This window comes from Antarctobacter jejuensis (genome assembly GCF_052266595.1).
Lineage (GTDB): Bacteria > Pseudomonadota > Alphaproteobacteria > Rhodobacterales > Rhodobacteraceae > Antarctobacter > Antarctobacter jejuensis.
In genome coordinates this window covers 1-114,048 of record NZ_JBQQXJ010000004.1, presented here as the reverse complement: position 1 = coordinate 114,048, position 114,048 = coordinate 1, and the positions used below count along the sequence as shown (strand labels likewise).

General features: G+C 63.9%; 102 protein-coding genes, 1 tRNA gene and 1 riboswitch (1 of these 104 only partly in view). Of the genes, 52 read left to right on the top strand and 51 right to left on the bottom strand.

The window, feature by feature from the left end; translation table 11 throughout:
- The 6 genes from proX to ACTXGA_RS07430 form a co-directional block, all read left to right on the top strand.
- Nucleotides 1–33, top strand: partial view of a glycine betaine/L-proline ABC transporter substrate-binding protein ProX gene (gene proX / locus ACTXGA_RS07455; protein WP_443392518.1) — the 3' portion only. The gene continues 924 nt to the left of window position 1, outside the view; 33 of the gene's 957 nt are visible here — the last part of the coding sequence; its start codon lies off the left edge, out of view; its stop codon occupies nt 31–33.
- Nucleotides 34–94: 61 nt separating this feature from the next.
- Nucleotides 95–1,114: a quaternary amine ABC transporter ATP-binding protein gene (locus ACTXGA_RS07450; protein WP_443392517.1), complete on the top strand. Its 1,020-nt coding sequence runs from the start codon at nt 95–97 to the stop codon at nt 1,112–1,114.
- Nucleotides 1,115–1,123: 9 nt separating this feature from the next.
- The gene (locus ACTXGA_RS07445; RefSeq protein WP_443392516.1) at nt 1,124–2,041 is read left to right on the top strand and encodes an ABC transporter permease; all 918 of its coding nucleotides are present in this window, start codon (nt 1,124–1,126) and stop codon (nt 2,039–2,041) included.
- 3 nt (nt 2,042–2,044) lie between these two features.
- Nucleotides 2,045–3,538 carry a choline-sulfatase gene (betC, locus tag ACTXGA_RS07440; RefSeq protein WP_443392515.1) on the top strand — a complete coding sequence of 498 codons (1,494 nt, stop codon included), beginning with the start codon at nt 2,045–2,047 and terminating at the stop codon, nt 3,536–3,538.
- A 325-nt stretch (nt 3,539–3,863) separates the two neighbouring features.
- Nucleotides 3,864–4,415 carry a 2OG-Fe(II) oxygenase gene (locus ACTXGA_RS07435; protein ID WP_443392514.1) on the top strand — a complete coding sequence of 184 codons (552 nt, stop codon included), beginning with the start codon at nt 3,864–3,866 and terminating at the stop codon, nt 4,413–4,415.
- 58 nt (nt 4,416–4,473) lie between these two features.
- Nucleotides 4,474–6,084 (top strand): tryptophan halogenase family protein, encoded by a 1,611-nt coding sequence (locus ACTXGA_RS07430; protein WP_443392513.1) that lies wholly within the window; start codon nt 4,474–4,476, stop codon nt 6,082–6,084.
- 24 nt (nt 6,085–6,108) lie between these two features.
- On the opposite strand, the gene ACTXGA_RS07425 is transcribed toward ACTXGA_RS07430, so the two are convergent.
- Nucleotides 6,109–6,813: a winged helix-turn-helix domain-containing protein gene (locus ACTXGA_RS07425; protein ID WP_443392512.1), complete on the bottom strand. Its 705-nt coding sequence runs from the start codon at nt 6,811–6,813 to the stop codon at nt 6,109–6,111.
- Nucleotides 6,788–7,081 (bottom strand): hypothetical protein, encoded by a 294-nt coding sequence (locus tag ACTXGA_RS07420; protein ID WP_443392511.1) that lies wholly within the window; start codon nt 7,079–7,081, stop codon nt 6,788–6,790. Before ACTXGA_RS07420 ends, ACTXGA_RS07425 begins: the two co-directional genes overlap by 26 nt.
- 220 nt (nt 7,082–7,301) lie before the next feature.
- Between ACTXGA_RS07420 and ACTXGA_RS07415 the strand changes: the two genes are divergently transcribed.
- The 7 genes from ACTXGA_RS07415 (at nt 7,302) to ACTXGA_RS07385 (ending at nt 12,757) form a co-directional block, all read left to right on the top strand.
- Nucleotides 7,302–7,649, top strand: coding sequence for a hypothetical protein (locus tag ACTXGA_RS07415; protein ID WP_443392510.1), 348 nt, complete (start codon nt 7,302–7,304; stop codon nt 7,647–7,649).
- Nucleotides 7,650–7,952: 303 nt separating this feature from the next.
- Nucleotides 7,953–8,309, top strand: a complete 357-nt coding sequence (uraH, locus tag ACTXGA_RS07410; RefSeq protein ID WP_443392509.1) for a hydroxyisourate hydrolase — start codon at nt 7,953–7,955, stop codon at nt 8,307–8,309.
- A gap of 46 nt (nt 8,310–8,355) precedes the next feature.
- Nucleotides 8,356–8,832 (top strand): SsrA-binding protein SmpB, encoded by a 477-nt coding sequence (gene smpB, locus ACTXGA_RS07405; protein WP_443392508.1) that lies wholly within the window; start codon nt 8,356–8,358, stop codon nt 8,830–8,832.
- A gap of 70 nt (nt 8,833–8,902) precedes the next feature.
- A complete protein-coding gene (locus ACTXGA_RS07400) occupies nt 8,903–10,177 on the top strand; it encodes an alpha/beta fold hydrolase (protein WP_443392507.1) in 1,275 nt (424 codons plus the stop codon).
- A gap of 118 nt (nt 10,178–10,295) precedes the next feature.
- On the top strand, nt 10,296–10,586 hold the full coding sequence (locus ACTXGA_RS07395; protein WP_443392506.1) for a hypothetical protein: 291 nt from the start codon (nt 10,296–10,298) through the stop codon (nt 10,584–10,586).
- Between the two features lie 114 nt (nt 10,587–10,700).
- Nucleotides 10,701–11,558 carry a 3-mercaptopyruvate sulfurtransferase gene (gene sseA, locus ACTXGA_RS07390; RefSeq protein WP_443392505.1) on the top strand — a complete coding sequence of 286 codons (858 nt, stop codon included), beginning with the start codon at nt 10,701–10,703 and terminating at the stop codon, nt 11,556–11,558.
- A 14-nt stretch (nt 11,559–11,572) separates the two neighbouring features.
- Nucleotides 11,573–12,757 (top strand): amino acid aminotransferase, encoded by a 1,185-nt coding sequence (locus ACTXGA_RS07385; protein ID WP_443392504.1) that lies wholly within the window; start codon nt 11,573–11,575, stop codon nt 12,755–12,757.
- Nucleotides 12,758–12,871: 114 nt separating this feature from the next.
- On the opposite strand, the gene ACTXGA_RS07380 is transcribed toward ACTXGA_RS07385, so the two are convergent.
- The 13 genes from ACTXGA_RS07380 to miaB all read right to left on the bottom strand — a co-directional run bounded on the left by ACTXGA_RS07380 (nt 12,872) and on the right by miaB (nt 26,419).
- The gene (locus ACTXGA_RS07380) at nt 12,872–13,489 is read right to left on the bottom strand and encodes a (d)CMP kinase (RefSeq protein WP_443392503.1); all 618 of its coding nucleotides are present in this window, start codon (nt 13,487–13,489) and stop codon (nt 12,872–12,874) included.
- 26 nt (nt 13,490–13,515) lie between these two features.
- Complete coding sequence (aroA, locus tag ACTXGA_RS07375) at nt 13,516–14,859, bottom strand: 3-phosphoshikimate 1-carboxyvinyltransferase (RefSeq protein WP_443392502.1); 1,344 nt, start codon at nt 14,857–14,859, stop codon at nt 13,516–13,518.
- A 150-nt stretch (nt 14,860–15,009) separates the two neighbouring features.
- On the bottom strand, nt 15,010–15,723 hold the full coding sequence (trmB, locus tag ACTXGA_RS07370; RefSeq protein ID WP_443392501.1) for a tRNA (guanosine(46)-N7)-methyltransferase TrmB: 714 nt from the start codon (nt 15,721–15,723) through the stop codon (nt 15,010–15,012).
- A 69-nt stretch (nt 15,724–15,792) separates the two neighbouring features.
- Nucleotides 15,793–17,667 (bottom strand): trypsin-like peptidase domain-containing protein, encoded by a 1,875-nt coding sequence (locus ACTXGA_RS07365; protein ID WP_443392500.1) that lies wholly within the window; start codon nt 17,665–17,667, stop codon nt 15,793–15,795.
- A gap of 207 nt (nt 17,668–17,874) precedes the next feature.
- Entirely contained in the window at nt 17,875–19,053 is a 1,179-nt protein-coding gene (metK, locus tag ACTXGA_RS07360) for a methionine adenosyltransferase (protein WP_443392499.1), read from the bottom strand.
- A gap of 5 nt (nt 19,054–19,058) precedes the next feature.
- Nucleotides 19,059–19,105: riboswitch (SAM-SAH riboswitch) on the bottom strand.
- A gap of 39 nt (nt 19,106–19,144) precedes the next feature.
- Nucleotides 19,145–20,695 (bottom strand): apolipoprotein N-acyltransferase, encoded by a 1,551-nt coding sequence (lnt, locus tag ACTXGA_RS07355; protein WP_443392498.1) that lies wholly within the window; start codon nt 20,693–20,695, stop codon nt 19,145–19,147.
- Nucleotides 20,679–21,650 carry a hemolysin family protein gene (locus ACTXGA_RS07350; protein WP_443392703.1) on the bottom strand — a complete coding sequence of 324 codons (972 nt, stop codon included), beginning with the start codon at nt 21,648–21,650 and terminating at the stop codon, nt 20,679–20,681. Before ACTXGA_RS07350 ends, lnt begins: the two co-directional genes overlap by 17 nt.
- A 13-nt stretch (nt 21,651–21,663) precedes the next feature.
- On the bottom strand, nt 21,664–22,188 hold the full coding sequence (gene ybeY / locus ACTXGA_RS07345) for an rRNA maturation RNase YbeY (protein ID WP_443392497.1): 525 nt from the start codon (nt 22,186–22,188) through the stop codon (nt 21,664–21,666).
- Nucleotides 22,185–22,670 carry a DUF6389 family protein gene (locus tag ACTXGA_RS07340; protein ID WP_443392496.1) on the bottom strand — a complete coding sequence of 162 codons (486 nt, stop codon included), beginning with the start codon at nt 22,668–22,670 and terminating at the stop codon, nt 22,185–22,187. The genes ybeY and ACTXGA_RS07340 overlap by 4 nt, the downstream gene beginning before the upstream one ends.
- Nucleotides 22,671–22,799: 129 nt before the next feature.
- Nucleotides 22,800–23,774 (bottom strand): PhoH family protein, encoded by a 975-nt coding sequence (locus ACTXGA_RS07335; protein ID WP_443392495.1) that lies wholly within the window; start codon nt 23,772–23,774, stop codon nt 22,800–22,802.
- Between the two features lie 188 nt (nt 23,775–23,962).
- Nucleotides 23,963–24,271: a hypothetical protein gene (locus ACTXGA_RS07330; protein WP_443392494.1), complete on the bottom strand. Its 309-nt coding sequence runs from the start codon at nt 24,269–24,271 to the stop codon at nt 23,963–23,965.
- Nucleotides 24,272–24,290: 19 nt separating this feature from the next.
- Complete coding sequence (locus tag ACTXGA_RS07325; RefSeq protein ID WP_443392493.1) at nt 24,291–24,887, bottom strand: OmpA family protein; 597 nt, start codon at nt 24,885–24,887, stop codon at nt 24,291–24,293.
- A gap of 221 nt (nt 24,888–25,108) precedes the next feature.
- The gene (gene miaB, locus ACTXGA_RS07320; protein WP_443392492.1) at nt 25,109–26,419 is read right to left on the bottom strand and encodes a tRNA (N6-isopentenyl adenosine(37)-C2)-methylthiotransferase MiaB; all 1,311 of its coding nucleotides are present in this window, start codon (nt 26,417–26,419) and stop codon (nt 25,109–25,111) included.
- Between the two features lie 111 nt (nt 26,420–26,530).
- Between miaB and ACTXGA_RS07315 the strand changes: the two genes are divergently transcribed.
- Nucleotides 26,531–27,400, top strand: coding sequence for a glycosyltransferase family 2 protein (locus ACTXGA_RS07315; RefSeq protein WP_443392491.1), 870 nt, complete (start codon nt 26,531–26,533; stop codon nt 27,398–27,400).
- Nucleotides 27,401–27,403: 3 nt separating this feature from the next.
- Here ACTXGA_RS07315 and irr read toward each other — a convergent pair whose 3' ends face one another.
- Entirely contained in the window at nt 27,404–27,820 is a 417-nt protein-coding gene (gene irr, locus ACTXGA_RS07310) for a Fur family transcriptional regulator Irr (RefSeq protein WP_443392490.1), read from the bottom strand.
- Between the two features lie 192 nt (nt 27,821–28,012).
- Between irr and fabA the strand changes: the two genes are divergently transcribed.
- Together fabA and ACTXGA_RS07300 are read left to right on the top strand one after the other, a co-directional pair.
- On the top strand, nt 28,013–28,522 hold the full coding sequence (gene fabA / locus ACTXGA_RS07305; protein WP_443392489.1) for a bifunctional 3-hydroxydecanoyl-ACP dehydratase/trans-2-decenoyl-ACP isomerase: 510 nt from the start codon (nt 28,013–28,015) through the stop codon (nt 28,520–28,522).
- Between the two features lie 147 nt (nt 28,523–28,669).
- The gene (locus tag ACTXGA_RS07300) at nt 28,670–30,055 is read left to right on the top strand and encodes a sensor histidine kinase (RefSeq protein WP_443392488.1); all 1,386 of its coding nucleotides are present in this window, start codon (nt 28,670–28,672) and stop codon (nt 30,053–30,055) included.
- Between the two features lie 209 nt (nt 30,056–30,264).
- On the opposite strand, the gene ACTXGA_RS07295 is transcribed toward ACTXGA_RS07300, so the two are convergent.
- Entirely contained in the window at nt 30,265–30,588 is a 324-nt protein-coding gene (locus ACTXGA_RS07295) for a hypothetical protein (RefSeq protein WP_443392487.1), read from the bottom strand.
- Between the two features lie 447 nt (nt 30,589–31,035).
- Between ACTXGA_RS07295 and ACTXGA_RS07290 the strand changes: the two genes are divergently transcribed.
- The 4 genes from ACTXGA_RS07290 (at nt 31,036) to ACTXGA_RS07275 (ending at nt 35,033) form a co-directional block, all read left to right on the top strand.
- On the top strand, nt 31,036–32,556 hold the full coding sequence (locus ACTXGA_RS07290; RefSeq protein ID WP_443392486.1) for a peptidoglycan-binding protein: 1,521 nt from the start codon (nt 31,036–31,038) through the stop codon (nt 32,554–32,556).
- Nucleotides 32,557–32,667: 111 nt separating this feature from the next.
- Nucleotides 32,668–33,897, top strand: coding sequence for a beta-ketoacyl-ACP synthase I (gene fabB, locus ACTXGA_RS07285; RefSeq protein WP_443392485.1), 1,230 nt, complete (start codon nt 32,668–32,670; stop codon nt 33,895–33,897).
- A gap of 18 nt (nt 33,898–33,915) precedes the next feature.
- Entirely contained in the window at nt 33,916–34,704 is a 789-nt protein-coding gene (locus ACTXGA_RS07280) for an enoyl-ACP reductase FabI (RefSeq protein ID WP_443392484.1), read from the top strand.
- Nucleotides 34,704–35,033, top strand: coding sequence for a hypothetical protein (locus ACTXGA_RS07275; protein ID WP_443392483.1), 330 nt, complete (start codon nt 34,704–34,706; stop codon nt 35,031–35,033). The genes ACTXGA_RS07280 and ACTXGA_RS07275 overlap by 1 nt, the downstream gene beginning before the upstream one ends.
- A gap of 29 nt (nt 35,034–35,062) precedes the next feature.
- Here the strand turns inward: ACTXGA_RS07275 and ACTXGA_RS07270 are convergent, their stop codons facing one another.
- The 4 genes from ACTXGA_RS07270 to ACTXGA_RS07255 all read right to left on the bottom strand — a co-directional run bounded on the left by ACTXGA_RS07270 (nt 35,063) and on the right by ACTXGA_RS07255 (nt 39,596).
- Nucleotides 35,063–38,230 (bottom strand): transporter substrate-binding domain-containing protein, encoded by a 3,168-nt coding sequence (locus ACTXGA_RS07270; RefSeq protein ID WP_443392482.1) that lies wholly within the window; start codon nt 38,228–38,230, stop codon nt 35,063–35,065.
- 93 nt (nt 38,231–38,323) lie between these two features.
- A tRNA-Leu gene (locus ACTXGA_RS07265) sits at nt 38,324–38,408 on the bottom strand.
- A gap of 129 nt (nt 38,409–38,537) precedes the next feature.
- Nucleotides 38,538–39,089: a tetratricopeptide repeat protein gene (locus ACTXGA_RS07260; protein ID WP_443392481.1), complete on the bottom strand. Its 552-nt coding sequence runs from the start codon at nt 39,087–39,089 to the stop codon at nt 38,538–38,540.
- 30 nt (nt 39,090–39,119) lie between these two features.
- Complete coding sequence (locus tag ACTXGA_RS07255; RefSeq protein ID WP_443392480.1) at nt 39,120–39,596, bottom strand: Lrp/AsnC family transcriptional regulator; 477 nt, start codon at nt 39,594–39,596, stop codon at nt 39,120–39,122.
- A gap of 144 nt (nt 39,597–39,740) precedes the next feature.
- Here ACTXGA_RS07255 and putA point away from each other — a divergent pair, with 144 nt between their 5' ends.
- The 3 genes from putA (at nt 39,741) to ACTXGA_RS07240 (ending at nt 44,403) form a co-directional block, all read left to right on the top strand.
- Complete coding sequence (gene putA / locus ACTXGA_RS07250) at nt 39,741–43,169, top strand: bifunctional proline dehydrogenase/L-glutamate gamma-semialdehyde dehydrogenase PutA (protein WP_443392479.1); 3,429 nt, start codon at nt 39,741–39,743, stop codon at nt 43,167–43,169.
- An 89-nt stretch (nt 43,170–43,258) separates the two neighbouring features.
- Entirely contained in the window at nt 43,259–44,038 is a 780-nt protein-coding gene (locus tag ACTXGA_RS07245) for a rhomboid family intramembrane serine protease (protein ID WP_443392478.1), read from the top strand.
- Nucleotides 44,035–44,403 carry a GFA family protein gene (locus ACTXGA_RS07240; protein ID WP_443392477.1) on the top strand — a complete coding sequence of 123 codons (369 nt, stop codon included), beginning with the start codon at nt 44,035–44,037 and terminating at the stop codon, nt 44,401–44,403. The genes ACTXGA_RS07245 and ACTXGA_RS07240 overlap by 4 nt, the downstream gene beginning before the upstream one ends.
- Nucleotides 44,404–44,686: 283 nt before the next feature.
- Here ACTXGA_RS07240 and ACTXGA_RS07235 read toward each other — a convergent pair whose 3' ends face one another.
- Complete coding sequence (locus ACTXGA_RS07235) at nt 44,687–45,478, bottom strand: inositol monophosphatase family protein (protein ID WP_443392476.1); 792 nt, start codon at nt 45,476–45,478, stop codon at nt 44,687–44,689.
- Nucleotides 45,479–45,572: 94 nt separating this feature from the next.
- On the bottom strand, nt 45,573–45,875 hold the full coding sequence (locus ACTXGA_RS07230) for a hypothetical protein (protein ID WP_443392475.1): 303 nt from the start codon (nt 45,873–45,875) through the stop codon (nt 45,573–45,575).
- A 289-nt stretch (nt 45,876–46,164) separates the two neighbouring features.
- On the opposite strand from ACTXGA_RS07230, the gene ACTXGA_RS07225 reads away from it, so the two are divergent.
- Entirely contained in the window at nt 46,165–46,623 is a 459-nt protein-coding gene (locus ACTXGA_RS07225; protein ID WP_443392474.1) for a YHS domain-containing (seleno)protein, read from the top strand.
- Nucleotides 46,624–46,983: 360 nt separating this feature from the next.
- Here ACTXGA_RS07225 and ACTXGA_RS07220 read toward each other — a convergent pair whose 3' ends face one another.
- On the bottom strand, nt 46,984–47,385 hold the full coding sequence (locus ACTXGA_RS07220; RefSeq protein ID WP_443392473.1) for a hypothetical protein: 402 nt from the start codon (nt 47,383–47,385) through the stop codon (nt 46,984–46,986).
- Entirely contained in the window at nt 47,382–48,584 is a 1,203-nt protein-coding gene (locus ACTXGA_RS07215) for a pyridoxal phosphate-dependent aminotransferase (RefSeq protein WP_443392472.1), read from the bottom strand. Before ACTXGA_RS07215 ends, ACTXGA_RS07220 begins: the two co-directional genes overlap by 4 nt.
- A gap of 86 nt (nt 48,585–48,670) precedes the next feature.
- On the opposite strand from ACTXGA_RS07215, the gene ACTXGA_RS07210 reads away from it, so the two are divergent.
- The 3 genes from ACTXGA_RS07210 (at nt 48,671) to ACTXGA_RS07200 (ending at nt 50,009) form a co-directional block, all read left to right on the top strand.
- Nucleotides 48,671–49,063 (top strand): helix-turn-helix domain-containing protein, encoded by a 393-nt coding sequence (locus tag ACTXGA_RS07210; RefSeq protein WP_443392471.1) that lies wholly within the window; start codon nt 48,671–48,673, stop codon nt 49,061–49,063.
- 1 nt (nt 49,064) lies between these two features.
- On the top strand, nt 49,065–49,328 hold the full coding sequence (locus tag ACTXGA_RS07205; protein WP_443392470.1) for a succinate dehydrogenase assembly factor 2: 264 nt from the start codon (nt 49,065–49,067) through the stop codon (nt 49,326–49,328).
- A gap of 183 nt (nt 49,329–49,511) precedes the next feature.
- Nucleotides 49,512–50,009 carry a MarR family winged helix-turn-helix transcriptional regulator gene (locus ACTXGA_RS07200; protein ID WP_443392469.1) on the top strand — a complete coding sequence of 166 codons (498 nt, stop codon included), beginning with the start codon at nt 49,512–49,514 and terminating at the stop codon, nt 50,007–50,009.
- Between the two features lie 218 nt (nt 50,010–50,227).
- Here the strand turns inward: ACTXGA_RS07200 and ACTXGA_RS07195 are convergent, their stop codons facing one another.
- From ACTXGA_RS07195 to ACTXGA_RS07175, 5 genes are read right to left on the bottom strand one after another with little or no spacing between them, the layout of a single operon-like run.
- Nucleotides 50,228–50,905, bottom strand: coding sequence for a DUF1194 domain-containing protein (locus ACTXGA_RS07195; RefSeq protein ID WP_443392468.1), 678 nt, complete (start codon nt 50,903–50,905; stop codon nt 50,228–50,230).
- Complete coding sequence (locus ACTXGA_RS07190; protein ID WP_443392467.1) at nt 50,902–51,600, bottom strand: DUF1194 domain-containing protein; 699 nt, start codon at nt 51,598–51,600, stop codon at nt 50,902–50,904. Before ACTXGA_RS07190 ends, ACTXGA_RS07195 begins: the two co-directional genes overlap by 4 nt.
- The gene (locus tag ACTXGA_RS07185; RefSeq protein WP_443392466.1) at nt 51,597–52,031 is read right to left on the bottom strand and encodes a VOC family protein; all 435 of its coding nucleotides are present in this window, start codon (nt 52,029–52,031) and stop codon (nt 51,597–51,599) included. The genes ACTXGA_RS07190 and ACTXGA_RS07185 overlap by 4 nt, the downstream gene beginning before the upstream one ends.
- A 37-nt stretch (nt 52,032–52,068) precedes the next feature.
- Nucleotides 52,069–53,457 (bottom strand): surface lipoprotein assembly modifier, encoded by a 1,389-nt coding sequence (locus tag ACTXGA_RS07180; RefSeq protein ID WP_443392465.1) that lies wholly within the window; start codon nt 53,455–53,457, stop codon nt 52,069–52,071.
- A gap of 3 nt (nt 53,458–53,460) precedes the next feature.
- Nucleotides 53,461–54,471 (bottom strand): hypothetical protein, encoded by a 1,011-nt coding sequence (locus tag ACTXGA_RS07175; RefSeq protein WP_443392464.1) that lies wholly within the window; start codon nt 54,469–54,471, stop codon nt 53,461–53,463.
- 381 nt (nt 54,472–54,852) lie between these two features.
- On the opposite strand from ACTXGA_RS07175, the gene ACTXGA_RS07170 reads away from it, so the two are divergent.
- Entirely contained in the window at nt 54,853–55,278 is a 426-nt protein-coding gene (locus ACTXGA_RS07170; protein WP_443392463.1) for a response regulator, read from the top strand.
- 6 nt (nt 55,279–55,284) lie between these two features.
- Here the strand turns inward: ACTXGA_RS07170 and ACTXGA_RS07165 are convergent, their stop codons facing one another.
- Nucleotides 55,285–58,293 carry a CheR family methyltransferase gene (locus ACTXGA_RS07165; protein WP_443392462.1) on the bottom strand — a complete coding sequence of 1,003 codons (3,009 nt, stop codon included), beginning with the start codon at nt 58,291–58,293 and terminating at the stop codon, nt 55,285–55,287.
- 148 nt (nt 58,294–58,441) lie between these two features.
- Here ACTXGA_RS07165 and ACTXGA_RS07160 point away from each other — a divergent pair, with 148 nt between their 5' ends.
- From ACTXGA_RS07160 to ACTXGA_RS07120, 9 genes are all read left to right on the top strand, one after another.
- Nucleotides 58,442–59,233, top strand: coding sequence for a thymidylate synthase (locus ACTXGA_RS07160; RefSeq protein WP_443392461.1), 792 nt, complete (start codon nt 58,442–58,444; stop codon nt 59,231–59,233).
- An 11-nt stretch (nt 59,234–59,244) separates the two neighbouring features.
- Nucleotides 59,245–59,730 carry a dihydrofolate reductase gene (locus ACTXGA_RS07155; RefSeq protein ID WP_443392460.1) on the top strand — a complete coding sequence of 162 codons (486 nt, stop codon included), beginning with the start codon at nt 59,245–59,247 and terminating at the stop codon, nt 59,728–59,730.
- 112 nt (nt 59,731–59,842) lie between these two features.
- Entirely contained in the window at nt 59,843–60,277 is a 435-nt protein-coding gene (locus ACTXGA_RS07150; protein WP_443392459.1) for a YbjQ family protein, read from the top strand.
- Between the two features lie 352 nt (nt 60,278–60,629).
- Entirely contained in the window at nt 60,630–60,848 is a 219-nt protein-coding gene (locus tag ACTXGA_RS07145) for a hypothetical protein (protein WP_443392458.1), read from the top strand.
- Between the two features lie 218 nt (nt 60,849–61,066).
- Nucleotides 61,067–61,405: a hypothetical protein gene (locus tag ACTXGA_RS07140; RefSeq protein WP_443392457.1), complete on the top strand. Its 339-nt coding sequence runs from the start codon at nt 61,067–61,069 to the stop codon at nt 61,403–61,405.
- A gap of 184 nt (nt 61,406–61,589) precedes the next feature.
- Complete coding sequence (gene parE, locus ACTXGA_RS07135; RefSeq protein WP_443392456.1) at nt 61,590–63,548, top strand: DNA topoisomerase IV subunit B; 1,959 nt, start codon at nt 61,590–61,592, stop codon at nt 63,546–63,548.
- 145 nt (nt 63,549–63,693) lie between these two features.
- On the top strand, nt 63,694–64,506 hold the full coding sequence (locus ACTXGA_RS07130) for a hypothetical protein (protein WP_443392455.1): 813 nt from the start codon (nt 63,694–63,696) through the stop codon (nt 64,504–64,506).
- Nucleotides 64,507–64,833: 327 nt separating this feature from the next.
- On the top strand, nt 64,834–65,031 hold the full coding sequence (locus tag ACTXGA_RS07125) for a hypothetical protein (RefSeq protein WP_443392454.1): 198 nt from the start codon (nt 64,834–64,836) through the stop codon (nt 65,029–65,031).
- 204 nt (nt 65,032–65,235) lie between these two features.
- Nucleotides 65,236–65,988 carry a hypothetical protein gene (locus ACTXGA_RS07120; protein ID WP_443392453.1) on the top strand — a complete coding sequence of 251 codons (753 nt, stop codon included), beginning with the start codon at nt 65,236–65,238 and terminating at the stop codon, nt 65,986–65,988.
- A gap of 1 nt (nt 65,989) precedes the next feature.
- Here ACTXGA_RS07120 and ACTXGA_RS07115 read toward each other — a convergent pair whose 3' ends face one another.
- Nucleotides 65,990–66,397: a c-type cytochrome gene (locus ACTXGA_RS07115; protein WP_443392452.1), complete on the bottom strand. Its 408-nt coding sequence runs from the start codon at nt 66,395–66,397 to the stop codon at nt 65,990–65,992.
- A gap of 108 nt (nt 66,398–66,505) precedes the next feature.
- Between ACTXGA_RS07115 and ACTXGA_RS07110 the strand changes: the two genes are divergently transcribed.
- The gene (locus ACTXGA_RS07110) at nt 66,506–67,204 is read left to right on the top strand and encodes a DUF1194 domain-containing protein (RefSeq protein WP_443392451.1); all 699 of its coding nucleotides are present in this window, start codon (nt 66,506–66,508) and stop codon (nt 67,202–67,204) included.
- Here the strand turns inward: ACTXGA_RS07110 and ACTXGA_RS07105 are convergent.
- Nucleotides 67,201–68,685: a bromoperoxidase gene (locus ACTXGA_RS07105; protein ID WP_443392450.1), complete on the bottom strand. Its 1,485-nt coding sequence runs from the start codon at nt 68,683–68,685 to the stop codon at nt 67,201–67,203. The two genes, ACTXGA_RS07110 and ACTXGA_RS07105, sit on opposite strands and share 4 nt — an antisense overlap.
- Nucleotides 68,686–68,956: 271 nt before the next feature.
- Here ACTXGA_RS07105 and ACTXGA_RS07100 point away from each other — a divergent pair, with 271 nt between their 5' ends.
- Complete coding sequence (locus tag ACTXGA_RS07100) at nt 68,957–70,951, top strand: S8 family serine peptidase (RefSeq protein WP_443392449.1); 1,995 nt, start codon at nt 68,957–68,959, stop codon at nt 70,949–70,951.
- Between the two features lie 57 nt (nt 70,952–71,008).
- Here ACTXGA_RS07100 and ACTXGA_RS07095 read toward each other — a convergent pair whose 3' ends face one another.
- Nucleotides 71,009–72,130, bottom strand: coding sequence for a phosphatase PAP2 family protein (locus tag ACTXGA_RS07095; protein ID WP_443392448.1), 1,122 nt, complete (start codon nt 72,128–72,130; stop codon nt 71,009–71,011).
- Between the two features lie 154 nt (nt 72,131–72,284).
- On the opposite strand from ACTXGA_RS07095, the gene ACTXGA_RS07090 reads away from it, so the two are divergent.
- Both ACTXGA_RS07090 and ACTXGA_RS07085 read left to right on the top strand, forming a co-directional pair.
- Nucleotides 72,285–73,895, top strand: a complete 1,611-nt coding sequence (locus ACTXGA_RS07090) for an AfsR/SARP family transcriptional regulator (RefSeq protein ID WP_443392447.1) — start codon at nt 72,285–72,287, stop codon at nt 73,893–73,895.
- Nucleotides 73,896–74,135: 240 nt separating this feature from the next.
- Entirely contained in the window at nt 74,136–79,001 is a 4,866-nt protein-coding gene (locus tag ACTXGA_RS07085) for a Hint domain-containing protein (protein WP_443392446.1), read from the top strand.
- Between the two features lie 41 nt (nt 79,002–79,042).
- Here ACTXGA_RS07085 and ACTXGA_RS07080 read toward each other — a convergent pair whose 3' ends face one another.
- The 4 genes from ACTXGA_RS07080 to ACTXGA_RS07065 all read right to left on the bottom strand — a co-directional run bounded on the left by ACTXGA_RS07080 (nt 79,043) and on the right by ACTXGA_RS07065 (nt 82,662).
- The gene (locus tag ACTXGA_RS07080) at nt 79,043–80,290 is read right to left on the bottom strand and encodes a lytic murein transglycosylase (RefSeq protein ID WP_443392445.1); all 1,248 of its coding nucleotides are present in this window, start codon (nt 80,288–80,290) and stop codon (nt 79,043–79,045) included.
- 32 nt (nt 80,291–80,322) lie between these two features.
- On the bottom strand, nt 80,323–80,544 hold the full coding sequence (locus ACTXGA_RS07075) for a hypothetical protein (RefSeq protein WP_443392444.1): 222 nt from the start codon (nt 80,542–80,544) through the stop codon (nt 80,323–80,325).
- A gap of 109 nt (nt 80,545–80,653) precedes the next feature.
- Nucleotides 80,654–81,796 (bottom strand): N-acetylglucosamine-6-phosphate deacetylase, encoded by a 1,143-nt coding sequence (gene nagA / locus ACTXGA_RS07070; protein ID WP_443392443.1) that lies wholly within the window; start codon nt 81,794–81,796, stop codon nt 80,654–80,656.
- Nucleotides 81,793–82,662, bottom strand: coding sequence for a glucosamine kinase nucleotide-binding domain-containing protein (locus tag ACTXGA_RS07065; RefSeq protein WP_443392442.1), 870 nt, complete (start codon nt 82,660–82,662; stop codon nt 81,793–81,795). Before ACTXGA_RS07065 ends, nagA begins: the two co-directional genes overlap by 4 nt.
- Before the next feature lie 126 nt (nt 82,663–82,788).
- Between ACTXGA_RS07065 and maiA the strand changes: the two genes are divergently transcribed.
- Both maiA and ACTXGA_RS07055 read left to right on the top strand, forming a co-directional pair.
- A complete protein-coding gene (gene maiA, locus ACTXGA_RS07060) occupies nt 82,789–83,433 on the top strand; it encodes a maleylacetoacetate isomerase (RefSeq protein WP_443392441.1) in 645 nt (214 codons plus the stop codon).
- A 104-nt stretch (nt 83,434–83,537) separates the two neighbouring features.
- On the top strand, nt 83,538–83,663 hold the full coding sequence (locus ACTXGA_RS07055) for a hypothetical protein (protein WP_443392440.1): 126 nt from the start codon (nt 83,538–83,540) through the stop codon (nt 83,661–83,663).
- 30 nt (nt 83,664–83,693) lie between these two features.
- Here the strand turns inward: ACTXGA_RS07055 and ACTXGA_RS07050 are convergent, their stop codons facing one another.
- The 7 genes from ACTXGA_RS07050 to ACTXGA_RS07020 all read right to left on the bottom strand — a co-directional run bounded on the left by ACTXGA_RS07050 (nt 83,694) and on the right by ACTXGA_RS07020 (nt 91,337).
- On the bottom strand, nt 83,694–84,455 hold the full coding sequence (locus tag ACTXGA_RS07050) for an ABC transporter permease (protein ID WP_443392439.1): 762 nt from the start codon (nt 84,453–84,455) through the stop codon (nt 83,694–83,696).
- The gene (locus ACTXGA_RS07045; protein ID WP_443392438.1) at nt 84,452–85,252 is read right to left on the bottom strand and encodes an ABC transporter ATP-binding protein; all 801 of its coding nucleotides are present in this window, start codon (nt 85,250–85,252) and stop codon (nt 84,452–84,454) included. Before ACTXGA_RS07045 ends, ACTXGA_RS07050 begins: the two co-directional genes overlap by 4 nt.
- A gap of 61 nt (nt 85,253–85,313) precedes the next feature.
- A complete protein-coding gene (locus ACTXGA_RS07040; RefSeq protein ID WP_443392437.1) occupies nt 85,314–86,321 on the bottom strand; it encodes an ABC transporter substrate-binding protein in 1,008 nt (335 codons plus the stop codon).
- 288 nt (nt 86,322–86,609) lie between these two features.
- Nucleotides 86,610–87,710: a hypothetical protein gene (locus tag ACTXGA_RS07035; protein WP_443392436.1), complete on the bottom strand. Its 1,101-nt coding sequence runs from the start codon at nt 87,708–87,710 to the stop codon at nt 86,610–86,612.
- A gap of 118 nt (nt 87,711–87,828) precedes the next feature.
- Complete coding sequence (locus ACTXGA_RS07030; RefSeq protein ID WP_443392435.1) at nt 87,829–89,235, bottom strand: polysaccharide biosynthesis/export family protein; 1,407 nt, start codon at nt 89,233–89,235, stop codon at nt 87,829–87,831.
- Between the two features lie 307 nt (nt 89,236–89,542).
- Nucleotides 89,543–90,205: a sugar transferase gene (locus ACTXGA_RS07025; protein ID WP_443392434.1), complete on the bottom strand. Its 663-nt coding sequence runs from the start codon at nt 90,203–90,205 to the stop codon at nt 89,543–89,545.
- Nucleotides 90,206–90,566: 361 nt separating this feature from the next.
- Complete coding sequence (locus ACTXGA_RS07020; protein WP_443392433.1) at nt 90,567–91,337, bottom strand: metallophosphoesterase family protein; 771 nt, start codon at nt 91,335–91,337, stop codon at nt 90,567–90,569.
- 365 nt (nt 91,338–91,702) lie between these two features.
- On the opposite strand from ACTXGA_RS07020, the gene ACTXGA_RS07015 reads away from it, so the two are divergent.
- The 6 genes from ACTXGA_RS07015 (at nt 91,703) to ACTXGA_RS06990 (ending at nt 100,559) form a co-directional block, all read left to right on the top strand.
- Nucleotides 91,703–92,749 (top strand): calcium-binding protein, encoded by a 1,047-nt coding sequence (locus ACTXGA_RS07015; protein WP_443392432.1) that lies wholly within the window; start codon nt 91,703–91,705, stop codon nt 92,747–92,749.
- A gap of 176 nt (nt 92,750–92,925) precedes the next feature.
- On the top strand, nt 92,926–96,228 hold the full coding sequence (locus ACTXGA_RS07010) for a DUF4214 domain-containing protein (protein WP_443392431.1): 3,303 nt from the start codon (nt 92,926–92,928) through the stop codon (nt 96,226–96,228).
- A 119-nt stretch (nt 96,229–96,347) separates the two neighbouring features.
- Entirely contained in the window at nt 96,348–97,985 is a 1,638-nt protein-coding gene (locus ACTXGA_RS07005; protein WP_443392430.1) for an ABC transporter permease, read from the top strand.
- A gap of 105 nt (nt 97,986–98,090) precedes the next feature.
- Nucleotides 98,091–98,729 (top strand): PEBP family protein, encoded by a 639-nt coding sequence (locus tag ACTXGA_RS07000; RefSeq protein ID WP_443392429.1) that lies wholly within the window; start codon nt 98,091–98,093, stop codon nt 98,727–98,729.
- 40 nt (nt 98,730–98,769) lie between these two features.
- Nucleotides 98,770–99,303: a ricin-type beta-trefoil lectin domain protein gene (locus ACTXGA_RS06995; protein WP_443392428.1), complete on the top strand. Its 534-nt coding sequence runs from the start codon at nt 98,770–98,772 to the stop codon at nt 99,301–99,303.
- Nucleotides 99,304–99,359: 56 nt separating this feature from the next.
- Nucleotides 99,360–100,559, top strand: a complete 1,200-nt coding sequence (locus ACTXGA_RS06990) for an Lcl C-terminal domain-containing protein (RefSeq protein WP_443392427.1) — start codon at nt 99,360–99,362, stop codon at nt 100,557–100,559.
- Between the two features lie 172 nt (nt 100,560–100,731).
- On the opposite strand, the gene ACTXGA_RS06985 is transcribed toward ACTXGA_RS06990, so the two are convergent.
- Nucleotides 100,732–101,757 (bottom strand): extracellular solute-binding protein, encoded by a 1,026-nt coding sequence (locus ACTXGA_RS06985; protein WP_443392426.1) that lies wholly within the window; start codon nt 101,755–101,757, stop codon nt 100,732–100,734.
- A gap of 195 nt (nt 101,758–101,952) precedes the next feature.
- On the opposite strand from ACTXGA_RS06985, the gene ACTXGA_RS06980 reads away from it, so the two are divergent.
- Nucleotides 101,953–102,387: a response regulator gene (locus ACTXGA_RS06980; protein ID WP_443392425.1), complete on the top strand. Its 435-nt coding sequence runs from the start codon at nt 101,953–101,955 to the stop codon at nt 102,385–102,387.
- An 8-nt stretch (nt 102,388–102,395) separates the two neighbouring features.
- Here the strand turns inward: ACTXGA_RS06980 and ACTXGA_RS06975 are convergent, their stop codons facing one another.
- Nucleotides 102,396–104,879: a chemotaxis protein CheB gene (locus ACTXGA_RS06975; protein WP_443392424.1), complete on the bottom strand. Its 2,484-nt coding sequence runs from the start codon at nt 104,877–104,879 to the stop codon at nt 102,396–102,398.
- Between the two features lie 137 nt (nt 104,880–105,016).
- On the opposite strand from ACTXGA_RS06975, the gene ACTXGA_RS06970 reads away from it, so the two are divergent.
- On the top strand, nt 105,017–105,775 hold the full coding sequence (locus tag ACTXGA_RS06970; RefSeq protein WP_443392423.1) for a hypothetical protein: 759 nt from the start codon (nt 105,017–105,019) through the stop codon (nt 105,773–105,775).
- A 15-nt stretch (nt 105,776–105,790) separates the two neighbouring features.
- On the opposite strand, the gene ACTXGA_RS06965 is transcribed toward ACTXGA_RS06970, so the two are convergent.
- Complete coding sequence (locus ACTXGA_RS06965) at nt 105,791–107,830, bottom strand: 3-hydroxyacyl-CoA dehydrogenase NAD-binding domain-containing protein (protein WP_443392422.1); 2,040 nt, start codon at nt 107,828–107,830, stop codon at nt 105,791–105,793.
- A gap of 78 nt (nt 107,831–107,908) precedes the next feature.
- The gene (locus ACTXGA_RS06960; RefSeq protein WP_443392421.1) at nt 107,909–111,340 is read right to left on the bottom strand and encodes an indolepyruvate ferredoxin oxidoreductase family protein; all 3,432 of its coding nucleotides are present in this window, start codon (nt 111,338–111,340) and stop codon (nt 107,909–107,911) included.
- A 122-nt stretch (nt 111,341–111,462) separates the two neighbouring features.
- Here ACTXGA_RS06960 and ACTXGA_RS06955 point away from each other — a divergent pair, with 122 nt between their 5' ends.
- Nucleotides 111,463–111,930, top strand: coding sequence for an Lrp/AsnC family transcriptional regulator (locus tag ACTXGA_RS06955; RefSeq protein ID WP_443392420.1), 468 nt, complete (start codon nt 111,463–111,465; stop codon nt 111,928–111,930).
- Nucleotides 111,931–112,004: 74 nt separating this feature from the next.
- On the opposite strand, the gene ACTXGA_RS06950 is transcribed toward ACTXGA_RS06955, so the two are convergent.
- Both ACTXGA_RS06950 and ACTXGA_RS06945 read right to left on the bottom strand, forming a co-directional pair.
- The gene (locus ACTXGA_RS06950; RefSeq protein ID WP_443392419.1) at nt 112,005–113,018 is read right to left on the bottom strand and encodes an NAD-dependent epimerase/dehydratase family protein; all 1,014 of its coding nucleotides are present in this window, start codon (nt 113,016–113,018) and stop codon (nt 112,005–112,007) included.
- A gap of 32 nt (nt 113,019–113,050) precedes the next feature.
- The coding region (locus ACTXGA_RS06945) for a UDP-glucose dehydrogenase family protein (RefSeq protein ID WP_443392418.1) at nt 113,051–114,048 on the bottom strand (998 nt) is incomplete at its 5' end.

The following is a 114,048-nucleotide window of genomic DNA, read 5'->3' as shown; positions in this document are numbered from 1 at the left end:
GGCTGGATCGCCGAGGCCAAACAAGCCGACTGACCCCCTCCCCAACTGGCAGGCGCGGCTCCGGTCGCGCCTTTTTTCCCGAAAGGAATGCGCCGTGAGTGACGCGCAAATCGAATGCCGCGACCTGTGGAAGATCTACGGACGCCGCGCAGATGAGGCCATGAAGGCGGTGCTGTCAGAGGGATTGAGCAAGGAAGAGGTGCGCGACCGATTTGACTGCGTTCTTGGTGTGCGCAATGCCAGCTTCAGCGTGCGCAAGGGTGAAATCTTTTGCATCATGGGCCTGTCCGGGTCCGGCAAGTCGACGCTGGTGCGCCACGTCAATCGGCTGATCGACCCAACCGCAGGAGAGATTCACGTCGCCGGTCAGCGGGTGGACACGATGGGCGAGGCCGAGTTGCTGGACCTTCGGTCGCGCACCATAGGCATGGTGTTCCAGCACATGGCGCTCTGGCCGCATCGCACACTGGGGGACAACGTGGGCTTTGGCCTTGAGGTGCGCGGCATCGGTCCGGCCGAACGGCGCGCGGCAGCACTCAAGGCGCTGCAGGCGATGGATCTGGGTGGCTGGATCGACCATTACCCGGACCAGCTGTCAGGAGGAATGCAGCAGCGGGTGGGCCTTGCCCGCGCGCTGGCGGCGGACCCGGAAATCCTGTTGATGGATGAGCCGTTTTCGGCTCTGGACCCGCTGATCCGGCGGCAGTTGCAGGACCAGTTCCTGAGCCTCTCGGCGCATATGGACAAGACGACCCTGTTCATCACGCATGACCTGGACGAAGCGATCCGCATGGGCGACCACATTGCCATCATGAACGATGGCGAGATCGTGCAGATCGGCACGCCCGAAGAGATCGTGACCCAGCCCAAGGATGATTACGTGGCCGAATTCGTCAAGGGCATCAGTCGGGTCGGGCTGGTCCGGGCCGAGACCATCATGGACCGGCTGGACGGGCGCGAAGCCACCGCCAAACAGGTCGGCCTGAATGCCGAACTGGGCGAGATCATCGAATTCTTCATGGAAGATCAGGACCCCGTCACCGTGGTCAGCCCGGATGGGCCGCCAGTGGGTCAGATCACCATCAAGGCCGCGCTGACGGCGCTGCGCGGATAGGGGAACGACATGGATCTGTGGAACATTTTTGACAAGGAATGGGTGCCAGTCGGCGTCTGGGTCGAAAGCGCCCTGCAATGGGTCGTGGCCAATTTCCGTTTCATCTTTCAGGCGATCAAGGTGCCATTCGACATCGTCCTGACCGGGCTGGAAGACGGGCTGACAGAAGCGCCAGACCTTCTGATTCTTGCGTTGATCGTGCTGATCGCCTGGCAGGCGGGCGGGCGCAAGCTGGGCCTGATTTCGCTGGCCTGCATGCTGGGCATAGGTCTAATGGGCGCCTGGGAAGAAAGCATGACCACCCTGTCGATCGTGCTGACCTGCGTGGTCTTCTGTTCGCTGATCGGCATTCCGCTAGGCGTGATCGCAGCCAAGAACGACCGGTTCTGGATGGTGCTGCAACCCTTCCTTGACCTGATGCAGACGATCCCCTCTTTCGTCTACCTCGTGCCCATCGTGATGCTGTTTTCCATCGGCAATGTCTCGGGCGTGATCGTGACCTTCATCTATGCCCTGCCGCCGGTGGTGCGCCTGACCAACCTGGGCATCCGGCAGGTGCGGGGCGACATGGTCGAGGCGGCGCGGGCCTTTGGTGCCTCCAGGCGGCAGACGCTCTACAAGGTCGAGCTGCCGTTGGCGATGCCGACGATCATGGCGGGTGTGAACCAGACCATCATGATGGCGCTGTCCATGGTTGTGGTGTCCTCGATGATCTCTGTCACCGGGCTGGGCCAGATGGTGCTGCGCGGGATCGGGCGGCTGGACATGGGTCTGGCCACGGTGGGCGGGCTGGGCATCGTCCTGCTGGCCATCGTGATCGACCGCACCTCGCAGAGCTTCGGCGTCTCGGCCCGCGACCGCAACCACCTCAAATGGTACGAAACCGGACCGGTCGGCGCCCTGCGCGCGCTGGTCAAAAAGGGATGATCCATGTCTGACCGTCCAAATATTCTTTTCTTTCAAGTCGATCAGCTGACGGCGGGCGCCCTGCGCGCCTATGGCGACCGGATCTGTCACGCGCCAACCCTCGACGCGCTGGCCAACAGGGGCGCGGTGTTCGAAAATGCCTACTGCAACTTCCCGCTATGTGCCCCGTCACGGTTTTCCATGGCAACTGGGCAATTGGCCGGCAAGGTCGGAGCTTATGACAACGCTGCCGAATTCTCGGCTGAGATCCCGACCTATGCGCATTACCTGCGCGCCGCCGGATATCAGACCGCACTCTCCGGCAAGATGCACTTCATCGGTCCAGATCAGTTTCACGGCTTTGAGAAGCGCCTGACCGCCGACCTCTACCCGGCCGATTTTGCCTGGGTGCCGAACTGGGGCAACGAGGGCAAGCGCGACACCAACGACCCCCGCGCCGTGCGTATCGCCGGTGTCTGTGAACGCTCGGTGCAGATCGACTATGACGAGGAAGTCACCTTCAAGGCGGTGCAGCACATTTTTGATATGGCGCGGTCGGATGATGAACGCCCGTTCTTCCTGCAGGTCAGCTATACCCACCCGCATGAACCCTATCTCTGCCGCAAGGAGTTCTGGGACCTCTACGAGGATGCCGAGATACCGATGCCACGTGTTCCCGCCTTGCCAGAGCAGGAGCACGATCCGCATTCCGCCCGCCTGTTGCGCGACTTCGGGATGCTGGGCATTCAGTTCAGTGACACGGACGTCCGCCGCGCCATTCGCGCCTATTACGGGTCTATCAGCTTCATTGACTCTCTGGTGGCGCGGGTTCTCGATGCTCTTCGGGCGACCGGTGCCGAAAAGAACACGGTGATCCTCTTCACTTCGGACCACGGCGAAATGCTGGGTGAACGCGGCATGTGGTTCAAGAAGCATTTCTTCGAGAACTCCTTGCGCATTCCGCTGCTTATGGCAGGCCCCGGGATCACACCGCAGCGGGTGCGGGAACTGACCTCGCTGGTCGATCTGGTGCCGACATTCAACGCTATTGCCGGCGTTGAAGAAGAAAGTGAACCGCTTGAAGGCGTAGATCTGGTCACTTTGCTCGACCGTGGTGACCGTGAACCGGAACGAACGGTCTACGCCGAATACCTGGCTGAAGCCACGCCAGTGCCGATCTTCATGATACGCAGAGGGACGTACAAATACATCTCGTCCTCGCATGATGGAGAAATGCTTTACGATTTGGAAAACGATCCAGACGAATTGATCAACCTTGCGGCAGGTGCCAATCATCAGGAGGTACTTGCTCGCTTTCGCGAGGAAGTTGCCCAAAAATGGAACGAAGACCAGCTTACCCGTGAGATTCTGCTGAGTCAGAAACGCCGAGCCATCGTGAGAGATGCAATGGGCAAAGGTGAAAAACAACGCTGGAATCACGGCGAGAGCAGTACTGATCAGGTGATTTGGTATCGAGGCGAACGCGGCTACAATGAATGGGCGTTTGACTATATCTGAGCGAAGACACTTCGTGCCTCAGGCGCTAAAAGAACAAACTTCAGGTTCGGATCCTGCCGGGGCCCGTCACCCCTGCGGAGGCAGGGCAAACAAGCGATGTTGTGGTGGTGCAGATGGGAGTTGAACCCGCATCCTCCGGATTTGCAGTTCGGCGCCGTTGCCGTTTCAGCCAATGCATCAAATGGCGGGTGGGTGGTTCGCCCCCCCCCCCCCGGCTGGGCATCAAGATTTATGACGTTTTCGGACCGTGATGTCGGGAACGGCGCGGCGGTGGGGCGCAGAATCGGCTTGATGCACCGATCCACGACACCCAAGGCCCAAACCCATGCTTTCCCCCTACGCACTCGAGTCGCTGTTTTCCCAATCGGAATGTGACCGTATCATCCGTCTTGCCCACGCGGACGACTTTGCCGAGGCCGGTCTGGTCCGGGGACGCCAGAACGAGAGCATCCGTATCGCGCGGATCGTCTGGCTGGACGAAGAAGGCGAGGCCGGGTGGATCTTTCGCCGGGTGGTCGAGGCGGTGCGCGACGTGAACCGCGCGCATTTCGGATTTAGCCTGACGGAATTCGCCGAACGCTCGCAGATCGCCGTCTACGAGGCGGATGCGGGCGGGCATTTCGACTGGCATTCGGACATCGGCGGCGGGACCTTTGCCGCCAAGCGCAAGCTGACGCTGGTGGCGCAGTTGAGCGAGGATAGCGACTATGACGGCGGGCGGCTGGAACTGAACGGCAACGGACAGGGCGAAAGCGTTGGCACGGCACGCGGCAGCGCGGTCCTCTTTCCCAGCTTCACCCTGCACCGGGTGACACCGGTGACGCGCGGGCGTCGCTATTCCCTGACCACTTGGGTGCATGGGCCGGAATTCACCTGAGACTTTGTTTTCAGGGCCTCCCCCGTTAACGTGACCCCACGTCAGCGGAGGGAAGGCCATGGGGGAACCGGTCACATCGATCACAATCGTGGGCGGCGGGACCGCCGGGTGGCTTGCGGCCACCTTTCTGCGCAGCAAGATCGCGCCGAAGATCAAGGTGACGCTGATCGAATCCCCGAACGTGCCAACCGTCGGCGTTGGCGAGGCCACGGTGCCGCACATGCCGGTGACGCTGCGCGAAATGGGCATCGACGATCGGGAGTTCATGCGCCGCTGCAACGCCTCGTTCAAGATGGGCGTTATGTTCAACGACTGGAACATCGACCACAAGGGCCGGTTCATCCGCTACATGAACCCCTTTGCAAGTCCGCCCCGGCTGGAGGGTGTCGATGTCGGGCACTACTTTCAGGCCTACGGTGCGGGCAGCCGGGATTTTGTCCGCAGCTTTTCACCGATGGTGGACCTGTTCGAGGCCTACAAGGGGCCAATTTCGCTGAAAGGGCCGGAAAAGGATCCCATGCCCCGCGCGGGCTATGCCTATCACCTGGACGCGGTAAAATTCGCCGGGCTGATGGCCGAGATCGGGCGCGAGCGCGGGGTCGAGCATATCCTGGACGACGTGGACGATGTGGAGCTGAGCGACACCGGCCATGTCGCCGCCCTGCACCTGCGTGAGGGCGGACGGCGCGCGGTGCAACTGGTGATCGACTGCACCGGCTTTCGCGGCATGATCATCCAGAAAGCTCTGGGCGAGCCGTTTGTCGATTACTCGGACTACCTTGGCAACAACCGGGCTATGGCGCTGCCGATTCCGCATCCCGACCCGAAGAAGATCCGCGCCGCGACGCAATCCACCGCGCTGGGCGCCGGGTGGAGCTGGGCCGTGCCGCTGTTCAACCGGATCGGCACCGGCTACGTGTTTTCCTCTGCCCACCGCACGGACGATCAGGCCGCCGAGGAATTCCTTGCCCATCTGGGCGACACCGCGCCCAAGGGATCGGAACCGCGGGTGATCCCGATGCGAATTGGCCGCTCACGCCGGGCATGGGTCAAGAACTGCATCGCGCTGGGCCTGTCGGGCGGGTTCATCGAACCGCTGGAATCGACGGCGATCCACATGATCGACATGGGGCTGCGCTGGCTGCTGGAGTATTTCCCGAGCCAGGATTACGAGGCCCCGACGCGCAACGCCTACAACATGGTGTCTGACGATCTGTTCAACGAGGTGCGCGATTTCATCTGCCTGCATTACCGTCTGGGCAACCGGACCGACGATCCCTACTGGATCGACGCACGGACGGAACTGAAAATCTCGGACCGGCTGGAGCATCTGCTGGACCTCTGGCAGTACCAGTTGCCCAGCCGTCTGGATGTCCCGCATGCGCATCTGTTCACCCACAAGGTGTTCACCGCCGTGTTGCTGGGCAAACGGGTCTACGAGATGGGCTATGGCGCGGAAAAGCTGAACCACCCCTTCGCCATGTCGGAAAAGCTGTGGAAGGAGTTCCTGAAGAAATCCGCCGCACGCAACAAGGCCGTGGTGGCCTACAAGGCGGATCACCGGCAAACGCTGCTGTATTTCCGAGGGGAGATGAACGCCGCCGCGCCCGCAACCTCGCATCTGGGAGAGGTCGCCACGTCGGGCGATTTCGAACCGGTCCTGTTCTGAGGCGGCCCGCGCCCAAGAATAGGCTCAGAGCACCTCGATCACGCCCTTGTCGATGGCGAGCATGTAGCCGCGCCGGGCGATGTTCTTGACCAGCAGTTCGCTGACCATCTGGTTGCCCAGGCCGTCGCGCAGACGCTTGATCCGGGTGGCTCCGGCGGCCTCATCGCAGTCGGACTCGGGCTTGCCCGAAATCATCGATTCGATCTGACTGCCGGATAGCATCTCATCGTCCAGCCGCGCCTCTGCCAAAACGGCCAGCGTTTCCATCATGGCATCCGTCAGCTTGAACCCCATGGTGTTGAGGTAGACGGTGTTTTCCTCACGCGAGATGATCAGGCTGGACACCTCGATGCCGGATCGTTCGATCTGTGCCATGCGGCGGTTGAGCGAGACCAGCATCACGAGGAAGACCAGCGCCGCGATCATCATGGCCGTTGCAAAAACCAGCAGGACAAAGATCACCAGCCGGTAGCTGGCCAGCACGTCGGAAAAGGCGGTGCCGGACTGGGCGAGGATTTCCAGCAGCGTGACCTCTGCCTGGCTGGTCAGGTTGTCGTTTTCGATGAAGATGCGTTCGACCCGCGTGTTGAACGCATTGGCGTCCGGCAGGGTCAGCATCAGGCCAGCCCCGGCAACGGCCAGAATCGTCACGATGGCGATGATGCCAAGGGTGACGATACGGCTTCCGGAACGGCGGCTTTCGCTAGCGGTAATAGTTTGATCCGGCACTGCTGACTTCCGAGGGACTTGGGGGCGCGGTTGTCACCTTTACCACGTTCAGCAGGGACCAGCCACCGGAGGAAATCCGGGACTGGACAACACCCGCAGGATTGGACGGACAACTGCCGTAAACGCGGACGATGCCGTAGTGCAGACCATAGGGCGCGCTGCGCTTGGCCTTGTAGTGCACGTAGCAATCCGCGGCGGCCGCGCCCGGCAGGGCCAGGGCGAAGACCAGAAGAACCCCGGGAAGGAGGCGGGAGAGGACTGGGGACATGATATGACGCTTGAGTGAGAGCATGCGGTCAAATTGCGCGCGGATCGCCGGAAATTCAATAACGGTAAGGGCCTGGCGGCATGGTTATCCGATAGCACTGCGCTGTTATTGCGACTCCTGCAGCTACGGGGGGACGGTTGAGGTTCGGGCCGGTGAGGATCGCGACTCGTCATCGCGGGAGCCGGCTTTTGTCCAAATCGTCTCCAGGAGGAGCATTCAGATGTCAGCTAAATTTATTACATCCATTCTGTCGATCGGGGCGCTGATTACGGCGCTGGCGGCGGCGTCGCCGGTTGAGGCACGCCACGACCACGACAAGGCCAAGCGGTTCCTTGGCACCGCACTGGGTATCTACCTTTTGCACCAGTCGCTGCAGAACAATCACAGGCGCGCCCCGGCCTTCAATCACAACCGGCATGGTCAGAAGAAATACTACAACAACAGCGGCCACCGGAAGTACAACAACTATGGCCACGGCAAGTGGAAGCAAAAGCATTACCGTCGCGACTGCCGCCAGAAGGTCCGCGGCCGTGACGGGCGCTGGTACATCGTGACCGGCCGGTGCTGAGACCCGCGACACGATCCTGACTTCGAGCAGCCCCCGACCTGTCCCCGGGGCGTACGGCCTGGGGCGAGCAGCCCCGTGGTCGGCGAGGGGCCCCGTTCCGGCGGGGCCCCTGTTTCGTTTGCCGCGCCCGGCGGAGAGCGGCGGCTGGGAGGGCTCTGCCCCCGTCCCTGCGGGACGCCCCCGAGGGTATTTGGAAACCCAAAGAAGCAAGGAACAGTGCCCTGTCCGGTTGCGGCGCCGCTTGACCTGCGGCGTCGCTTGGGTCTGACTGTTTGCAACAGGCGGACAACCATTGGGTGAAAGATGAGTGACGGGTATCTGACCACGCATGTTCTGGACACGGCGCGCGGCTGTCCGGCGGTGGGCATCAGGATCATGCTTTATCGGGTGTCGGGAAATTCGCATCGCAAGATCGCCGAGGCGGTGACCAATGACGACGGCCGCACCGATGCGCCGATCCTGCCCGCGGGCAAGTTCAAGACGGGCCAGTACGAGCTGATCTTCTGCACCGGCGATTATCTGCGCGCGACCGGACAGGCAGGGGAAGATCCGCTGTTTCTGGACGAGGTGCCGATCCGTTTCGGCATGTCGGAGGCGGCGCATTACCATGTGCCGCTGCTGCTGTCCCCCTATGGCTATTCCACCTATCGTGGCAGTTGATCCGGCAGGTGGACAGCGCCCGGCACAGTGACTATCTAGGCGGACCATGGCCAAGAAACCCAACAGTGACCCGAACTACAAGGTGATCGCCGAAAACCGGCGCGCGCGCTTCGATTACGCGATCGAGGACGATATCGAATGCGGTATCATCCTGAGCGGATCCGAGGTCAAATCACTGCGCGAGAACACCTCGAACATCGCCGAAAGCTATGCGGCGGTGGAAGACGGCGAGCTGTGGCTGGTGAACTCCTATATCGCGCCCTACGAGCGGGCGATGTTCGGCCACGAGGAACGGCGGCGGCGCAAGCTGCTGGTATCCCGCAAGGAATTGTCGCGGCTGTGGAATGACACCCAGCGCAAGGGCATGACCATCGTGCCGCTGGTGATGTATTTCAACCACAAGGGTATCGTGAAGCTGAAAGTCGGCATCGCGAAGGGCAAGAAGACCCATGACAAGCGCGAGACCGAAGCCAAGCGCGACTGGAACCGTCAGAAGCAACGTTTGTTGAAAGAGCGGGGCTGAGCCTGTCGGGACCCTGCCCCCGTGTGACCAGATTGGCCGACCGAACCGGCATTCGGACCGAGGTGAGAGTATGACGATGCTGAGACGCCTGTTGCCCGTGGCCCTGGCGTTGTTTGCGGGTCCGGCGCTCGCGCTGGAAGAGTCCGGCGTTCTGGACAGGATGACCGCCTATCTGACCGCCGATGTGGATTGCAGCGAAGCGGAGGCGGCACCGGGGTGGGAGCGGCGGGTTCTGGAGATGCCGCACGACGGGTATCGCCTGCGCTTTAGCCGGTTCGGCTGCAAGGTTGGTGACAAGGGCGCGCTGGTGATCGCGCCGGGCCGCAGCGAGCCGTCTTATGAATACGCCGAGACGGCGATCGACTTCATCGGGCGCGGCTATGGCCCGGTCTACGTGATCGACCACCGTGGGCAGGGCCTGTCGCCCCGCCTGCTGGCCGATCCGGACAAGAGCCATGTGGAAGATTTCGACGACTATGTCGACGATTTCGATGCCTTCGTGGGCGCGGTGCAGGCGGATCTGGCCGCGCTGGGCGCCGGACCGGATCAGCCACTATTCCTGACCTCGAACTCGATGGGCGGGGCCATTGCCATCGGCTATTTCCAAAAAGTCGGAGCGGAGAACCCCTTTGACGCCGCCGTTCTGGTCAGCGCGATGATCCATGTGAATTACATCAGCTATACCGGTAAGCGGAACAGTTGGCTCAACCTGCGTGTCTTTTCCGAAACCGGCGTGGCGCTGCAGGGATGGTGGCGCTGCGGCGCGGTCTGGCTATGGAACGGCGATCTTTGCAACGGCTATGCCGCCGAGTCGACCTTTGGCCCCTATGAGCCGGGATCGCGCGATTTTGCCCCCGGCAACGAGGCGATGATGACCCAGAGCCGCGCGCGCCACCAACTGCGCACCCGGATGTGGGACGAATACGACTGGAGCGCGATTCGCGCGGCGGAATACGCGGGCGAGAACTGGATCGGACCGCAGATCGGCGGCACCACCAACAAGTGGGCGCGGGAATCCGTGCGCTTTCTGCGGGACATGCGCGATACCGACAGCCTTGCGCGGATGGTGCATATGCCGCTGATGCTGATGAGCGGGACGCGCGACCTGCGGGCCTACAGGCCCTATGCGGGATGGATGGACGCACCGCCCGACCTGTCGCGCCACACCGAGTTCTGCGAGGCGCTGAATGTGCAGAGTTTGAAGGCCAACGGCAGGTATGTCTGTGACTTCACCGCCGTGAACGGCGCCTTTCACGAGATCTTCAAGGAGCGCGACGCCGAGCGCGACAAGGCGCTGAACACGGTGGACTGGTTTCTGCAAAGCCATGTGACCGGCGCGCCCTGACGTCCCTTTTGCCCGGCCCGGGCTCGCGGGGAATGGCGGGCGGCCATTCCCGTGTCTCGCCGCCGCGCGACGCGGTAGCTGTCTCTCATCCCGAGTTGGGGTCAAGAGGGAGACGGATATGGAACTTATCATTGCACTGATTTCGGGCGCTCTGGGCGGCAATGCCGCTGGTGCCGCGTCCAAGGGGCTGGATCAGGGCACGCTGATCAACTCGATCGCCGGCCTTGTCGGCGGCGGTCTGGGCGGCACGCTGCTGAGCATGCTTGGCGCGCCGGATGCGGCCGGTCAGGCGGGCGCTGTTGGCGGGTTGGATATCGGCACGATCATCGGCCAAGTGGCCGGTGGCGGCGTTGGCGGCGGTGTGCTGCTGGCGGTGATCAGCGCGGTGAAGGGCATGATCGCCAAGTAAGACAGCCTGCCCGGGGCGGTAAATCCGCCCCGGGAGGTGGATCGCGGCGCGACGCGCTTGCATGCGGCTGCCCTCTTGCCTAAGCACAGGGGGATTGACCGCTGAGGGGGCCAAATGTTCGCCGACGATCCCAAGACGCTCGTCTCCACCGAGTGGCTGGCGCAGCATCTCAACGACCCGGACCTGCGGGTTCTGGACGCAAGCTGGTATCTGCCTGACATGGGGCGGGATGGCCGGGCCGAATATGCCGCCACGCATATTCCCGGCGCACGTTTCTTCGACATCGACGAAATCTCGGACGCGCGGTCCGATCTGCCGCACATGGCGCCGCCGCCGGAAAAGTTCATGTCCCGGATGCGGGCGATGGGCGTGGGCGACGGCCATCAGGTGGTTGTCTATGACGGGGCGGGGATCTTTTCTTCGGCCCGCGTCTGGTGGCTGTTCAAGCTGATGGGCAAGGACGATGTGGCGGTTCTGGACGGCGGGTTTGCCAAGTGGCAAGCCGAAGGGCGCGCGATCGAGGACATGGACCCGATCGTACGCGACCGCCACATGACCGTGCGGCGGCAGGCGCATCTGGTGCGCGATGTCACGCAGGTTTCCGCCGCAGCCAAACTGAAACATACCGAGGTGATCGACGCGCGCTCCCCCGGCCGCTTTCGGGGCGAAGCGCCGGAGCCGCGCGAGGGCCTGCGGGCGGGCCATATCCCGGGATCGAAGAACGTCTATTACGGAGACCTGCTGACCGAAGCCGGCACCCTGAAGGACGAAGCCGGGCTGCGTGCCGCCTTTGAGGCGGCAGGCGTTGACCTGTCGAAACCCGCGATCACCACCTGCGGATCGGGCGTGACCGCCGCGATCCTGAGCCTTGCCATGGAGCGGCTCGGCAAGAGCGATCACTCGCTATATGACGGGTCCTGGGCCGAATGGGGCGCCTTTCCGACGCTGCCTGTCGCCACCGGGGCCAAATAGACCGGAGAGACCTGATGTTCGAAAAAATCCAGCAGCAACCCGCTGACAAGATCCTGATGCTGATGCAGGCGTTCCGCGAGGATCCGCGCGACGACAAGATCGACCTTGGCGTCGGCGTCTACAAGGACGCGGATGGCAAGACGCCGATCATGCGCGCCATCAAGGCGGCGGAAAAGAAGCTGTGGGAAGAGGAAACCACCAAGAGCTACACCGGCCTTGCGGGCGATATCGGCTTTGCCGATGCGATGATCGCGCTGGTTCTGGGCAACGAGGTGGCGCGCGAAAACGTGGCGGCGGCGGCAACGCCCGGCGGCACCGGCGCGGTGCGGCAGGCCTTTGACATGGTGCGCATGGCGAACCCGAAGGCGCGTGTCTTTGTCAGCGATCCCACTTGGCCGAACCACCTGTCGATCCTCAAGCACATGGGGATCGAGACGGTGATGTACCGCTATTTCGACAATGAGACCGGCGGCGTGAATTTCGACGGCATGATGGCCGATCAGGCGCAGGCGGGACCGGGTGACATCGTGCTGCTGCACGGCTGCTGCCACAATCCCACCGGGGCCAACCTGAACGCCACGCAGGTCAAAGCGGTAATCGAGGTGCTGTTGAAAACCGGCGCGACGCCGATGGTGGACATTGCCTACCAGGGCTTTGGCGACGGGCTGGAGGAAGATGCGGCCACGGTGCGAGCGATTGCCTCTTCTGTGCCGGAATGCCTCATCGCGGCGTCCTGCTCGAAGAACTTCGGCATCTACCGCGAACGCACCGGCCTCTTGATGGCCGTGGCGCAGGACGGCGGTGCGCGCACCCTGAACCAGGGCACGCTGAACTATCTGAATCGCCAGAACTTTTCCTTTCCGCCGGACCACGGCGCGCGGCTGGTCACCTATGTGCTGAGCGACGCGGCGCTGCGGGCCGAATGGCAGGCGGAACTGGAAGAGATGCGGACCGGGATGCTGTCGCTGCGCGAACAACTGGCCGGGGAATTGCAGCGCCTGTCCGGGTCGGACCGGTTCGGCTTTCTTGCCCAGCATCGCGGCATGTTCTCGCGCCTTGGTGCCTCGCCGGAACAGGTCGAGACCCTGCGCCGCGATCACGGGGTCTACATGGTCGGCGACTCGCGCATGAACATCGCCGGTCTGAACGCCAAGACAGTGCCCGCGCTGGCCGAGGCCATCGTCAAGTCCGGCGTCTGATCTGTTGATTCAATGGAGCGGGCCTGTCGGCCCGCACAGGTTATCTCGGTGACGGCCCAGGGGCCGTCGCCTCGGGATGCCTTCGGCAGGCGTATTTTCAAAAGAGAAGAAGCCTCAGGCGGATTTCGCCCCGGCCTGTTCCGCCAGTTCGATCGCCTTTGCCACGGCCTGTTCGATGGCCATCTTCGAGGTGTCGAGGATGGTCGCGTCCTCGGAGGGTTTCAGCGGCGCGTCCGAGCGGTTCATGTCGCGCGCATCGCGGGTGAGCACATCGGCCAACACCTCGTCAAAGCTGGTCTCATGCCCCGAGGCCGAGAGTTCGCGGAAGCGGCGGTCTGCCCGGACCTCTGGCGTGGCGATGACAAAGAGCTTGGCGTTGGCGTCGGGGCAGATCACCGTCCCGATGTCGCGCCCGTCGAGGACCGCGCCGCCAGAGCGGCGGGCAAAAGCGCGCTGTACGTCGATGAGCGCCGCCCGCACCTCTGGCAGCGCCGCGACCCGGGAGGCCGCCTGCGCCACGTCGGGGCCACGCAGGTCAGCCCCGTCCAGTGACAGCACATCCAGCGCCTGCGCCGCCGCGACCGGTTCGGTCCCGTTCAACATCTGGCGGCCCACGGCGCGGTAGAGCAGGCCCGTGTCGAGATGCGCGAACCCGAAATGGGCCGCAAGGGCGCGGGCGATGGTGCCTTTGCCGCTGGCTGCGGGCCCGTCGATGGCGATGGTAAAGCTCATGTCTGCTCCCTTGTGCCGTTTTCTCGTTAGCCGCGCGCGATCTCCGCGCCGAGCGAGGCCATCAGCGGCTCGAAGATCGGAAAGCTGGTGGCGATGGGGCCGCCGTCATCCACTGTCAGCGGCTGTTGCGTCGCAAAGCCCATCACGAGGAAGGACATGGCGATGCGGTGGTCAAGGTGGCTTTGCACGGTGACGCCACCCGGCACCTGACCGAAGCCGCGGCCGTGGACCGTCCACCAATCCTCACCCTCATCCACGGTGATGCCTGCAGCCCGCAGCCCGGTGGCCATGGCGTCGATGCGGTCGCTCTCCTTGACGCGCAATTCCTTGACGCCCGGCATGTGGGTCTTGCCCTGCGCAAAGGCGGCGACGACCGAGAGCACGGGATATTCATCGATCATGCTGGCTGCGCGGTCTGCAGGCACTTCGATCCCCTTGAGATCGGGCGAAAAGCGTGCACGCAGGTCGGCGACCGGCTCACCGCCCTCTTTGCGCTCATTCTCATAGGTCAGGTCCGCGCCCATCTCACGCAGGGTGGTGAAGAGGCCCGCGCGGGTCGGGTTCAGCCCGATATTGGGCACCAAAACGTCAGAGCCTTCGGTGATCAGCGCCGCGCAGACCGGGAAGGCGGCGGAGGAGGGATCGCGCGGGACCACGATGGTCTGCGGCTTCAACTCAGGCCGTCCTTGCAAAGTGATGACGCGGCCCTCATCGGTGACTTCGGTCGAGATCGTCGCGCCGTAACCGGCCAGCATCCGTTCCGAGTGGTCGCGGGTCGCCTCGCGTTCGATCACGACGGTTTCGCCCGGCGCGTTCAGCCCCGCCAGCAGCACGGCGGATTTGACCTGAGCGGAGGGCACCGGCACCTCGTAGCGGACCGGCAGAGCCTCTGCCGCGCCGACGATGGTCATGGGCAGCCGCCCGCCCGAGCGGCCATAGGCCCGCGCGCCGAACAGCGCCAAGGGATCAGTCACCCGCGCCATGGGACGCTTGTTCAAGCTGGCATCGCCGGTGAAGGTGGCGGTGATGGGGGAGGTCGCCATCGCTCCCATGATCAGCCGCACGCCGGTGCCGGAGTTGCCGCAATCAATCACGTTTTCCGGCTCACCAAAGCCGCCGACACCGACGCCGTGCACATGCCAGGTATCGCCCTGCTTTTCGACCTGCGCGCCAAATGCCTGCATCGCCTTGGCGGTGTCCAACACGTCCTGCCCTTCGAGCAGCCCGGTGACCTTGGTTTCCCCCACGGCCATCGCGCCGAGGATCAGGGAGCGGTGCGAGATCGACTTGTCGCCGGGCACATGCGCCTCTCCCTTCAGGGGGCCGGTGGCACGCGAAGTCATCGGGATCGGGGCGCCGTGGGCGGACATGGGGCGGTCTCCTGCAAAATGGTCGCCGCCTGATAACAAGGGGCCGCGCCAAGGTCCATCGCGCAGATGGCAGGCAGGCGCGCGCCTTGCGTCTTTTGCGGAGCCGAATGACGAGGGACGAAGGAGCGGCGAGCCGCCCCCCTGCCCCGGTCAGATCCGTTCGAAGGTCAGGTAATGCGGCACGCGGCCCTCGCGCAGCGCCTTTTGCTCATAGCGGGTCGAATGCCAGTCCGTCCAAGGCTTGCGCCAGTCCGAGGGGCCTTCGGCCGTCCAGCGGAAGCCGGCCTTTGGCACCTCGACCAGCGTCTGGCGCACGTAGTCGGGAATATCCGTGGCCACGCGGAATTCGGCCCCCGGCTTTAGCACCCGATGCAGCGGGGCCAGATGTTCCTGCGTCACGAACCGCCGCCGATGGTGTTTCTTTTTCGGCCAGGGATCGGGGTAGAGCAGGAACGCCTTGGAGATCGACGCCTCCGGCAGAACGTCGAACAGGTTGCGCGCATCGCCGGGATAGACGCGCAGGTTCTGAACCTCTGCCTGCCGGATCTTGCCCAGCAGCATGGCAACCGCGTTGATGAAAGGCTCTGCGCCTATGATGCCCACATCCGGGTTCTGCGCCGCCTGATGCACCATGTGCTCACCGCCGCCGAATCCGATCTCCAGCCAGACGGGGGCGCCATCGAACAGCGCGCCAAGATCCAGCGGGTGCCGTTCGGGATTGACCTCCCAGTCGACATCGCCGGGGGACAGGCGGTCGAGGTCCTCTTGCAGGTATTCTTCCTGTTTCGGTCTCAGGGTCTTGCCCCTGACACGGCCATAGAAGTTGCGCCACGGGGCGTCGGGATGCTTGTTCGAGCTGGTCATGGCCGTGCCGCTTAGCGGCCAAGGCGCGATGGTGCAAGAGGTGGGTGCCGAAGTGGTGGGAAACCGCGCTCAACGCTTTTCCAGCGGCCCCTGCGCTGCGGCGAGGAAGTCACGCGTCAGGGCGGCGGCATAGCCCCGGCGCCCGTCGCCATTGGCGGATCCGCCGCCAAGGTGCAGGCCGACGATCTGGCCCGTCGCCAGATCCACCACCGGGGCACCCGCGGTGCCCCCCGCAGTGGTGGCATCATGGGCAAAGGCCTGTGGATAGTCGCCCCACCTTGGTTCGTCGGACACGCGCTGACCGGGCATCAGGCGTTTCACATAGGGCCGCCAGCCGGGCTGCATCACGGTATCCGGCCTGCGCGGGTCATTGGCCGGATAGCCAAGCACGGCCAGCCACGCGCCCTGTTGCGGCAGGTCGCCGCCAACGGCTGCAGCCCTGAAGCCATTGGCGCTCAGGCCGGGGACATGCAGCAGGCTGAGTCCGTTTGCCGGGTCCCGGAACAGGACGGTCCGGACGGCAAAGACCCGGCTGTTCAGATCGTCCTGGGCATCTTCGCCAACGGAGAATTCCAGCCGCATCAGGGGGACGGGAATTTTCGCCTGGGTGACTACGTTGCTCATCGTCACCCCTGGAGCGTCGATGTAGCCGGGCACGAAATCCGCCGTCGCCACGACGTCCGGCCCGATGATGAACCCCGTACCCCGCATCGGTTGATCCCCGTCCGAAGAGCGCAGGAACCCCGTCGCCGCGGCAATCCGCAGCAAGGCGTCTGCCTGCGGCTCCACAATGGTCTGAAGCTCTGCGAACGCGATGGGGGCGGCCCGGCCGTCGATCACCGGGACCATCGGGCGCCGATCGTCAACCTGCGGCCCTTCGGCAATCGCGGCATCCGGGCCGGGGGGGCCCTCGACGGGAGCCTCGGCAGAGGCAAGGAGAACGCTGCGCCGCGCGTCCTCCAGCGACGCGCCTTGGTTCATCGCGGCATAGATGGCGCGGGACTGGGCAATCTGCACCGTATCCTCGGGGCGCGGTGACGGGTCGATCTGGATCAGGTTGGCGTGCAACTGGTAGATTTCGGAATATTCCACCGACTGCCCGATCAGCAGTTTCATGTTGTCGCGCGCGCGTTCCAGTTCGGTGATGTCGTCGATGCTGAACTGCAGGTCGGCGGCGCGTTTGTCGCGCAGCTGCTGCCAGATCAAGAGCGCCTCCGTCCACAGGCAGTAGTGATCGCGGCGCATCTTGAACACCGCGCCATCCTGTTCGCTGACCAGCTCCGCCCAGATCAGCGCACAGGCGATGCGTGCGGCCAGATCGCTGTCGCGGCGGATGTCGTCGAAGGTCATCAGCCGGTTGTCCTCCAGCGGCTGATGCGCGTTGCGCGGTGCCCTGGGCCAACGCACCACGGCAGAGATGCGCCCGTCGCCGGTATCGACCACATGACCGGTGATTTCATTCGGCGGGGCCACCCGGCGGCGCATGGAGTCGAGCAGCTTGCCGAAATTGATCCCCTGAACGTTCAGTTCCAGCTTGCTCAGCGTTTCGGTCGAAAACCCCAGAGAGGCGGTGGTGAACGGCAATGGTGCCACGTCGCGTTCCCCGGCCTGCGCGTCGCGCTCCAGACGCGCCTCGCGCAACGCGTTTTCGTGGCGAAAGCTTTGGTTGATCATGCCGTGCCGCTGCACGATCATGGCGCGCAGCGCCTCGGCCCGGGTTGCGTCCAGCGTGCCCTCACGCGCGAACTGAAAGCCGCCGATGCCCGGTTTTGCGGACAGAAAGACCTTGTCCACCTCACGCACCAGCAAGCCCGCCACGAGAACCAGAAGCGCCGCATAGGCCAGTTTGGCAAGGTTGGTTGTAAAGGGGATGGGCTGAGGATCAGACCACCACAGCCAGCCGATGAAGACGGTGGCGCAGACCATGAAAATGAAAAGCAGCATGCGGCTATCCACGGGTCAAAAACCAGTCAGAGTTGAAATACTCCCTCATCATACACGATTCGCGGTATCGCACCAAATCCGGGTTCCCGGCGGCCCAAGTGACGGCCCCCATCAGACCGGCCCTGAAATGCGAAAAGGCGCCCCGAATGGAGCGCCTTTTGCAGTGTAGTGCGGTCAGGATCGGCCCTCCGGCGGGGCCGAACTCCCTCAGATCTCTTTTTTCAGCGCATCGACAAGGTCGGTACGCTCCCACGAGAAGCCGCCATCCGCCTCAGGCGCGCGGCCAAAGTGGCCGTAGGCTGCGGTGCGCGAGTAGATCGGCTTGTTCAACTCCAGATGGGTGCGGATGCCGCGCGGCGTCAGGTCGATCACCTTGGGGATCGCCAGTTCGATGTCGCGGTCCTGGACCTTGCCGGTCTGGTGGGTGTCGACGTAGATCGACAGCGGTTTAGCCACGCCGATGGCGTAGGACAGCTGAACGGTGCAGCGATCCGCCATGCCTGCCGCGACAACGTTCTTGGCCAGGTAACGCGCTACGTAGGCCGCCGAGCGGTCCACCTTGGTCGGATCCTTGCCGGAGAACGCGCCGCCACCGTGAGGGGCCGCACCACCATAGGTGTCGACGATGATCTTGCGGCCGGTCAGGCCCGCGTCGCCATCGGGGCCGCCGATGACGAACTTGCCGGTCGGGTTGACCCACCATTCGGTGTCGCCGGTGATCCAGCCCTCGGGCAGGGTCTCGCGAATATACGGCTCGACCAGGGCGCGCACGTCGGCGCTGGTCATGGTCTCGTCCAGGTGCTGGGTCGACAGAACGATCGAGGTTACGCCAACGGGCTTTCCGTCGACATAACGTACCGACAGCTGCGATTTTGCGTCCGGGCCAAGCGCGGGCTCTGTGCCGTTCTTGCGGACCTCTGCCAGACGGCGCAGGATAGCGTGGCTGTACTGGATCGGCGCGGGCATCAGCGCGTCGGTTTCATTCGTCGCGTAGCCGAACATGATCCCCTGATCGCCTGCGCCCTCATCGCCCTGCTCGCCGGTGACGCCCTGCGCGATATGCGCGGACTGTTCGTGCAGCAGGTTGGTGATTTCGCAGGTGGCGTGGTGGAACTTGTCCTGCTCGTAGCCGATGTCCTTGATGCAGGCGCGCGCGATGTCGGGGATGCTCGCCATGAATTCCGGCATCTTGGACTGGTCGGTCAGGCCGACCTCACCGCCGATGACAACCCGGTCGGTGGTGGCGAAGGTTTCGCAGGCCACGCGGGCCAGCGGGTCTTCGGCCAGAAAGGCGTCGAGGATCGCGTCGGAAATGCGGTCACAAACCTTATCGGGGTGCCCTTCCGAGACGGACTCGGAAGTGAAAATGTAGTTGTTCCGTGACATGATGGTGCTCCATTAATGACGCCGTCACGCCAGGAAGCCGTTGTGACGGGTTTTGATGTCCGGATGCGCCTACGCGCAGGGACCGGTGGGGTCAATCGGATTCTGCGCGCAACGGGCGACGTCCCGCCATCAAAAGTGCGGCAGCGGCCAAAATCAGGGCAATGAAATAAGGCCTGTCACCCGTTCGGCTGTAGGGCGTCGCGGCCAATGGCGGCGGCAGGGGCGCGTCGAGGTATCCGGCTTCTCCCAGCGGGATGTCATCCAGCACCCGCCCCGCCCCGTCGATCACCGCCGACACCCCGGTGTTGGCGGCGCGCAGCATGGGCAGGCCCTGTTCGATGGCGCGGATGCGGGCCTGTGCAAGATGCTGAAAGGGACCGGACCATGTGCCGAACCACGCATCGTTGGTGATCTGCAACAACATGTCGGGACGGAACGGACCGCCATTCACATCCTGCGGAAAGACCGCCTCATAACAGATCAGCGGCAGGCCGATGCCAAGCGGGCCAAGGTCTATGACCTGCGGACCGGGCCCAGCGGAATAACCCCCATCGGCCCGCGCCGCCAGACCGGCGATGTTCCAGCGCGAAAAGACGGCCGCAGCAGGCATGTATTCACCGAAGGGCACGAGGTGATGTTTGTCGTAGAGCGCCGACACCCCGCCCCCCGGGGCAAGCACGATCAGGGAGTTGTAGTAGCCGCCGAATTCGGCGCGCTGAATGCCAAGGACCGTCTGCGCCTCTCCGGCCGCGGCGGTGATCTGGTCCAGAACCGGCCCGGCGCGGTGAAGCAGGTTGGGCACGCTGGTTTCCGGCCAGACGATCAGCGACGGGGCGGCCAGCCCCGGCTGCGGTGCGGCTTCGGTATAGCGCAGCTTGCGCTCCATGAAGACCGGGATCATTTGCGGGTCCCATTTTTCATGCTGCGCCGCGTTGGGCTGCACCAGACGCACAACGGGGCGGTCGGCCAGATCCTGCGGCGCGGGCGTCAAAAGGTATCCGCCGCCAAAGAGCAGGATAAGCAGCGCGGCAGACAGGCCCGCCGGGCGATACTGGCCGTTCAGCCCTGCCGCAAAGCCCGCCGCGCAAAGCAATGTGGCGATGGTCAGCCCATGCGGCCCGATCACGCTGACCCATTGGATCACAGGAACGGGCAGCCAGAAATACGGGACAAGCGCCCATGGGAACCCGGTCAGGACATAGGCACGTGCCAGTTCCACCATGCTCCACGCCACCACGAGCGCCAGCAGCCGGTGGCGCGCATGTGCCGCCACCCAGAAGGCCAGCCCCCAGAACAGCGCCAACCCGCCCGCCAGTCCGAACAGGCCAAAGGGCGCCATCCAACCGGTGACCGCCGCGTCCACCAGGAACGGCTCTACGATCCAGCCCATGGAAAAGCCGAAGTATCCCAGCCCCACGCCCCATCCGGTCCCGGCGGTGCGCAGTCCGCGCGGCATGAAATGGAACAGGCAGATTGCGGCGACATAGCCCGGAAAGGCGAGAAACCACAGGTCATAGGGCGGCTGGCCAAGGCCGATCACCGCCCCACACAGCACCGCAAGCGGCAACCGCAGCCAACCGGCGGCGATCCGGCCCGGCAAAGAGCGCGCCGAAGCCGCCCTGCTGTCAGGCACGGCCAACATCGGATGAGACAGGCGCCGCCGCCGTAGGCGCGGACTGCGCCGGGGCGGACGCGGCATGGGACGGTGCGCTCATCGTACCGGGCAGACGCACACGCAACCGCTTGATCCGGCGAGGATCGGCATCCACCACCTCGAAATCGAACCCTGCGGGATGGGCCACAACCTCTCCCCGCGCGGGCACGCGTCCGGCCAGCATGAACACCAGCCCGCCCAGCGTGTCGATCTCTTCCTCGTCGATGGTGTCGTGATCGGTCAGCGCCAACCCCATCTCGGCCTCGAAGTCGCGCAGCGGCGTCTTGGCCAGCGCGAGGTAGCAGCCGGTCTTGTCACGGGTCCAGTACTTGTCCTCATCGGTGTCGTGCTCATCCTCGATCTCACCGATCACCTGTTCAATCAGGTCCTCGATGGTCACAAGGCCGTCCACACCGCCATATTCGTCGATCACCAGCGCCATGTGCCGCCGTTCCGTCTGCATCTTGGCCAGCAGCACACCGATCGGCATGGATGGCGGCACAAACAGAAGCGGGCGCAGCATCTTTTTCAGGTTGAAGCGCCCACTGGCGCCGTTGAACCCATGCGACAGGGCAAAATCCTTGAGGTGGGCCATGCCGACGGGCGTATCCAGCGTTCCATCATAGACCGGCAGACGGGTCATCCCGCTTTCGCGGAACACGCTGACAAGGTCATCCTTGGTGATGGTGCTGGGGACGGCGATGATCTCTGCCTTTGGGGTGGCCACATCCTCGACCCGCATGCGGCGAAGATTGATCATCCCGTGCAAAGGTCTGTCGGACGCCCTGTCGGCTCTTTCGCCGCCGGTGTCATCCTCTTCGGTGCCGCCGCCGATCCATCCGAACAACCGGCGCAATGGCCCCGGTTGGCTGTCTTCGCCGTTGGTCGTTTCCGTCTCTTGCGCGCTTTGCGCTGCCTTAGACGAGTCGTCGTTATCGCCCATCAATCCGTTCCAGTCACACCCCTGCGGGGCCGTCATCAATTCCATATGGGTCCGGCAGCCCGAGATTGCCAAGTATTTCAACCTCGGTCCGTTCCATCAGCGTGGCATCTGCGTCACGCATATGGTCGTATCCCAATAGATGTAACACCCCATGAACGATCAAGTGTGTGACATGTTGCTCCATTGGCTTGCCCTGATCGGCGGCTTCTTGCGCACAGGTCTCATAGGCAAGGGCGATGTCGCCAAGGTGATGCGGCTTTTCATCCTCGGGTTCGGGGGCTTCGGGGCGCGCGCCATCCGTTTCGGGGGCAAGATCCTCGGACGGCCAGCTGAGCACGTTGGTGGCGCTTGGCTTGCCACGGAAATCGGTGTTGAGAACGGCGATGCGGGCGTCGTCACAGCCCAGCACGGCAATCTCGAATTCCGCAGGGTCAAGCCCCAGATGCCGCAGGGTGGCCGTTGCCGCGCGTTCGGCCAGTGGCTCCAGCCCCGCCGCTTCCCAGCGGTCATCTTCGAATATGGTGTCTGTCAGGGTCATGGCGCGCCGTCGTGCAGCCGCTGCGGCCCGCGCACCACTTTGGCCCAGCCGTCTTCGGCAAAGGCATCCACCGGAACCGCAAGACTGTCAGAGCCGAACTGCTGCCACAGCCGCACGATCCAGGCGATCCCCTCATCGAAGATGACGTTGGCCACGTCAAAAGGCGGATTGGCGCTGTCGAAGGCCGGGACATTGGCCGGCGTGCCCTCGAAGGCGTTTGTGCGTCCGGCGAACAGGGTCCGGTGCGGTTCCAGCGCCTTGTTCAGCACATAGAGATCGGGGCCAATGGCGTGCAGCACGATGTCGAACCCGCCATCGCCGTCCTGCGACAGGTGCACGCCGATTTCCAGACCGCGCGCTTTGTCCGGCAGCGCCGCCACGGCGGCGCTCAGCGCCGCGCCCGCCGCAGCCTCGGATTGGTCAAATCGCAGGCGCAGCATGTCGCGATAGGTATCTGGCGTATCAACCGAGGCCACGAGCACCGGTTTGGGCCGGGCGTCCTGCCCCCGGCCCGAGCGCGCCTTGCGCCCGCCCCCGGTGATGACGGTAAACAGTCTCTTGATCAGAACGGCATTCCTTTGTGGTGCACTTGGGGCCCGTCGTCCCCTCGGTCAGCCTTCGGCGTCTGTCTCATAAGCCTCGATGATGGCCGCAACCAGCGGGTGGCGCACCACATCCTTGGCAGAGAAATAGTTGAACGAGATGCCCGGCACATGGCCCAGCAGCCGTTCCGCATCCGCCAGCCCCGAGGGCACCCCGCGCGGCAGGTCGATCTGGGTGCGGTCGCCGGTGATGACCATGCGGCTGCCCTCGCCCAGACGGGTCAGGAACATCTTCATCTGCATGGTGGTGGCGTTCTGCGCCTCATCCAGCACGACGAATGCATTGGACAGCGTCCGACCGCGCATAAAGGCCAGCGGCGCGATTTCGACCGTCTTTTCCTCCCGCATCTTGGCAAGTTGCTTGCCCGGCAGGAAATCATTCAGCGCGTCCATCAGCGGCTGCATGTAGGGGTCGACCTTTTCCTCTTGTGTGCCGGGAAGAAAGCCCAGCCGCTCACCCGCCTCGACAGCCGGACGGCAGAGGATGATCTTGTCCACCTCTCCGGTGATCAGCATGTTCACGCCAACGGCGACGGCCAGATAAGTCTTGCCGGTGCCCGCCGGACCGATGCCAAAGGCCATTTCGTTTTCGAACAGCGAACGCACATAGGCCTTTTGCGCATCGGTGCGCGGCTCGACCAGTTTTTTGCGCGTCTTGATCTCGACCGGCCCCTGACCGAACATCTCAAGCTGTTCGTCCGGTTCCTCTACTGTCTCCATGCGAAAGGCGCGGTCGATGTCGTTGCGCCCAACCTCACGCCCCTGTTCCAACCGCTCGTAGAGGCCGCGAAGGACCTCGACTGCGGCAGGAACCACGTCCTCCGGGCCATGTACGGCAAGCTGATTGCCGCGGCGCAGGATCTGCACCCCGGTGCGCGCCTCTATGTCCGTGAGGTTGCGGTCAAACTCTCCGCAGAGGTCGATCAGCAATCGATTGTCGGGAAATTCTAGGATGGCTTCGGTCAAGGTGCCCGCTGCTGTCAAACCCGTCTCCTGTGCAGGGCCCTGCGATTCCAATCGCAGGTTTCTTCTAGATATGGTGCACGCGGGGAGGGTGCGGCGCAAGTCTCGGGCGCACTCCGCGCCAGATTGTCATGCAACTGCCACAAAAAGAGCCGCGCGAAACGTGCCGCGCGGCTCTTTTATTCCTGACGTGCCTGTACAGGAAGTAATCAGAGAGGATCGCCGATCACCGATGTCGAGCCACCTTTGAAATCGCCAGTGGCGATGGTCGGCGGTGCGATGCCCGAGCAGACCGGCTTGCCATACTTGTCGATGCGGGCCGAAAGATAGCCTTCGACACCGTCGTCGATGATCCAGTGGTCACAGCCGTTCGGATCGACCCAGATGCCGGCCTTCATGCCGGAAAGGTCGTCGCGGTCGATGGACTGGCGGTCGCGGCTCTTGTCCGGGCCGACCGGGTCACACCCGGCGACACCAACGGCCAGGGCAACCAGAAGAAGCGGTTTCACAAGTTTCATTGTCTTGATCCCTTCTGGATTACCGGAAACACAGGATTTCGACACGGCGGTTCTTGGCCATGCCCTGCGCGGTGTTGTTCTTGGCGACCGGCATACGCTCGCCATAGCCGCGCACGTCGGTGATATTGGCACCCACGGACCGGGCAACCTTGGCCACCGCCATCGCGCGGTTGTAGCTGAGCTTGATGTTGTACTCATCCGAGGCGCGGCTGTCGGTATGACCGGCAATCACGTAGCCGATTGCGGATGCTTCCTGAAAGAACTCCGCGATGCGGGCCTTGCCCTTCTTGGAGATCCTGTAGGAATCGGTGGCAAAGTACTGGTCGGTGTTCATCACGCCGCAGGTGTTGGCACGGCGGCAGACCGGGATGCCCTTGCGGTCGACGTGCGGGCTCATGTAGCCCTCGACGCCGTCGTCCATCACCCAGTGTTCGCAGCCATCGGGATCCACCCAGATGCCCGGAATATATTGCTCACCCTTGATGGTCCGGGTGTTCTGAGTCGAAATGAACGGTGTCTTGCCAGCATCGTCGGCAACTGCCGGCGCAGCGGCCGACAGACCAGCGACAGCCGCAAGCGCCATCGCGCAGATGGCCTTGGAAATGCGATACGCCACAGCCTGGTCCCTTAAGGTTCGAGTTTCCCCCAATGCGTGCGCCCGTTTTGGCAGCGCGAGCACGCATGTTTACTATAATCAACACTTTAGCAAAGTTGCTTCGCCTGTGAAGGGAAAAGCAACGACCACTGTCCCAAAAGAGGAAACAGTTCCCGAAAACGCTTTAGTTTGCTGTGGATAATCTGAACCCTTTTTTTGAAACAAAGAGTTCCGGGAGAGGATTACGATGGGTTGAGAACCCCTTTGAGCGAATTGGGACCAGAGGATTCGATTCGCACACGCATCAGGTCGCCAGGCGCGATATTCGGCCCCTCGACGTGCACAGCGTGCAGGTACTCGGATTTCCCCACCATCTGCCCCGGCAGGCGCCCCTGCTTTTCGAACAGCACATGCACGTCACGCCCCACCATGGCATCCTGCAACGATCGTTGCTGTTTGGTCAGCAGGGCCTGCAGACGTTGCAGGCGGTCGTCCTTTTCGGCCTCGGGCACCTGCGGGCGTTCCGCTGCGGGTGTTCCCGGCCGTTCCGAATACTTGAACGAAAAGGCAGAGCCGTATTCCACTGCTTCGATCAGCGCCATCGTGGCCTGAAAATCCTCTTCGTTCTCTTCCGGGAAACCGACGATGAAATCGCCTGACAGGTGCAGGTCCGGCCGCGCGGCGCGCAGCCGCTCGATCAGGCGCAGGTATTGCTCTGCCGTGTGGTGACGGTTCATCCGCTTGAGGATCTTGTCGCTGCCCGCCTGCACCGGCAGATGCAGGTAGGGCATCAGCTTGTCACACTCGCCATGTGCGGCGATCAGCGCGTCATCCATGTCGTTGGGATGCGAGGTGGTAAAGCGGATCCGTTCCAGCCCGTCGATTTCGGACAGGGCATAGATCAGACCGGCCAGCCCGCGCTCATGCCCGTGGTAGGCGTTGACGTTCTGTCCCAGCAGGGTGATCTCACGCACGCCGCGCTCCACAAGATCGCGCGCTTCGGTCAGGATACGCGCCGCCGGGCGCGACACCTCGGCTCCGCGCGTATAGGGCACCACGCAGAAGGCACAGAACTTGTCACAGCCTTCCTGTACGGTCAGGAACGCGGTCGGTCCGCGCTTGGCCTTGGGCCGCGCCTTGAGGTGGTCGAACTTGTCCTCCTCGGGGAACTCCGTGTCCAGCGCCTTGGCGCCGTTGTGCGTCCGCGACAGCAGGTCCGGCAGCCGGTGATAGCTTTGCGGGCCAACGACAAGATCCACCATCGGCTGGCGGCGGATGATCTCCTCGCCCTCGGCCTGTGCAACACAGCCCGCGACGCCGATCTTGAGATCCGGCTTGGCCGCTTTCAGCCCCTTGTAGCGTCCCAGTTCCGAGTACACCTTCTCTGCCGCCTTCTCGCGGATGTGGCAGGTGTTCAGCAGGATCATGTCCGCGTCTTCGGGGCGCTCTGTCTGTTCATAGCCCTCGCCGCCCATGGCCTCGGCCATGCGCTCGCTGTCGTAGACGTTCATCTGGCAGCCGTAGGTCTTGATAAAAAGCTTCTTCGGGGCCATGGCGCGCTCCTGTCTCGGATTTAAGGGCTGCCGATACCGCAGAATCCCCCCGCCTTGCAATGCACGAGATTTTCACGGACTCTGAGGCAAAAGCCCCGTCAGAGGCCGAGCATGTTCTACGATGACCTTGATGACTTTCTCAAACGCGGTGCCGGGGCCCTTGCCTGCGGCCCCGTCGCGCTGATCTTTGCCGAGGATTCTGTCGAACTGGACACCACGCTGCGGCACCACCGGCATTGCGGATTCGCCGCCGTGGTCCTGTTCGGAGAGGCCAACCTGCCCCTGCCCGCCGATCTGGAGGACAAGGTCCACCATGTCGCCCATGACATGCAGGCAGAGGCCGCGCTGACGACAGCCGTGAACGCGGTCATTCCAAAGGCGGCGGGCCAATGGCTCTATTACTGTTACAACGCCGAGTTCCTGTTCTTTCCGTTCAGCGAGTCCCGGACCGTGAGCGAAATGCTGGCCTACCACACCGAGGAACGGCGCGACGCGATGCTGACCTATGTGGTCGACCTCTACGCCGGGGACCTTGACCGCTGCCCGGAGGCCGTGTCGCTTGACGATGCCTGGATCGACCGTTCGGGCTATTACGCACTGGCCCGGCTGGACCCGGCCAACCACAACCACCCCAAGGAACGCCAACTGGATTTCTTTGGCGGCCTGCGTTGGCGCTATGAGGAACACGTCCCCGAAGACCGGCGCAAGATCGACCGCATCGCCATCTTCCGCGCAGCCCCCGGGCTGCAACTGCGTGACGATCACACCTTTTCGGATGAGGAATACAACACCTACGCCTGCCCGTGGCACAACAACCTGACGGCGGCCATTGCCTCTTTCCGAACCGCCAAGGCGCTGAAACGCAATCCGGGGTCGACCTTCGACATCCACACCTTTCGCTGGCACAACTCGACACCGTTCGAGTGGCATTCGCGGCAGTTGCTGGACTTGGGGTTGATGGAACCGGGACAGTGGTTCTGAGGATCAGCCCTTGCGGCGCAAGCGGATCACCACGTCGACAGAGGCGATCTCGGCCCCTTCGGGCACATCCGGCAGGCGGGTGATCTGCAATTGCTCTGCTGGCGCATCGGTCAGCGCGCCATCGTTTTCCCAATAGAAATGCGGGTGATCATGGGTGTTGGTGTCAAAATAGCTCTTGGAGCCATCCACCGTGACCTCTTGCATCAGGCCCGCTTCGCAAAAGGCCTTCAACGTGTTGTAGACGGTCGCAAGCGACACCTTCTCGCCGTTGTCCTTGGCGGCGGCAAAGAGGCTTTCGGCGGTGACGTGACGATTGTGGCCATCCCCGACAAGCAACGCAGCCAAGGCGACGCGCTGCCGCGTCGGCCGCAGATCACTGCGTCCCAGCCATGTCTTGCCGCGCTCGATTGCCTCGGACATCGTCTCTCGCTGTCTCCTCGCACCCTGACAGTGTATATAAAGCCGCTTCCGGCATGAATTCAATGCATTTTGCACCTTTGCAGCCGCCGAGCACCCGCGCAACACCCCGGTGCGGCAGGCTTGCAAGGCGCGGACACGGGGTGCTAGACCGGGTCAGCTTTGAATATGACACGACAAGAGGGATGTGCCTGAATGGCCGACTATCCGACCAGCTTCGGCAATGAAGACCTGCTGAAATGCGCCCGCGGCGAACTGTTCGGGCCGGGCAATGCCCAGTTGCCGGAACCGCCGATGCTGATGATGGACCGGATCACCGAGATCTCCAGCGATGGCGGGTTGCACGGCAAAGGGCATGTGCTGGCCGAATTCGATATCACACCGGACCTGTGGTTCTTTGAATGCCACTTCCCCGGCAACCCGATCATGCCGGGCTGCCTTGGCCTTGACGGTCTGTGGCAGCTAACCGGTTTCAACCTCGGCTGGCGTGGCTGGCTCGGGCGCGGCTATGCGCTTGGCGTCGGAGAGGTCAAGCTGAAGGGCATGGTGCGCCCCGACCGCAAGATGCTGACCTACAAGGTGGATTTCACCAAGGCGGTTCAGACCCGGCGCCTGACCATGGGTGTCGCCGACGGGATCGTCGAGGCCGATGGCGAGGTCATCTACGAGGTCAAGGACATGAAGGTGGCGCTCAGCGAAAGCTGACGCCTCCGTCACCCTGCCAATTTCCTGCGTTAAACACTTGGCAGGGCGGCAGTTCCGCCCAATACTGACAGATGAACGCGCAAGATCTACGGGACGGCCTGTCATGGGCCGATTTCGGTGCTGCGCCATGGACAAGGTGTCTGCAGTATGCGCAGCGACAGCATCCCGACGCTGGACCGGATCAGCCTGACGGCTTTTCTAGACGCGCTACCGCATGAGGTGGTGGTTCTCGACTCTGGCGGTGTGGTCCTTGCGGTCAACGACGCCTGGCGGTCGTTCTGCCAAGAGAACGGCGGCGACACTTCGGCCTATGTGGGGCTGAATTATCTCGACGTCTGTCAGACCGCCTCCGGCCCCTCCAGTGCCGAGGCCGCGATGGTTCCGGATGGGCTGCAGCGCACGCTGGGCACGGGGGAACCGTTCAGCTGCGAATACCCCTGCGACAGCCCAAGCGAAAAGCGCTGGTTCGAAATGACCGCCACCCGCATCGTTCAGGATGGCGAGGCGTTCCTTGCGGTCCAGCACCGCAACATCACCACCCGGCGCGCCGAACAGGTGGCGCTGCAGCGGGCGGAGCATGACAACAACATGCTGGCCGCGCTGGTGGCCGGGACCACCGATGCGGTGCTCAGCTATGACTTGGGCGGCAGGATCATCACCTGGAACCCTGCTGCCGAGGAACTGTATGGCTACACCGCCGAAGAGGCCATCGGGCAGTCGCTCGAACTTCTCTATCCGCCGGACTGGCCGCATCCTGTCACCTATTACCGCGACCTGATCATCGCCGGAAAGCTGCGCCGGTTCGAGGCGACGCGGATCGCCAAGGATGGCACCCCGCGCGAGGTCTGGATCAGCGGGGCGCCGGTCCGCGATGCGGAGGGCGCGGTGGTCGCCGTGTCGAACATCCACCGTGACGTGTCGGAGCTGCGCAAGGCGGAGAAAGAGCGCGAGATGCTGGCGCGCGAGGTGGTGCACCGGGCCAAGAACATGCTGACCATCGTCTCATCCGTGCAGCGGCAGACGGCGCGGCAGGAGACGACGATCGAGGGCTTTCACCGCAGCTTTGGCGCGCGGATCACGGCGCTGGCGAAATCGACGGATCTGCTGGTGGGCGGCAGTTGGTCTTCGGTCGGGCTGCGCAGCCTGATCGCCGGCCATCTGGAGACCTTCGCCGGGCCTGGAGACGCGCGGATCGAGGTCACGGGGCCGGAGGTGATGCTGGAGCCGCAGGCGGTGCAGACCATCGGCGTGGCGCTGCATGAGTTGGCGACCAACGCGATGAAATACGGGGCCCTCGCCCATGACGACGGGCGGATTTCGATCCGGTGGGAGGTGGATGGCCCTGCCCTGCGGCTGGAGTGGATCGAGACCGGGCTGGCGCAGCCGCCGGGCGAAGGGGCGGGCTTTGGCAGCAGCGTTCTGACCCGGCTGGCGCCCACGATGCTGGGCACCGAGAGCTGTTACGAAATGGATGCCTCGGGCGTGCGCTGGGGGATCGAAATCGATGGCGAGCACTTTTCCCTGAGCGACTGACGGGCGGATTTTCCGGACCCGTCATGCTGTGGCTGTCCACGCGTGGACAGGTTAGGGGGAATGCCAGATCAAGGGGTTACAGGGACGGTTTTACCCTTTGGTAACGAACGGGCCTGTTTTTGGACCTCGTTTTCAGCCCCCCTGACCCGCCTTGATGACCCCTGCCGCAGCGCCGGGGACGGCGCGCGAAACCCGCGCGCCGGTCGGGGTCACTTGGCCTTGATCAGCCGCTGCACCCGCGCCTTGTCACTGGTCGAGTGGTCCTCGTCACACTGGTAATAGGGGCCGTCCACATGCTTGCACAGAATGCTGAGCAGGGTGCACCCACCGCTGGTGTCACATTTGCAGGTAAAGGGATGGTCGAAGCTGCTGGGGTTGCAGTTGATCTCTGTATAGGGACCGGTCGGCGCCTTGAAGCCGAGCCCGGCGGGATCGCCCTCCTTGGCCTTGAGGCTCTGCGCCGCGGCAGGCGCGGCGATCAGCACGGTCGAGAGGCAAAGGGCGGTGAGGGTTTTCAGAATGCGGATCGTCATTGTTGAAAGTCTCCTTGGATGAAAATGGCTTGTCTGGTGGCGGAGACCGCGGGCACCGCCTTGGGAAAAATGTCCCTGCGCCCGTCCGGGGGAGATCAGCCTCCGCCACAGGTGTAAGATACACGTTCACCCTAAGGTTGTCTTGTTGGTAATTTTTGACCGGCAAAGATGCGCCGAGGCGGGGTTGGTTGGGGCAAACCCGTCCCCGGCTAGCCGATCAAAGCACAAGCCGCGCCATCGTGGTCCTGTCATTGCTTAATCAGGTTTCTGGCATGATGGCACCGCGCCCTCGGGCTTGTTCCGCCCTTGGATGTTTCAGTCTCGTTGTGATTGCTGCTTTGGCAACATGGAACGCCACCCTGCTCTTGTAGCGCATTCTTGACTCGAGGTTCTATGCACCCGAGGATGAAACTTATTCTCCGTCGCATCGACGTTTTAGGACCCGCCATGAAAACGTTTCTTTCAGTTGCCCTACTTTTTATTTCCCAAGCTCTGGTGTCGGCGTCGGATGCCGCCAGCATCACGCTTGGCGGTGACCCCGTCATGGAGTGCGATGCGACGTTGAAAGGTGAGATTGTATCCGGCGACGCAAAAGTGTTGGAAAATTTTATTAAAAATCAAAATTGGACTACAGACCGAAATGGCTTGCCGCACATAGACAAGACGAAGAAGCTCTGCTTGGACAGCCCCGGTGGAAATTATTTGGAAGGGGTCAAAATAGGAGAAGTCATTTCATATAAAGGCATTAGTACAGCCGTTGGTTCAGAACGAGTTTGTGAAAGCGCATGTGGATTGGCGTTCATGTATGGTACAGCCTTGGGTATTGAAGGTCTTCACGCACCAGCGCGGCGGCTCCATCCAAAGGGCAAGCTGGGCTTTCACGCGCCAAGCATACTCATTAACAGCGGCACTTATAATGAATCGGCAGTCAATGAGGCATACAAAGTTGCAATTTCAAGCATCAAGGCGTTTTCCGATTCGAGAAAGAATTTGGAAATAGATTTTCCAGAGGACTTGTTTCTTGAGATGCTGGGGACGCCGCCGGATCAAATGCGTTATGTAACCACTGTCCAAGACGCTGCACTTTGGGGCATTGAGGTCTTCCCTGTCGGTGATCCAGTGGGCACCCGCGATAAGATTGCGTCCTATGCTTGCATCAACGCATATGACAACGTCCAAGGGTTTAGGACAAATGAACGACAAAGCCTCCCGTCTGGCGGTGCTGGATTTATCCGGAACGTCTCGCATGAAGAGGGCTTCATTCACGTTGAGACAGAACCTTGGTTCTTCGCTGAGGGCACCTACACTTGCACACTCTCCGCTAAAAAAGAACGCTTGAACCTAGCCACCAAAAAAGTAAATTGGGAGGCTGATGTAGCGAACTTCGGCGGCGTCAATTACTCAAAAATATATCGCAGTTTCTTTTTTGACCCGAGTTTGCCGATTGTTTCGCTGCCAACGCAAGGCGATATAAGTGACCATAAAATTTTTCAGTTCTTGGCGGGTGAAATTAGCTTGCCTCAGAAAGCAACCGTTCGAGCAGATCCGCAAAAATCTTTGTCCGGAGTTAAGCAACTCAACGCTGGTACAAGCTTTACGTTTCCGGAGTCACACCGATTGCGTGCAAATGAAAAAGACGAGGCACTTCTGAACCTTAGTCGGAATGAACGACGAGAAGTCCAACGCCGCCTCACCCTTCTCGGCTTCGACACCAAAGGCGTCGATGGCTCCTTCGGTCCAAACTCGCGCTCAGCTATCCAAGCTTGGCAACAACAACGCAGCTTTCCCGTTTCTGGCTATCTCAACCGAGCGCAGAAAGTCCTGCTATTTTCTGACAGTCAGAGCTTATACGATAAGTGGCTGGCAGATGAGGCAAAAAAGCCGAAGAAGTCAAAGAAACGACGCGTGAAGGTTTGCCAACGCGGCCCGTTGGGGTTGCTGATCAACTGCAGAATAGAGTGGAGATAGTCGGACGGTTGGTTGTGCTGGACTGCATCTGCCCCGGCTAACGCCCCTCCCCGCTTGCGCCTCCCCCCCTCCTTGACCTACTAACATGTTGACACATCAGGAGGAGGCTCCATGCGCCGCGTCGTCGTCACAGGGCTTGGGATCGTTTCGAGTATCGGGAATTCTGCGGAGGAGGTTCTGGCCTCGCTCAAGGCAGGCAAGTCCGGCATCACCGCCAATGAGCAGATGAAGGAGCATGGGTTCCGCAGCCAGATCGCGGGGGCCATCGACCTCGATGTGGCCGAGCATGTGGACAAGCGGACGCTGCGCTTCATGGGGCCGGGGGCGGCCTATGCCTATATCGCCATGGGGCAGGCCATCGCGGATGCGGGGCTGGAAGAGGCCGATATCGTCAACCCGCGCACCGGGCTGGTGGCGGGCTCTGGCGGGCCGTCGACCTCTGCCATGCTGACGGCGCACCAGACGGTGCTGAAAACGGGCGCAACCAAGCGGGTTGGCCCCTTTGCGGTGCCCAAGTGCATGTGCTCGACCGTGAGCGCGAACCTGTCGACCGCCTACAAGATCAAGGGGATCAACTATTCGATCACCTCGGCCTGCTCGACCTCGCTGCATTGCATCGGCAACGCGGCAGAGCAGATCATGATGGGCAAGCAGGACGTGATGTTTGCGGGCGGCGGCGAGGAGCTGGACTGGACCCTGTCGTGCCTGTTCGACGCGATGGGCGCGATGTCTTCGAAATACAACGACACGCCGGAACTGGCGAGCCGCGCCTTCGACAAGGACCGCGACGGGTTCGTGATCTCTGCGGGCGGCGGCATCCTCGTGCTGGAAGAACTGGAGCACGCCCGCGCGCGTGGCGCCAAGATCTACGCCGAAGTGACCGGCTATGGCGCGACCTCGGACGGGGCGGACATGGTGGCGCCATCGGGCGAAGGCGGTGAGCGGGCGATGCGGATCGCGCTGTCGATGCTGCCAGAGGGGCGGAAAGTGTCCTATATCAACGCGCATGGCACCTCGACCCCCGTGGGCGACGTGGGTGAGATCGAGGCGGTGCGGCGCGTGTTCGGCGAGGGGACAACCCCGCCGGTCAGCTCGACCAAGTCGATGACGGGCCACAGCCAGGGCGCGACCGGCGCGCAGGAGGCGATTTACTGCCTGCTGGCGCTGAAACACGATTTCATCATCCCCTCGATCAACGTGCAGACGCTGGACCCGGCGTTGAAGCCTGCGGAGATCGCGACCTCGCTGGTGGAAAACGCGGGGCTGGATTCTGTGATGACCAACTCCTTTGGCTTTGGCGGCACCAACGGGTCTATGGTGTTGTCAAAGTTTCACGACTGATAGCGCGGGTGGATTTGCATGATCATTGATCTGAAGGGCAAGCGCGGGCTTGTCATGGGTGTCGCGAACGAGCGTTCGATCGCCTGGGGCATTGCCAAGGCCTGTCACGCGGCGGGCGCGGAGCTGGCGTTCACCTACCAGGGAGAGGCGTTCGGCAAGCGGCTGGAGCCTTTGGCGGCCAGCGTCGGGTCGGATTTCATGGTCGACGTGGACGTGACGGATGATGCGTCGCTGGATGCGGCGTTCGAGGAACTGGCGCAGCGTTGGGACAGCGTGGATTTTCTGGTCCATGCCATCGCGTATTCGGACAAGAATGAGTTGACGGGGCGGTTTTTGAACACCTCTCGCGCCAACTTCAAGAACTCGATGGATATCTCTGTCTACTCGTTCATCGAGGTGGCGCGGCGTGTGCATCCCATGATGACCGATGGCGGGACTCTGCTGACGCTGACCTATCTGGGCAGCCAGCGGGTGGTGCCGAATTATAACGTGATGGGCGTGGCCAAGGCGGCGCTGGAAGCGACGACGCGCTATCTGGCCAATGATCTGGGGCCGGACGGGATCCGCGTGAACGCGCTGAGCCCCGGCCCGATGAAAACGCTGGCGGGTGCGGCCATCGGGGGCGCGCGGCGCACCTACAAGCACACCGGCCAGAACGCGCCGCTGCGCTCGAACGCGACGCTGGAGGCGGTGGGCGGCACGGCGGTCTGGCTGATCTCTGATGCGGGGGCCTGCACCACCGGTGAGGTCATCATGATCGACGGCGGCTATCACGTGGTGGGCATGCCGCAGCTGGAAAACCTGTGATGCGGGGCGCGTTGGTCCTGCTGACCGCCGCCGCAGCTCTTGCGGGCTGCATGAATGCCGCAGCGCCCGTTTCGGGCGCTGGCGGTGGCGGCACCGGGCCGGAGGCGCGCAAGCTGTCAGCGGGCATGACCAAATTGCAGGCAGACGCGGTCTTTGGCCTCGATGCGGGCTATGAACGCAATCCGGCGAACTGGGATGAGGCCTGCGCCAGCTATGCCTATGGCCCGGCAGAGGCGCCGCTTTACGTCCACGCCACCTTTGCGGGGGACACCCTGCTGCGCGCCACGGACGGGCATGGGGCGATCTGCACCTATGGCGCGGCCATCTGACCCTTACGGGTCCGCACACCGCATTCCCATCACACCGGCGGGTTCAGCGCCTCCTGAACGGCCTTGGCCAGCGTGGTTGGCCGGATGGGTTTGTGCAGCACCGGGGCCGTGACCTTGCCCATTTCCTGACTGGAAAAGCCGGTGTAGCCGGACATGAACAGCACCGGAATGTCGGGCCGCAGGGCGCGGACCGCCTCGGCCAGTTCAAAGCCGCCGATTTCCCCGGGCATCACGATATCGGTCAGCAACAGGTCAATCGTCTCGCCGCTGCGCGCGATGTCCAGCGCTTCGGCCGCCGTGTCGGCGGACAGCGGATCGTAGCCGAGCTTTCTGAGCACATCGACCATCATGTCCAGCAGGTCGAATTCATCTTCAACCACGAGGATGCGCTGCCCCTGCCCTTCGGCGCCGGGAATACGGTCAATCCCGGCCTCTTGCACATGCTGCGGCAGGCCACGCGGCAGGATCAGGCGGACGGTAGTGCCTGCGCCCTCTTCGGATTCGATCAGCAATTGGCCCTGTGACTGCTGGACGAAACCGTAGACCATAGACAGGCCCAGCCCGCTGCCGACGCCGGTGTCCTTTGTAGTGAAGAAGGGATCGACCGCACGGCGCAGCACTTCGGCGGACATGCCCGGCCCGTCATCCGACACGGTAAATTCCACGTAGTGGCCAGCCATCACAAGGGGCCGGTCCCCGCCGGTCTCCGGCTCTGGTGGACGGGAGGAATACTGCTTGGTGTCGCCGTTGCGCAGCGAAGCGGTCGCATCAAGGTCCGACACCGCGCGCGCCGAAACGGAAATGCGCGATCCACAGTCGGTGTCCGTCATCGCGTCACGCGCGTTCAGAACGAGGTTCAGCAGCGCGTTGTCCAGATGCCCCTCTTCGCAATAGACCCAGAGATCCTCTGGCACCGGGGAAAATTCCAGCAAGAAGCGGTCCTTGATCACCGGGACGACAAGCCCCTGAAATTCCGTCAGAACATCCTTGGCCTGCAGGGATTGCGCCAGTCCGGGCTGACGGCTGGCAAAGGCCAGAAGGCGCTGCGTCAGGTCCGCGCCGCGCCGCACGGCCCCAAGCGCGGCAGAGACGAAGGGGCGTGTCTCATCGTCCTCACGCGTGTCGGCGATCAGCTGAACCGCAAATTCGATGGTCGCCAGCAGGTTGTTGAAGTCGTGGGCGATGCCGCCGGTCAACTGGCCCAGCGCATCCATGCGGCTGGTCCGGTCCAGTTGCTGGCGCTGGCGTTCCGCCTCTGTCACGTCATCAAGGACGACCACCGCGTGCACATCGGGGGCAATCGTGCCGTCGACGCGCGCGCTGGACACCAGCACGTAGCGCAGTTCCTGTTCGGCGCCGGTGCGGAGCACCGCCATTTCCCCGCTCAGCCGCTGCCCCAGAAGCGCGCGTTTCACCGGGTTCTTCGATGCCTCCAGCACGGTCAGGTGATCCGGTTCGAGGAAAGAGATATGCGCGGGCCAGTCGAAGGGCGGCGGCGTGTCCTGTCTGCCCAAAAGCGCGGCGGCGCTGGGGTTGATGAAGGAAATGCGGCCCGCACGGTCCAGCCCGATGATGCCGCCCTGTGCGGCGTTCAGAACCGCCCGCAGGCGTGCGGTGACGGCCTGTGTCTCGGCGGTCAGACGCTCTGCCTGACGGCGCCCCTGAATGCTGAGCGCCATGACCAACACGAAGATCAGCAGAAAGATCGCGAGGGAGAGAAACAGCCACAACTGCCGTTCGAGGGTCCAGAACACCGGCAGTCCGAAATAGGTCTGGCGCAACAGGAGGTAGTCATCCGTGGCGGTATAGGCCGCCAGCGCATCGTTCAGCTTTTCCCGCGCGATGCCCAGACCCGGCCGCAGGGCGATGCCGCGGGTCAGTTCGCTCAGCGGCGGGGAGACTTCGGCGACCTTGGCCTCAAGGCCAAGACTGTCCAGCATCAGGTGAAAGGGTTCGGCGGCGTAGATGGCGGCGTCCAGTTCCCCGTCGCCCAGACGCCGCGCAAGCTCTTCCTGCGTTTCGACGACCACGAGGTCCTGCAGGCCCAGCCCGGTCGCCGTGGGAAAGCCGATAGAGACCCGCTGAACCCCCACCCGCAGGCCCTGCAACTGCTCTGGCGCGGTGATCCGGTCCGCCTGATCCGCAGGCACGAAGATCGAGACATGGGTGTCTTCGATCGGGTCGGTGAAATCGTAGTTCCGCAGCCGGTCCAGGGAAATGGCGATCTGCGGCAGCAGGTCATAGCCCCCGCCGACCGGCCCTGCCCCGAATTCCGCCTCGTCGATTTCGCGAAATCTCAGGTTCAGCCCGGCGCGTTCGGCCAGATCGCGCAGCAGGGTGACGGCGAAGCCGCTGAAACTGCCATCCTCGTTCACGATCTGGTAGGGCGGATAATGCGCGACGCCCACGGTCAGAACGTCGGGCGGCGGGGCGGGCAGGTCCAGCCCCCAGTCCCTGCGCATCCGCGCCAGCGTGCCGCTTTGATCCAGTTCGTCGATCGCCGCGTCAATGCGCGGGATCAGGTCCGCATGGCGCGCGTTCAGGGCGATGACCCGGTCGAACTGCGCCAGTGGCGGCCCGACCGCCAGGATCCGGTGATCCAGACCGACCGCGCGCGCCAGATTGAAGATCCGGTCGCCGGTGGTCACGGCGCCGTCGATTTCGCCCATGGCCAGGAACAACAGCAGCGCCGCCTCACTGGCCAGCGGCACGGCGATATTGCTGTCCAGCAGGTCGACCCGCGCGCCGGCGGTGGCGTCGACATAGCCGATCCGCTTGCCCTCTGGCCGCTCATAGTCGGGATCGCCGACATGGCCGGCCGAAACGAAGAGGCGCACCTCTGTCCGCGCCACGGGCCGTGAAAAGACGCTGTTGGGGACCAGACCCGGCAGGCGCGCGACGGCGACAAGCCCGTCCAGATCGCCCGCCATGTAGCCCTGAATGACCTCCGGCGCGCTGGGAGCGCGGTCGAACCGGTAGGAGAGGCCCGACAGGTCCGAGATCGCGGCCAGCAACTCTGGCGCAAAGCCGTCGGGCGCACCGGTCGGATCGCTCACGAAAAACGGGGGCATTTCGGTCAAGGCAAAGCGCAGCGGCGGGCTGTCCTGCGCGCGCAGGGGGGCGGCGCAGAGCGTGGCCAGAAGGAGGGCCAGCAGGCCGGCCAGACGGGGCACGATGAAACCAGACAAGCGCTGCAAGAACTTTCCTTTCCGCCCGCTTTGACCGGCAGATATCATCGGCTGTGCCGCCATGTCAGGTATCATCCCATGAGGGGCCCGGTCAGGGCATTGTGGTACCCGCGGCCGGACTCGAACCGGCACGGCATAAAGCCTGGGGATTTTAAGTCCCCTGTGTCTACCATTCCACCACGCGGGCCAGTGCGGCGACCATAATCGTTGCGCGTGCCGTGTAAACCGCCCGCAGGCAACCTGCAACAGTTGCAAAGCGCAGGTTTTAGGGATGCCGGGTGGTCCTGTCAGCGGCAGGATTTCGAACGGAGGCCGCTCAGATTTCCTCGTCGGGCAAGGGTTTCAGGAAGGCGCGCTCTGACAGCCAGGGGTTCAGGGCGAGTGCGGCACGAAGGGCGATCTGTCCGTCCTGATCGCGGCCCATTTTCAGCAACGTCACGGCCTTTCCCGACAGGGCGCCGATGTGGCGCGGGTTCAGTTCCAGCGCGCGGTCCAGATCCGGCAGGGCGGCGGCAAAGTCGCCGCGCAGGAAGTTGACGAAGGCGCGCTGATTGTAGCCCTCGGCGTAGAACGGGCAGTAGGACACCAGCGCGTTCAGCCGGTTCATGGCGCGCAGGAAGTTGAACTCGGCGCGCGCCTGCATGGCCTCGTTCAGCATGGCCTGGCTGGAGGGATCGGGGGCGTTGTCCCAATAGCCCCACATCTGGTTGGTGATGATGCGGGCCGCCGTCTCATCCGGGGCGATCAGCAGCGCCTCATAGAGGGGGTCCAGTTCGGCCCGGTGATCGGGGGCGGTGGGGCAGCCATCGGCCAACAGGGGCGAGGCGAGCGACAGGGAAAGCAGGGCTGGGGCAAATGCGTGTCTCATGCGCCAAGGGTGCCACGCCCCGGTCCCCGGTCAAGTCACATCCACGACACCGCTTTCCTTGACCGCCTCCATCGCCACGAAAGTCGAGGTCGAGGACACCCCCGGCAGGGTCGATACCTTTTCCGCCAGCACGCGGCGATAGCTGGGCATGTCCTGCGTGCGCACCTTCAGCAGGTAGTCGAAATTGCCCGCGATCAGATGCGCCTGTTCGATTTCGGGGATGGTGGCGACGGCATCGTTGAACCGTTTGAGCGTGACCTCACGGGTGTCCACCATACGCACCTCGACAAAGGCGACATGGTCGATGCCAAGGCGGATCGGGTCCAGAACGGCGCGGTAGCCCCGGATATATCCCGCCTCTTCCAGCCGCCGCAGGCGTGTCTGGGTGGGGGATTTGGACAGGCCGATGCGGCGCGCCAGTTCGGTGACCGATATCCGCCCCTCGCCCGCCAGAACACCGAGAATCGACAAGTCAAAGCGGTCCAGTCCCTCACCATCCGTTTGCATCGCGAAATCCCGAAAACTCGATCCATTCGGCAAGCATTGACGCAATAATCGGCCAAAACGCCCGCCATCTGATCCCTATACTACCCGAAATGCCGGACGAAGGAAACAATTCTCCGGCACCACTCCTCACATTGGAAAAACGCCATGCCCAAGGACCAGATGACCGACCTGCGTACCCGTGTTGACGCAATGACCTACGCCGATGAGGCGGAGACGCTGCAAAGCCTGCGCAAGGCTGCCGCGCTGGATGAGGTCGACCGCGCCACCATTGGCCGGAACGCCGCGCAACTGGTCCGTGACATCCGGGGTAGCACCCGCCCCGGCCTGATGGAAGTATTCCTTGCCGAATACGGCCTGTCGACCGATGAGGGCGTCGCGCTGATGTGTCTGGCCGAGGCGCTGCTGCGCGTGCCGGATGCGCACACCATCGACGCGCTGATCGAGGACAAGATCGCGCCATCGGACTGGTCCAAGCACCTTGGCCATTCGACCTCGCCGCTGGTCAATGCCTCGACCTGGGCGCTGATGCTGACCGGCAAGGTGCTGGAGGACACGCCGCCGGGACCCGTGGGCCATCTGCGCAGCGCGATCAAGCGGTTGGGAGAGCCGGTGATCCGCAAGGCAGTAGGCCGTGCCATGCGTGAAATGGGCGCGCAGTTCGTGCTGGGCGAGACGATTCAGGCCGCGATGAAGCGCGGGGCGGCGATGGAGGCCAAGGGCTACGGCTATTCCTACGACATGCTGGGCGAGGCCGCGCGCACGGAGGGTGACGCGCAGCGCTATTTCGACGCCTACGCCAAGGCGATTGCCGCCATCGCGCTGGCCGCCAAGGCGGACGCCCCGCGCGACAACCCCGGCATATCGGTCAAGCTGTCGGCCCTGCACCCGCGCTATGACGAATTGCAGGCCGAAACGGCGCGCGCCGTTCTGGTGCCGCGCCTGACCGCGCTGGCCCGTCAGGCCCGCGATGCGGGCATTGGCCTGAACGTGGACGCCGAAGAGGCCGACCGCCTGTCGCTGTCGCTGGACATCATCGAGGCCACCCTGTCGGACGAGACGCTGAAAGGCTGGGACGGCTTCGGCGTGGTGGTGCAGGCCTACGGGCAGCGCGCAAGCCACGTGATCGACTGGCTGTACGCACTGGCAGAACGGTTGGACCGCAAGATCATGGTGCGGCTGGTCAAGGGCGCCTATTGGGACAGCGAGATCAAGAAGGCGCAGGTCGCCGGTCTGCCCGGCTTTCCGGTCTTCACCTCCAAAGCGGCGACGGACATTTCCTATATCTCCAACGCGCGCAAGCTGTTGGGCATGACGGACCGCATCTATCCGCAGTTCGCCACCCACAACGCCCACACCGTCGCCGCCATCCTGCACATGGCGGATGACGCGTCGGCCTATGAGTTCCAGCGCCTGCACGGCATGGGCGAAACGCTGCATCGCCTCGTGATGGAGCAAAACGGCACCCGCTGCCGGATCTACGCCCCGGTGGGCGCGCATCGTGACCTGCTGGCCTACCTCGTCCGCCGCCTGCTGGAAAACGGCGCGAACTCTTCCTTTGTAAACCAGATCGTCGATGAGGATGTGGCGCCAGAGGTCGTGGCCGCCGATCCCTTTGCCGCGCCGATGGGCCGTCAGATCACCCGTGGCCCGGACCTGTTTGCGCCGGAGCGGCCGAACTCCAAAGGCGTGGACCTGCGCCACCGGCCCAGCCTTGCCGCGCTGAACGCGGCGCGCGAGGCCTTTCGCACGCATCAGTGGCAGTCCGCACCGCTGACCGCCGTCAACGCGCCTGTCGGGTCGACCGACCCGGTTGTGAACCCCGCCAATCCGCAGGACAAGGTCGGTGAGGTCACATGGGCCACGCCGGACACCGCCCGCGCCGCCGCCGAGGCCGCCCGCCCCTGGGCTGCCTCTGCGCAAGAGCGCGCGCGCATCCTGAACGCCGCCGCCGACCTCTACGAGGCCGCAGAGGGCGAGGTCTATGCCATCCTGCACCGCGAAGCGGGCAAATCGATCATGGACGCGCTGGCCGAACTGCGCGAGGCGGTGGATTTCCTGCGCTACTACGCCGCCCGTTGTCAGGAGGGGCAGGACAGCCCCTTGGGCGTCTTTGCCTGTATCTCTCCGTGGAACTTCCCGCTGGCCATCTTCACCGGTCAGATCGCGGCAGCGCTGGCGGCGGGGAATGCCGTGCTGGCGAAACCGGCGGAACAGACACCGCTGATCGCGCATCTGGCCTGCACCCTGCTGCACCGGGCCGGCGTGCCGGCAACGGCGCTGCAACTGCTGCCCGGCGCCGGGGACGTGGGCGGCGCGCTGACCTCTGCCCCTCAGGTGGATGGCGTGGCCTTCACCGGCGGCACCGAGACCGCGCAGATCATCCACCGCAGCATGGCCGCGCATCTGGCCCCCGGCGCGCCGCTGATCGCCGAAACCGGCGGGCTGAACGCCATGATCGTCGACAGCACCGCCCTGCCCGAACAGGCCGTGCAGGCGATTGTCGAAAGCGCGTTCCAATCCGCTGGTCAGCGCTGTTCGGCGCTGCGCTGCCTCTACGTGCAGGAAGACGTGGCCGAGCCCCTGCTGGAGATGCTCAAGGGCGCGATGCAGGCGCTGGTGGTGGGTGACCCCTGGGATCCGGCCACGGACGTCGGCCCGGTGATCGACACAGAGGCACAGGACAGCATCCTGGCCCATGTGGCAGAGGCCGCGCGCGCGGGCCGTGTGCTGCACCAGGTGCCGGTGCCGGCAGAAGGCACCTTTGTCCCGCCGACAATGATCCGCGTGGCCGGCATCGAGGAGATGGAGCGCGAAATCTTTGGCCCCATCCTGCACGTCGCCACCTTCAAGGCGCGCGATCTGGACCGGGTGATCGACCGGATCAACGGCACCGGCTACGGTCTGACCTTTGGCCTGATGACCCGGATCGACGAGCGGGTGCAGCATGTCACGGATCGCGTCATGGCGGGCAATATCTACGTCAACCGCAACCAGATCGGCGCGATCGTCGGCAGCCAGCCCTTCGGCGGCGAGGGGCTGTCGGGCACCGGGCCCAAGGCGGGCGGGCCGCTCTACCTGAACCGCTTCCGCGCCCATCCCGCGCCCGTCAGCGATGCGACACCCGGCACCGCCCCGGCCGACCTGGCAAAGCGGATCGCCGAGGCCGCGCAGGAAGAACCCGCGCCCAGCCGCGTCGAACTGCCCGGCCCCACCGGAGAGGCCAACGTGCTGCACCAGCACGCGCGCCCGCCGGTCCTGTGCCTTGGCCCCGGCGCCCACACCGCGCAGGCGCAGGCACAGGCGATCCGCGCATTGGGGGGCATTGCCGTCACCGCGGATGGCCTGACGCCCGTGGCTCTGGGTGAAACGGACGGCATTTCCGGCGCACTCTGGTGGGGGGATGCGGCGACCGCCCGCGCCTATCGTCAGGCGCTGGCCGCCCGCAAGGGGGCGATCCTGCCGCTGATCACCGGTCAGCCGGACGCGGGTTATGCCCGGTCCGAACGGCACGTCTGCGTCGACACCACGGCGGCAGGCGGCAACGCCGCGCTGCTGGCCGGACAGGACGGCTGAGCCCAGGGATCACCCGGCGGGAGGGCAATCGACAGGCCCTCCCGCCAATTCGCCTTGACGTCCTCCCCGGGGATGCCAATCTCCCTGACATGTTTCCAATCCGCGATCACAACCCATCGGGCCGCGTGCCTTATGTCACCTACGCCCTGATCGCGATGAATGTGGCGGTCTTTCTCTATTCGCTGCAGATCGAAACCTCGCCCCGCGCGCTGAATGTCTTTTATGCACAATACGCCCTTGTCCCCCGGTTCCTGACCGAAGGCTTCGGCTTTTCCGGCCTCTTCACCTCGATGTTCCTGCACGGCGGTTGGATGCATATCATCGGCAACATGCTGTTTCTCTACATCTTCGGCGACAACCTCGAAGACGAGATGGGGCATATCGGCTTTACCCTCTTCTACGTCGCCGCAGGCATGGGCGCGGGCCTCATCCACTGGCTGGCCGCGCCCTATTCCAACATCCCCACGGTCGGGGCCTCGGGCGCCATCGCCGGGGTGATGGGTGGCTACCTCTTGCTGTTTCCCAAGGCGCGGGTGGATATCCTTCTGATCCTTGTCATCATCTTCAAGGTGATCCCGGTCCCGGCCTGGCTGATGCTGGCGATCTGGTTCGCGCTGCAGGTCGTCGGCGGCGCAAACGCGCCCGCGGATGAGGGCGGCGTCGCCTATTGGGCGCATGTGGGCGGCTTTGTGGTCGGCCTCGTGCTGACGGTACCGGTCTGGCTACGCCGGGGGGCCACCGCCTATTGGGACCGCACCGACGGCCACCCGCCCCACCCCGAAACCCGGTATGACTTCAAGCGCAGCCAGATCCCCCGCGTCACCGCGCGCAAGAGCCATACCCAAGTCCCCAGAGTACGACGAAAATGACAGATCCCGTAAAGGCCACCTGCCACTGCGGCGCGGTCGAACTGCAGGTCACCCTGACGGACGGGCTGACCACCGCCCGCCGCTGTGACTGCTCCTACTGCCGCCGCCGCAGCGTGCCGGTGGTCTCCGCCCCGCTGGACGGGGTCACGGTCACGCGCGGCGCGGACCAGCTGACGCTCTACAGCTGGGGCACGCATACGGCGAAACACTATTTCTGCAAGACATGCGGCATCTACATGTACCACCGCCGCCGCTCCAACCCGAACGAGTTCGGCGTCAACCTCTACGCCATCGAGGGGATGGAACCGAAGGACATCGAACCGGTGGGCTGGCACGACGGCGTCAACCACCCCTCGGACCGCTGACCACGCCCCTGCCAAAGGGCCTGTTCCCCGGAGCCATCTCTCGCTGATGCCGATCAGAGATGACCGGGGGACCCCTGCAAGGGGGCGCAGCCCCGCGCGGCACGCGCGGCTTGCCCTTGCGGGGGACGCGCGGTTGTCTCAGGCATCTTTCAGCGAGGGATGGGTGCGGGGAACAGGCCCGGGCTTGTTTCCGGGTGAGTCTTGAAGCGAAAAACGCGCCCAAGGGGCGCGCTTCGCAAATTCACTCACCCAAGCTCACTCACCCAAGAGGTTCTGCCCCAGTTCACTCCGCCCGCAAAAGCTTGGCGAAGGGGCCGAAGATGTCATTGTTGGCGCACAGGATGCTGCCGCTTTCCAGCGGGTCCTGCCCTTCGCGCACGCCTTCGACCAGCGCGCCGGCCTCCTTGGCGATCAGGTAGCCCGCCGCCATGTCCCACAACTGCAACTCGCGCTCCCAGTAGCCGTCATAGCGACCCGCCGCCACATAGGCGAGGTCCAGCGCCGCAGAGCCGAACCGGCGCACACCGGCGCATTCCGGCATGACGCGGGCCAGATCCTTCAGCGTGGCGGGCAGCGTGCGTTTGGCGGCAAAGGGGATGCCGGTGGCAAAGACCGCCTCGATCATCCGCCGCCGTCCCGACACCCGCAGACGCTTGGAATCGTTCAGCCATGCGCCGGTGCCACGTTCGGCATAGAACATCTCGTCCTTCGCGGCGTCAAAGATGACCCCCGCCACGATCTGGCCCTTGTGTTCCAGCGCGATGGAAATCGCCCAATGCGGCAGCCCGTGCAGAAAGTTGGTGGTGCCGTCCAGCGGATCGACGATCCAGCGGCGGGTCGGGTCGGTGCCCTCATCCTCGCCACCTTCTTCGGCCAGCCAGCCATAGTTGGGCCGCGCCTCCATCAGTTCTTCTTTCAGGATGCGCTCGGCCTCCATGTCGGCGCGCGACACGAAATCGCCCGCGCCCTTCATCGAGACCTGAAGGTTCTCGACCTCGCGGAAGTCCTTGACCAGCGACCGCCCCGCCTTGCGCGCGGCCTTCATCATGATGTTCAGATTGGCGCTGCCTTGCATGGCGCGATCCTTCCCAGCGGTCGAATGAAATCAGGCCGCGCGTATACGCGGCCTGATCCATCTTGCCAAGGGGCGGCGGCCCCAAGACGCGTGTTCAGCGGTAGACGATGCCCTTTTCGCCCGGAACGATCACCGGCGAGGGGCTGTAATGGCGCTTTTTGGTGCCACCGGCGCGATTGTAATAGGGGCCCGCGTTCGGCTTGCCACAGCAGACAACGCCCCCGGCCAGAACCGGCTGCAGGCCTGCGGGGCAGTAGTTGGCGCCCTTGTATTCATGAACCAGGAAATTCGAATTGGGATTATTGGTGGCATCGCCCATGTACATGTCGCCCCAGGCAAGCGCCGAGGTCGCACTCAGGGTCAGCGCCGTGGCAGCGGCGGCAAAGGTCAGTCGCATGAAGTCCCCCATCGTGACCAGTTGGTGATTATCCACACGCTATCAGCGAGTGCGCGCGAGTCAATTTTTTCGTGCCATTTCCGGGAGTTTTTCCCGATTCTCAGGCCCGGCCAAAGAGCCGCAGAGGCACCGTATCGCCTCCGCAACCGACCAGTTTCATGACGCTCAGGCGCGCGACATACGCGTGGATTTTGTCCCACACGGGGGTTCACGTCCCCGTGCAGGGGTCTCCCGCAGGATCGCGGGACGGGTATCTTGAAGCCACGCCAACACCAGACCGGAGACACCCATGGCCCAGTTCACCCGCCGCAGCGCCCTGTCGCTTGCCCTTGCCAGCCCTGCGCTCATCCTCTCTGCCCGCGCCGTCCACGCAGCGGAACCAGAGATCTATGCCGAAGGCGGCATTGCCATTGATGGATCGGACCCCGTCGCCTATTTCGCCGAAAACGGCCCGGTGCCCGGCGGCACGGCACAGGTGGATTGGAAAGGCGCGACCTGGCGCTTTGCGACGCCCGAAAACGCCGCCGCCTTTGAGGCGGACCCGATGACCTATGCGCCGCAATTCGGCGGCTACTGCGCCTTTGCCGCCTCGCGCGGGTATCTGGCACCCACGATTCCCGAGGCCTGGACCGTCTACAAGGGAGAGCTGTTTCTCAATGCCAACCTGCGCGCGCGCAAGCTATGGCTGGCGGAGATCGACGCCAATATCGCCAAGGGCCGCGCAAACTGGCCCAAAATCCTCGGGTGACACCCGGGATCTACATCCGTTTCTGGCCATAGGTGGGACGGCGGGCGGGGCGATGCCACGGGGGTTCCCCGGGGCGAGCGGCGCCTGTCGTCACACCAGTCGGCTCATCCCGCGATGCCCAGCAACGCCCGGATCGCATCGGGCGAAAGGGGAAACAGGGGGCGGGCGCTGTCGAAGGGTCCTGCGACGCCACGGATCGGGTTATGTTTTTTATGCTGCTCCATGATCCGAAGGTAAGGGCAGAAGGCCATGCAAGTAAGGGGAAAACGGCAAATCCCTTAACCCGGACAGCCCCCTGCCGAAACGGCAAGCAACCCCCTGCGGCGCGCTCAATCGTTCAGCAGGCCGCCCGGCGTCCGGTCAGCCCTTGGTCACCCGGTCCGCCTTTTTTCGCACCAGAACGCTGCGCAGGTCATGCATGGCCAGCAGCAGCGCGTCCGTCACCTCTTCCAACTGGTCATCCTCGGCCCGCGCCTGCGCCCATTGCGCGGTCTGGTTCAGGTGATCGATGGTGCGGTGGATGTCGTCCATTTCCCGCCGCGCCAGCAGCGCCTGCCGCGCCTCCATCCAGCCGCGGATCTCTTCCAGCTCGCCGGGCTCCAGCTCGCGGTCGCCATGCGGCTTGATCTCACCCTTGTTGGTGTTCACCACGGCGATTTGTTCCATCTCGATCCGCCGTTGCCGGTTTTCCGTATCCACACGGTAAACCAGCGCGCCGTTTTCGCGGGTGCGATAGAAGAACTGCGGCAGTTCGGTGGTCATGACAGCCCCGCGCAGAACCGTTCGATCCGGTCGCAGGCCTGCGTCAGATCCGCGTCCGAGGCGGCATAGCTGACGCGGAAATGCGGGCTGAGGCCGAAGGCCGCGCCAAAGACCACCGCAACGCCCTCTTCTTCCAGAAGCGCCGTGCAGAAATCCTCATCCGTGTCGATCCTGCGCCCCCCGGTCGAGGTCTTGCCCAGACAGCCCGCCACCGACGGGTAGACGTAGAACGCGCCCTCTGGCACGGCGCAGGTCACGCCCGCGCAGCCGTTCAGACGTGCCGCCACCATGTCGCGCCGGGCGCGGAAGGCGGCCGCCCGTTCGGCAAGGAAATCCTGCGGCCCGTTCAGCGCCTCGACCGCCGCCCATTGGCTGATCGAACAGGGATTGGTGGTGGACTGGCTCTGCACCTTGCGCATGGCGGTTATCAGATGCTCCGGCCCGCCGGCATAGCCGATGCGCCAGCCGGTCATGGCATAGGCCTTGCTGACGCCGTTCACGGTCAGCGTCCGGTCATAAAGCCCCGGCTCCACCTGCGCCGGAGAGACGAATTCGAAGCCGTCGTAGACAAGGTGTTCATACATGTCGTCCGACATCACCCAGACGTGCGGGTGGCGCATCAGCACATCGGTCAGCGCCTTCAGCGTGGCGCGGTCATAGCCTGCGCCCGTCGGGTTCGACGGCGAGTTGAAGATCAGCCATTTGGTGCGCGGCGTGATCGCCGCCTCCAGTTGTTCGGGCGTGATGCGGAAACCGTTGGCCTCTGCGCCCTCGACAATCACCGGCTCGCCGCCGCCCATGCGCACCATGTCCGGGTAGCTGACCCAATAGGGCGCGGGAATGATGACCTCATCGCCGGGGTTCAGCGTGGCCATCAGCGCGTTGTAAAGCACCTGCTTGCCGCCGGTCGAAACGCTGATCTGTTTCGGCGTATAAGTCAGCCCGTTCTCGCGGGCGAATTTGCCACAGATCGCCTGTTTCAGCTCGGGGATGCCGTCGGGCGCGGTGTATTTCGTTTTCCCCGCCTCGATTGCCGCAATTGCCGCAGCCTTGATGTTGTCCGGCGTGTCAAAGTCAGGCTCGCCAGCACCGAGTCCGATCACATCCCGTCCCGCCGCCTTGAGTTCCAGCGCAAGCTGGGTCACAGCCACGGTGGGAGAGGGTTTCACACGGGCCAGTGTCTGCGAGAGAAAGCTCATGGGGGTTCGCCGTTTGTAATTGCGTCTCCCCCGTCTTAGTTTGCGCACAAAACCCGTTCAAGCGGCTTCACCGGAAGGGACTGACAATGGATGACACGACGGACTGGTACGGACCCGAAAGCGCCACCTTCGGAGACCGTCTTGCCGCCGCGCGCGATGCCGCCGGAATGTCACAGGAGACGCTGGCCAAGCGCCTTGGCGTCAAGATCAAGACGCTGCAGGCCTGGGAGGATGACGTCAACGAACCGCGCGCCAACCGTCTCAGCATGCTGGCCGGGCTGTTGAATGTGTCCATCGTCTGGCTGATCACCGGAGAGGGCGAAGGCCTGCCCGACCCATTGGACGACGAGGTTCTGACCCCCGACGTGAACACCATCCTGACCGAAATCCGCGCCCTGCGCGGCCAGTTCCGCGCCGGGACGGAAAAGCTGGGCCGGCTGGAAAAACGCCTGCGGACGCTGCTGAAGGAGCAGGTCTGACATGGCCGTCGAAGACCGCGAAACCCGTCTCAAGCGTTTGCAGATGCGGTCGATGCGCCGCGGCACCAAGGAGATGGACATCCTGCTGATGCGCTTTGCCGAGGCGCGTCTGGCCTCGCTCGACGATGCCACGCTGGACGCCTACGAGGCGCTTTTGTCCGAAAACGATCAGGATCTCTATCAATGGATCTCGGGTCAGCGCCAGGGGCCCGATAACCATGCCCCGATGATCGAAGAGATCCGCCGCGTCGCGGCAAACGGTTGACCGCACTGACAAAACCGGCCTCAGCGCGGCGAATTACGCGCCGGGGCCGACCACGGGACAGGGTAACACAGGTTAACCAAGTCCCGGAAATGGTTCGAATTTTCCGGGCCTTTCCCACGGTTTAACCCAATATTTGTGTTTATCCCCGAATGCTCTGTCGCAGAAAAACAGGCGGAGAACGAAATGAGCATTCATTCGTCCATGAACCGGGGTCCCGAACAGGGCTTTGTGGCGAGCTATCTTGAGGCGCTGAGCCTGGTGGAACGGTTGCACCGCCTGCTGCTCGACGTGATCAAGGATGAGTTCGAACGGTTGGGCATCATCGATGTGAACGCAGTGCAGGCGCTGTTGCTGTTCAACATCGGCGACAACGAGGTGACGGCGGGCGAGTTGAAAACCCGCGGCTACTATCAGGGCTCGAACGTCAGCTACAACCTCAAGAAGCTGGTCGAGATGGGCTATATGCACCATCAGCGGTGCGAGATCGACCGCCGGTCCGTGCGTGTCCGGCTGACCCAGCGTGGACGTGAGATCCGCGATATCGTTGGCGAACTCTTTGGCCGCCATGCCGAGGGGCTGCAAGGCAAGGGCGTGCTGTCGCTGGACGGCATCGACGAGATCACCACCGCGCTGCGCCGCGTAGAACGCTACTGGACCGACCAGATCCGGTATATCTACTGACGCCTGCAGCGCCGCTGACCTGCTGGAAACCGGCGCAGGGGGCTCTGCCCCCGTCCCTGCGGGATTTGAAAAACCAAAGAAGATAAGGCGGTCGCGCCCGGTCCGGGCCGGTGGGACGGCGGGCGGGGCGATCTGCGCCGCAGGCGCAGGAGCGGCGCCGCCGTCACCGGGGTGTCGGCGGGTCGACATCAGGGGAACAGCGGGTTGCTGCCGGGCTTTCAGCGGGCCGAAACCGCCAGCACCTGCAATTCCCGTTTCAGCTTGCGGATCATCGCCTCTTCAAAGGTCTCGAACCCCAGCGCCGTTTCCACGAAAGCATCGGCCCCTCCGATGACATAGGCGCGGTAGTACGAGGCCAGCGCGCCGATGCCATCGGCATTCCCGGTGGCCCCGATCACCAGCCCGTTGATTGTGATCCCGGCCGGGCGCACATCCTGCGGGCGCGGCCCGGTGTTGGAGGTGCCATCGCCGGAGAGGTCCAGAACCCGCCGCCAGCAGGCCCCCTGATCCGCCAGCAAAGCCGCGCCATAGGTCTTGGCCGCGCCGATTGCCGTCGATTGCTCCATCGGTGCCCGTCCGGTCGACCGCAGGCGCGCCGCCAGCGCGGCCACATCCGCAGGCCCCTTGATCGCCAGCCAGGGCGCGACAAGGCGCTGCGACGCCGGCCCGCTCCATTCGAACACCGCCAGCCGCACCTCGGCCTCCGGCAGGGACAGGAGCGCCGCGACCACCTCCGGATCTTCAAGCGCCCCGGCCAGCCCGTCCAATTGCAGGCGATATTCCTGCGCATTGACGGAGCCGGAGACATCCAGCCCCAGCGCAAGCGCCTGACGGCACTCGGCCGATGCCGCCCCGCCCCAGACAAGCAGGGCCGCCAGAAGTGCCAGGCCCCTCATCCCGGCCCGGTCTGGCCGATGTCCAGACCGCCGACGATGCGATCCTGAATCTCGCGATACAGCTTGCGCGTCATCGCGCGCTGATAGCCTGCGTAGCCTTCGGCGGTTTCGATAAAGGCCCCCGGGCCGTGCAGCACCTCGAATTCATAGTGGTCGACCACGTCCGGATCGGCCCCCAGCACCGCCAGCGCGTTGACCGTGATGCCTTCGAACGGGAAATGCCGGTAGGCCAGTTGCGGCCAGAAGCCGTCATTGGTGATGCCGTCACCGGAGACGTCGATCACCCGCCGTTCACAGCGCGGCGCCTGTTCCATCAGCCCCGCACCGTAGCCCAGCGCATAGCCCAGCGCCGTGGGATAGCGCTGAAAGGACCGCTGGCCGCCGCGCAACTGCTGCGCCACGGCGGCGATCCCGTCGCGCGAGGTCAGCAGCACCCAGTCCTGTATCACCACCGACTGCCGCCGCCCGCTCCATTCATAAACCGCAAGGGCCACCCCACCGCCGCCCTGAAGGATCGCGCCCTGCACGTCCTCGGACATCAGCGCCGCGGCCAAACCGTCTCGCTGCAACAGGTATTCCTGTTCATCCACGGAGGACGACACATCCAGCGCCAGCAAAAGCGCCAACCGGCAGGCGGCCTGCGCCCCTGCCGGCAAGACCGCCGCCGCAGCGACGAGGGCCAAGGCCCGGATCACCAGTGGCCCGTGTTGCCCATGCTGGCCCAGGGCTCTTGCGGAGGCAGGGCATCGCCCTGTTGCAGCAACTCGACAGAGACATTGTCGGGCGACCGGACAAAGGCCATGTGCCCGTCACGCGGCGGACGGTTGATCGTCACGCCCGCGTCCATCAGCGTTTGGCACATCTCGTAGATGTTCGGCACGGTATAAGCGAGATGCCCGAAGTGCCGCGAATCCGAGGGCAGCCCGTCATCCCCGTCCCAATTGTAGGTCAGTTCCACGTCCGCATGGCCATCCGCCTGATCGGGCGGGCAGAGAAACACCAACGTGAACCGGCCCTTCTCATTTTCGCTGCGGCGGCGTTCCACCAGTCCCAGCAGCTTGTAGAATGCGATCGACGCGTCGAGGTCCTTCACGCGGACCATCGTGTGCAGATACTTGATTCCCATTTTGTCCCTTCCGGCCACGCCTGCGCGACGCCGTATTTCAGAATACCGATTTCAGCCCCAGGTGCAGATCGGTGCCCCGGGTCTCATAGACGGTATAATTGGAACTTCGGTCGCGGAAGGAAACCCCGATCTCGGGGGCAAATCCGTAATAATCCAGATCGGGCAGCACGACGTCCAGAGACAGCGACATTTCCTCATCCCGCCGGGGATCGTCCCAAAAGGCCGATGGTCCCTGATCGAAATCCTCCACTTCCCAGGCCAGCGTGACCCGGGGCAGCATCCCCTTGACCGGCTTGCCCATCCCAAAACTCAACGCCGCGCGCGCCGTTTCGCGGGCAACCAGGCGCGAGTCGGAGGCGGTATCGGCGACCGACAGGTCCAGCCGCACAGAGGCGGCAGCAAGGCTGCGGGTCAGCGACAGGCCGATCTCGCGCGTCTGGGCGTCCCGCAGGCCGGCATCGTGGCGTGTCTCATCCTCGAATCCCAGTCGCACGCCCCCCTGCCAGCCCGGAACCAGGGCGCGGCCATAACTCAGGTCCAGCCGCGCCGCATCGGAATAGAGCATCCCGCCCAGCCAGTGCCGCGCGACCGAGGCCTTGCTGTTCGCCAGCCAACGGCCCTCCGGATCGCGCATCTCATAGCCCAGGGACAGCAGCAGCGAGTCCTGCCGGTAATCCGTATCGCGGATGCCCGGCACCTTGTCGCGCGCCTCATCGCTGAACCGCACGCGCTGCACCTCGGCGCCGACACCGAAGTTCAACCGCCGCGTTTTGTCCAACGGCAGGCGATAGAGGTAATCCCCGCCAAGGACGAACCGCTTGCCCGACAGCGGCACCGCAGAGGGGTTGACGAAGCTCAGGCCGCCAAAGCTGAAGGTGTTGGTTTTGGGCGCGCCGTTCAGGTTGTCCGAGGGTTCCATCGCCATGTTCAGCGACAGACGCCAGGGCGTCACGCTGCGCACCTTGCGGAAATCATTGACCGCCAGCGCGCGCAGCGGTTCCTCTGGCGCGATATGGGCCGCGCGCCGCAACCAGAGCTGCGCCATGCCCGGCGCGCCGCCCGTGGCCCGCGCGCGCCCTGTCAATAGTGCCGCGAAATAGCGTTCGCGGTCATCCTCGGTGGTGGAAAAGGCCAGCTTAGCCGCGCCTGCCGCCTCTCCGCTGCGGCCCAGATCGCGCAGGGCGCGCGATTTGATCAGCAGCGCGGGCACATCGCCGGGCGCGCCCAGCAGCACGCCGTCGGCCAGCATCAGCGCCAGTTTCGCATTGCCGTCAGACAGCGCCATCGCGGCGGCGCTGCGCGCGGCATCAACGCTCATGCGGACCTCTTCGGCCCCGGCCCGCCCCGGTCCCAGCAGCGGCGATGCCGCCAACAGAACCAGAGCCAGCACACGCAAGACCCGCGTGGGGTTCAGGCTATGCGCCATGGGTCACGGGCGGGTGGCGATGAAACCACCGGTCTCGCGCGTTTCTTGCAGGATATAGTCGCCGGTCGCCGGATCGATGCCCACCGGCCCGTCACCTTCGACGACCACGATACCGACAACCTCTTTGCCGTCCGGCCCCGCGAACAGGCCCGACCAGCTACCGGTCTGCGACGACGATCCGTCACGCACCACAGTCGCGCTGGACGAGGAAATCGTCCAGTTGTCAAAGTCGATGTCAGCGGTGGCCATCGAAATGAAATCCGCACCGTCCAGATCGGTCAACTGAATACCGTTGGCGTCAAAAAACGTCCGGTTGACGATCACGCCTTCGACCGCGCCGCTGACGTCGAAATCCTGAATGTCGACGTCCATGATCGTCGTGCCGGCGACGTATTCCATCCGCGTGCCGGTGGTATCATCGACCACCGTGCGGACGGCGGCGTATTCACCGGTAAACCTATAGGTATCGTTTGCGTTCGGCAGCGCGCCCGATCCTTTCAGCCGCTGCGCCGCCGCGCCACCAAAGCCGAAGGACAGGTAGCGGTCACTGCCGACCGTGCCGACCTGCGAATTGCCGCTGGCAGAGCGCCGGAAGACCGCGAAATACTCTGACCCGGCAGCGGTCCCGCCGGCGTTTCTGAAGCCCGTGAAGCCGGTCCCGGCCAAGGCCGCCGTGACGGCCGGGTTGGCGGTATAGACGTTCTCGCCGGTCGCCGTCTTGTTGGAATCGAACGGCAGGTTGTTGAAGACAAGCTCACCCGTCGCCGGATCAAAGGTCATGTCGTCGACCGTCAGATCGTCCGACACACCGTCCAGCTCACTGGAATAGAGGTTGTCGGGATCCGGATCCGCGGTGGCGCCGCCGCCGCCGCCCGGTGTGGATGCCGGTGCCGGTTCGGCAATCAAGGGTTGAGCGCCGGTCCCGATGCCGGTCGAGCTGCCGTCTGAAAGACTCGTGCCTTCACAAGCGGCAAGCGCGCTCGCCAACGCGAGCGCTGCAATGGTGCGATACATGGAACTGCCTCAGGTCTTGCCTATTATTTTGTCCACAGGGTGCGGGCGGCCTGCAAAAAAGTCAATCATTGCGCGGGTTGCGCCCCGGATGTGCGGCAAATACGCCCCACTTGGGGCAATACGGGCCAAGGTGCCGCAGGCCGGGCGCGCGGGCGGGAATCGACAATCCGAACAAAAAGTGGCATTCTCCCTGCCACCTTGAATTTGCGAATTACCCGCCTGCAACAGGCGTACCAACACCACATCTAGGAGCCGCCCCTTAGCGCAACACAAGGTTGCGTTTGTAACCGGGGATCATTTTGCGGCGGGGACGTGGTCAGGACGGCCTGCCGACAGGTCCGACCGGCGATGGCCGACCTAGACAAAGGAACGGGACCAACGATGAACACCTGCGAAGTGATCGAATTGAGACCCGGCCTGACATTGATCGTCGAGGACAATGCCTTTCTGTCCACAGAGCTTTTCGAGGCGCTGAAAGATGCCGGGCTGAACCCGCTGCCGCCGCTTGGCTCCTACAACGAGGCGCTGGCCTGGCTGTCAAAGAACTCGCCGAAACTCTGTGTGCTGGATCTGGACCTTGGCCGCCGGATCAACGGCAACATCCAGGTGGGTGAGGAAGGCCGCCGCCTTTTGGCCATCCTGCACAGCCGTGGCTGCAAGACGGTGATCTATTCGGCCTATGCCCAGAACCTTGCGAACCTGACCCCGATCGACCCCGGCGTCGAACTCATCAGCAAGTCCTGCCCGGTCGAAGAGGTGGTCACGCGGCTGCGGCAAATCGAAGGGCTGGAGCCCGAGGACGCCTGACGCGCCTCAGCTGTCTTCGCGGTCCTTGCGCTGGATCGTCACGCGCACACCGCCCTGCGCGTAGTCAAGCTCCACCTCGGCCAGCAACTGCCGCCCGAGGATCGTTTTCATGAGGTAGGTGCCAAAGCCGCTGTCCTTTGGCGGCTTGACGTCCGGCCCGCCGGTTTCCTGCCAGACGATGCGGCTGAAGTGTCCCTGCCGCGCCGTGACCGTCAGCGTCACCCGGCCGGTCGGCGTGCTCAACGCCCCATGTTTCACGGCATTGGTGCCCAGTTCATGCAGCGCCAGCCCGATGGCCTGCGCCTCGGTCGGCTGCAAAAAGACTTCGGGGCCTTCATAGCGAAAATTATCCGCCCCCGGCCCGACGAAGGGCGCAAGGCTGCTTTCGGCCAATACCCGCAGCCCCTGTGCCTTCCAGCCGCTCCGGACCAGCAATTCATGCGTGCGCCCGATGGAATAGAGCCGCTGGGACAGGCTGGACACCATCGTATCCTTGTCTTTTGCCGTCTGCGCCGTGAACCGCGTCACCGCGCGCACCACCGCCATCATGTTCTTGACCCGGTGTTCCAGTTCGGCCAGCAGCATGTCCTTTTCCGTCGCCAGCGCGCGCGCCCGGGTGACATCCCGCACCGCCACGCCCGCCGCCGTCACCTCGTCCTTCAGGCGCACCGGAAAGATATCGCCCATCAGAACGCGTCCGGCCCCCGCCCCACCCGCGTCCAGATGGATTTCCACGCCGGTCCGGGCCGGCTCGCCTTCCAGCACCGCGCGTACAGGCTGTTCCAGACCGGTCCGCAGCGCCGTGGGGGACAGTTCCGCCAATGCCCCTTCAAGGGTTTCGGGAGGCAAGCCCATCATCTTGGCCATCGACCGATTGCTGCGCACCCAGGCGAACTCGCGGTTGATCAGGCCAAGGCCGATGGGAACCCCTTCATAGATGGCCTGCAATTCGGCGTTCTGATGTGCAAGCCGTTCCGCCGTGCTCGATAGATCCCGGTTATAGTCCTGCAGCTTTCCGTTGATGAATTCGAGCTCTTCGCGGCTGATCGCCAGTTGCTTGTTCGAATCCTGCAAGGCCTCATTCATCGCCATCAATTCGTGGTTGGCGTTGCTCAGCGCCTTTTCGGCATCCGCCGACCGGTGTTCCAGCCGCCTGATCCGCGCCCAGAACCCGGTGGCATCGCTTGCCTCCTGTTGTACCGCTTGGGACGGATCCGTCCCAAGCGCATCCACCTTGCCCAGCACCAGAAGATAGCGGTCACGCCTGTCTTCGAAGGGCTGGACCCGCAGGTTGACGACCTGCGCCTCTCCGCTCACCTCTGCCATCACGTCAGACACCACCGAGGCCACGCCCCGGTCGCGGACCTCCGCCAGCGCCGCCTCTGCCGCCCCGGCCAAGGCAAAGGATTGCAGATCGCGCAGGGTCAGCGCCTGATCCGACCGCACCGCCGAAAGAAACGCCTGCATGGCGGGCGAACAATGCAAAAGCCGCCCGGTATCGTCGAGCGATGCAAAGGCCGCGCCGATCAACTGCAGCACCGCGTGCTCTGCCCCGGCGCGCTCTGATGGCCAGTCGACCACCGCCTCCCGGGCCAGCGCCGCCCCGGACACCAATGACTGTTCGGCGCGGGGGCGGGCCCGGTCCAAAACCCGCTTTGCGCCCCGCCGCCCGGCGCGCCGCCGAAACAGCGTCTGCCTCTCATCCAGCGGCTCGAACAATTGCGCATCAAGGGTGGCATCCGGCGCGTCCAGAACCCCCAGACAGCCGCCGGGCTGCAGCGCGTAATGAAAGACGGACAGCGCCTGAGACACCTCTGCCTGCCCCGCAAACATCAGCGGATTGCGGCACAGGATCAGGTCCAGATGCCCAAACGGCGGATCGACATACAGGTTGTGCTGCGAAAAGACACACATCTCGCGCAGGGCCCCGTCGATTTCATAGCCGCCGCGTGCCTCGGTGAAAAAACGATCCTGACGGGGCGCGGACACGCCGGTCAGCGCCGACCGCGGGAAAACGCCGACGCGCGCCTGGCGCAGGGCGACCGCATCGGTGTCAGAGCCGAACAGACGCCATCGCCGCGCGTCCCCCTGTGCCGCGGTCAGTTCCGCGATCAGCATGGCCAGCGAATAGGTCAACTCTCCGGTGCCGCAGCCCGGCACCCACAGGCGAAAACTCTCCTGGTCGCTTTGCAGCAAGGGGATCAGCACGCGGTCCCGCAGGCTTTCCAGTGACTGGGCCGACGGGAAAAACCGCGCCTCGGCCTGCATCACGTCCCGCGCAAGCATTGCCCGCTCCACCGGGTCGCGCCGCAGCTGCGCAAGATAGGCATCGACGCCCCGCACCTGCATCAACCTCATGCGCCGCCGCACCCGCGCCGCCAGCCGGGCCGCGCCGTCCGCATCCGGGCGCACCGCCAGGCCCAGCACCTGAGCCGCCGCGTCGGTGTCGATGGTCGCGGCCACCGCCGGCGTCGCGCACAGGCGGGCCGCCTCGGGGGCGGCGGATGCTGCCGGAACCAGCCGGTCGATCAACCCGCTCATCCCCTCCGGCCCATGTTCCGGCGCCTGCTCTGCGGCCATCAGCACCGCACCGCCCGCATCGCGGACCGCCCGCAGCCCGGTCAGCCCATCGGTCCAGCGGCCGGACAACAGCACCGCAACCGGCGCCACCTCTTCGGCGAGGGTGGTCAGGCAAAGCTCCACCGCGCTCCACACCGTGTCCCGCGCCCGGCCCCGCTCCAGCCACAGCCGCCCCGCCTGCACCCGCATCAGCCAGCCGGGCGGCACCACCACCACCTGATCCGCGATCAGCGCCGCCCCGTCCAGCGCCGCCACCACCGGCACCGGCGCCTGCAGCCCGGCCATCAGGTCATCGCCCGGCCCCGGCGCGATCAGCGGCACCACGATCCAGGCAACGCCGCCCCGCTTGGGGATCGCGGCCACGCAGGCCTGCAGCGCCTCGGCCTCCGCGACCGAAACCGCGATCACCGCGACCCTCAAACCCTGCTGCGACATGATGAATTCCCGGCGTCTTGCCCTCTGCGCAGCCTGACACAGCCGCCCCGGCAAACCAAGCGTCCGTCGCGCCTTCACGCCCCATGAGAATCGCGTATATTGGGGCCTCGACGCCCGCCACCACAGCACCTAGAGGGGACCCCCCGGCATGCACCAATACCTAGACGCCCTTCGCACCGTCCTAGAGCAGGGCGAGGACACGTCGGACCGCACCGGGACCGGCACGCGCAGCTATTTCGGCCTGCAATGCCGCTATCCTCTGGCGGAGGGCTTTCCCCTTGTGACCACCAAGAAACTGCACCTGCGCAGCATCGTGCACGAACTGCTGTGGTTCCTCTCCGGTTCGACCAACATCCGCTACCTGCAGGACAACAAGGTCAGCATCTGGGACGAATGGGCCGATGAGAACGGCAACCTTGGCCCGGTCTACGGCCACCAGTGGCGCCATTGGCCCGGCCACCGGGGCACGATCGACCAGATCACCACCCTCCTGGACCAGATCCGCCAGACCCCGGACAGCCGCCGCCTGATCGTGTCGGCGTGGAACCCGGCGGATGTGCCCGACATGGCGCTGCCGCCCTGCCACACGCTCTGGCAGGTGCGCATCCTTGGCGGCAAGCTGCACCTGCAACTCTATCAGCGCAGCGCCGACATGTTCCTTGGGGTGCCGTTCAACATCGCCTCCTACGCGCTGCTGCAATGCATGCTGGCCCGCGTCACCGGCTATGAGCCGGGCGATTTCGTGCATTCCATCGGTGACGCGCACATCTATTCCAACCACATGGACCAGGTGGCCGAGCAGCTCTCGCGCACGCCCCGCCCCCTGCCCCGGCTGGAGATCACCCGCGACGTCACCGACCTCTTCGATTTCCGCTATGAGGATTTCGCCTTTCCCGGCTATGACCCGCTGCCCGCCATCAAGGCCCCCGTGGCCGTCTGAGGAATGCCCGCATGATCACCCTCATCGCCGCCCACGACCGCAACCGCGCCATCGGCAAGGAGGGCGACATCCCGTGGCACATCCCCGAGGATCTGGCCATGTTCAAGCGCGAGACGCTGGGCGGCGCGATCATCATGGGCCGCAAGACATGGGAGAGCCTGCCCTTCAAACCCCTGCCCAAGCGGCTGAACATCGTGGTGTCGCGCGACACCTCCCTGCATGAGCATGTGGTGGGGTCGGTCGAAGAGGCCATCGCGCTGGCGCAGAGCCTTGGCTATTTCCGGGTCTATGGCATCGGCGGACAGGGAATTTACGAGGCCATGCTGCCGCTGGCGCACCGGCTGCTGATCACCCACGTGGATGTTGCGGTCGAGAGTGCGGACGCCTGGTTCCCCGAGGTGGGGGAGGGGTGGCGGGAGGTGGGGGTATTCGAAGTTAGCACTTCACCCACAGCAATAATCCATGAAACCTTGAAGGAACCGATTCTCAATCCGTAATTCATCAAAACAGACCAATGGAGAAGTTATGTTTGGAAGCAAGAAAGATGACTTACCACATTGTGTCGTTTGCGGCCGGCCAAGGCGAGGTCTGAATAGTGAAGGCGTTTGCATGGGCTGCGTCGAAGACGCGAGGCTTAAAGCCCGTGCAGAGAAAGTTTCGGCTGTCGCAGAGATAGACAACGACCTGAGAAGGAGAGCGGATGCTCTGCTTCTCACGACAGAGCCAACTCTAGATCAAGTGGAGAGCCGGATAGGAATAGTTTCGGGATGCAGCGCATTAGGAATGCACATCTTTCGAGACCTGACCGCTGAAATCCGTGATGTAATCGGCGGGCGCTCAGGCGCATACGAGAAGGCGATGCGCGAAGCACGCGATTTTGCTCTATCTGATATGAGAATACAGGCGGCAGAATTGAACGCTGACGCGGTAGTTTCCGTAGATATCTCCGTCTCAGAGGTTACTGGTGGAGGTGGATTGTTTGGCGGAAAGGGAATGCTTTTGGTCTTCGCGTCGGGAACAGCGGTGAAACTCACCGGCCAGTAATACGCGGATTCTTTGATCGTATAGAGGGCTTTTAACTCAGAGCCTTGACACCCCCCGCCCGGAACAAGGGCCGTAGGCCCGCCGGGCGAGCGCCTGACCGGCCCCACCGGGCAGGCGCTTTGTCAAGCCACACCGTCCCTATGAAAACTCCTACGGGAGTAGCAGGATAAACTGCCCCCTCCAACGGGGCAGCGCCTCCCCGCCGGTCAGTCGCACGCCCGGCTCCGCACTCCGCCCCTACCTTACGTAACCCGGAGCCGGGGAAACCTGAGAGCATCCTCCCCATGATCCCGCCCTAAGACTCCATTAACCAGAGTGGCGGGGGCTACCTCATCTGTAGAGGGATGCCAAAATGACTGCCAAACTCCGGACACCTGCCAAGGCAGGGCATCCGTTCGATCCGATCGAGGACACGCTGGTGCATCGGCTGGCGCAACAGGCTGTGCAGCGGGGGGCCACCCTCCCGAGCCCAAGCCCGTGCTCTTGCCCGCATGGCGCCAAGCCCATGCCTGCGGCCCGCCCCGCCTTTCCGCTGCGTCGCCTCGTCAGTCTGGGCGCGCGGAGCGAATGACACCTGCCCCGGGCCAGACCCGGGACCGCAGACCCTTTGCCCCTCCCCCCCCCGGTTGCACATAACAAAACGGCGCCGATCCGCCGACCGCCGGTCCGGTATTCCGCCCTGCCCAATGCGCCCCGTCCGGGGTATGGTCCCGCTGCGCCCCGCGAATTTCCGGCGCCGCAATTTTTCAAATGACCCAAGACCTTACGCATTCAGTAAAGGAATACAAAATGACCCGCATTTCCCTGATCGCGGCGGCCCTCGCCGCCCTTCTTGCCCCCGCCGCCATGGCCAGCGTCTCCCAAAGCTGCTCGGTCCCGAACGCGGTCAAGTGCACCCTGTCCAGCCCGAACGGCATCGCCACCGCGCGTGTCCACCTCGGCTCGCCGCACAACATCGACGTGGTGAACAACAGCTACCGCTCCTGCCCGCGCTCCGTCGAGGTCAGCTTTGACCCGGTCGCCGGGATCCAGAACTACACCGTCAGCGCCACCGAATGCAGCGGCGCGCAGGGCAAGCTGACCCTGCAGCCCAAGGGCGGCGGCAAGAAGCTGGGCTTCAGCAACTGATCCCGCCCCGGCCGCCGAAACCGGCACCTTAACCGACACAGGCACCAACACTGGCACCGGCACCGGCACACCCCATCCGCATGGGGTGTGCCCCTGCTGCGTTTGCCGTCAGCCTCCCCCTTTCCGCCCCGCGCGCGCTCTGCCATACTCCGGCCCAATCAATCAGAACAAATCGAGCACGCACATGGCCGACGATCTCCTGAAAGTGACCGAAACCTCCACCTATGACGCCTCTTCGATCGAGGTGCTTGAGGGGCTGGAACCGGTGCGCAAACGCCCAGGCATGTATATCGGCGGCACGGATGAGCGCGCCCTGCACCACCTCGTGGCCGAGGTTCTGGACAACTCCATGGACGAGGCCGTGGCCGGCCACGCCAACCGCATCGAGATCACCCTCTATGCCGATTACGCCATCGAGATCCGCGACAATGGCCGCGGCATCCCGATCGACCCGCACCCCAAGTTTCCCGGCAAATCCGCGCTGGAGGTGATCCTCTGCACCCTGCACGCGGGCGGTAAATTCTCGGGCGACGCCTATGAAACCTCGGGCGGCCTGCACGGCGTCGGCGCGTCGGTCGTCAACGCGCTGTCGGATTCCATGGTCGTGCAGGTGGCCAAGAACAAGGAACTCTACGAACAGCGCTTTTCCCGCGGCATCCCGCTTGGCCCGGTCGAAAAGGTCGGCGCCGCCCCCAACCGGCGCGGCACCACGGTCACCTTTCACGCCGATGAGCAGATATTCGGCCACCACCGGTTCAAACCGGCCCGCCTGTTCAAGATGGTGCGCTCCAAGGCCTATCTCTTTTCCGGCGTCGAAATCCGCTGGAAGTCCGAGATCGAGGATGGCGACACCCCGATGGAGGCCAGCTTTCACTTCCCCGGCGGCCTGTCGGACTACCTGACCGAAACCCTGGGCAGCGCCTCCGTCTATGCCGACAAACCCTTTGCCGGGATCGTGGATTTCAAGGAAAAGTTCAACACGCCGGGCAAGGTGGAATGGGCGATCAACTGGACCCCCTCGCGCGACGGGTTCATCCAGTCCTACTGTAACACCGTCCCCACGCCAGAGGGCGGCACCCATGAGGCCGGGTTCTGGGCCGCGATCCTCAAGGGCATCCGCGCCTATGGCGAGCTGGTGAACAACAAGAAGGCCAGCCAGATCAACCGCGACGACCTGATCACCGGTGGCTGCGCGCTGGTCTCCTGTTTCATCCGAGAGCCGGAATTCGTCGGCCAGACCAAAGATCGCCTCGCCACGGTCGAGGCGCAGCGGCTGGTGGAAAACTCCGTCCGCGACCATTTCGACAACTGGCTGGCCTCGGATACGAAATCCGCCGGGGCGATCCTCGATTTCCTTGTCCTGCGGGCAGAGGAACGCCTGCGTCGCCGTCAGGAAAAGGAAACCGCCCGCAAATCGGCCACCAAAAAGCTGCGCCTGCCGGGCAAGCTGACCGATTGCACCGCCAAATCCCGCGAGGGTACGGAACTGTTCATCGTCGAGGGCGACTCGGCCGGTGGCTCTGCCAAGGGCGCGCGCTTCCGCGAGACGCAGGCGCTGTTGCCGCTCAAGGGCAAGATCCTGAACGTGCTGGGCGCGGCCTCGAACAAGCTGACCTCCAACGCAGAGATCCGCGATCTCTGCGAGGCGCTTGGCGTGCAGTTGGGGACCAAGTTCAACATCGACGATCTGCGCTACGAAAAGATCATCATCATGACCGACGCGGACGTCGACGGCGCCCATATCGCGGCGCTGCTCATGACCTTCTTCTACACCCAGATGCGCCCGCTGATCGACAACGGCCACCTCTACCTGGCCTGCCCGCCTTTGTACCGCCTGACACAAGGGGCCAAACGCCTGTATGTCGCCGATGACGCCGCCAAGGAGGCCGCGCTGGCCAAGGGGCTGGGCGGCAAGGGCAAGATCGATGTCCAGCGGTTCAAGGGTCTGGGCGAAATGGACGCCAAAGACCTCAAGGAAACCACCATGGACCCCGCGACACGGACGCTGATTCGGGTTACCATCGATGAGGATGAACCGGGGGAAACCGGGGATCTGGTGGAACGCCTGATGGGCAAGAAGCCTGAATTGCGCTTTCAATATATTCAGGAAAATGCACGCTTTGTTGAGGAATTGGACGTCTAGATTTTTCGCGCGCTCCGCACTTCTGTGCCTTGGCGCCCTCTCACTCGCCAGCGCGGGCCACGCGCAGGACTGGGACCAGAAAATCGCAGCCGCGCGGGATAATGCCGCCCGGCTGGAACAAATGGCCGAAGAAAAGGGCGCGCCCATGTTGGGCACCCTTGATCTGCAGGCCGATGTGGCGGAATTCAAATGCCTGATCCTGGCAGAGATGCTGAATGCGGGCGATGTCGCCCCCTACATTCAGCTTTACGGCCCCAACCCGGCGGATGAGCCGGACCTGAACGATCCCTACGCCATCCGCCTGCACGCCACGGCCGACGCGAAATGGGCCTATCAGGCCAGCCTGATCGTCGATCTGTCCGAAGATCAGCGGCTGGAGATGTGGAACCTGACCTGCGACGGCAAACTGGGCATTCCCGCCGGTCTGGTCGCGGCGGATTGGGCCACCCGCGCCACCTTCCGCGTCGAATACGGCATCCTCTACGTTTTGGGCGATATCGAAGAGGGGTTCTTTGACGAGTTCCAATCCTTCATTCAGGCGCATGAGGTAAACCGCGTCTTCTTCGGCAGCCGGGGTGGCTCGGTCGGAGAGGCGGTCAAGACCGGCAGGCTGATCCGTCAACTTGGTCTGGAAACCGATCTCTACGCCACCTGCGCCTCGGCCTGCCCGCTGGCCTATCTGGGCGGCACCCCGCGTCTCATCGACAACTGGCGGTTCAAGCTGGGGTTTCACCAGATGGCCTACAACGGTGAGGCTTTGCCCTTGGATCACGAATTCTACGGGCTGGTCCGGGACTACGTGACCGAGATGGGCGCAAACGGCGATTACGTCGTGAACGCCATGCAAAGCGCGCCGATCGACCAGATGTATTACCCCGAATTCCAGGACATGTGCGACGCCGACCTCACCTGGGTCCGCGGCAACTGCTCCCAGCCGCACCCCTCGGTGCGGCGGTGAGTTTTTTTGGGTGGGCGCGTTTGAAGGTCTGGTCGACGCGAACAACCCCGCGCCGGTCTGCGGCGCGACTGTAGGGCGGGGTTCACCCCGCCGACCACCGTAGGCCGGGCTTCAGCCCGGCACCTCCGGCACCCCCGCCACAAACTATATTTTCACCACCCCCCTCACCCCCTCTTGTGCGGGGCGAAACCCACCACACATCTAAACTGCATCCCGCAACGATGCCTCACCGGTGTCATCGCCCTGACCAACGTCAGGCAACCCTGCCCCCTCTGAGCGTCCCAATCGCCGGCCCCCGTGTCGGCTCGTGTCGAAAGAGGAAGTCCCATGTCCAAGGAAAAAAGTCGCGGCAACCGCGAAGCGAAGAAACCCAAGAAGGAAAAGGTGAAGGTGCTGGCCACCGCCAACAGCAACACCGGCAAGGAAACGGTGATCGCGGGCAAGGCCGTCGGCAACAAGCTGACCGGCAAGCCTGCCGCCAAACCGGCGGCCAAGGCGGGCGGCAAGGCCCCGCACCACGCCTGATCCGCACCTCGCCCGATCGGCAAGAGGCGTTCGGCGCAGTCCCCCGGCGGCCCGACACGGCCGCCGTCGCGCCCCCGGGGCGGGCGGTCCGCCCACCCCGGTTTTGCCCTCGGGACAGGCCCTTTAGGACGGTGCATTTCCTGACAAAGGGTTAAACCGCTCCGGTAACCCCTTGATCTGGCATTCCCCCTAAGCTGTCCACGCGTGGACACCCCCTTGGCGCTTGCCAAGCGGCGCGGCCCCGGCCACTCTCTCGCCATGTGTCGGATCGCCCTTTTTGCCCTGCTCCTCCTCGCCGCCTGCGGACGCCCCCTGTCGCCGAATGAAACGGCTTTTCTCAGGGCCTTTCACGGCGACGCCATCGATCCGCAAAAGATGCGCATCATCGAGGGCAACCCGGCGGGCGCCGTCACCTACAAGATCCCCGTCCGCCCCCGCACCACCTGTCAGGAACGGCTCTGGCCGCCGATCACCAAGACCCAGACCGTCACCGTCTCCCCCGCCGCGACGGTGATCTACAACAGGATCCTGCTGCGCGACGATGTCTACCGGCCCGACATGCTGGCCGGCTATCCCGACCGCATCGATATCTTCGACGCCATGCTCTTTGCCCATGAGGCGACCCATGTCTGGCAGTGGCAGAACCGGCGGCTGACCGGCTACACCCCCTTCAAGGCGCTGCGGGAACATTCGGCCAGCGCCGACCCCTATCTCTTCGACACCGAAACCCCGCGAGACTTTCTCGATTTCGGCTATGAACAGCAGGGCAGTATCGTCGAGGAATACGTCTGCTGCCGTCTGCTGGACCCGGACGCCCCGCGCACGGGACGCCTGCGGCAGATGATCGGGAAATACATGCCGGTGAACCGGCTGGACGCCGCAATCGACCGGCCCATCGTGGTGCTGCCGTGGAAGGACGCCCAGGCCGACGGCATCTGCCGGGCGCAGGCGTCCTGACTCAGTCTTCGACCCGCTGCAACTCACGCAGGTAGGCAACCAGATCGACCACCGGCTGCGAGGCAAGGATCGGCTGGCCCGTGGGCGCCTTCATCGGCACGTCAAAGGTCCCTTCGAAAAAGTCGCCGAAGACCGGCATCGGAGAGCCATGCGCCACCAGTGGATCCCGTCCGTCGATCCGCTTGATCACGCGGATCAGCGGAAAGGTCCCGCCGTTCTGCGCCGCAAGTTCAGTCAGGTTGGTCGGGGCAAGCGTCAGCACCCCCGCCATCGGCCCATCTCCCCGGCCTTCGAGGCCGTGACAGGCCGCGCAATGCGTGTAGTAATGAGAGCGTCCGATGTCCGCATCCTGCGCCAAGGCGGGCGCGGCCAGCAGACAGAACAGAGCAAGACGGGCCATCATGTGCATTTCCTCCGATTTCCCCACGCAGGCACTCTGGCACGGGTCGCGACGTTACAACATGACCCGTGTCAAACTTTCCGCACTGGCCGCACGGCTCTGAACAGGAGGCAAAGCATGCGTTGGATACCACTGGCCGCCCTGTTGCTGACGACGCCGGTGCAGGCGCAGGATACCGATCTGGAACTGGTTCTGCTGGCGGATGCGTCCGGCAGCATCGACCAACGCGAAATCGCCTTTCAGCGGCAGGGCTACGCCGAGGCGATCACCGATCCCGAAGTGCTGGCCGCGATTGCCGGGACGGCCTATGGCAACATCGCCGTCACCTATGTGGAATGGGCGGCCAATCAGGCGGTTGTCGCGGATTGGATGCTGATCGACGGTCCGGAAAGCGCCGCCGCCTTTGCGGCCGAACTGACCGGCAAACCTAGGCAGGCCTACGGGCGCAATGCCATCGGTGCGGCCCTGTTGGAGGCGCTGCGCCTGATGGACACGAATGACCACGACGGCTGGCGCAGGGTGATCGATTTCTCCGGGGACAGCGCCAATTCCTACAGCGGGCCGACCATCGCAGAGGCGCGGGCCGACGTGCTGGCGGCGGGCGTCACCATCAACGCCCTGCCCATCCTGCGCCCGGGCGATCCGGGACGCGCGCAAGGCGGGCTGGAGGCGCGCTACGAGGCCATGATCATCGGTGGCCCCGGTGCCTTTGTCGTCACTGCCGAAAGCCGGGCCAGCTTTGCCGAGGCAGTCAAGCGCAAGCTGATCCTCGAAATATCGGGCCAACTACCCGGCGAGGATCACGCACGGAACTAGACCACCTGCGTCAGATGCGCTGCCGGATTGCTGACTTCGCACGGCCAAGCGATGGCCGTGCCGTCACAGCGCAATTCCGCGTGCCCCCGGCCAAAGTGGCGCGGATGGGCAAGGATCTGCAGGCTGCGGCCGTCAAAATCGCGCAGGGACAGCGCGGCGCTGCGGTTGTCCTCTGTCAGCCGCTGGCGCAGGCATTGCAGGGCAATGGCCTGTCCCAGTCGCAGATCCTGATGGTTTTCCGCCGGGAAATAGCCACCGCTCACACAGCGCATCAGCGCGACATTCGCCGCCAGACGGTCGATCTGATCCTCCAGCGCAAGGGCCGGCCCGTCCTGCCCGACCATCTGCAACTGCGCCCGGCGCGAGGTGTCGAAGACCGCCTTGATCAACGTCGACAGCGCCCCCGCCACCACCACATGCGCGGCAAGGTCGGAGGGGTTCAGATGCTGACGTTCCTGCCGTGTCAGCGGCAGAAACAGGCTGTGTTCGAACCGCTGCGGCCCGCGTTGTGCCTGATTGGCCCGCGTCACCCAATGCAGCAAACCGGGCGCGGACGCCGCCAGTTCATCGGCCGCATCGCGGTACAGCGCCCCGTGCGAGCCCTGTTGACGTTCTTCCTGCGCCAGCCAGACCGTCATGCGGGCGGCGGTCACGGCGGGGCGCGGCAGACGATTTGGCAGGCCAGTGCCGATCCGCGCGAACCGGCGCGCCAGCACCTCCGCCTCGGCCATCAGGGCAAACAGCCGTGCCCCGGTCCAACGATCGGCCGGGCTCAGGCCCTCGTCGAAGCCGGTGCCACGGGCCAGCGCGACAAGTGCCGCGTTGTGGAACGGGCGCGCAGCGGGCGTCGCGTGCAGTGCATCCGTCCGGTCCCCCAGACTGCCCCGCCGGGACGCCGGAGCATCGCCGCCCGGAAGGCGCAGCCCGGCCTGGCTGCGCCGCGCGCACCAACCCAGCCATGCGGACATGGGGGCATCCTCGCCCGGGGCCTCCTCTGCCGGATCGACCGGCGGGCGGACCGCGTGATCGCTCTCCCAGAAGGCGGACATGACCGGGCCACCCCCGCGCAGGGCAACTCCGCCGCGCAACAGGCATTGCAGCGTCAACTGACCATCGCCATTGCGCCGTGTGGCGCGGCGATGGCCAGCGTCGCCGGACCCGGCCGGGGAGGAGACGGCGGGGACGGACACAGGGTTTGCGACACGCGAATCGAACCAGCTGAGATTGCGCAACTCACACAGCAGTTCGTGCATGGTAAATCGCGTCGTGCTGTCGATCCGCACCACGCGATGCGGATCTGTCAGGGCATTGGCGCGCAGGTCCTGCACGATGCCCAAGGCAAAGATCTCTGCCATGTCCGCCGCAAGTTCCGCCGCACTCATCTGCGGCACCTCCGGCAAAGCGATTCGGTCGATCAGTGCACGGCGGGCCCCGCCACCATTGATCACCTGAAACCCCGGCGCTGCTTTCTTGCATGTCATGGTCGATCCCCCGGCCCTTGTGTTGGGCGCATCCGCAGTTGACGAAACGTTAACTGGACCATGCGCCCGCCCCGTGAACGCACCGCAATCGGCCCGTAAATCCGCCGTTAATCCCAGATGAATTGACGCTGCAGATGTGCGGATTGCCCATCGAAGAGGCGTGAATTTTGCGCAAACTGCGCATCGTCAAGGGGAGCTTTCCTTGACCGGCTTCAGAAAAACGCCTTTGCTTGGGGCATCAATTTTTCAACACGTTTCAAGGGGGTTTGACATGGTTCACCACTGGACAGAGCCACGACCTCATACCTTTCACGAGACCTATCTTGACTGGTCCCGGTTGATTGGTCACCGCCGGGATATGCTGCCGCCCGAAGCACCCGAACGCGGGCCGGAATATGCGCCTGTGTTTGTCCGGCTTATTCCCGGCGACTCGATTATCGCTGCGCGACAGGCGCTATTGTCGCTGGTTCAGGACCGCGCATCGCCGCTATTGATGGATGCCGCAGAGGCCGCCGCGCTGGCGGAAAGGATAACTGTGCCCTGCGATCTGGACGGATTGCCGGATGAATACATGCTCTATCGCCGGATCGGCACACCGGACTCTGACCACGCGCATCTGTTCGAGGTGCTGGACACCGGCACCCCGGTCCAGATGCCTTGCGCGGACCCCGAACCGCAACCGCGGCCTCAGGTGCCTGCATCGCCCTGCCCCGGTGCGCCCATCGTTGCCGCCATCGACGACGGGATCGGCTTTCTCAACGGGCGTTTTTGTCGCCAGACGGACAAGGGGCTCAAGACGCGCTTTCATGCGCTCTGGCTGCAGTCCCTGCACCAATACAGCGCCATGCCCAGCGGCGCCGCCTCTGGACGGGTTCTGGACGCAGCTGAAATCGACGGAATGATCACCACCGGCGATGAACGGGCCTGCTACGCCGATCTGAACGCGGAATTGTTCCCCGGCGATGTGCGCCGCGAAACCGGGTTTTCCACCACGCACGGGACACATGTGCTGGACCTTGCGGCAGGTGCGGACCCGGAGGACGGCACCGATCCCGCGCGCGACTGGCCCTTGCTGGCGGTGCAGCTGCCGCCCGAGAGCATAGACGACACCTCGGGCACCATGTTCGAAAGCTATCTCATCATGGGGATGCGCTGGATCCTGCGGATGGCGCGGCAGGTCGATCGCACCGCGCAAGTAATCGTCAATGTTTCACTGGGCGTGCTGGCCGGTCCCAAGGATGGCACCCGTTTTGCCGAATACCAGATGGCACGCGAGGCGCGTCTTTGGGAAGAAGTGACGGGCCAGGCCGTTCAAATCGTCTGGGCCTTTGGCAACGATTTTCGCAGCAGTCAGGTGGCGCGCATGAATCTGACCGCCGGGACCGAACCTCAGATCACCTGGCGCGCCCTGCCGGACGACGAAACCGCCAGCTATATAGAGATCCACTGCCGGGGGGGCGATACGGGCAGCATGCAGGTGGGCCTGACCGCGCCGGGCGGCGAAGCCTCTGGCCTGACCACGATGGCGCCCGGAGACATCCGGTCGCTGGAACGCGGCGACGGGGCGGCGCTGGCGCGGATCTACCATGTGCCGGAACGCCGTCTTGATGCGGAAACGGTCTGCGCCGCGCATTACGTTTTGGCGCTGGCTCCGACGCGGGGACAAAAGATGACGGAACCCGAAACGCCGTCGGGGGCCTGGACCGTCACGGTTTCGTCCACGGTCGACTGCACGGTTCTGGTACAGGTCCAACGGGACGATGCAATCCGTGGCAGCGGCATCAAGGGCAGGCAAAGCTACCTCGATCACTCTGACGCCTATGACTGGGACGCGGGCCGCGCGGCCTATGTCAAACCCGCCGATGACGGGCCAATCTGCGATGACGGCACCCATAGCGCCTTTGTCACCGCGACCGCCGCTCAGGTGCGTTCGACCGGGGCCGCGCGGCTTTCCGGACGGGTGGCGCCGCCCGATCTGTCCAACTACCGGCCTGCGTCCTATTCGGCGCAGGGGGCGGATTGGTCCGTACCCGGTCCGACGGCGTCCACGCTCACGGCATTTGGGGATTTCTACGCAGGCGTCCGCGCTGCCGGGACGCTGACGGGCAGCACCCGCCGCCTTGCCGGGACCAGCGCCGCCGCAGGGCGTCACAGCCGGGCGATGGCACTGGCCGCCGCCGGAAATCCGGTCCCGCAGATCGCCGCAGATGATCCCCGCCTGGGCAAAGCAATCCTGCTGATCCCGGAAACGCCACCGCCGTGCTGAAACGTATCGGGGCCAAGGCGCCCCAGTTCCGCCGATCTTTCCATCGCCGGGCGGTGCTTACCATTCCTTGACGGCGTCACCCCACATGGCGTGCAGCCAATCCGGCTTGGCAATCTTGGTCAGGTCAACCGTCCCCGTTTCCGAAACCGTGCCGGCGGTCATCGCCGCCGTCAGGCTGCCGAGGGTAAAGTCGCCCTCATAGGCCGCACCCTGAAAGCGCCGTGCAGGCGCCTTCTCTTCACCCTGCAACCAATTCACCAGCGCCTGCGCCACTGTCACGCCCAGAACCGCCCCGGCCATGCTGTCGGTCGGGAAATGCACGCCCGCAACGGTGCGGTTCATGGCGATCCGCTCTGCATGACGGAAAAGCTCACTGCCGTCACCGATCAGCGCAATGGGATCGATGGTCGCCTCACCCTCTTCGAACAGTTGCGACAGCAGGGTTGCGCAGGCAAAGGCCTCTGTCGCGTGGCCCGAAGGCCATGCCCCGTGGCCCGGCGTCTGGATCAGCGGCTGTACCTTGCGCGACATGGAAATCGGGCGGGCCACGTCGAAACCGTGTTTCAACGGCATCTCGACCATGGTGCACAGCCGCAGCATGGCCTGGTTCAGCGCCAGCGACCATTTGGTCGTGTCCGGCGCCATGTAGCCGACAAGCGCGAAAAAGCTCTGGATGTCGCCGGTCTGCATGATGACTTCATTCAGCCGGTCACCGCGCAGGTCGGCGTAGGTGCGCAGGTAATGCAATTGCTTCTGCGCCAGAAAGGCATCCGCTGGGGCCTCCAGCACCACAAGGCTCTGCCCCGCCATAAACACCTCGCCCCGTGCCGGGGTGGTGGCCGTCGCGGGTGTGACCACAACCGAAAACAGGCCGTGCAGGCAGGCGTCGATGACACCACGCCGGGGTCCTGTCGCCATGGCCTTGAGCGCCTCCCAACTGCCGCGCCCGGTCTGACGCGGAGTTCGGTCCGGTTTGCCGTCCCAATGCCCCACGGTCCCGTCCCGCGCCTGCCCCAGCGCCACGCTGGAGAACGTGTTATCCGGCCCACCCTGTGAATTTTCGGCCGCCTGACTGTTCTGAGAGTTCTGACTGTTCTGCGAATTTTGGGAATTCTGCGAGTTCTGGCTGTTTTGCGAATTCTGGCTATTTTGCGAGTTGTAGAGACCGGAAACAGTCATGATGCCCTCTTTGCGTTGCCTGTCGATCTTTCGGCAGTGCCCGCTACAGGTCAAAGGTTAACTTCCCTCACGGCAAGTGATTTACGAAAATTTCACGTCCGTTGCCGCCGCGTTAAGGCAGTGCTAGCCTGTCACGCGAAGCATCAGGATTTCCATGACAGAAGGTCACGACAGCAAAATCGGAATCACCGTACTTGGGCCCTTTCAGGTCCGAGACGGCGACGGCGTGCTGCTGCTTGTGAAAGGCGCCAAGAATCAGGCCCTGTTGGCGATGCTGGCTCTGTCGCCCGACATGACACGGCCCCGCCGCTGGATCGAGGACAAGCTGTGGTCGACCTTTGGCCCGGAACAGGCCAGCGCAAACCTGCGGCAGGCGCTGTCGAAACTGCGCAGCGCCCTTGGCGACGCGGCGGATGTGCTGATCGCCGACCGGACCGGTGTCAGCCTTGACCGCCGGCGCGTCACCGTCGACCTGCTCGAAGAGGTGGTGCCAGAGGACGATCGCACCGAATTGCTGCAGGGCATGGACGTGCGCGACCCCGAATTCGAGGACTGGCTGCGACAGGAACGCGCCGCGCTGATGGCAAAGCTGGCCAAGGCCAGCCCGACCGACAGCCGCGGCATCCTGATCAATTGCCGCGTCACCGCCGAAAAACCCGGCCGAGACCAGATGCTCGGCGAGGTTCTGGCCAACCAGATCGGCGAGAACATCGCCGAACAGGTTCGCGCGTGGCGCCAGTCGGAAACGGACATGTGTCTGCCCGCAAGCGCCCCGCCCAGCGACATCCTCATCAGCACACAACTGGTCGACAACAAGGATGGCGGTCATGCCCTGTTCATCAAGGCGACCCATCAGCCCAGCGCCCGCATCCTCTATTCCAAGCTGCAACAGCTGACCCGGATTGAGGACATCCTGACCGCCGAAATCGGCATTTCGCGCACCGTTTTCGAGGCCGCCGACCAGATCATCGGCAAGCTGCCACATGTTCTGGAAAAGGACCGCCCGGAAACCCGGTCCACCGCGCTGTCACGACTGGGTCTCTACCGGATGTTTTCCTTCGAAAAGGACGCGCTGAGAGAGGCTTACGGCCTCATGGATCAGGCCTTTCGTCGGGACGAAAACGGCGTCTACCTTGCCTGGGCCAGCATGATCCGTCTGACCCAGATGATCGAGATGGCCGAAGAGGATCAGGCCCCCCTGCTGGAAGAGGCGGTCGACCTGCACTATCGCGCCATGGAACTGGCGCCCGACAACGTGCTGGTGCATGCCATCATCTCCAAGGTCCGCTCTACCGCGTTCGGCGATACGGCCGGGGTGCTGGATCTTGCGCAGAACGCCGTGGAACGCAATCCGGCCAATGCCTTTGCATGGAAATCCCTGTCGGATGCGCTGATCCTGTCGGGCGATCTGAACGGCGCGTTCAAAGCCTCCGAACGCGCCTGCCGGATCGCGCGCACCTCCCCTTTCAAACACTACTGGGACACCGGGCATTGCATCATCGCCATTGCCTGCAACCGCCCGCAAGAAGCGATCGAGGCCGGTGAGGCCGCGGCGCGCAACGCCCCCCTGTCCCGCCCCGCGCACCGTCACCTGCTGGCGCTCTATGCGCTGGAGGGCCAGCTGGACAAGGCGCAGGCGGTGGCCGAAAAACTGGCCAAGATCGAACCGGGATTTTCGCTGGATCGGCTGGTGAACGACGACAGCTACCCGGTTCGCACACTGCGCAGCAATGGGTTGCTGGAGCCGATCAGGGCTCTGCTTTAGGCCGATCCACCCCCAATATCGGACCAATTGTGTTCCCTTGCTGCAACACTCCCCCGCCCCGGCTGGGGCGGGTTCATAAACTCTCCTGAATTAGTCTTAAATGCGCCGTATTGCTGGGGCTAATGGACACCGGCGGCACAAGCCGGGTTAAAGAATTAACGAGGCAGAGCAGGCAGCACGCTACGCGCAGACGCGGCGGCGCATTCTTGCCTTTGGTGTGTAGGGTAGGGATCGCGCAGCATGGCGACGTATTCGGTCACGACATCGAACTGGAACTCGGCGGCATTCTGGTCGAGCATCAACCAGGGCAGCGTCGGGCACACGCTGGATTTCTCGGCGCTTGGACCGGGATACACGGTCAGCTATGACACCATTTCGGGTCTTCTGACCCTGTCCAATGGCACAACAACCTACACCGTCGAAGATTCGACCCACGTCGGCCCAAGCGATGCCGCACTGGGTGGCGGCACACAGTTCGCCTATTTCGACACTATCATCCTGCCGGACGGCTCGGATTCTCATATCGGCTCCGGCTTTGCCGAAAACATCGATATCGGATCCGGCACCGACACGATCTTTACCGGCGACGGCAACGACACCGTCACAGGCGTCGATGGCGGCGATTTCGTCAACCTTGGCGACGGCGACGAAGTCCTGAACGCCACTGGCGGCAACAACACCATCCTTGGCGGCGACGGACAGGACACCCTGAACTCGACCGGCAACGACGAATTGCAGGGCGGTGCAGGGGCCGATGTGCTCAGCGCCACGGCGGGCGACAACACCATCGACGGCGGCACCGGCGCGGACAGCATCACCACCGGGGACGGCGCGGACCTGATCACCGGCGGGTCCGGTCAGGACACCATCATCTCGGGCGCGGGTGACGATACCATCTATGGCGATGGCAGCGACGTCGGCACCAGTGCGGGTACACTGTCCAGTTTCAATTTCAACTCGATTGGCGAAACCGGGGACGAAGGCAATGGCGTCACCGGCATGTATGCCATCTATGACAACATTGGCGTCACCAGTGACGGAACGGTGGTCCAGGCCCGCCTGACCATCCTCGATTCCGAAGACCCCAACATCGATATCGAGTTCAACAACAACGCGGTCTACCTCAACCGCGGGCGCGATGCCGATGCGGGCACCGAGGTCACGCTGAGCTTTGAGTTCTTCGATCAGGCTACGGGCGAGCCGATCAAGATCACTGGCCTGTTCACCTTCCGAGATGTGGACACCACGGCGGAAAGCGTGACCGCGCAATCCGCCGATGTGCAAAGCGTCTCCGTGTCGTCTTCGCCTGCGACCAACCTGTCCGTTGCTGACAGCGGCGAGGAACTGGGCGCGAACTCTGACAACACCAGTTCCGGCAACGTGGATCAGAACCACTGGGCGCAGTTTTCCTATTCGGATCAGCAACAGCTGGTCTTTACCGTCACCTCGCGCGGGGGTGGCACCAACTATTCGTTCAGCACCGACGGGTTCAGCAATCCGCCCACGGTGATCGCCTCCACCCCGGAAAGCCAGGATGACCTGATCGACGCCGGGGCCGGCAATGACCTTGTCTACGGCATTGACGGCAACGACACGCTGCTGGGCGGCACCGGTCAGGACACACTGGCCGGTGGCCTTGGCACAGACAGCATCGACGGCGGCGCGGATCAGGACGTCATCCTTGTCGAAGACGGCTTTGGCCCGGACATCGTCATCGGCGGTGAGGCGGTTTCGACCGGCGCGGACTATGACGTCATCGACTTTTCCAGCCTGACCAGCGGCGTCACGGTCACGATGACCGGCGACGAGGCCGGAACGGCGACGGACGGCACCGACACGCTGACCTATACGCAGATCGAGGGCTACACGCTCACCGATCAGAACGATATCTTCGACGGCGGGTACGGGGCCTCGACCACCGGGGCCACGGTCGCCGGTGGTGGCGGCGACGATTCGATCACCGGCACCTCCTCCGCCGACTCTCTGGATGGCGGCGCGGACAATGACACCCTGCGCGGCGGGGACGGTGACGACACCCTCACAGGCGGCGACGGCAACGACTCCGTCTTCGGGGATGCGGGCAACGATTCCATCGCGGGCGGCGCGGGCAGCGACAACCTGCAGGGCGGCAGCGGCGACGATACCTTTGTTGTCGAGAACGGCTTTGGCAACGACACCATCTTTGGCGACAGCACCGGAGAGACCGCAGGCGACGTGCTGGACCTCTCCGCCGTCACCTCCGCCATCACGGTCGATCTGACCGCAGCCGACCCCGAAGCAGGCACCGTCACCGATGGCACAGACACACTCAGCTTTGGCGAGATCGAAACCATCACGCTGGGCGCGGGCACCGATACGCTGGTGCTGGCGGATGGGTCGGGGTCTGACACGGTCGCGGGTTTTGCCGCCCCCACGGACCTTGGCGGCGGCAGCTATTCCGGCAATGACCTGCTGGACGTCAGCGGACTGACAGACGCGGGCGGCAATCCGGTCGACGTGGCGGACGTCACCGTGACCGACACCAATGGCGACGGCACCGGCGATGCCATCCTGACCTTTCCCAATGGCGAGTCGCTGACCCTGACGGGTGTCAGCCCGGCGGATGTCTCGAACCCCTATCAGTTGCAGGCGATGGGCATCCCCCCTGCCCCGCTGGATTACATCGTCAGCGGAACGGCGTCCGGCGACCTGATCAACGGCGACTACCTGAACGACCCGCAGGGCGACCGGATCGACAACACCGACAACGCCACGCTGGACAACGACGATGTCGTTCAGGCGGGCGCCGGTGATGACACCATCGACGCGGGCCTTGGCGACGACACCATCTTTGGCGAATCCGGCGACGATGAGATCTTTATCGACGTCGCGCTGGACAACGACAGCATCGTCGGCGGCGAAACCGGCGAGACGCAGGGCGACCGGATCAACCTGTCCTCTGTCACCGACGACCTGACCATCACCTTCTCCGACGCAGAAACCGGCACCATCACGGACGGCATCTCGACCACGACCTTCGAGGAAATCGAGAGCTTACAGCTGGGCACCGGCAACGACAGCGTGATCGGCTCCGCCGGGGCGGAAAACATCATCGGCAACGCGGGCGATGACACGATCATCGCGGGCGGCGGCGATGACACGATCTTTTCCGGCCTGGACAACGACAGCGTCCTTGGCGGCGCAGGCAACGACAGCATCCTGACCTCCAGCGGTGCGGATACCGTGGACGGCGGCACCGGCGACGACACCATCGACCTTGGCGCGGCCGACGGCGAAACCGATGTCGTGATCCTGACCGACGGGTTCGGCAGTGACGTGGTGTCCAGCTTCGAGACCCCCACAGACCTTGGCGGCGGTGTCTACGCAGGCAATGACCTGCTGGACGTCACCGGCCTGACCGATCTGGACGGCAATCCGGTCAACACCGGCGACGTCACGGTGTCGGACACCAATGGCGACGGCACCGGTGATGCCATCCTCACCTTCCCCAATGGCGAGACGATCACCCTGTCGGGTGTGAACATCACCGAGGTGCAGACCCCGGAACAGCTGAACGCCATAGGAATCCCGCTCTTTACCGGCGATTTCCTCGTCGAGGGCAGCGCAACCGGAGACCTGATCGACGGCACCTACGGCGGCGACCCGACCGGGGATTTCGTCGACAATGCCGACGGCGTGGGCGGCTCGCAGGACGACACGATCCTTTCCTATGGCGGCGATGACACCGTCTTGGCCGGGCTGGGCGACGACAGCGTTCTGGGTGGCACCGGCGCGGACTCGCTCTTGGGTGAAAGCGGCGCGGACACGCTCGACGGCGGCGAAGGCGCGGATTTGCTGCTGGGCGGCGCGGGCGCGGACTCGGTACTTGGCGGGGCCGATGCGGATACGCTGATCCTCGGCGATGGCTTTGGTGCGGACACCCTTGTCGGCGGCGAAACTGCGACCACCGGCACTGACGGCGATACGGTCGATGCCTCCGGCCTGACCTCCCCCGTCACCGTCACCTTTACCGGCGACGAAAGCGGCAGCCTCACAGACGGCACCGATACCGCCCTGTTTTCGGAAATCGAGGCGCTGACCCTGACCGGCGGCGCGGACAGCGTCGACGGCACCGCCGACAGCGCGGGCATGACCGTCGCCGCCGCTGGTGGCGCCGATACCGTCACAGGCGGCAGCGGCAACGACTCGCTTCTGGGCGAGGATGGCGCGGACGTTCTGACCGGCGGGGCCGGCGCGGACACGCTGGATGGCGGCGCAGGCGACGACATCCTGAACATAGGCTCCGGCGATGTCGCCCAAGGTGGCGGCGGCGATGACACCTTCAACGTCACCGCAGGCGATGTGAACGGCGCGGCGCTGAGCATTTCCGGCGGCGAAACCGCTGAAACCGCAGGCGACACGCTGAACATCACCGGCCCCGCCGTCATCACCATGACCGGGGCGGAATCCGGGACCGTGGAATGGCTGGACGGGTCGGTTCTGACCTTCTCGGAAATCGAGAACGTCAACTACACCCCCTGTTTCACCCCCGGGACGCTGATCAAGACCGCCAAGGGAGAGGTGGACGCCGCCCAGATACAGCGCGGCGACCGTGTCCTGACCCGCGACAACGGATACAAGCGCGTGCTTTGGTCCGGTTCGAAAACCCTGACGGGCGCCGAACTAAAGGCCGAACCGGCCCTGCGCCCGATCCGCATCGCGGCCGGCGCCCTTGGCCGGGGCATGCCCGAACGGGATATGGTTGTCTCTCCCCAGCACCGCGTTGTGATTGGCGGCGCGGCGGTGGAACTGCTGTTCGGAGAGGACGAAGTGCTGGTGGCGACCAGCCATCTGGTCGGCCGTCCGGGCGTCACCCGCATCTGCCCGCCAGAGGGCGTGACCTATGTGCACTTCATGTTCAACGCCCATGAACTGGTCATGTCGGACGGCGCGTGGACGGAAAGCTTTCAGCCCGGCGACCTGTCGCTGTCAGGGCTGGACAGTGCGCAGCGCAACGAATTGCTGACCCTGTTCCCGGAACTTTCCAATGCGCCGGGACGCGCGGCCTATGCCGCCGCGCGCGCCTCGCTCAAGGCGTCTCAGGCGAAACTGCTGCTCGCCGCCTAAGACGGGTGGCCGCCCCCCCGACAAGGGGACGGCGCAGGCCGTTACTTCAACAGATCCAGCAACGCCCGCGATGGCTGGCCGGTTACGGTCAGCCCCTTCGCCGCCTGATAGCCGCTGATGGCGGCCTCTGTCTTTTTGCCGATCACCCCGTCCGGGGTGCCCGCATCGAACCCGGCCCGTGTCAACCCGCGCTGCAGCGCCTTGCGATCCTCCAGCGTCAGGCCGCTGTCATCGCGACCGAAATCCCCGACCAGTGGCCCGGCCCCGGCAAGACGATCGGCAAGATAGCCCACCGCCAGACCGTAATTCTCGGACGGGTTGTAGCGCAGGATCATGTTGAAGTTGTGGAAGACCAGAAACGCCGGGCGTCCAACGCCCATCGGCGCAAGCACCGCCGCCGACCCGTGATCCGGCAACGCGCCGCCGCGTACGGGACGCACGCCAAGGTCACTAAACCGCGAAACCGCGGCGCGGTTCTTGCGGCCCAGAGGGCCCGCGTATCCGCTCGGCAGGCGCACCTCGATGGCCCAGGCCTGACCGCGTTTCCAGCCCGCGCGGGACAGGAACCGCGCCGTCGTGGCAAAGGCGTCGATCGGGTTGTCCGACCAGATGTCGCGCTTGCCGTCGCCGTCGAAATCCACCGAATGTTCCTGGTAGGCGTTGGGGATCAGCTGGGTATGCCCCATCGCCCCGGCCCAGCTGCCCACCAGTTGATCGGGCCGCGCATCGCCGGTCTGAACGATCCGCAGCGCGTCCATCAGGTTCGATTCGAAAAAGCGACCGCGCCGCCCTTCCCAGGCCAACGTCGAGGTGGCCGAAATCACCGGGATTTTGCCGCGTTTGGTGCCGAAATAGCTTTCGACCCCCCAGATCGAGGCCATGACCTGCCCCGGCACGCCGTACTGCGCCTCAACCAGCGCGAGAGCGGATTTCTGTTGCGCGTAAAGTTGCCGACCGAAGGTGACTTTCTCTTCCGGCGCCACGATCGCCAGGTAATCCTCCAGCGAACGTTTGAATTCGGTCTGGTTGCGGTCGCGTTCGATCACGCCGGGCAGATAGCCCTGCCCGCGAAAGGCGCGGTCCAGCGTGTCCTGCGTGATCCCGCGCTCCCGCGCGCGCGCCTTGAATGCGACAACCCATTGATCGTACGACGCATTTGGCTGCGGACGCAGCCCGGGTTCCAGCGCCGGATCGGGCCTTGCGACCTGCGGCAGACCAACGCCGGGCGCGCATCCGCCCAGCCAGATCGCCGAAAGACCCAAGGCAAAACCGCGTCTGCCCATGTGCATGTGATAACTCCTGCCTCTTGTTTTCTGGCAGGTTATCCCAGCGACGGCACCGCCTGCAATCGTGTGTAATCGCCCGGCGCTCCGAAGGCCCCGTTTGCAACCGACACAAAGACAAAAAGCGCCACCAGTGCCACCGCCAGCGGCGGCAACCACCATCGGTTGTAGATCGGTGTCGGGCGAAAACAGTAGCTGCAGGTGCTGGTGCCAAACCGCAGCTTGTGATTGCACCGGCAGTGGAAAATTCTGATGCTCAACTTTCCCCATCCCATCAGGATCAAACACTGATCTCCGGAAATACCGCGATACGCTTGCTTTGTAAGGGGAAATTTGGATCAAAGGCGCCTTGTCGCCCAAGGTCGCGGTCTATGACAGGGCGGGATCCACCTCTTGGTAGACCCCATCCGGGTCCAGATAGACGGGTGTGGCTGGCTGCCCCGTGACGAAGCGGCCCAGCGCCGCGCCACCGTCAAGGATCGCCCCGGGTATCGACGTCGCCTTGGCAAGCGCATCTTCTTCGGGCAGGCACAACTCTTGCGTCAGGTAGCGCAGGGCCTGCGGCATGGTCAGATCGGCCCCGGCCAATGTCCCGTCCTCCAGCATCAGCCGACTGTCGCCGCGCAGGACCCGCCGGCCATTGAGCTGGAATTCCTGCACGTCAGAACCGAGCGTCGCCATGGCATCGGTGACAAGATACACCTGCCCCGGCCCCCGCTTGGACGCCAACGCAATCCGGATGGCGGCCGGATGGACGTGATGGCCGTCGGCAATCAGCCCGACAGACACCGGACCGGTTTCCAGCGTCGCCCCCACAAGACCCGGCTCACGGTGGCCCAGCCCGCTCATGGCGTTGAACAGATGGGTGACAAGGCTGGCCCCCGCGCTGAAGGCCACCCGCGCCACGTCATACCGACAGTCGGTATGCCCCAAAGAGATCAGCACACCGGATCGCGACAGGCGTGAAATCTGCGCAGGCGTGCAGGACTCTGGCGCCAGCGTCACCTTGAGCCTTGGCAGGCGTTGAACCGCCTCGCACAGAACATCCACATCCGCTGTCGTCATCTTGCGGATCAGCTCAGGATCATGTGCGCCCTTGCGCGCAACATCCAGATGCGGCCCTTCAAGATGCAGGCCCGCGATGCCGCGCACCCCGTCCGACACGGCCTCTTCGACCGCCGCGATCGCCGCAACGGTCTTGTCCGGCGTATCCGTGATCAGCGTCGGCAGAAAGGCACGCGTGCCGGTCCGCCAATGCGCGGCGGCGATCACCCGCAGCCCCTCGACGCTGGTTTCGTCGTTGAACATCATCCCGCCGCCGCCATTGGCCTGCAGGTCGACAAACCCGGGCGTCAGGACCCCGCCCTCCAAAGCAATGTGGCGGCTCTCTTTGGGTGCCTGCGTGTCCGGGACGATGCCCGCCACCCGCCCGTCCTCAAGGATCAGCGCGTGGCCGTCGACGATCTGTGTGCCGTCAAAGATCCGCGCGCCGGTATAGGTGATCCGGCTCATGTCGCGTCCTCCCGCAGTCGCTGCGCGAGCAGCAGCGCGCCGTCCAGCGCCGTTCCTTTCGGGGACACCATCGCCGCCCGCATCCGCTCTGGCAGCAGGGCGGCATAGGCTGGCCCCAGCCCGCCACTCAGACACAGCGCCTCACCCGGCTGCCAGTCCAGCGCCTCGATCCCGCGCAGCAGGTAATCCGCGCCCCGCGCCATCAGCGCAGTGGCCGTCGCATCCCCGCTGGCGGCCACGATACGCGGCGCCAGCGCGGCATAATCGGCAGGCCGGGCCGTGGCCGCAAAACCCACGATGCCCAGCGCCCCGCCCATTTCATCACCCAGCGTCCGCGTCAGATCACTGTGAGGCGACAGCCCGTCGTGACTCAACAAGACCTGTTCCAGCAGCGCCCGGCCCAGCCACGCGCCAGACGCCTGATCCGAAACCTGCAGACCCCATCCGCCCACGCGCCGCACCTTGCCGCGCCGGTGAGCCGCCAGAACGGATCCCGTGCCGATCGCCGCCAGCACCCCGTCCGCGCCGCCCAGCGCCCCGGCCAACATGGTGTCCAGATCGTCGCTGACCGTGGCCCGGGGCAATCCGACAGCCTCGGCAACCTGTGCCTGCAGCGCGGGCGTCAGCGCCCCCGCCAGTCCCAGATGCGCCCCGATACAGTCCGTAGGCCCGACCTCCGCCTCCGCACAGGCCCCTTCGATCGCCTGCCGGACATTCCGCGCCGCCTGTGTCACATCGGTTGTCACGTTGGCGGGTCCGCTCTTTCCCCGGCCCAGCACATGCCCCTTGCCGTCGGCCACCAACGCCCGGCAGCCAGAGCCACCGCCATCCACCGCAATCAGGAAATCGTACGCCACATTCATCATGACGGAATCTTTGGCACAGGCCCGCCCACCACAAAAGCGCGAAATGCCGCGCCGGGGGTTGGTGACGCAGCGCGCGGTTCCCGGCAATATGCCGCCAGATCACCAGACGCTTTGGGAGGAGCGGAGATGAGCACATCCTTCATCCTGTACGATTACTGGCGCTCTTCGGCGAGCTATCGGGTGCGCATCGCGCTCAACCTGCTGGGGCTGCCTTACGAATCCCGTCCCATCAACCTCGTGACCGGACAACATCGTGCGGACGATTACATGGCACTGAATCCGCAGGGGCTCTTGCCAACCCTGCTGATCGACGGGCAGCCGTTCACGCAATCGCTGGCGATCCTCGAATACCTGCACGCGCAGATCCCCGGATCGACCTTGCTGCCGTCCGACCCCTATGGCCAGTATCTGACCCGTCAGGTCAGCTATGCCATCGCGATGGAAATCCACCCGGTCTGCAATCTGAATGTCGCCAGCCACGCCGCGCAAATGTCCGGCGGCGGAGAGGAGGCAAAGCGCCAGTGGATGCTGCACTTCATCACGCGCGGCCTGCACGCGGTCGAGGCCATGTTGCCGGGCGGGACGCGCTTCTGCCTTGGCAGCTCGCCCGGCATGGCCGATGTCTGCCTGATCCCGCAACTCTACAATGCAACCCGCTGGGGCGTGGATCTGTCGCCGTTTCACCGCATCCGGGGCGTGGCCGCCGCCTGTGACGAACTCGAAGCCTTTCGCCGCGCCCACCCGGATCAGGTCGGCCCGCCGCCGGACTAGGGTCTGGACCCCAGCCCCTGCTTGCCCAGCGCCTCTGCCGCGCGGCTGATCTGACCCCGGCCCGTCCCGCAGGTGGCCATCCGGCGCCCCCTTGGGTCGCGCGCATGAATGCCATCGAGGATACCGACAGCCAGCTTGGCAGCGACGACAACCGGCGCGAGGCCTTCGCCGCCTATTACGCGCTGTGCACCTTTGTCGACGCCCCGATCGGCCGCGTTCATGATCGCTGACGCGAAATGGACCCTGCACCACTATGCCGCCTACCCGGGCGACCGCTCCGCCCAGCCGGCAAAGACCTTTTCCAGCGCGACCACAACGTAGTAGAGCAGGATCCCCATCAGCGCGAGCGCGATCAGCACCGCGAACATCAGCGGATAATCGGAGTTCGTCTTGCCGCTGTCGAACAAGGCGCCCAGCCCCCGGCCATGCGGCGACACGATCTCCATCAGGTTGGTCCCGATAAAGGCCAGCGTCACCGCCACCTTCAGCGCGCCAAAGAACTCGGGCAGGGTCTTGGGCAGGGCAATCTTCCAGAAGATCGTCGTCTGCGAGGCCCCCAGCGACCGCAGGATATCGCGGTATTCCGGCTCCAGCGTCGACAATCCGATCGAAACCGACACCGCGATGGGAAAGAACGAGATCATGAAGGCGATCAGGATCGTGTTGAAATCATGCGCCCCCACGAACAGCAGCGCCACGATGGGCACCACCGTCGCCTTGGGGATCGCGTTGAACCCCACCAGCAGCGGATACAGCGCATCCCGCATCAGCCGCGAAAAACCCATGACCATGCCCAGCAGCACGCCAAAGACGATGGCAAGGATCAGCCCGACAACCGTCCGCCACAATGTCTGCCAGCCCATGACCAGAAACAGGTTCCAGTATTTCGAATAGGCCGGCGGCAGGTCCGACGGCGAGGCCATGACGTAATTCGGCCAGTTGTTGGCCCAGACAAGGAACTCCCAAAACAGCCCGAACACCACCAGCGCCACCACCGGGACAAGGATCTTCTGCGCCTTCATTGCACCGGCTCCTCTTCCTTTGCCCGTCCCTGCGCGATCTGGATCTGATGACGCAGGATGTTCAGCGCCTCGGCGCTTTCCGGCGTGTAGAGATGCTCCAGATCCCGTTCGCCGGTCAGGTGCACATCCATCACATATTGCGTCCGCGCCGGGCGCCCCGACAGCACCACCACCTGATCGGCCAGAAAGATCGACTCGCGCAGGTCATGGGTGATCAGCACCCCGGTAAAAGGCTCCTCTGCCTTGACCTTGTGCATGGTCTGCCACAGGTCCTCACGGGTAAAGGCATCCAGCGCCCCGAACGGTTCGTCAAGGATCAGAACATCCGGCTTGTGCACGATGGACCGGCACAGCGACGCCCGCTGGCGCATCCCGCCCGACAGTTCGCTGGGGCGCTTGTCCTCGAACCCTTCAAGACCCACCAGCGCCAGCAGATGCCGCGCGCGGTCTTCCTGTTCCCGGCGGTTCATGCCGGTCTTCACGATTTCCAGCGGCAGCATCACGTTCTGCAGGATCGTCCGCCATTCCAGCAAGACAGGGTTCTGAAACGCCATGCCCACGGTCGACCGCGGCCCCTTGACCCGCTCTCCATGCAGCCAGACCTCGCCCACGTCCGGCTTCATCAGCCCGGCCACCAGACGCGTCAGCGTGGACTTGCCACAGCCCGACGGGCCCACCACGGCGACAAAGCCGCCCTCGGGCACGCTCAATTCCAGCCCATCCAGCACCGGCAAGGGACCGGCATCCGTCTTGTAGGCGTGCCTGACGCCCTTGATCTCGATCAGCGGTTGCGACACGCGGCACGCTCCTTGCAGCAAAAGGCCCGCGGCACAAAGCGCGCCGCGGGCCGGATCAGCCTTACTTCAGCATCCGCGCCGAGGCGTCGGGCAGATAGGCGTCGGTAAAGTACAGGCTTGCGTCGGGGGCATTCTGGAACTCGTAGGTCTCGGCCAGTTGCTCCAGCGCGGCGCTCATGCGGTCCGCGTCGATACCGCCAAGGCCGTTTGCCTGAACCCAGTCGGTCAGCACGTTGGCGTCGATGGACAGTTGCAGGCGGCGCTCTTCCAGCGCCGCATCGGCGGCCGGGTTGCGCTCCACCAGGCTTTCGATGGCCGATGCCGGATCGGCGATGGCGTCTTTCCAGCCTGCCGCAACGGCGGTCAGAAAGCCGGTGATGATCTCCGGGTTCTCAGCCGCAAACTCGGTGTTCACGATGACCGCGTTGCCATAAAGCTGCAGACCGTAATCCGCCATCAACAGGGTCGAGATATCCTCTTCCGGCACGCCCAGACGCACGAGGTTCAGGTAGGACGAGAACGAAAAGCCAGTGATCGCGGCCACGTTGCCCTGCGCCAGCATCGGCTCACGCGTGGGAAAGCCCACCGGCTCTACCGTGATCTTGTCCATGTCCAGCCCGTTGGCGGTGGCAAAGGCCGGGAACTGCGCCCACGCCCCATCCGGCGGCGGCGCGCCCAGCACCTTGCCCTCCAGATCCTTCGGCGCCTCGACGCCCAGAGACTTGCGCCCCACCACGGCAAAGGGCGGTTTGTCATAGATCATCATGACGGCCGTGACTGGCGCGCCCGGGTTCTGATCCAGGAACTTGATCAAAGAGTTGATGTCGGCAAAGCCCACCGGAAAGGCCCCGGTCGCCACCTTCGGGATGGCGTCCAGCGATCCCTGACCGGCGGAAATCTCGACCGACAGGTCCTGCGCGGCGAAATGGCCGTTGTCGATGGCCGCGAAATAGGGCGCAGCGGGCCCCTCGAATTTCCAGTCGAGCGCGAAGGGCACGTCCGTCTCGGCAAAGGCCGCACCGGCAAGCGACGCGGCTGCGGCAAACGCCGCAAATGTCTGTCTGATCATTTCATTCTCCCTGTTTGTTATCGGGCAGGACAGTGAGACAGGCTATTCTCGGGCGAAACCCCGCCCCTGCCCGTTTGATGACCCCCACCGGCCCCCGCCCGAAATACAGCGAAAACTGTGCAACCTGCCTGTTGATTGTGCAACCGTTGAATGGATGGGCAGGACCCGACCCCGAAATCGGCCCCAAAACCCTTCGCCCATACCCTGTCCGTGCCAAGGATGCAGATGTGCCGTCGGGCGTGCCTTGGCCCGGTCCCTCAGCGCGATTTGGCTGCGCCCCTCACCGGGTCACATGACCTCTCGACAGCGCGCAAGCGCGTATTCGGTGGATTGAAAATGCAGGCGATAGATCGGCACGGCGCTCAGCATCCGGGCCAAGGCCGCGACCGACCCATTCGGGAAATGCGCCCCGGCCAGCAACACGTCCCGCAGCGCCTCTTCGGGCGGGACAGGCACAAAGCATTCCGGCGCGGCGGCATCGTAACGCGGCAGGATCAGCGCGCGCATCGGCACCCTTGGCGGCACCTCCTCTGCGGCCAGATCGACATAGCTGACGTGTTCCCGTGGCGAGGGTTGCGCCTTTGCCTGCTCATACAGGGCCTGCAGCGTCGGCACCTTGCCACCCCCTTCTTTCAGGCCAAGCGGCACCGGAAAGCTGAACAGATGCGTGCCATTGGCATCAATGGGCAGCACATCATCCGCCAGATACCCTGATCCCCCGGCCACAAGGTTGCCGATGCTGGTCGACTTGCCGCTGCCGCTGGTCCCGGTCAGCACCAGTGCCCCGTTCGGCCCCTGCACCGCCCCGGCATGCAGAACCGCGCCGGTGCTGTCGCCACCGCACAGAACCTCCGCCGCCGTACGCAGCGTGAAATACCGCGCGGCATCGCGTCCGCACCGGTCCCAGAGCGGCACGCCGTCGCGCCACACCCGGTATCCATCACCGTCAATGCCGATGAACTGCGTGGTTCCTGCCCCGTCCGGGGGTTGTTCGACGCGAAAGCGCTGCAGCAGACGCGACAGTTGCGCCGCGATCAGCGCATTCGCACAGAAAACCGTCAATGCCCCGCCGCTGCCCTGAAAATGGAGCGGCGCGCCTTCAGGCTGCGCGGCGATCCCATCCCGCTTTGGGGCCTCACCGAACAGCCCGGCCTCGCGCCAGATGCGCAGGATCTCATCCAGAACCGCAGGTGCGTCGGCCTCCGCCACGGAGAGGTCCCGCGCCACCACCTCGCACAGCTCATCCTGTGACGATCCCGCTGCCACGGCCCGTGCAAGGCCCTGATGCGCTTGCCCAAGGACGATGACGGCCCCGGACGCACGTGAGCGGATCAGATAGACCGAACCGATAGGCACCACTTCCAATGTATCGGCTGTCAAAGTGTTCACCTGCTTCAATTCTTCTCGCGGGCCGTCCCGAATTTCCGGCTGGCCCAAAAAAACTGCGGCGCGCCTTCTGTTGCGAAGGCACGCCGCGTTGTCAAACCGAATCCAGGGTCAGCCCGGGTCAGAGCGCGGCGCGCTGCGCGGCTCCAAGCAGCGACGGGAAAGCCTGCTGCAGGGCGCGGCCCCATTTGGTGATCGGCTGCTCTTCGATAAAGATGATATCGTTCGGGCGCATTTCGAAACGGGTGGCAAGGATCAGGTTCGCCGCATTGCCCGCGTTCAGATGATAGGCCACGATTTCCCCGACCTTCGCCGGATCGCTGCTGCTGCGCAGGACGTAGATCTCGGTCGGATCGCCGGTTGTGGTCTCGAATCCGCCCTCGCTGTACAGCACGTCTGCCAGCGAAGCGACCTGACCGTATGGCAGGGCAAAGCGGTTCTGGTTTTTCACCTCGCCGCTCAGGTAAACATAGTCGCGCTTCTCCGCGCCCAGTTCCAGACGCGACCGAAAGTTGTCCCGCCGCTCTTCCAGCGCCGCGCGCCGAAGGTTGTATTCCGTGCTCAAGGCGTTCAGCGCGGTGCTGCGCGCATTGGACCGGATCGTGATCACGTCGATCTGGGTCCGATAAAATTCGAACGCCCGATCCAGATCATAGGTCGTGTCTACATAGACCGCGTCGCCATTCTGCAGCAGCGCGTCTTTCAGCGCGGGCTGCGCGCGAAAGGTTTCGACCGGGATCTGGTACAGCGTGCCGTTGCGATAGACGCGGATCGACCCGAATTCCTCATCCCGGATGGCCATGCCCCCGGCGGCAATCAGCGCCTCTCCCAGCGTCAGGTTGTTCGGCGTGATCGGCACCAGCTTGGCCGCTTTCACGGCGCCGCCAACGGCGACCCGCTGGGAATTGAACTCGCTCACTTCCAGGCTGAAGGAGGGCGAAATCTGGTTGTTCACAAGCGCCTGAAAGACGCGGTCTTCGGCCTCCTGCAGGGTGAGCCCGGCAAGGTTGACCGACCCGATCTCCGGAATGGCGATCGAACCGTCGTCGCGGACGGTATAGCCCTGACGGCGGCTTTGCGCGGCCAGCAGGCCGGACAGTTGCTCGACCGTGGTCTCGGCGCCGCGCGTCGCCAGCAACAGGACATCGCCAACGCCAATCCGGTAGGGGGTGGCCGGGACATCGGGCAGCGGGCGATATTCCAGACGCTGCCGCGACTCGTCAGGGATATAGGGCGCCGCCGGGAGTGCCCCCGCGCCCGTCACGCCGCCGTGGGTTCCGGCATAAGCATAGAACACATCCGGCAGCGCCTTGGGCGTATAGGGAGAGGCGTTTGCATAGGACACGGACCTGGGCGACATCGGCACGACCGAGACGGGCAGTTCGTCACTGCGTTCGCGCACCTGGGGACTGTTGTAGGAAACGCCGCAGCCGGAAACCGCAAGCAGTGCCGCCGCGATGACCATACAGGACAATCCACGGCGCAATGCCCCGGCAGAGGGCACGCCGCCCAGGTTATTCAAAGTCATTCCCTTACCCCAGGTTCGCGTTCGAAGCTGCGATAGCGTCCGGGACGCCATTGTCTTGTCCATTCCAAACGTCTGTAGGTGGCTACAACGACCGAGCGACGCTTTTGATTGATGTACTATGGGTAGCACTTCAAAGCGACATTCACGTCATATGTAGCGATGTGCAAGGGCAATTGTGGTATTGCGACAACAGTCGCGCAAAACAGGGAAGCTGCGGAAATCATAGCAAAGAGCGCCTGTTCGTGCGCGCCGCATTTCACGGCAAACGGCAGCTTTCGCGCCCAAAGAGGAACAGGACCGGCCGCAGTCAGGCGCCCGTGCGGTTGATAACGACGCTCAAGGTGCGCCAGAAAATCCAGGTATCCATCGCAAGGCTCTGGTTCGAGATATAGTACAAATCAGCCTGCACCTTGCGGCGAGTGGCTGCAACGCCCTCGACATAGCCAAGCTCCGTTTGTGCCAGACCGCTGATTCCGGGGCGTACAACATGACGTTCACGGTAGCCCGGGATCAGCTCAAGGTATTCGATGGCGTGGTCGATGTAATCCGGGCGCGGTCCGATCAGGCTCATGTCGCCGCGCAAGACGTTGAGGATCTGCGGCAGCTCGTCGAACCGCGACTGGCGCAGGAACCGGCCCAGCGGCGTGATCCGATCGGTTTCCAGCGGGCTGTCGGCACAGCGCGTCACCTCAGAGGCCTCACGCATCGTGCGGAACTTGATCGCGGTGAACGGAACGCATCCGGCGCCCATGCGGGATTGCACGAAGAACAGCGCCCCCTGGTTCAGGAAAGGGTTCAGAACCAGAACGACGATCGCGGCCATGATTAGCGTGGGCAGCAACAGGATGCTCACGACAATGTCGAACCCGCGTTTCCCGACCGCATAGGCCGTTCTCGAGCCCTTTTCATAGGCGTCGGTACGGCCTGCGCCAAAGGCGATGGGTTCGTCTAGGAGTTTTGCGTCAAACATGTCGTCTCCTGGTAAAAAGAGCTTCACAGCTTCGCGCGCCTAATCCGTCAACCACCGGGACGTTTTGGTTTGCAGCGCTGCAAAGACAATTAACAAACCATTAATGGGGCACCACTTGGACCCAATCGGCACATTTTGTTGAACACTTTTGGAATTAATAATTTATGTTAAAAAACATAAACTTACAGACATTAAGAGCATTTTTCTCCACGATTTCCCATCGCACTCGATCGAAACGAAAGACAGCTCAGAGCTGAAACTCAAAATAAATTTGTGCTGGAACGGTCAAAAGGGGCTGTTTCTTCACACAATTGCCTGACTTGCAGCGTGAATGTGTCTGCGCCGTGTCATTGCTCACCCGTCATGCCTGATAAAAAGTGACCTTGTCCGTCTCGACCAGCGCGGCCGACAGGATGCCTGTTGCATAGGCCCCGGTATCGGTGGGAATGCGGCCCGCATCCGGCTGCGGCGCTTCGACGATGGTATGCCCATGCACGATCCACAGCCCGTCCCGGCGCGGTTTGCGGCGGAACTCCGGATGCCCCCACAGCAACGTGCTCCTGTCCTGTGCGGCCATCGGCACATCGGGATCGGCCCCCGCATGCACGACGACCACATTGCCGGTCTGCCACGACAGCGGCAAATCGCGGATCCAATCGATGGTGTCCTCGCCCATTCTTTCGGCCAGCTGATCCCGCATGTCGCGCCAGGCCTTCTCAGACTGATCCTTGGCCGGTTGGTTGACCCTGTAGCTTGCCAGCGTCTGCAATCCCCCGTGCCGCAGCCAACGCGGCCCATGCGCGACCGGGTCGTCCAGCACATCCAGCAACATCTTTTCGTGGTTGCCCATGATGCAGTGCATCAGGTCACCGGCGGCCCGGCTCAGCACCATCAGGCGGCGCAGGACGCGGGCCGTGTCCTCACCCCGGTCGACATAGTCGCCGGTCATCACCAGCAGGGCCTCGGGGTGACGCAGGCTGTCCAGCCGGTTCAATAGCCCGTCCAGCAAATGGTCACAGCCATGCACATCCCCCACCGCGAAAAACGGCACATCGGGACGGATCGGGGCGTCAAAGGACGGCAGCGCCGTCCGGGTCAGGCCCTTGGGTGTCTTGAAACCTTTGAAAATCATGGGCCGAACTTATGTGCTGAGCGGGATCAGGAAAAGTGGGAACCTGAACGCAATAACACCAGATCCGGGTCAAGGACCGGGGCACGATTCGACCGCACCCTGCCTGTCGATGCCTCCCGGTATTCCCAGCCCTTTCAAATGCCTGACAAATCCCGACTCCGCGGTCGCCCGGCGCGTCGCCACGGGGGTTTTCGCCACCAAATCCAATAATTCCAATCTGTTGCGGCGGTTTCGCCCGTCCGGCAAATCACCGGCCCCGCCCGGATCCTAACCTTCGGTTAACCTTTGTCACCAATGGTGTTTGCCATGCGGCTCTGGCTTGGCGGACAATCGCGTCAAATCAAGGCAAGAGACGAGGCAGAGCTATGATGCTGTTATCCGGCCTGTTGGGCATGCTGACTCTTGGTACTTTGGCGCTTGTCTCAACTGGTCCCGACCCGGAAGACGATGAGGACGAAACCCTCGACGACTCCCTCGAAGAGGGGGACGGGCAGACGACCTCACTCCTCGACCTGGACCTGGATCCGCCCGATATGCCGGACGATGCTCCGGACAGCGGGCAAGCAGGCACCGATCCGACCACGCTTTCGCCCGTCACGGCCCCGCAGACCGTTCTGCCCCTTGCAGAGGTTGGGATTGCGCCGGCCCCGGATCAGGGTTTTGTCAGCTATACCGGCAGCGGCGACGCCGACCTCTATTTCGGCACCGATGAGGATGAGCTCATCTTTGGCGATGACGGCGGCGACACCATGCTGGGTGAGGGCGGCAACGACACCCTTCACGGCCAGCAGGGCGCTGACGACCTTTATGGCGGCGCAGACAACGATGTGCTGTTCGGCGGCCTCGGTCAGGACACGCTGACCGGCGACGAAGGGGCCGACATCCTGCGCGGCGATCAGGGTTCGGACGCCCTGCACGGACGTGAGGGCGACGATACGCTTGAGGGCGGGCTGGGCACCGACACGCTGTTCGGCGCGGCGGGCAATGACCTCCTGATCGGCACGGAATTCGATGCCGATGGCGCCGATCTGGATGGCAAGGACTACCTCAACGCCGGTGCCGGCGACGACACCGTCATCGCCGGGGATGAAGATATCGTCTCCCTCGGCGCCGGGGCGGACGTCCTGTACCTCGGCGACTGGATGACCGGCCCGGGAGCAGAGGTGCTCGACTTCGACGAAACCGAAGATCAGCTGATGGTGGTCTACAACGACAGCGAGCATTCCGGCGAACCGGAGGTCACCATGCGGCTGAACGCCGACGATCCCACCCTCACGGAAATCACGCTGGGCGACGAGGTGCTGGCCACCCTGCCGACAGAGGACGCGCCGACGCTGGATGACATCGTCCTGATCGCCGAAAGCTCGCTCGTCGATCTCAACATCGGCGTCCTTTCCGCCCGCGCGGGCTGATCCCTCACCGCAATCCCGGTCACGCACCGCCCGCCTCCAAGCGGGCGGTGTTTTCACGTGTTTCCCCCTTGCGGAAAATCCTCCTAAAATCCTGATTTTAATCCAGATTTCCGCCACAGATCCGCCCCCGCCACGAACCACCCCCCTCCGATCTTGCGTCGCAAAAGGGGTGTGCAATGGCTACATACAATCTGTCTTTGTCGTCCGCTCAGGCGACCGGAACCTTCGTGCAGGAGGGGCATTTCGGCTCCAACGCGCTGCATGACATCAACATTTCCACCACCGGCGATTTCCTGCCCTATGACGGCTTTGCCGACGCGGTCGAAAAGCTGGATGTCCGTCACCTGCGCTATCCCGGCGGCCACGCCGAAAACACGCTGGACGTGACCCGATTGGAAAACGGCGAATTGCGCGCCGAGGTCCGCGCTTTCATGGACTGGTGTGTCGCCAACAGCACGCCCGACGACAAGGTCATGGTCACCATGATCCTGCCGACCAAGGTCAACATCCCCGCCCCCCAGATCGAGGCTTTCGTCTACAAGCTGCTGGAGGATTACGGCGATTACGTCTCCGGATTGGAAATCGGCAACGAATATTCCATCGGCCCCCGCGTCAACAACGCCGACCGCAGCACCCATCCAGAGGACATTCCCGGCAGCGACTTCGTCTCCTCCATGACGGAATCGGAATACGGCATCGTCGCCAACACCGTCATCAACGCCGCGCAAAGCGCCATCAACAAGCTGGCCGCAGACCAGCCCGCGCTTGGACATGACCCAGCGATCCTGATCCAGTTGGCCGACACCAACGGCGCGGGCAGCGCCTACAAGGGCAACGGCAGCTGGGATCAGGCAAATGAGGCGATCCTGTCCTGGCTCGACCAGACCGCGCTGGACGCCATCGACGGGGCCGTGGCCCATTACTACTACAACAAGTCGCACAGCGACTCGCTGGCCTTTGACGACGGCTATCAGGAGATCCGCAGCCTCGACACCCGGATAGAGAATTTCAATCAACACCTCGGCCGCGAGGTGCCGCTCTACATCACCGAATGGAACGTGCTGAAAAGCAACGTCGATCAGCTGGGCATGGCTTCGGCCTCGACCATACTGGAGATGTTCGAATCCATGGTGCAGCTGGGCACGCAGGACGCGTTCATCTGGCCGCTGCAACACCGCACCGCCAATACCATCGGCGGCAACCGGTCAGCCGACGAACTGGATCTGTCGCCCAGCGGCGGCGTATTCCAGATGATGTCCGACAGCCTGCGGCCAGAAGTCAGCGCCGAAACCGGCCATGTCGAAGCCTTCCAAAGCATGGACACGGCGTGGAACGGCACCGGGGCCGGTTCGGTCGAAATCAACTATTTCTCCAGCCAGTATCATGACGTGCTCTACGTCTCGCACCGCGATCTGGCGACCGGCACCCTTAACGTGAACCTGTCGGATTTCACGACAGAGGCGACCTCCGTCGATGTGACCCGCATGACCATGGACCGCAGCACCTCGGACGGGCTCAGCGATCTGGCCGACGATGCGGGGATGAACCGGCTGGGGCGGCGCTATATCGATGCCGAGGAAAAGGCCGCGCTGGAGGCGCTGGCCTTCTTCGATGCCACGGACAAGAACCACATCGACCAGTCAGGCAGCAGCTATCGCACCTATCTGCCCAGCGCGACCGGGATCGTGGCACTGACCAACAACCCCGACTCGATCGACGACTACTACTTCGCCACCGAGGTCGACGTTGCCCCCCGGTTCGTCGACATCGACGGAAACTTCCTCGACAGCGGCAGCGTGCGGCTCGACATGTTGCCCTATGACGTCGCCCAGATCGTGATCGAAAAGAAATGGGTGCAGGAAGGCGGCAATGCCAGCGAACGCCTCGTCGGCGGTGTCGGACAGGACGTGGTTCTGGGCCGCAGCGGCAATGACACCATCATGACCGGCGAAGGTGACGACACGCTCAAGGGCGGTCATGGCAACGATGTGCTTTGGGGCGGGTCTGGCGATGACTCGCTCTCCTCGGGGCTTGGCGACGACCGCCTCTACGGGGGCAGCGGCAACGACATTCTCTCGGTCGGTGACGGCAACAAGATCATCGATGGCGGCGCGGGGTACGACCGCCTGCGCCTCGACCTTGCGCGCGACGCCTATACCGCCACCGTCGAAGGCAATGCGCTGCGCCTGCGTGCCACCGGTTTCGACGCAAAGATCGACAACGTCGAGGTTCTGGAATTCGACGATCAGGCCCTGTCGATGGACGACTTCCTGAACAGCCTCGGCACCGCGCCCACCACGGGCACCGGCGGCGGCGGCACGCCCACAACCGGCACCGGCGGCGGCGGCACACCCACAACGGGCACCGGCGGCGGCGGCGGCACGCCCACCACGGTGACCACGGGCGGCACCGGCAAGACCGTGCAGATCGGCGAAGGCATCGGCCTTTTCGGTACAGAGGAATCGGCGCAGGTCTATCGCGCCTTTGTCGCCACCCTCGGCAGAGAGCCGGAACTCTCCGGCCATCAGCACTGGACCATGCAGCTGACCTCCGGCGAAATGACGCTGGACCAAGTCACCGCCTCCCTGATGTCGTCCGGCAGCTTTCAGTCCACCTATGGCGGCCTCGGAGACAGCCAGTTCGTCAACACGCTCTACAAAAAGATGCTGGGCCACGGCCCCAGCGCGGCAGAGCTGAACGACTGGACCAATCAGCTGGCCAATGGCGCGTCCCGCGCCGAGGTGGTCAGCGGCATTGCCGAAAGCAGTGAACACGTCGCCCGGACCTCGACCGATCAACAGGCCTTTGACGCCACGCATGACCCGACCAAATGGGCCGATGACGTCGTCCGGCTGTATCAGGCGATCTTTGACCGCTCGCCGGACAACAACGGCTTTGCCCATTGGACCGAGCAACTGCCCAACGGGGCCGAATTCAACGAAATCGTCACCGCCTTCATGGAGTCGCCGGAGTTTCAGGCCACCTACGGCAAGGCGACAGTGCCGGAATTCGTGGAACTGCTTTATCAGAACGTCCTCAAACGCGGCGCAGATCCGGGCGGGACCAATTTCTGGAACGACGCCCTGAAAAGCGGCTGGACCCGCGCCGATGTGGTGTCCTTCTTCATGAATTCGAACGAATTCACCGCCAAGATGGCGCCCGAGGTCAAGGCCTACATGCAGCGCATGGGCACCGACGACGTGCTTCAGGCCACCCCCGGCGACAGCGTGCTGTCCGGCGGGCTTTATGCGGATACCTTCGTGTTCGAGACCACGGATGACGGCACCCACACCGTCACCGACCTCGAAGCATGGGACACGCTGCAGTTCTCCGACTTCGGCTATGCCAATGCCACGGACGCCCTCAGCCACATGACCCAGCAGGGCGACAATGTGGTGTTCCAGGATGACGGCGTGACCGTGGTCATCAACGACTATGACCTCGACCAGATCACGGCGGACATGATTTCGATCCTCTGACCTGCCCCCTGCCCTCCCTGCGGCCCCGCTGCGCTTGACTCTCGGCGCGTTCGCCGCCAATCCCGATAAAAATGCTCGGACCGCCCGACAGGGCGGCCCGTCACGGCAGGGAGCAGGCCATGCAGGGACATCGCCGCACGATGACAGAGCGGATCCTCGTCGGGATCGCCGTGGTCATCGCGTTGTTCTGTGCTTTGCCCCATGTCGGCGTCACCCTTGCCGCGCTCTCCGCCGAAAGCGACACGCTGGCGCATCTCGCCCAGACGGTGCTTGGCCGCTACACCGGCACCACGCTGATCCTGCTGGCGCTGGTCGGGCTTGGCACCCTGCTGATCGGCACCGGGGCGGCCTGGCTGGTGGTGATGACCGAATTCACCGGCCGGCGGATCCTCGAGGTGGCGCTGGTCCTGCCGCTGGCCTTTCCGGCCTATGTCATGGCCTATGCCTACACCCACCTGCTGGACCACCCCGGCATCGTGCAATCCACCCTGCGCGAGGTCATGGGCTGGGGCCCGCGAGAATACTGGTTCCCGGAAATCCGCTCAACCGGTGGTGCGGCGGCGATGCTGACGATCGTCCTCTACCCCTATGTCTACCTGCTGGCGCGCGCCGCCTTTCTGGGTCAGAGCGCGACAACGCTTTTTGCCGCCCGCTCGCTGGGCCGCACCCCGGTGGGCGCGTTCTTTTCCGTCACCCTGCCGATGGCCCGCCCCGCCATTGCCGCCGGGGTCCTGCTGGCTGCGATGGAGACCATCGCCGATTACGGCACCGTCTCCTATTTCGGGGTGCAGACCTTTGCCACCGGCATCTACACCAGCTGGTTCTCGCTGGCCGACCGCACCGGGGCGGCGCAGCTGGCGCTTGGCCTGCTGGGGTTTGCCCTGCTGCTGGCCCTCATGGAACGCTACAGCCGCGGCAAGGCCCGCTACCACGCCGGGCGCAAGCAGGAGCCGGTGCCCCGCGCCCGCCTGACCGGCGCGCTGAACGCCGCCGCCCTGACCGCCTGCAGCCTGCCGGTGCTGATCGGCCTGATCATCCCCGGCATCGCCCTGCTGACCATGGCCATCGGCTCCGAACAGGACCTGCTCAACCGCCGTTACATCCGCTTCACCCAGAATTCGCTGACGCTGGCAACCGTGGCGGCCCTTGTCACCGTGGCCGCCGCCGTCACCCTTGGCAGCGTCAGCCGCATCCTCCCCGGCCGCCTGTCGACGCTTGCGCTGCACAGCGGGCGGCTGGGCTACGCGGTGCCGGGAGGGGTCATCGCGGTGGGCCTGATGGTGCCCTTCGCGGCCTTCGACAACGCGCTGGACGGCTGGATGCGCGACACCTTCGACATCTCCACCGGCCTGCTGTTCACCGGCTCGATCTGGGTGCTGGTCGGGGCCTATATGATCCGCTTTCTGGCCGCCGCCATCGGCGCCTATGAGGGCGGCATCTCTGCCGTCAGCCCCAACATGGACGCCGCCGCCCGCGTGCTGGGCCAGAACGCCCTTGGCACCGTGCGCCGCGTCCACGTCCCCCTACTGCGGCCCAGCCTGCTGACCGCCGGGCTGATCGTCTTTGTCGACGTGATGAAGGAACTGCCCGCAACGCTGATCATGCGGCCCTTCAATTTCGACACCCTCGCGGTGCAGGCCCACCGCCTTGCCGCAGATGAGCGGCTGGAGGGCGCCGCCGTGCCCAGCCTTGTGATCGCGGGCCTTGGCCTCCTGCCCGTCATCCTGCTGATCCGCCGCATGCGGCGTGAGGATTAAGCGCAGCCCCGCCCCCAAATAATCCCGCACTCCGGTAAAAACCGCGACGGAAAGGCCCCGCGCCCGCGTATCAGGACCATAGACCTGCCAAGCACCGGAGCCGCCATGAAACCCCTCGCCGCCACCGCCCTTGCCGTCCTGTCCGCAACCGCCCTCAGCGCAGAAACCTTCTCTGCCGACGTCTGGGCCGATAACTGGTTCGAACTGCGGATCGACGGCACCACCGTCGCAGTGGACAGCGTGCCGATCACCACGGAACGCTCCTTCAATGCCGAAAGCTTTGAATTCGACGCGCAGCGCCCCTTCGTGATTGGCCTCATAGCCAAGGACTTCAAGGAAAACGACACCGGGCTGGAATACATCGGCACCCGCCGCCAACAGATGGGCGATGGCGGCGTGATCCTTCAGATCCGCGATGCCGCCGGTCAGACGGTGGCGGTCAGCAACGGCGGCTGGCAATGCCTCACCATCCACACCGCTCCGCTCGACAAGGCCTGCGAGAATGTGACCAATCCGGTGGCAGGCGAAGGGGCCTGCACCTTTGAGGCCTCCGACCCGCCCGCCGGTTGGGATACGGCAGGCTTTGACGCCTCCGACTGGCCTCAGGCCAGCCTCTATTCAGAGGCTCAGGTCAGCCCGAAATTCGGATACGACGAGATCACATGGACAGAGAGCGCGGAACTGATCTGGGGCCCGGACCTTGAACAAAGCAATACCGTGCTCTGCCGCCTGACCGTCGACTGACCAACACTCAACCACCCGCATTGACCACAGGAAGTCCCGAATGATCGCCCAAAAAACCTCTGCCCTCCTCATCGCCCTCTGTCTGGCCGCAGGCACGGCGCAGGCAGAAAACGTGGAAATCTACGCCACCGACAAGCTCGACAATATCCAGAACGGCTATTGCATCGACATTTCCGGCGGCCAGGGCCCGCAGGCGAACCCCGACAACGGGCTGCAGGGGCACACCTGCTACAGCCCCTCGGGTGAGATTTTCGTCGATCAGGCCTTTGACTCCGCTCAGTTTGCCGATGGTGTCTTTTACATGCCGGAATTCGACGTCTGCATGCAAACCACCACGGTCGAGCCCGGCGCGGCCCTTGATCTGGTGGCCTGTGACGGGTCCGACGCGCAGAAATTCGTCTTTTCCGGCAATGGCGCGATCACCCCTGCCGCCGCGCCGGACCTGTGCCTGACACTGGGCGATGACACGCGTTTTGGCCGCAGCCAGACGAACCAGATCAAGGCGCTGACGCTGGCGGACTGCTCTACCGATTCGGCGGCCTATCAGACATGGGCCTATCGCACCGCAAAATGACCCCTCCGGGGCCAGCCACACATGGCCCCGGACGCCCTTAGAATTTGGACCAGACCATGCGCCTATTTCCCTCCGCTACATTGATCACCGCGATGGCACTCACAGGTCAGATCGCCGCCGCCCAAGAGCGGACCTATCCCGTCACCGACACCCTGCAGGACCGCTGTTTCGATCTGGCCGGCGGTGCCGTCGACTGCCCCGCCGAAGGTGAGGCGCTTTATGGTCAGGACGCGCAATACAGCCGAACAGTCCCCGACTTTACCGACAACGGTGATGGCACCGTCAGCGATACCGTCACCGGCCTGCTCTGGCAGAAGACGCCCACAGAGGATCGCCTGCAATATGCAGAGGCCATTGCCTATTGCACCGGGCTGGACCTTGGCGGCCGGTCGGACTGGCGCGTGCCGTCGATCAAGGAACTCTATTCCCTCGCCGATTTCCGGGGCGAACTGCTGCGCCCGGAAGAGGGAGAGCCGACCCCCTACATCGATACCAGCGTGTTCGACTTTTCCTATCCAGATGGGCCGATGGCCTTTGCGGGCCAGTATTGGAGCAGCACGCTCTATGTGAAGGGCCCGGTCATCAACGGGCGCAATCAGGGGGCTTTCGGCTTCAACTTTGCCGACGGTCACATCAAGTCATACGGGACGGGTCTGGATTTCTACACCGGCGCGCCCAGCGCCTCCAGCGGCCTGCCCAATGGCGACGGACGGGCACCGGGCAATTTCGTGCGCTGCGTGGCCGGGGATGCGGGTATCTATGGCGTCAACGCTTTCACCGAAAACGGCGATGGCACCGTGACCGACACGGCGACGGGCCTCATGTGGCAACAGGCGGATGACGGCACCCGCCGGGAATGGGCCGAGGCGCTCGCCTATTGCGAGGCGCTGGAACTGGGCGGCCATGCCGACTGGCGGCTGCCCGACAGCAAGGCCCTGCAAAGCATCGTCGATTACGACCGCACCAGCCTGCCCGCCATCGACCCCGTCTTTGCCATCACGCAGGACAGCGACACGCTCGACTTCTGGACCAGCACGACCTTCGGCGACATCAAGAGCCATGCCAACGTGATCGTCTTCGGCCTCGCGCTCAGCAAATCGGCGGATCAGGCCGAATACACCGACTGGCACGGCTCGGGTGCGCAGCGCTCGTCGATCAAGACGCTCACCGGGCAGGACCTGACCGAAGAGGACACCTGCTCCATCAACGCCTGCGACGTGGATCGCCCGGACAATCTCGTCCGATGTGTGCGCTGATTTCGGTGGTTGCGGGACAGGCGGAAACCGGGCCAAACGTTAAAGGGCGGTAAATTCACCCCTGTAACCCCTTGATCCTGCATTCCCCCTAAGCTGTCCACGCGTGGACACCCCTGCGGCGGACAATAAAAAAGGCGGGGTCTCCCCCGCCTTTTCGCTCGATCAGAGAGGCTTACTTCCAGCCCACCTCGTTGAAAATCTTCTGGGCCGTGGGGATGTTCTTGGCCACCGCCGAGAGGTCCACATCATCCGGCTTGAAAAAGCCCAGCGCCGCCACCGAGGGGCTCAGCGCCACGCCCGGAACCGCCGGATATTCATCGTTCCCGGCCGAGAAATACTGCTGCGCCTGATCGCTTGCGAGATACTCAAGGAACTTGATCGCATTCTCCTTGTTGGGCGCATGCGCGGCCACGCCCGCCCCCGACAGGTTCATATGCGCGCCGGTGCCGTCCTGATTGGGGAAGATCCAGCCGATCTTGTCCAGATCCGCCGAAACACCGCTGACCTCCGTCCGGATCGCCCGCGCGAAATAGTAGGTGTTCGACACGACCACGTCACACTCACCCGACACGAGGCCGCGCAGCTGATCGGTGTCGCCACCCTGCGGATCGCGGGCAAAGTTCGCCACCACGGCCGCCGCCCACTCACGCGCGGCCTCTTCGCCCTCATGCTCGACCAGCGCAGCCAGCAGGGTCTGCATGTAGGAATTGGTCCCGGAGCGGATACAGACCTGCCCCTTGTACTTGGGGTCGGCCAGATCCTGATAGGTCATCGGCGGCTCGGTCACATCGGCCTTGTCGTAGAAGATGATCCGCGACCGCTGCGAAAAGCCGAACCACTGGTTGTCATCATCCTGAAGATAGCCGGGGATCCGCGTTTCGAGCACGGCACTGTCCGCCGCCTGCAGAACGCCGGAGTCCTTGGCGCGGGTCAGCCGCGAGGTATCGACGGTGATCAGAATGTCGGCGGGCGAATTGCGGCCCTCGGCCTGCATCCGCGCGATCAACTCGTCGGCGTTGCCTTCGATCCGATTGATGGTGATCCCGGTGGCATCTTCGAAATCCGAATAGAGACGCTCATCGGTGTCGTAGTGACGCGAAGAGTAGATGTTGACTTCGCCCTCCGCCACAGCTGCGGAGCCGGTGAAAACGGCGCTTGCGGCAAAGGCGAACAGGGACAAACCGGTCTTGATGGTCATGGGGCCTCCGATAGATGTATTCCTTATGCTTTTTGTCAATTACACGAAGCGGCGCGACTCGCAAGCTTTGTTGACTTGTTTAGTCAGATTTTTTTGCACAACCAAACGGGGACCAATATCAGAGCACTCCCCTGTTCCTTGTATCGGGGGGAGCCTAGATTGATTCCCAAGACACGAGAGGGAGTGCGCTGCTCAATGTCGAACATTCTGATAATGGAAGACGACAAGGTCTTCGCCGATCTCATCTCTCAAAGCCTCACGTCGGCCGGGCATTGCCCCATCGTGGCCGCCACCGGTCAACAGGCGCTGGAAATCGTTCGGCAGCAGCAGATCGACCTTGCTATTATCGACATCTACATCCGTATCGATGGCTACCTGACCAATGACGGCGGGCTGCTCTTTCTCACACGCCTGCGACGTCAATCGCCCAGCGCGCCCTTCGCGACTGATGCCTACATCCCGGTTATCGCCATGTCGGGCGCGGTCCATCACATCGGGCAGGAAACCCTGTTGGAAACGGCATCCACCTTTGGCGCGAACCGGGTTCTGGCGAAGCCTTTTCCGCCCCGCCAATTGATGGATTTCATCGACACGCTTCTACCGGTGTCGTCTTCTGGCGAGGCAGGCTGACCTCCGCGTCAGGCGCGCTGTATCGTGAGGGTCAGGCCAGCCAGTTCTGACCCCTTCAGGAAATAGGGGGAGACCCGCAGTTCCTGCCGGTGGCCGTTGTATTCAAAGCTTTCGATCCGGGTTTTCAGACGGGTCAGCACATCGCTGCAGACATCGACCAGTTTTGGAAAATCCGCCGAGGGCAGCGTGATCTGGCTGATATGCCCCAGATGCGCACCGCGTTCCGACAAACGAAAGAGATGCACCGCGTTCTGCGAGGCGCTTTTGATGTTCAGGCTCTGGTCCAGCACCAACAGCGGCAAGGGCAGCGCGGTCTGGATCGCATCCTGCTCGGCAACCAGCCGGTTCAACTCGTCCGAGTTGACCAACAGCTCTTCGTTGACCGTTATCAGTTCCTCATTCGTGGACTGCAATTCCTCGTTCGAGGTTTCCAGTTCCTCGTTGGTCGACTGAAGCTCCTCATTGGTTGACTGCAGTTCTTCGTTGGTCGATTGCAGTTCCTCGTTCGAGGTCTGCAGTTCCTCCATCGTGATTTGCAAAGCCTCGCGCGCATCAACCAGTTCGTTTTCGAGGTAGGTCAGATAGTCGGTGGTTTCGATATCTTCCCGCCCGGCCACACCCACGTCTTCGATCAGGTCGGTTTCGATTGCGACCAGCACCATCCGGTTGTTGCTGCCTGCTTCGACAGCGATGGGATAGCCGCGCAACCGCACACGGTTGAACCCATGACCGGTCATGTCGCGCCATAGCCCGTTTCGGGCCTTGCCATGTTTGAGGCATAGCGGGATCAGGCTGGCTGCCTCGGAAGAGATTTCAGGTTTCAGCATGTTGATACTCAACCGGCCACGTACGTCATCGGTGATCCGCGTGAAGATGCTGATGTCGCCGAAGATGCGGATCATGTCCTTTTGTTCGTTGACGAGGAACCCCACGGGCGCGACCGTCTGCGCCAGCGCTGCGAACAATTCGTTATCTTCGCTTGTCCTTCTAGAGCCGGACTTGCGGCCTTGTCCCTCGGGATCGGCCTTGGCCGGGATGCCGAAACGGATCAACGCCTTTTTATCGAAAGAGGCCCCGCCGCGTTTGCGGTACAGCCTAGCCCGCTCTGCCCCGCGTTCGAAGTAGGGTTCCATCGCGCCGATGCTTTCCGAGGTCCCGAGGAACAGCAGCCCGCCGGGACGCAGCGCATACAGAACGCGCGACATCACCTTTTCCTGCAGCGGCGTGTCGAAATAGATCAGCGTGTTGCGCAGGCTGACCAGATCGATCTCGCTGAAGGGAGGGTCCTGAAAGACGTTGTGCTGCGAAAACAGCACCAGGTTGCGGATTTCCGGTCGCACGCGCAGGACATCGTCATGGACGGTGAAGTAGGTCTCGACCATCTTGCGAGGAATGCCCGTCGCGGCGTTTGACGGATAGGCCCCGGCGCGGCCCCGGGCTAGCGCCGCATCATCCAGATCGGTGGCAAATATCTGGATCCGGCGAGCCCCGTCATTCTGTGGATAGCCCAGCAGGTCACAAAGTATGAAGGCGATGGAATAGGCTTCCTCGCCGGTGGCGCAACCGGCCACCCAGACCCGCAGCGGATTGCTGCCTTCGTTTGCCCGCACATACCGTTCCAGCCCAGTGGCCAGCGCCTGAAACTGATCCGGGTCGCGGAAGAAGCGTGTGACAGAGATCAGCAGATCCCGGTACAGCGCGTCCAGCTCCTGAGGATGTGTCCGGCAGAAACCGAGGTATTGGTCGTAGTGTTCAAATCCGAGAGTGACCATCCGCCTCTGGATGCGTCGGCTGACCGTGTTTTCCTTGTAGTGGCGGAAATTGACCCTGGTATGCGCCTGCAACAGCTTGAACAGGTCGTCGTACCCTGTTGACCGCTCCAGATCCGCCTGTAGGGTCGCAAAGTTACGGGGGCGGGTCAGGATGTTGGACAACTGTTCGCCCATCTGGCGGGGCGACAGGATCAGGTCGATGCAGCCGGTTTCGATGGAGGCCATCGGCATGCTGTCGTATTTGGCAGACGCCGAGTCCTGCGCGATCGTGATGCCGCCAACCTCCCGGATGGCCTGCACGCCGTAGCTGCCGTCGCAGCCGGTCCCCGACAGGACAATTCCAACGCAATTCTCGCCAAACTCTTGGGCAATCGAGGTGAACAGCCGGTCGGCGGAGGGCTTTGGTTCCGCCACATTGTCGGACGGCTCACGCAGATGTACCGCGCCCCCTTCGACGACCAGATCAGATCTGGGAACGGACACGTAGACGGTATCCGGCTCCAACGGCATGGACCCCTCGACAGTGGCAATCTTCAGCGGTGTCTCGCGCGACAGGATCGCGGGAAGCATGCTGGCATGGTTCGGGGACATGTGCTGCGCAAGGATATAGGCGCAGCCCAGATCAGGCGACAGATGCTGCAAAAGGAGTGTGATCGCTTCGAGCCCACCGGCAGAAGCGGCGACTGCGACAACGGTTTCGACAGGTGCATTCGTGGACATCAATGCCTTCGACAAACCCCGGGACAGGTAACAATTCGTTCAGCCCGTCGTTTACGTTCATTTAACGAGTTAGGCGGCATAAGTCTTTAAAAGAAGTGAATCCCCCAGTGAAGTCAGTAAAGGCGCAGGAGCAGACCTTGTCAAAGTCCCCCGTTACAACAGGAACGGTCGAAATCTGGTTGTCTCGTGAAACCGCCGACGCCGATTGGCGCGTGATCAACGCCAGTCTGGGAATGCCGAAACATCGGCAGAGACTCCTGCCGAACTCCCCCTCACCGATCCAGGACATCTTTGTCCCCAAGGCGGCAGATGTGCTGACGCACCACCTGAACACGGTCTCTGAAACCGCGGTGTTCAGCAAATCAGATTTCTCGCTGACCCTTCCGGGCCTGCGGATCAGGGGTCTTCGTATCCTGTCACGGGTGGCTCCGGACGGCAGCGCTACGGCCAGCGTGCGCTTCGTGCAGACCGAAGGAGAGCTGAACAGCCTGATTCAACCCCAGATGCGGACCGGCGCCACGGCCCCGCCTGTCAACATCGATGCCCTGACCATCCCGGTACTTGAGGATCTGTTGCGCCCCGCGCTCGAAGTGATCGACCACGTGCTGGACAACGGGCTGTCAGAAGAAGACGCGCGCGTTCTGGCCGCGCGGGTCAAGATCATGCGCTCGAAACGCGACGAACTGGCCGACTACGTCAGCCTGCTGACCCGCTACACCAGCACGATGGCGTTTCACCCATCACCGTTGCTGACGCCGGAGCAGACGATCCGGATCGAAGCGGCCAACAATCAACCCAGTCGCGCGATCAGCTGGAACCCCACCACAGGCGCGACAAGGGGAGAGTCCGGCTCGATCCTGCACGGCCATCACACCGGGGAACACATGCACTCCTGACGCGGCGCGCGCACGTCATCCGGCTGTCGCCGCACGTTGGCTAAGAACCCAACTGCCCGGGCTCTCCGCCTCCAGTTTCCGCATCGTTTCTGCCACCACGGTCCAGCCAGTCTCTCGCGCGGCCTGCATCGGGCCGCCGCGCCAGCGCGGAAAGGCGTAGCCGTGGATCTGAACCATGTCGACGGCGGCATCGGACTCGGCGATACCCTCTTCGACGATGCGCGCCCCTTCGTTGGCCAGCACGGACAGGATCCGGGTCGCGATCTCGTCTTGATCCAGCGTCTTGCGCGCGATCCCCTGCGCCTGCGCATAACCCAGGATCACCTGCTCGACGTCTGCGGAGGGCTGCGGCCTGCGGTCCCCTTCGGCGTAGTCGTACCACCCCTTGCCGCTGCGCTGACCCAGACGGCCCATCTCGCAAAGCTGGTCGGAAATGGTCACATAGCGCTGCGCCGGGTCGCGCCTTGCCGCCTGCCGCTTGCGGTTGGCCCATGCGATCTGCAGGCCGGTCAGGTCCTGCAATTCAAACGGCCCCATGGGAAAGCCGATAGCCCGCGCGGCGGCGTCCACGTCCTGCGGAAGGGCCCCGTCGGCCAGCATGTATTCCGCCACGCGCCGATACTCGGCCAGCATCCGGTTGCCAATGAAACCGTCGCAGATGCCCGCCAGAACAGAGACCTTGCGCAGCCGCTTGCCAAAGGCAAACCCAGTGGCCAGCACCTCGGCAGAGGTGTCCGGCAGCGGCACGATCTCCAACAGTTTCATGACATGCGCGGGGGAAAAGAAATGCAGGCCAAGACAGCGCGACGGATTGGCAATACCGGCAAAGATCTCTTGCGGGTCGATGTAAGAGGTGTTGGTGCCAAGGATCGCCTCCTCCGACACCGCGTCGGCCAATTGCCGGAAAACGGCGCGTTTGACCTCGAGGTCTTCGAACACCGCTTCGACAGCCAGATCGACACCGGCGGCCTTTCCGTAGTCCGCCGTAGCGGTGAACCGCGCCATCTGTTCCGCCGCCTTGTCCGCGGTCAACTTGCCCCGCTTCACGGCGCCATCGATTAATCCGGAAACGCGGTCCCGGGCTTCTGACGCGGCCTGGGCATCGCGCTCGATCAGCACCACCTCTAAGCCTCCGCTCAGGCTGGCCGTGGCAATCCCCGCCCCCATCAGGCCACCGCCGACAACGGCGACGCGGGAGATGTCGCGGGGGGCGGTGCCCTCGGTCGCCTTTGGACGCGCCACTTCACGTTCGGCAAAGAACGCGTGGCGCAGCGCGCGGCTTTCGGCGCTTTTGCGCAACTCCAGATGCCGCGCCCGTTCCCTTGGCTGTCCTATGGCAAACGTCTCATAGGCCCATTGCAGCGCTTCGATATTGAGCCCCGGAGAGGCCTGCCCCCGCGCCCGTTTCAGGACGGCAGCGCGTTTCGCTTCCAACTCCCCGGCACTCAGGGGGGCAGCCACCCGCTCGGACACCTTTTCCGGACGCTGCGGCAGGTCTGCCACGAAGGCGTGTGCAGCCTCCTCCAGATCGCCGTCCACAACCTGATCCAGCCCACCCAAGGCCTGCAGCGCGTCGGCGTCCAGCATCTGGCCGCCGGCCGCCATGTCGATGGCCGCCGCCATGCCGATCAGGCGTGGCGCACGCTGGGTGCCACCCGCACCGGGTATCAAACCCACGTTGACCTCTGGCAGGCCGAACCGCGTTCCGCGCGCCGCAATCCGCCAAGCACAGCCCATCGCAATCTCGAACCCGCCGCCCAGCACGTTGCCCTGCATCACGGCGACGAAAGGCACCTCGCTGTCCTCGATCTGTTGCACGACATCCGGCAGGTGCGGTTCGACCGGCGGCGCATCGAATTCAGACATGTCGCCACCGGCGACAAAGGTTTTGCCGGCGCAGGTCAGGATCGCCACGCGCGCGCCTTGCACCTCTGCCACGGCCCGCTCAAGGCCCGCCCGCACTGCCGTGCTGGTGGCATTGACCGGCGGGTTGTCGATGGTGACCCAAGCAAGGTCGCCATCACGCCTGACGGAAACGGGGCTGTCGTTGGTCATGGTCAAGGCTCCTCTCCTCACCCTTGGCCGGGGTGTCCGCCACCGGAATAACCCAAACGAACGGTCGGTTAAAGCGGTTCAGCCTTCGTATTCGGCCATTGCCGCTGCGATCCGGGCACGGGTCTCTGTCAACGCCTTCTCCTTGACCGGGCCAAAGCCCCTGATCTCCATCACCATTCCGGCGACCCTTGCGGCATCCGGTAGGTTCTCTGGCGTCAGTCCTTTTATCAAACGATCCAGAAGGGCGCGGTATTCACCGATCAGGGCGCGCTCCATGCGGCGTTCCTCGGTCCGCCCAAAGAGATCCCAGCGCGTGCCACGCAGCCGTTTCAAACGCGCCAACTGGCCAAAGGCGACCTGCACCCAAGGTCCGAAAGCGCGCTTCACCGGCCGCCCGCGCGCATCCCGCGCGCTGGACAACAGCGGCGGCGCAAGGTGATGTTTGACCTTGAAATGCCCTTCGAACCGCGCATCCAGACCTTCGAGGAAACCGGTCTGCGTGTGCAGGCGCGCCACCTCGTATTCGTCCTTGTAGGACATGAGTTTGAACAGCCCCTTGGCCGCCGCCTCTGAGAACGCCCCCGGCGCGCCCGCGACATGCGTTTCCGCGTCAAGAACCGCCTGCACGCCGCGCCGGTACTCTGCCGCCCATGCCGCGTCCTGATAATCGGTCAGGAAATCGGCGCGCCGGTCGATCATCTGATCCAGCGTTTGAACCGGGCGCGGCTCGATCCCCGCGAGGCGCTCGACCGTCTCCGGATCGGACACCGCAACCCGCCCCCAGTCAAAGGCAGCCTTGTTCTGCTCCGGCTTTACGCCGTTCAATTCAATGGCGCGCATCAAGGCCGCCTCGCTCAGCGGAACCAATCCGGCCTGCCAGGCCGCGCCCAGCATCAGCACGTTGGCATAGACCGTGTCGCCCAGCAGCGCCTCGGACAGAGCATTGGCATCCAGCGCCTTCAGGTGCGCGCCATCGACCCCGGCCGCGATCCGTTCCAGACGGTCGCCTGCCTTCAGGTCGGCATCGCGATTGCGGGTGAAATCGCCGGTCGGCATCATCGCCGAGTTCACCACCGCGCGCGTATGCCCGGCGCGATAGGTCATCGAGGCCTTGGGCGAGGAACTGACCACAAGGTCACAGCCGATCAGCGCGTCCGCCGACGATGGCTCGATCCGCGCCTGATTGACCTCTGCCGGTGTGGCCGACATGCGCAGATAGCTGAGAACCGGGCCGAATTTCTGGGCAAACCCCATGAAGTCCAACACACTGGCGCCTTTGCCTTCGAGGTTCGCGGCCATGGCGATCAACTGCCCAACGGTGACGACGCCGGTGCCGCCGACGCCGGTGACGAGGATGTCCCACGGCTCTTGCAGGCCGGGCAACTCAGGCGCGGGAAGCGCCTTTTTCAGCTCGGCCAACTTGTCCACGGACAGGCCGCCGCCCTTCTTCAAAGTGCCGCCCTCGACGGTCACGAAGCTGGGGCAGAAGCCGTTCAGACAGGTGAAATCCTTGTTGCAGGAGTTCAGGTTAATTTTGCGTTTTCGGCCGAATTCGGTTTCCAGCGGCTCGACGCTGAGGCAGTTCGATTCCACTCCGCAATCGCCGCACCCCTCGCAGACAAGCGGGTTGATCACGGCAAACTTCTTGGGATCCGCCATCTTGCCGCGCTTGCGCAGACGGCGTTTTTCGGTGGCGCAGGTTTGTTGGTAGATCAGGATGGTCGTGGCGGGAATATCGCGCAACTCGCGCTGGATCCGGTCCATCTGGCTGCGGTGTTCGATTTCAACACCAGCGGGGAAGTCTGCCGCGCGGAACTGCTCGGGGTGGTCGGATACGACAACGACCCGTTTCGCGCCCTCCGCCAACACCGACTGTGCAATCGCCAGGACAGAGATCGGACCGTCCACCGTCTGCCCGCCGGTCATGGCGACTGCATCATTGAACAGGATCTTGAAAGTGATGTTCGTGCCCGCCGCAATCGCCTGCCGCACGGCCAACGAGCCGGAGTGGTAATACGTCCCCTCGCCGAGGTTCTGAAAGATATGCTTGTTGCCGTTGAACTTGGACCGCGCAACCCAGTTCACGCCCTCGCCGCCCATCTGGATCAGAGAGGTGGTGTTGCGGTTCATCCAGCTGGCCATAAAGTGACAGCCGATGCCCGCCAGCGCCGCGCTGCCCTCTGGCACCTTGGTCGAGGTGTTGTGCGGGCAACCCGAGCAGAAATAGGGAGTGCGTGCCGCCCCCGGAACCTCGATCAGTTTCGGCGGCGGCACGACCCCTTCGGCACGTTCCGTGAGTGATGTGCCAAGGTTCAGGTCCAGCCGTTTCGCAATGATCCGGGCCAGCATCACGGCGCCCAACTCATGCGTCCAGGGGATCAGCCGCTCCCCATGTTCATCGCGCTTGCCGACCATGCGTTCGGGCTTGTGCCCCGGAAAGTCGTAGAAATACTCCTTGAGCTGGCTTTCGATGATGCCGCGCTTTTCCTCGATCACCAGCAGTTCCTGCTTGCCCGCTGCGAACTGCAACGCACCCACATCCTCCAGCGGCCAGACCATGCCGACCTTGTAGAGGTCGATGCCCAGATATCGCGCTTCGGCCTCCCCGATGCCCAGCAGGCGCAGGGCCTCCAGTGTGTCCAGATGGGCCTTGCCGGTGGTCACGATGCCGAACCGGGCTTCATGCCCCCATTCGGCGCGGTCAATTGGGTTCGCTCGCGCAAAGGCGAGCACCGCGTTCTTCTTGGCCTCCATCCGCTCCTCGATCTGCGGACCGGGCAGATCAGGCCAGCGATAGTGCAAGCCGTCCTTGGGCGGCGTGAAGTCGGGCAAGGCGAATTCGCGGTCCGCGGGCAGGTCAAAGGACATGCCGGATTCGACCGTTTCGGAAATCGCCTTGAACCCGACCCACATGCCGGAGAACCGGGACAGCGCGTAGCCCCATTCCCCGAACGGCAGGAACTCGGCCACATTGGCCGGGTTCAGCGTTGGCATGAAAAAGTTCATGAAGGCGACGTCCGATTGATGCGGCATCGAAGACGACACGCAGCCGTGATCGTCCCCCGCCACCACCAGAACGCCGCCATGCGGCGACGACCCATAGGCGTTGCCGTGTTTCAGCGCGTCAGACGCCCGGTCCACTCCCGGCCCCTTGCCATACCACAACCCAAACACGCCCTCGCAGGTCTTGTCCGGGTCGGTCTCTACCTGTTGCGTGCCGATCATCTGGGTGGCGCCGAATTCTTCGTTCACGGCGGGCAGAAAGGTGATGCCTGCCTCCTCGACCAACTGCCGATGGCTGGCGACCTCCAGATCGACCCCGCCCACCGGAGAGCCGCGATAGCCCGAGATATAGCCGCGCGTGTCCAAGCCCCGCACCCGATCCCGACGCGCCTGATCCAGCGCTATTCGAATGATCGCCTGCGTTCCGGTCAGAAAGACGCGGCCTTCGGTCCGGGTGTAGCGGTCTTCCAGCGCGTAATCGCTCAGAAAAGGGGTCTGATCGGTCATGATACCCTCCCATTGGTGGATTGGGTATTTTCGCGGATTTCGCTGAGAATTTCCTTCCAATCTCGCAGCCGCCCACACAAACTTGAACGACATGTTTCAACAAAAGGAAAAAGTTGAGAGGAATGAACGAACTCACGGACCTCGACCGTCGTCTCCTTACGGTTCTGCAGAAAGACGCATCCGGCTCCATGCAGGACCTCGCGCAGGCGGTGAACAGTTCACCTGCCACCTGCTGGCGACGACTGAAGGCGCTGGAGGAGCGCGGCGTCGTCGGACCGCCGGTGCGGCAGGTGAACGCCGCTGCGGTCGGGCGCGGCATGGATGCCTTTGTGCAGGTGAGGATGAAGTCGCAGGATTCCCATGCCCGCGCCGAATTTCAGCGCGCGATGGAGGCAGAGGCCGCCATAACAGAGATCTACTCGATTTCGGGTGAGTGGGATTACCTGCTTCATCTGGTGGTGCGCGACATGGCGGACCTCGAAGAGATCCTGATGCGGCGGGTGCTGGAACAGGTCAACGTCGCGGGGACGGCAACCCTGTTCGTGCTGCGCCGCATCAAACAGGGAACGGCCATCCCGCTGGATCCGTAGTCCCAGGCCAGCGGCAATGTCAGGCCGGCCTCGCTTTTACAACGTGGGAAGGTATGGCCGCGCAGATGCGCGACTTACTTGTCGTAGTAATCGCGATACCAGTCGACGAAGCGGCGCACGCCCTCGCGGATATCTGTCTGGGGACGGTAGCCGGTCAGCCGCTCCAAAAGCCCCGCATCGGCCCATGTGGCGGGCACGTCACCGGGCTGCATATCCATCAGGTTGCGCGTGGTCGGCATGCCCAGCGCCTCTTCGATCGCCTCGATGAAATCCAGCAGGCGTTCAGACTTGGAATTGCCGATGTTCACAACCCGGAACGGCGCGACAGGCGACAGGCTGTCACCTTCGGGGATCGCCTCGGCACTTTCCGGCCGGACCGGCACCGCATCCATCAAGAGCCGGATCCCGCGGACCAGATCATCCACATAGGTGAAATCGCGATACATCTCACCGTGGTTGTAGACGTCGATCGGCTGTCCCTCCAGCGTCGCCTTGACGAATTTGAACAGGGCCATGTCGGGACGTCCCCAGGGGCCGTAAACCGTGAAGAACCGGAACATGGTCGTCGGCAGGTCATGCAGATGGGCATAGGAATGCCCCATGCTCTCATTGGCCTTCTTGGTCGCCGCGTAGATCGTCAGTTGTGTGTCGGCCTTTTCCGTCTCGGTGAACGGCATCACCTCGTTTCCGCCATAGACCGAAGAGGTCGACGCCATCAGCAGGTGCCCGACCGCATTGCGCCGGGCCGCCTCCATCACGTTGAACGTGCCGACGATGTTCGAATTGACATAGGCACGCGGGTTTTCGAGGCTGTACCGAACACCGGCCTGCGCGGCGAGGTGCACGATCACATCCGGGGCGAAATCGTCGATGGCGCGGTCGACCGCTTCGCCATCTTCCAGCATGGCTTCGGTGAAACCGTAGTTCGGAGACTGCAACAGATGTTGATTGCGCCGCTGCTTGAGCTGGACATCGTAGTAGTCCGTCATCCCGTCCAGCCCGTACACCACGAACCCTTCTTCCAGAAGAAGCTTGGCAAGGTGGTAGCCGATAAAGCCGGCCGTGCCGGTGATGAAGACGCGTTTCATGATGCTGTCTGTCTCCTGCGTGCGGGTACGGCTCAGACCTCGAAACCGGCGCGTCCGATGCTGTCATAGGCGGTGAAGCCGGCCTCGCGGGCGGCGTCGGGGGTGTAGATGTTGCGCAGGTCGGCCAGTCTGGCGCTGGCCATTCCTTTGGCCAACCGGCCAAGGTCCAGCGCCCGGAACTCGTTCCACTCGGTCAGGATCACCAGCAGGTCCGCGCCATCGGCGGCGGCATAGGGGTCCTCGGCCCAGGTCACGCCCGGCAGCAGGTGTTCGCCCTCGCGCCGGCCCTGCGGATCGACCACCGTGACCTGCGCCCCGCCGCCCACCAGCGCCGGCACGATGGTCAGCGAAGGCGCGTCGCGCATGTCGTCGGTGTTGGGCTTGAAGGTCACCCCCAGCACCGCGATCTTCCTGCCGTTGAACGACCCGTCGCAAAGGTCCACCAGCTTGTCGATCATCCGGCGCTTGACCTCCTCGTTGACCTTGATGACGGTCTCGACGATGGAAATCGGCGCGGCGTGTTCCTGCCCGATCCGGGCCAGCGCCTTGGTATCCTTGGGAAAACACGACCCGCCATAGCCGGGGCCCGCGTGCAGGAACTTGTTGCCGATGCGGCCGTCCATGCCCATGCCCCGGGACACGGATTTCACGTCCGCGCCGACCTTTTCGCACAGCGCCGCGATCTCATTGATGAAGGTGATCTTGGTCGCCAGAAAGGCGTTGGCGGCGTATTTGATCATCTCCGCGGATTCCAGATCCGTGGTCACGATCGGGAAATCACGCAGGTAGAGCGGGCGGTAGATGTCGGCCATGACCTGGGCGGCGCGCTCTGTCTCCACCCCCACGACGACGCGGTCGGGCTTCATGAAATCGTCGATCGCCGCGCCTTCGCGCAGGAATTCCGGGTTCGAGGCGACGTCGAAATCGAGATCGGGGTTGGCGCGGGCCACCACCTCGCGGACCTGCGCATTGGTGCCCACCGGCACCGTGGACTTGGTGACGACGACCACGTAATCCTTTGCCGCGCGGG

Excerpts from the sequence above, each read along its gene's own strand:
- ACTXGA_RS07445 (WP_443392516.1), top strand. The coding sequence starts at position 1,124 with ATGGATCTGTGGAACATTTTTGACAAGGAATGGGTGCCAGTCGGCGTC.
- betC (WP_443392515.1), top strand. The coding sequence starts at position 2,045 with ATGTCTGACCGTCCAAATATTCTTTTCTTTCAAGTCGATCAGCTGACG.
- ACTXGA_RS07435 (WP_443392514.1), top strand. The coding sequence starts at position 3,864 with ATGCTTTCCCCCTACGCACTCGAGTCGCTGTTTTCCCAATCGGAATGT.
- ACTXGA_RS07430 (WP_443392513.1), top strand. The coding sequence starts at position 4,474 with ATGGGGGAACCGGTCACATCGATCACAATCGTGGGCGGCGGGACCGCC.
- ACTXGA_RS07420 (WP_443392511.1), bottom strand. The coding sequence starts at position 7,081 with ATGTCCCCAGTCCTCTCCCGCCTCCTTCCCGGGGTTCTTCTGGTCTTC.
- ACTXGA_RS07415 (WP_443392510.1), top strand. The coding sequence starts at position 7,302 with ATGTCAGCTAAATTTATTACATCCATTCTGTCGATCGGGGCGCTGATT.
- uraH (WP_443392509.1), top strand. The coding sequence starts at position 7,953 with ATGAGTGACGGGTATCTGACCACGCATGTTCTGGACACGGCGCGCGGC.
- smpB (WP_443392508.1), top strand. The coding sequence starts at position 8,356 with ATGGCCAAGAAACCCAACAGTGACCCGAACTACAAGGTGATCGCCGAA.
- ACTXGA_RS07400 (WP_443392507.1), top strand. The coding sequence starts at position 8,903 with ATGACGATGCTGAGACGCCTGTTGCCCGTGGCCCTGGCGTTGTTTGCG.
- ACTXGA_RS07395 (WP_443392506.1), top strand. The coding sequence starts at position 10,296 with ATGGAACTTATCATTGCACTGATTTCGGGCGCTCTGGGCGGCAATGCC.
- sseA (WP_443392505.1), top strand. The coding sequence starts at position 10,701 with ATGTTCGCCGACGATCCCAAGACGCTCGTCTCCACCGAGTGGCTGGCG.
- ACTXGA_RS07385 (WP_443392504.1), top strand. The coding sequence starts at position 11,573 with ATGTTCGAAAAAATCCAGCAGCAACCCGCTGACAAGATCCTGATGCTG.
- ACTXGA_RS07380 (WP_443392503.1), bottom strand. The coding sequence starts at position 13,489 with ATGAGCTTTACCATCGCCATCGACGGGCCCGCAGCCAGCGGCAAAGGC.
- aroA (WP_443392502.1), bottom strand. The coding sequence starts at position 14,859 with ATGTCCGCCCACGGCGCCCCGATCCCGATGACTTCGCGTGCCACCGGC.
- trmB (WP_443392501.1), bottom strand. The coding sequence starts at position 15,723 with ATGACCAGCTCGAACAAGCATCCCGACGCCCCGTGGCGCAACTTCTAT.
- ACTXGA_RS07365 (WP_443392500.1), bottom strand. The coding sequence starts at position 17,667 with ATGCTGCTTTTCATTTTCATGGTCTGCGCCACCGTCTTCATCGGCTGG.
- metK (WP_443392499.1), bottom strand. The coding sequence starts at position 19,053 with ATGTCACGGAACAACTACATTTTCACTTCCGAGTCCGTCTCGGAAGGG.
- lnt (WP_443392498.1), bottom strand. The coding sequence starts at position 20,695 with ATGTTGGCCGTGCCTGACAGCAGGGCGGCTTCGGCGCGCTCTTTGCCG.
- ACTXGA_RS07350 (WP_443392703.1), bottom strand. The coding sequence starts at position 21,650 with ATGGGCGATAACGACGACTCGTCTAAGGCAGCGCAAAGCGCGCAAGAG.
- ybeY (WP_443392497.1), bottom strand. The coding sequence starts at position 22,188 with ATGACCCTGACAGACACCATATTCGAAGATGACCGCTGGGAAGCGGCG.
- ACTXGA_RS07330 (WP_443392494.1), bottom strand. The coding sequence starts at position 24,271 with ATGAAACTTGTGAAACCGCTTCTTCTGGTTGCCCTGGCCGTTGGTGTC.
- miaB (WP_443392492.1), bottom strand. The coding sequence starts at position 26,419 with ATGGCCCCGAAGAAGCTTTTTATCAAGACCTACGGCTGCCAGATGAAC.
- ACTXGA_RS07315 (WP_443392491.1), top strand. The coding sequence starts at position 26,531 with ATGTTCTACGATGACCTTGATGACTTTCTCAAACGCGGTGCCGGGGCC.
- irr (WP_443392490.1), bottom strand. The coding sequence starts at position 27,820 with ATGTCCGAGGCAATCGAGCGCGGCAAGACATGGCTGGGACGCAGTGAT.
- fabA (WP_443392489.1), top strand. The coding sequence starts at position 28,013 with ATGGCCGACTATCCGACCAGCTTCGGCAATGAAGACCTGCTGAAATGC.
- ACTXGA_RS07300 (WP_443392488.1), top strand. The coding sequence starts at position 28,670 with ATGCGCAGCGACAGCATCCCGACGCTGGACCGGATCAGCCTGACGGCT.
- ACTXGA_RS07295 (WP_443392487.1), bottom strand. The coding sequence starts at position 30,588 with ATGACGATCCGCATTCTGAAAACCCTCACCGCCCTTTGCCTCTCGACC.
- ACTXGA_RS07290 (WP_443392486.1), top strand. The coding sequence starts at position 31,036 with ATGAAAACGTTTCTTTCAGTTGCCCTACTTTTTATTTCCCAAGCTCTG.
- fabB (WP_443392485.1), top strand. The coding sequence starts at position 32,668 with ATGCGCCGCGTCGTCGTCACAGGGCTTGGGATCGTTTCGAGTATCGGG.
- ACTXGA_RS07280 (WP_443392484.1), top strand. The coding sequence starts at position 33,916 with ATGATCATTGATCTGAAGGGCAAGCGCGGGCTTGTCATGGGTGTCGCG.
- ACTXGA_RS07275 (WP_443392483.1), top strand. The coding sequence starts at position 34,704 with ATGCGGGGCGCGTTGGTCCTGCTGACCGCCGCCGCAGCTCTTGCGGGC.
- ACTXGA_RS07260 (WP_443392481.1), bottom strand. The coding sequence starts at position 39,089 with ATGAGACACGCATTTGCCCCAGCCCTGCTTTCCCTGTCGCTCGCCTCG.
- ACTXGA_RS07255 (WP_443392480.1), bottom strand. The coding sequence starts at position 39,596 with ATGCAAACGGATGGTGAGGGACTGGACCGCTTTGACTTGTCGATTCTC.
- putA (WP_443392479.1), top strand. The coding sequence starts at position 39,741 with ATGCCCAAGGACCAGATGACCGACCTGCGTACCCGTGTTGACGCAATG.
- ACTXGA_RS07245 (WP_443392478.1), top strand. The coding sequence starts at position 43,259 with ATGTTTCCAATCCGCGATCACAACCCATCGGGCCGCGTGCCTTATGTC.
- ACTXGA_RS07240 (WP_443392477.1), top strand. The coding sequence starts at position 44,035 with ATGACAGATCCCGTAAAGGCCACCTGCCACTGCGGCGCGGTCGAACTG.
- ACTXGA_RS07235 (WP_443392476.1), bottom strand. The coding sequence starts at position 45,478 with ATGCAAGGCAGCGCCAATCTGAACATCATGATGAAGGCCGCGCGCAAG.
- ACTXGA_RS07230 (WP_443392475.1), bottom strand. The coding sequence starts at position 45,875 with ATGCGACTGACCTTTGCCGCCGCTGCCACGGCGCTGACCCTGAGTGCG.
- ACTXGA_RS07225 (WP_443392474.1), top strand. The coding sequence starts at position 46,165 with ATGGCCCAGTTCACCCGCCGCAGCGCCCTGTCGCTTGCCCTTGCCAGC.
- ACTXGA_RS07220 (WP_443392473.1), bottom strand. The coding sequence starts at position 47,385 with ATGACCACCGAACTGCCGCAGTTCTTCTATCGCACCCGCGAAAACGGC.
- ACTXGA_RS07215 (WP_443392472.1), bottom strand. The coding sequence starts at position 48,584 with ATGAGCTTTCTCTCGCAGACACTGGCCCGTGTGAAACCCTCTCCCACC.
- ACTXGA_RS07210 (WP_443392471.1), top strand. The coding sequence starts at position 48,671 with ATGGATGACACGACGGACTGGTACGGACCCGAAAGCGCCACCTTCGGA.
- ACTXGA_RS07205 (WP_443392470.1), top strand. The coding sequence starts at position 49,065 with ATGGCCGTCGAAGACCGCGAAACCCGTCTCAAGCGTTTGCAGATGCGG.
- ACTXGA_RS07200 (WP_443392469.1), top strand. The coding sequence starts at position 49,512 with ATGAGCATTCATTCGTCCATGAACCGGGGTCCCGAACAGGGCTTTGTG.
- ACTXGA_RS07195 (WP_443392468.1), bottom strand. The coding sequence starts at position 50,905 with ATGAGGGGCCTGGCACTTCTGGCGGCCCTGCTTGTCTGGGGCGGGGCG.
- ACTXGA_RS07185 (WP_443392466.1), bottom strand. The coding sequence starts at position 52,031 with ATGGGAATCAAGTATCTGCACACGATGGTCCGCGTGAAGGACCTCGAC.
- ACTXGA_RS07180 (WP_443392465.1), bottom strand. The coding sequence starts at position 53,457 with ATGGCGCATAGCCTGAACCCCACGCGGGTCTTGCGTGTGCTGGCTCTG.
- ACTXGA_RS07175 (WP_443392464.1), bottom strand. The coding sequence starts at position 54,471 with ATGTATCGCACCATTGCAGCGCTCGCGTTGGCGAGCGCGCTTGCCGCT.
- ACTXGA_RS07170 (WP_443392463.1), top strand. The coding sequence starts at position 54,853 with ATGAACACCTGCGAAGTGATCGAATTGAGACCCGGCCTGACATTGATC.
- ACTXGA_RS07165 (WP_443392462.1), bottom strand. The coding sequence starts at position 58,293 with ATGTCGCAGCAGGGTTTGAGGGTCGCGGTGATCGCGGTTTCGGTCGCG.
- ACTXGA_RS07160 (WP_443392461.1), top strand. The coding sequence starts at position 58,442 with ATGCACCAATACCTAGACGCCCTTCGCACCGTCCTAGAGCAGGGCGAG.
- ACTXGA_RS07155 (WP_443392460.1), top strand. The coding sequence starts at position 59,245 with ATGATCACCCTCATCGCCGCCCACGACCGCAACCGCGCCATCGGCAAG.
- ACTXGA_RS07150 (WP_443392459.1), top strand. The coding sequence starts at position 59,843 with ATGGGCTGCGTCGAAGACGCGAGGCTTAAAGCCCGTGCAGAGAAAGTT.
- ACTXGA_RS07145 (WP_443392458.1), top strand. The coding sequence starts at position 60,630 with ATGACTGCCAAACTCCGGACACCTGCCAAGGCAGGGCATCCGTTCGAT.
- ACTXGA_RS07140 (WP_443392457.1), top strand. The coding sequence starts at position 61,067 with ATGACCCGCATTTCCCTGATCGCGGCGGCCCTCGCCGCCCTTCTTGCC.
- parE (WP_443392456.1), top strand. The coding sequence starts at position 61,590 with ATGGCCGACGATCTCCTGAAAGTGACCGAAACCTCCACCTATGACGCC.
- ACTXGA_RS07130 (WP_443392455.1), top strand. The coding sequence starts at position 63,694 with ATGTTGGGCACCCTTGATCTGCAGGCCGATGTGGCGGAATTCAAATGC.
- ACTXGA_RS07125 (WP_443392454.1), top strand. The coding sequence starts at position 64,834 with ATGTCCAAGGAAAAAAGTCGCGGCAACCGCGAAGCGAAGAAACCCAAG.
- ACTXGA_RS07115 (WP_443392452.1), bottom strand. The coding sequence starts at position 66,397 with ATGCACATGATGGCCCGTCTTGCTCTGTTCTGTCTGCTGGCCGCGCCC.
- ACTXGA_RS07110 (WP_443392451.1), top strand. The coding sequence starts at position 66,506 with ATGCGTTGGATACCACTGGCCGCCCTGTTGCTGACGACGCCGGTGCAG.
- ACTXGA_RS07105 (WP_443392450.1), bottom strand. The coding sequence starts at position 68,685 with ATGACATGCAAGAAAGCAGCGCCGGGGTTTCAGGTGATCAATGGTGGC.
- ACTXGA_RS07100 (WP_443392449.1), top strand. The coding sequence starts at position 68,957 with ATGGTTCACCACTGGACAGAGCCACGACCTCATACCTTTCACGAGACC.
- ACTXGA_RS07095 (WP_443392448.1), bottom strand. The coding sequence starts at position 72,130 with ATGACTGTTTCCGGTCTCTACAACTCGCAAAATAGCCAGAATTCGCAA.
- ACTXGA_RS07090 (WP_443392447.1), top strand. The coding sequence starts at position 72,285 with ATGACAGAAGGTCACGACAGCAAAATCGGAATCACCGTACTTGGGCCC.
- ACTXGA_RS07085 (WP_443392446.1), top strand. The coding sequence starts at position 74,136 with ATGGCGACGTATTCGGTCACGACATCGAACTGGAACTCGGCGGCATTC.
- ACTXGA_RS07080 (WP_443392445.1), bottom strand. The coding sequence starts at position 80,290 with ATGCACATGGGCAGACGCGGTTTTGCCTTGGGTCTTTCGGCGATCTGG.
- nagA (WP_443392443.1), bottom strand. The coding sequence starts at position 81,796 with ATGAGCCGGATCACCTATACCGGCGCGCGGATCTTTGACGGCACACAG.
- ACTXGA_RS07065 (WP_443392442.1), bottom strand. The coding sequence starts at position 82,662 with ATGATGAATGTGGCGTACGATTTCCTGATTGCGGTGGATGGCGGTGGC.
- maiA (WP_443392441.1), top strand. The coding sequence starts at position 82,789 with ATGAGCACATCCTTCATCCTGTACGATTACTGGCGCTCTTCGGCGAGC.
- ACTXGA_RS07055 (WP_443392440.1), top strand. The coding sequence starts at position 83,538 with ATGAATGCCATCGAGGATACCGACAGCCAGCTTGGCAGCGACGACAAC.
- ACTXGA_RS07050 (WP_443392439.1), bottom strand. The coding sequence starts at position 84,455 with ATGAAGGCGCAGAAGATCCTTGTCCCGGTGGTGGCGCTGGTGGTGTTC.
- ACTXGA_RS07040 (WP_443392437.1), bottom strand. The coding sequence starts at position 86,321 with ATGATCAGACAGACATTTGCGGCGTTTGCCGCAGCCGCGTCGCTTGCC.
- ACTXGA_RS07030 (WP_443392435.1), bottom strand. The coding sequence starts at position 89,235 with ATGACTTTGAATAACCTGGGCGGCGTGCCCTCTGCCGGGGCATTGCGC.
- ACTXGA_RS07025 (WP_443392434.1), bottom strand. The coding sequence starts at position 90,205 with ATGTTTGACGCAAAACTCCTAGACGAACCCATCGCCTTTGGCGCAGGC.
- ACTXGA_RS07020 (WP_443392433.1), bottom strand. The coding sequence starts at position 91,337 with ATGATTTTCAAAGGTTTCAAGACACCCAAGGGCCTGACCCGGACGGCG.
- ACTXGA_RS07015 (WP_443392432.1), top strand. The coding sequence starts at position 91,703 with ATGATGCTGTTATCCGGCCTGTTGGGCATGCTGACTCTTGGTACTTTG.
- ACTXGA_RS07010 (WP_443392431.1), top strand. The coding sequence starts at position 92,926 with ATGGCTACATACAATCTGTCTTTGTCGTCCGCTCAGGCGACCGGAACC.
- ACTXGA_RS07005 (WP_443392430.1), top strand. The coding sequence starts at position 96,348 with ATGCAGGGACATCGCCGCACGATGACAGAGCGGATCCTCGTCGGGATC.
- ACTXGA_RS07000 (WP_443392429.1), top strand. The coding sequence starts at position 98,091 with ATGAAACCCCTCGCCGCCACCGCCCTTGCCGTCCTGTCCGCAACCGCC.
- ACTXGA_RS06995 (WP_443392428.1), top strand. The coding sequence starts at position 98,770 with ATGATCGCCCAAAAAACCTCTGCCCTCCTCATCGCCCTCTGTCTGGCC.
- ACTXGA_RS06990 (WP_443392427.1), top strand. The coding sequence starts at position 99,360 with ATGCGCCTATTTCCCTCCGCTACATTGATCACCGCGATGGCACTCACA.
- ACTXGA_RS06985 (WP_443392426.1), bottom strand. The coding sequence starts at position 101,757 with ATGACCATCAAGACCGGTTTGTCCCTGTTCGCCTTTGCCGCAAGCGCC.
- ACTXGA_RS06980 (WP_443392425.1), top strand. The coding sequence starts at position 101,953 with ATGTCGAACATTCTGATAATGGAAGACGACAAGGTCTTCGCCGATCTC.
- ACTXGA_RS06975 (WP_443392424.1), bottom strand. The coding sequence starts at position 104,879 with ATGTCCACGAATGCACCTGTCGAAACCGTTGTCGCAGTCGCCGCTTCT.
- ACTXGA_RS06965 (WP_443392422.1), bottom strand. The coding sequence starts at position 107,830 with ATGACCAACGACAGCCCCGTTTCCGTCAGGCGTGATGGCGACCTTGCT.
- ACTXGA_RS06960 (WP_443392421.1), bottom strand. The coding sequence starts at position 111,340 with ATGACCGATCAGACCCCTTTTCTGAGCGATTACGCGCTGGAAGACCGC.
- ACTXGA_RS06955 (WP_443392420.1), top strand. The coding sequence starts at position 111,463 with ATGAACGAACTCACGGACCTCGACCGTCGTCTCCTTACGGTTCTGCAG.
- ACTXGA_RS06950 (WP_443392419.1), bottom strand. The coding sequence starts at position 113,018 with ATGAAACGCGTCTTCATCACCGGCACGGCCGGCTTTATCGGCTACCAC.